Source organism: Cytobacillus oceanisediminis (assembly GCF_022811925.1).
In the GTDB taxonomy this organism is placed as follows: domain Bacteria; phylum Bacillota; class Bacilli; order Bacillales; family Cytobacillaceae; genus Cytobacillus; species Cytobacillus oceanisediminis_D.
Map to the genome: position 1 here is coordinate 2,985,793 of NZ_CP065511.1, position 115,343 is coordinate 3,101,135.

112 protein-coding genes (2 of these 112 only partly in view) are annotated in these 115,343 nt (G+C 41.6%); 24 read left to right on the forward strand and 88 right to left on the reverse strand.

Annotated elements, in window-relative coordinates; all coding sequences use genetic code 11:
* Together IRB79_RS15115 and proB are read right to left on the reverse strand one after the other, a co-directional pair.
* Positions 1-1,107 carry the 5' portion of a glutamate-5-semialdehyde dehydrogenase gene (locus IRB79_RS15115; protein WP_279401023.1) on the reverse strand. Its footprint begins 126 nt before the window's first position, so only the first 1,107 of its 1,233 coding nucleotides appear in the window; it begins with the start codon at positions 1,105-1,107; the stop codon falls past the left edge of the window.
* Positions 1,107-2,177, reverse strand: a complete 1,071-nt coding sequence (gene proB, locus IRB79_RS15120) for a glutamate 5-kinase (protein WP_279401065.1) — start codon at positions 2,175-2,177, stop codon at positions 1,107-1,109. Before proB ends, IRB79_RS15115 begins: the two co-directional genes overlap by 1 nt.
* A gap of 652 nt (positions 2,178-2,829) precedes the next feature.
* Here proB and IRB79_RS15125 point away from each other — a divergent pair.
* Positions 2,830-4,503, forward strand: coding sequence for a ribonuclease J (locus tag IRB79_RS15125; protein ID WP_243503287.1), 1,674 nt, complete (start codon positions 2,830-2,832; stop codon positions 4,501-4,503).
* A gap of 193 nt (positions 4,504-4,696) precedes the next feature.
* On the opposite strand, the gene IRB79_RS15130 is transcribed toward IRB79_RS15125, so the two are convergent.
* The 18 genes from IRB79_RS15130 to IRB79_RS15215 form a co-directional block, all read right to left on the reverse strand.
* Complete coding sequence (locus tag IRB79_RS15130; RefSeq protein WP_009334297.1) at positions 4,697-5,149, reverse strand: S1 domain-containing RNA-binding protein; 453 nt, start codon at positions 5,147-5,149, stop codon at positions 4,697-4,699.
* Between the two features lie 410 nt (positions 5,150-5,559).
* The gene (locus tag IRB79_RS15135; RefSeq protein ID WP_243503288.1) at positions 5,560-6,522 is read right to left on the reverse strand and encodes a bile acid:sodium symporter family protein; all 963 of its coding nucleotides are present in this window, start codon (positions 6,520-6,522) and stop codon (positions 5,560-5,562) included.
* A 111-nt stretch (positions 6,523-6,633) separates the two neighbouring features.
* The gene (locus IRB79_RS15140; RefSeq protein WP_243503289.1) at positions 6,634-8,250 is read right to left on the reverse strand and encodes an ABC1 kinase family protein; all 1,617 of its coding nucleotides are present in this window, start codon (positions 8,248-8,250) and stop codon (positions 6,634-6,636) included.
* A gap of 120 nt (positions 8,251-8,370) precedes the next feature.
* Positions 8,371-9,135, reverse strand: a complete 765-nt coding sequence (locus IRB79_RS15145; RefSeq protein ID WP_243503290.1) for an alpha/beta hydrolase — start codon at positions 9,133-9,135, stop codon at positions 8,371-8,373.
* Between the two features lie 163 nt (positions 9,136-9,298).
* Positions 9,299-9,619 carry a hypothetical protein gene (locus tag IRB79_RS15150; RefSeq protein WP_243503291.1) on the reverse strand — a complete coding sequence of 107 codons (321 nt, stop codon included), beginning with the start codon at positions 9,617-9,619 and terminating at the stop codon, positions 9,299-9,301.
* Between the two features lie 105 nt (positions 9,620-9,724).
* On the reverse strand, positions 9,725-10,045 hold the full coding sequence (locus IRB79_RS15155; RefSeq protein ID WP_243503292.1) for a VOC family protein: 321 nt from the start codon (positions 10,043-10,045) through the stop codon (positions 9,725-9,727).
* A 12-nt stretch (positions 10,046-10,057) separates the two neighbouring features.
* Positions 10,058-10,843 (reverse strand): SDR family NAD(P)-dependent oxidoreductase, encoded by a 786-nt coding sequence (locus IRB79_RS15160; RefSeq protein WP_243503293.1) that lies wholly within the window; start codon positions 10,841-10,843, stop codon positions 10,058-10,060.
* 15 nt (positions 10,844-10,858) lie between these two features.
* Complete coding sequence (locus IRB79_RS15165; RefSeq protein ID WP_243503294.1) at positions 10,859-11,368, reverse strand: aromatic-ring-hydroxylating dioxygenase subunit beta; 510 nt, start codon at positions 11,366-11,368, stop codon at positions 10,859-10,861.
* A 38-nt stretch (positions 11,369-11,406) separates the two neighbouring features.
* Complete coding sequence (locus tag IRB79_RS15170; protein ID WP_243503295.1) at positions 11,407-12,714, reverse strand: aromatic ring-hydroxylating dioxygenase subunit alpha; 1,308 nt, start codon at positions 12,712-12,714, stop codon at positions 11,407-11,409.
* 94 nt (positions 12,715-12,808) lie between these two features.
* The gene (nadX, locus tag IRB79_RS15175) at positions 12,809-13,591 is read right to left on the reverse strand and encodes an aspartate dehydrogenase (RefSeq protein WP_243503296.1); all 783 of its coding nucleotides are present in this window, start codon (positions 13,589-13,591) and stop codon (positions 12,809-12,811) included.
* A gap of 12 nt (positions 13,592-13,603) precedes the next feature.
* Entirely contained in the window at positions 13,604-15,049 is a 1,446-nt protein-coding gene (locus IRB79_RS15180; protein ID WP_243503297.1) for an aldehyde dehydrogenase family protein, read from the reverse strand.
* 14 nt (positions 15,050-15,063) lie between these two features.
* Positions 15,064-16,785 carry a thiamine pyrophosphate-binding protein gene (locus IRB79_RS15185; RefSeq protein WP_243503298.1) on the reverse strand — a complete coding sequence of 574 codons (1,722 nt, stop codon included), beginning with the start codon at positions 16,783-16,785 and terminating at the stop codon, positions 15,064-15,066.
* Between the two features lie 27 nt (positions 16,786-16,812).
* A complete protein-coding gene (locus IRB79_RS15190) occupies positions 16,813-17,604 on the reverse strand; it encodes an SDR family oxidoreductase (protein ID WP_243503299.1) in 792 nt (263 codons plus the stop codon).
* A 23-nt stretch (positions 17,605-17,627) separates the two neighbouring features.
* Positions 17,628-18,542 carry a VOC family protein gene (locus IRB79_RS15195; RefSeq protein ID WP_243503300.1) on the reverse strand — a complete coding sequence of 305 codons (915 nt, stop codon included), beginning with the start codon at positions 18,540-18,542 and terminating at the stop codon, positions 17,628-17,630.
* Positions 18,543-18,708: 166 nt separating this feature from the next.
* A complete protein-coding gene (locus IRB79_RS15200; RefSeq protein WP_035329812.1) occupies positions 18,709-19,245 on the reverse strand; it encodes a cupin domain-containing protein in 537 nt (178 codons plus the stop codon).
* 147 nt (positions 19,246-19,392) lie between these two features.
* Entirely contained in the window at positions 19,393-20,670 is a 1,278-nt protein-coding gene (locus IRB79_RS15205; RefSeq protein WP_243503301.1) for an MFS transporter, read from the reverse strand.
* A gap of 293 nt (positions 20,671-20,963) precedes the next feature.
* A complete protein-coding gene (locus tag IRB79_RS15210; RefSeq protein WP_048009273.1) occupies positions 20,964-21,746 on the reverse strand; it encodes an IclR family transcriptional regulator in 783 nt (260 codons plus the stop codon).
* Between the two features lie 76 nt (positions 21,747-21,822).
* A complete protein-coding gene (locus tag IRB79_RS15215) occupies positions 21,823-22,641 on the reverse strand; it encodes an alpha/beta fold hydrolase (RefSeq protein ID WP_243503302.1) in 819 nt (272 codons plus the stop codon).
* Between the two features lie 262 nt (positions 22,642-22,903).
* Between IRB79_RS15215 and IRB79_RS15220 the strand changes: the two genes are divergently transcribed.
* The 3 genes from IRB79_RS15220 to IRB79_RS15230 are packed head-to-tail and all read left to right on the forward strand — an operon-like array spanning position 22,904 to position 26,041.
* Entirely contained in the window at positions 22,904-23,467 is a 564-nt protein-coding gene (locus IRB79_RS15220; protein ID WP_243503303.1) for a biotin transporter BioY, read from the forward strand.
* Positions 23,468-23,502: 35 nt separating this feature from the next.
* The gene (locus IRB79_RS15225) at positions 23,503-24,954 is read left to right on the forward strand and encodes an AMP-binding protein (protein WP_243503304.1); all 1,452 of its coding nucleotides are present in this window, start codon (positions 23,503-23,505) and stop codon (positions 24,952-24,954) included.
* Positions 24,950-26,041: an acetyl-CoA C-acyltransferase gene (locus IRB79_RS15230; protein ID WP_243509433.1), complete on the forward strand. Its 1,092-nt coding sequence runs from the start codon at positions 24,950-24,952 to the stop codon at positions 26,039-26,041. Before IRB79_RS15225 ends, IRB79_RS15230 begins: the two co-directional genes overlap by 5 nt.
* A 165-nt stretch (positions 26,042-26,206) precedes the next feature.
* Here IRB79_RS15230 and IRB79_RS15235 read toward each other — a convergent pair whose 3' ends face one another.
* The 5 genes from IRB79_RS15235 to IRB79_RS15255 all read right to left on the reverse strand — a co-directional run bounded on the left by IRB79_RS15235 (position 26,207) and on the right by IRB79_RS15255 (position 29,247).
* On the reverse strand, positions 26,207-26,794 hold the full coding sequence (locus IRB79_RS15235; RefSeq protein WP_243503305.1) for a DUF6944 family repetitive protein: 588 nt from the start codon (positions 26,792-26,794) through the stop codon (positions 26,207-26,209).
* A gap of 12 nt (positions 26,795-26,806) precedes the next feature.
* The gene (locus IRB79_RS15240; protein WP_243503306.1) at positions 26,807-27,454 is read right to left on the reverse strand and encodes a DUF6944 family repetitive protein; all 648 of its coding nucleotides are present in this window, start codon (positions 27,452-27,454) and stop codon (positions 26,807-26,809) included.
* Positions 27,455-27,675: 221 nt separating this feature from the next.
* On the reverse strand, positions 27,676-28,233 hold the full coding sequence (locus IRB79_RS15245) for a GNAT family N-acetyltransferase (protein WP_243503307.1): 558 nt from the start codon (positions 28,231-28,233) through the stop codon (positions 27,676-27,678).
* A 122-nt stretch (positions 28,234-28,355) separates the two neighbouring features.
* Positions 28,356-28,778, reverse strand: coding sequence for a hypothetical protein (locus IRB79_RS15250; protein ID WP_243503308.1), 423 nt, complete (start codon positions 28,776-28,778; stop codon positions 28,356-28,358).
* Between the two features lie 43 nt (positions 28,779-28,821).
* Positions 28,822-29,247 carry a VOC family protein gene (locus IRB79_RS15255; RefSeq protein WP_243503309.1) on the reverse strand — a complete coding sequence of 142 codons (426 nt, stop codon included), beginning with the start codon at positions 29,245-29,247 and terminating at the stop codon, positions 28,822-28,824.
* 193 nt (positions 29,248-29,440) lie between these two features.
* Here IRB79_RS15255 and IRB79_RS15260 point away from each other — a divergent pair, with 193 nt between their 5' ends.
* Positions 29,441-29,665, forward strand: a complete 225-nt coding sequence (locus IRB79_RS15260) for a hypothetical protein (protein ID WP_243503310.1) — start codon at positions 29,441-29,443, stop codon at positions 29,663-29,665.
* A 32-nt stretch (positions 29,666-29,697) separates the two neighbouring features.
* On the opposite strand, the gene IRB79_RS15265 is transcribed toward IRB79_RS15260, so the two are convergent.
* Positions 29,698-30,702: a LysM peptidoglycan-binding domain-containing protein gene (locus tag IRB79_RS15265; RefSeq protein WP_243503311.1), complete on the reverse strand. Its 1,005-nt coding sequence runs from the start codon at positions 30,700-30,702 to the stop codon at positions 29,698-29,700.
* A gap of 143 nt (positions 30,703-30,845) precedes the next feature.
* Between IRB79_RS15265 and IRB79_RS15270 the strand changes: the two genes are divergently transcribed.
* The gene (locus IRB79_RS15270) at positions 30,846-31,577 is read left to right on the forward strand and encodes a hypothetical protein (protein ID WP_243503312.1); all 732 of its coding nucleotides are present in this window, start codon (positions 30,846-30,848) and stop codon (positions 31,575-31,577) included.
* 115 nt (positions 31,578-31,692) lie between these two features.
* Here IRB79_RS15270 and IRB79_RS15275 read toward each other — a convergent pair whose 3' ends face one another.
* Both IRB79_RS15275 and IRB79_RS15280 read right to left on the reverse strand, forming a co-directional pair.
* Positions 31,693-32,694, reverse strand: a complete 1,002-nt coding sequence (locus IRB79_RS15275; protein WP_243503313.1) for an LLM class flavin-dependent oxidoreductase — start codon at positions 32,692-32,694, stop codon at positions 31,693-31,695.
* Positions 32,695-32,963: 269 nt separating this feature from the next.
* On the reverse strand, positions 32,964-33,917 hold the full coding sequence (locus IRB79_RS15280) for an EamA family transporter (RefSeq protein WP_243503314.1): 954 nt from the start codon (positions 33,915-33,917) through the stop codon (positions 32,964-32,966).
* Positions 33,918-34,023: 106 nt separating this feature from the next.
* Here IRB79_RS15280 and IRB79_RS15285 point away from each other — a divergent pair, with 106 nt between their 5' ends.
* Positions 34,024-34,902 (forward strand): AraC family transcriptional regulator, encoded by an 879-nt coding sequence (locus IRB79_RS15285; protein WP_243503315.1) that lies wholly within the window; start codon positions 34,024-34,026, stop codon positions 34,900-34,902.
* A 10-nt stretch (positions 34,903-34,912) separates the two neighbouring features.
* On the opposite strand, the gene IRB79_RS15290 is transcribed toward IRB79_RS15285, so the two are convergent.
* Positions 34,913-35,521: a hypothetical protein gene (locus IRB79_RS15290; protein ID WP_243503316.1), complete on the reverse strand. Its 609-nt coding sequence runs from the start codon at positions 35,519-35,521 to the stop codon at positions 34,913-34,915.
* Positions 35,522-35,725: 204 nt separating this feature from the next.
* Between IRB79_RS15290 and IRB79_RS15295 the strand changes: the two genes are divergently transcribed.
* Positions 35,726-36,199, forward strand: coding sequence for a DinB family protein (locus IRB79_RS15295; protein ID WP_243503317.1), 474 nt, complete (start codon positions 35,726-35,728; stop codon positions 36,197-36,199).
* Positions 36,200-36,460: 261 nt separating this feature from the next.
* On the opposite strand, the gene IRB79_RS15300 is transcribed toward IRB79_RS15295, so the two are convergent.
* From IRB79_RS15300 to IRB79_RS15315, 4 genes are all read right to left on the reverse strand, one after another.
* Entirely contained in the window at positions 36,461-36,649 is a 189-nt protein-coding gene (locus tag IRB79_RS15300) for a hypothetical protein (protein ID WP_243503318.1), read from the reverse strand.
* Between the two features lie 391 nt (positions 36,650-37,040).
* A complete protein-coding gene (locus IRB79_RS15305; protein ID WP_243503319.1) occupies positions 37,041-38,870 on the reverse strand; it encodes an LTA synthase family protein in 1,830 nt (609 codons plus the stop codon).
* A complete protein-coding gene (locus tag IRB79_RS15310; protein ID WP_243503320.1) occupies positions 38,857-40,464 on the reverse strand; it encodes an aminotransferase class V-fold PLP-dependent enzyme in 1,608 nt (535 codons plus the stop codon). Before IRB79_RS15310 ends, IRB79_RS15305 begins: the two co-directional genes overlap by 14 nt.
* Positions 40,465-40,467: 3 nt before the next feature.
* Positions 40,468-41,046, reverse strand: a complete 579-nt coding sequence (locus IRB79_RS15315; protein WP_243503321.1) for a glycerol-3-phosphate acyltransferase — start codon at positions 41,044-41,046, stop codon at positions 40,468-40,470.
* Positions 41,047-41,396: 350 nt separating this feature from the next.
* Here IRB79_RS15315 and IRB79_RS15320 point away from each other — a divergent pair, with 350 nt between their 5' ends.
* The 4 genes from IRB79_RS15320 to IRB79_RS15335 all read left to right on the forward strand — a co-directional run bounded on the left by IRB79_RS15320 (position 41,397) and on the right by IRB79_RS15335 (position 44,732).
* Entirely contained in the window at positions 41,397-42,143 is a 747-nt protein-coding gene (locus tag IRB79_RS15320; protein WP_243503322.1) for a metal ABC transporter ATP-binding protein, read from the forward strand.
* The gene (locus IRB79_RS15325; protein WP_243503323.1) at positions 42,143-43,000 is read left to right on the forward strand and encodes a metal ABC transporter permease; all 858 of its coding nucleotides are present in this window, start codon (positions 42,143-42,145) and stop codon (positions 42,998-43,000) included. The genes IRB79_RS15320 and IRB79_RS15325 overlap by 1 nt, the downstream gene beginning before the upstream one ends.
* A 36-nt stretch (positions 43,001-43,036) precedes the next feature.
* Positions 43,037-43,978 (forward strand): metal ABC transporter substrate-binding protein, encoded by a 942-nt coding sequence (locus IRB79_RS15330; RefSeq protein WP_243503324.1) that lies wholly within the window; start codon positions 43,037-43,039, stop codon positions 43,976-43,978.
* A 379-nt stretch (positions 43,979-44,357) separates the two neighbouring features.
* Complete coding sequence (locus IRB79_RS15335) at positions 44,358-44,732, forward strand: metal-dependent transcriptional regulator (RefSeq protein ID WP_243503325.1); 375 nt, start codon at positions 44,358-44,360, stop codon at positions 44,730-44,732.
* Between the two features lie 37 nt (positions 44,733-44,769).
* Here IRB79_RS15335 and IRB79_RS15340 read toward each other — a convergent pair whose 3' ends face one another.
* From IRB79_RS15340 to xylA, 5 genes are all read right to left on the reverse strand, one after another.
* Positions 44,770-46,128, reverse strand: coding sequence for a DHA2 family efflux MFS transporter permease subunit (locus tag IRB79_RS15340; RefSeq protein WP_243509439.1), 1,359 nt, complete (start codon positions 46,126-46,128; stop codon positions 44,770-44,772).
* Positions 46,129-46,628: 500 nt separating this feature from the next.
* A complete protein-coding gene (xylE, locus tag IRB79_RS15345; protein ID WP_243503326.1) occupies positions 46,629-48,029 on the reverse strand; it encodes a D-xylose transporter XylE in 1,401 nt (466 codons plus the stop codon).
* 95 nt (positions 48,030-48,124) lie between these two features.
* Entirely contained in the window at positions 48,125-49,162 is a 1,038-nt protein-coding gene (locus IRB79_RS15350; RefSeq protein ID WP_243503327.1) for an aldose epimerase family protein, read from the reverse strand.
* 21 nt (positions 49,163-49,183) lie between these two features.
* Complete coding sequence (gene xylB, locus IRB79_RS15355; RefSeq protein ID WP_243503328.1) at positions 49,184-50,686, reverse strand: xylulokinase; 1,503 nt, start codon at positions 50,684-50,686, stop codon at positions 49,184-49,186.
* Between the two features lie 107 nt (positions 50,687-50,793).
* Complete coding sequence (gene xylA / locus IRB79_RS15360) at positions 50,794-52,125, reverse strand: xylose isomerase (RefSeq protein WP_243503329.1); 1,332 nt, start codon at positions 52,123-52,125, stop codon at positions 50,794-50,796.
* Positions 52,126-52,306: 181 nt separating this feature from the next.
* Between xylA and IRB79_RS15365 the strand changes: the two genes are divergently transcribed.
* Positions 52,307-53,488, forward strand: a complete 1,182-nt coding sequence (locus tag IRB79_RS15365) for an ROK family transcriptional regulator (protein ID WP_243503330.1) — start codon at positions 52,307-52,309, stop codon at positions 53,486-53,488.
* 137 nt (positions 53,489-53,625) lie between these two features.
* Here the strand turns inward: IRB79_RS15365 and IRB79_RS15370 are convergent, their stop codons facing one another.
* Both IRB79_RS15370 and IRB79_RS15375 read right to left on the reverse strand, forming a co-directional pair.
* On the reverse strand, positions 53,626-54,615 hold the full coding sequence (locus tag IRB79_RS15370) for an ornithine cyclodeaminase family protein (protein WP_243503331.1): 990 nt from the start codon (positions 54,613-54,615) through the stop codon (positions 53,626-53,628).
* An 86-nt stretch (positions 54,616-54,701) separates the two neighbouring features.
* Complete coding sequence (locus tag IRB79_RS15375; RefSeq protein ID WP_243503332.1) at positions 54,702-55,985, reverse strand: NAD(P)/FAD-dependent oxidoreductase; 1,284 nt, start codon at positions 55,983-55,985, stop codon at positions 54,702-54,704.
* 424 nt (positions 55,986-56,409) lie between these two features.
* Here IRB79_RS15375 and IRB79_RS15380 point away from each other — a divergent pair, with 424 nt between their 5' ends.
* Positions 56,410-57,927, forward strand: a complete 1,518-nt coding sequence (locus tag IRB79_RS15380) for a sodium-dependent transporter (RefSeq protein WP_243503333.1) — start codon at positions 56,410-56,412, stop codon at positions 57,925-57,927.
* A complete protein-coding gene (locus IRB79_RS15385) occupies positions 57,927-58,034 on the forward strand; it encodes a MetS family NSS transporter small subunit (protein WP_156185133.1) in 108 nt (35 codons plus the stop codon). Before IRB79_RS15380 ends, IRB79_RS15385 begins: the two co-directional genes overlap by 1 nt.
* Positions 58,035-58,244: 210 nt before the next feature.
* On the opposite strand, the gene IRB79_RS15390 is transcribed toward IRB79_RS15385, so the two are convergent.
* From IRB79_RS15390 to IRB79_RS15420, 7 genes are all read right to left on the reverse strand, one after another.
* Positions 58,245-59,564: a flavin monoamine oxidase family protein gene (locus IRB79_RS15390; protein WP_243503334.1), complete on the reverse strand. Its 1,320-nt coding sequence runs from the start codon at positions 59,562-59,564 to the stop codon at positions 58,245-58,247.
* A 73-nt stretch (positions 59,565-59,637) separates the two neighbouring features.
* Positions 59,638-61,053 (reverse strand): amino acid permease, encoded by a 1,416-nt coding sequence (locus IRB79_RS15395; RefSeq protein WP_243503335.1) that lies wholly within the window; start codon positions 61,051-61,053, stop codon positions 59,638-59,640.
* A gap of 70 nt (positions 61,054-61,123) precedes the next feature.
* Complete coding sequence (locus IRB79_RS15400; protein WP_243503336.1) at positions 61,124-62,215, reverse strand: aromatic ring-hydroxylating oxygenase subunit alpha; 1,092 nt, start codon at positions 62,213-62,215, stop codon at positions 61,124-61,126.
* Positions 62,216-62,409: 194 nt separating this feature from the next.
* Positions 62,410-63,162, reverse strand: coding sequence for an amino acid ABC transporter ATP-binding protein (locus tag IRB79_RS15405; RefSeq protein WP_243503337.1), 753 nt, complete (start codon positions 63,160-63,162; stop codon positions 62,410-62,412).
* Between the two features lie 102 nt (positions 63,163-63,264).
* On the reverse strand, positions 63,265-63,921 hold the full coding sequence (locus IRB79_RS15410) for an amino acid ABC transporter permease (RefSeq protein ID WP_243503338.1): 657 nt from the start codon (positions 63,919-63,921) through the stop codon (positions 63,265-63,267).
* Positions 63,922-63,975: 54 nt separating this feature from the next.
* Positions 63,976-65,130 (reverse strand): saccharopine dehydrogenase family protein, encoded by a 1,155-nt coding sequence (locus IRB79_RS15415; protein ID WP_243503339.1) that lies wholly within the window; start codon positions 65,128-65,130, stop codon positions 63,976-63,978.
* Between the two features lie 107 nt (positions 65,131-65,237).
* Positions 65,238-66,041 carry a transporter substrate-binding domain-containing protein gene (locus IRB79_RS15420; protein WP_243503340.1) on the reverse strand — a complete coding sequence of 268 codons (804 nt, stop codon included), beginning with the start codon at positions 66,039-66,041 and terminating at the stop codon, positions 65,238-65,240.
* A 234-nt stretch (positions 66,042-66,275) separates the two neighbouring features.
* Here IRB79_RS15420 and IRB79_RS15425 point away from each other — a divergent pair, with 234 nt between their 5' ends.
* Together IRB79_RS15425 and IRB79_RS15430 are read left to right on the forward strand one after the other, a co-directional pair.
* Positions 66,276-66,950: a GntR family transcriptional regulator gene (locus IRB79_RS15425; RefSeq protein WP_243503341.1), complete on the forward strand. Its 675-nt coding sequence runs from the start codon at positions 66,276-66,278 to the stop codon at positions 66,948-66,950.
* Between the two features lie 74 nt (positions 66,951-67,024).
* Complete coding sequence (locus IRB79_RS15430; protein ID WP_243503342.1) at positions 67,025-68,224, forward strand: CdaR family transcriptional regulator; 1,200 nt, start codon at positions 67,025-67,027, stop codon at positions 68,222-68,224.
* Positions 68,225-68,278: 54 nt separating this feature from the next.
* Here the strand turns inward: IRB79_RS15430 and IRB79_RS15435 are convergent, their stop codons facing one another.
* Positions 68,279-69,445 carry an NAD(P)/FAD-dependent oxidoreductase gene (locus IRB79_RS15435; protein ID WP_243503343.1) on the reverse strand — a complete coding sequence of 389 codons (1,167 nt, stop codon included), beginning with the start codon at positions 69,443-69,445 and terminating at the stop codon, positions 68,279-68,281.
* A gap of 176 nt (positions 69,446-69,621) precedes the next feature.
* On the opposite strand from IRB79_RS15435, the gene IRB79_RS15440 reads away from it, so the two are divergent.
* Complete coding sequence (locus IRB79_RS15440; protein ID WP_243503344.1) at positions 69,622-70,905, forward strand: CdaR family transcriptional regulator; 1,284 nt, start codon at positions 69,622-69,624, stop codon at positions 70,903-70,905.
* Positions 70,906-70,992: 87 nt separating this feature from the next.
* Here IRB79_RS15440 and IRB79_RS15445 read toward each other — a convergent pair whose 3' ends face one another.
* The 15 genes from IRB79_RS15445 to IRB79_RS15515 form a co-directional block, all read right to left on the reverse strand.
* Complete coding sequence (locus IRB79_RS15445; protein ID WP_243503345.1) at positions 70,993-72,072, reverse strand: tartrate dehydrogenase; 1,080 nt, start codon at positions 72,070-72,072, stop codon at positions 70,993-70,995.
* A gap of 10 nt (positions 72,073-72,082) precedes the next feature.
* Positions 72,083-73,078 carry a hydroxyacid dehydrogenase gene (locus IRB79_RS15450; RefSeq protein ID WP_243503346.1) on the reverse strand — a complete coding sequence of 332 codons (996 nt, stop codon included), beginning with the start codon at positions 73,076-73,078 and terminating at the stop codon, positions 72,083-72,085.
* Between the two features lie 20 nt (positions 73,079-73,098).
* Positions 73,099-74,292, reverse strand: a complete 1,194-nt coding sequence (locus tag IRB79_RS15455) for a thiolase family protein (RefSeq protein WP_243509442.1) — start codon at positions 74,290-74,292, stop codon at positions 73,099-73,101.
* A 45-nt stretch (positions 74,293-74,337) separates the two neighbouring features.
* Positions 74,338-75,510 (reverse strand): acyl-CoA dehydrogenase family protein, encoded by a 1,173-nt coding sequence (locus IRB79_RS15460; protein ID WP_243509444.1) that lies wholly within the window; start codon positions 75,508-75,510, stop codon positions 74,338-74,340.
* Positions 75,511-75,538: 28 nt separating this feature from the next.
* Positions 75,539-76,315, reverse strand: coding sequence for an enoyl-CoA hydratase/isomerase family protein (locus tag IRB79_RS15465; protein ID WP_243503347.1), 777 nt, complete (start codon positions 76,313-76,315; stop codon positions 75,539-75,541).
* A gap of 16 nt (positions 76,316-76,331) precedes the next feature.
* Complete coding sequence (locus tag IRB79_RS15470) at positions 76,332-77,012, reverse strand: 3-oxoacid CoA-transferase subunit B (protein ID WP_243503348.1); 681 nt, start codon at positions 77,010-77,012, stop codon at positions 76,332-76,334.
* Positions 76,975-77,706, reverse strand: a complete 732-nt coding sequence (locus IRB79_RS15475; RefSeq protein ID WP_243503349.1) for a CoA transferase subunit A — start codon at positions 77,704-77,706, stop codon at positions 76,975-76,977. Before IRB79_RS15475 ends, IRB79_RS15470 begins: the two co-directional genes overlap by 38 nt.
* Before the next feature lie 27 nt (positions 77,707-77,733).
* Entirely contained in the window at positions 77,734-78,582 is an 849-nt protein-coding gene (locus IRB79_RS15480) for a 3-hydroxyacyl-CoA dehydrogenase (RefSeq protein WP_243503350.1), read from the reverse strand.
* A 123-nt stretch (positions 78,583-78,705) separates the two neighbouring features.
* Positions 78,706-80,187, reverse strand: coding sequence for an aldehyde dehydrogenase family protein (locus IRB79_RS15485; protein ID WP_243503351.1), 1,482 nt, complete (start codon positions 80,185-80,187; stop codon positions 78,706-78,708).
* 24 nt (positions 80,188-80,211) lie between these two features.
* Positions 80,212-81,387, reverse strand: a complete 1,176-nt coding sequence (locus IRB79_RS15490) for an LL-diaminopimelate aminotransferase (RefSeq protein WP_243503352.1) — start codon at positions 81,385-81,387, stop codon at positions 80,212-80,214.
* A 499-nt stretch (positions 81,388-81,886) separates the two neighbouring features.
* On the reverse strand, positions 81,887-84,127 hold the full coding sequence (locus IRB79_RS15495) for an ATP-binding cassette domain-containing protein (protein ID WP_243503353.1): 2,241 nt from the start codon (positions 84,125-84,127) through the stop codon (positions 81,887-81,889).
* A 521-nt stretch (positions 84,128-84,648) separates the two neighbouring features.
* Positions 84,649-84,789 (reverse strand): FbpB family small basic protein, encoded by a 141-nt coding sequence (locus IRB79_RS15500; protein WP_243503354.1) that lies wholly within the window; start codon positions 84,787-84,789, stop codon positions 84,649-84,651.
* Positions 84,790-84,823: 34 nt separating this feature from the next.
* The gene (locus tag IRB79_RS15505) at positions 84,824-85,273 is read right to left on the reverse strand and encodes a flavodoxin (protein ID WP_243503355.1); all 450 of its coding nucleotides are present in this window, start codon (positions 85,271-85,273) and stop codon (positions 84,824-84,826) included.
* Between the two features lie 15 nt (positions 85,274-85,288).
* Positions 85,289-86,176, reverse strand: a complete 888-nt coding sequence (locus IRB79_RS15510) for a hypothetical protein (RefSeq protein ID WP_243503356.1) — start codon at positions 86,174-86,176, stop codon at positions 85,289-85,291.
* The gene (locus tag IRB79_RS15515) at positions 86,169-86,636 is read right to left on the reverse strand and encodes a flavodoxin (RefSeq protein WP_243503357.1); all 468 of its coding nucleotides are present in this window, start codon (positions 86,634-86,636) and stop codon (positions 86,169-86,171) included. Before IRB79_RS15515 ends, IRB79_RS15510 begins: the two co-directional genes overlap by 8 nt.
* Before the next feature lie 234 nt (positions 86,637-86,870).
* Between IRB79_RS15515 and IRB79_RS15520 the strand changes: the two genes are divergently transcribed.
* Entirely contained in the window at positions 86,871-87,599 is a 729-nt protein-coding gene (locus IRB79_RS15520; RefSeq protein WP_243503358.1) for a YwaF family protein, read from the forward strand.
* Positions 87,600-87,714: 115 nt separating this feature from the next.
* On the opposite strand, the gene IRB79_RS15525 is transcribed toward IRB79_RS15520, so the two are convergent.
* Both IRB79_RS15525 and IRB79_RS15530 read right to left on the reverse strand, forming a co-directional pair.
* A complete protein-coding gene (locus IRB79_RS15525; protein ID WP_243503359.1) occupies positions 87,715-88,155 on the reverse strand; it encodes a MarR family winged helix-turn-helix transcriptional regulator in 441 nt (146 codons plus the stop codon).
* Between the two features lie 289 nt (positions 88,156-88,444).
* Positions 88,445-88,840, reverse strand: coding sequence for a hypothetical protein (locus IRB79_RS15530; protein ID WP_243503360.1), 396 nt, complete (start codon positions 88,838-88,840; stop codon positions 88,445-88,447).
* Between the two features lie 498 nt (positions 88,841-89,338).
* Between IRB79_RS15530 and IRB79_RS15535 the strand changes: the two genes are divergently transcribed.
* The 5 genes from IRB79_RS15535 (at position 89,339) to IRB79_RS15555 (ending at position 91,615) form a co-directional block, all read left to right on the forward strand.
* On the forward strand, positions 89,339-90,151 hold the full coding sequence (locus tag IRB79_RS15535) for a hypothetical protein (protein WP_243503361.1): 813 nt from the start codon (positions 89,339-89,341) through the stop codon (positions 90,149-90,151).
* A gap of 195 nt (positions 90,152-90,346) precedes the next feature.
* The gene (locus tag IRB79_RS15540; RefSeq protein ID WP_243503362.1) at positions 90,347-90,850 is read left to right on the forward strand and encodes a sigma-70 family RNA polymerase sigma factor; all 504 of its coding nucleotides are present in this window, start codon (positions 90,347-90,349) and stop codon (positions 90,848-90,850) included.
* A gap of 65 nt (positions 90,851-90,915) precedes the next feature.
* The gene (locus IRB79_RS15545; RefSeq protein ID WP_243503363.1) at positions 90,916-91,134 is read left to right on the forward strand and encodes a DUF1659 domain-containing protein; all 219 of its coding nucleotides are present in this window, start codon (positions 90,916-90,918) and stop codon (positions 91,132-91,134) included.
* A gap of 43 nt (positions 91,135-91,177) precedes the next feature.
* Positions 91,178-91,396 carry a DUF2922 domain-containing protein gene (locus tag IRB79_RS15550; RefSeq protein WP_206839349.1) on the forward strand — a complete coding sequence of 73 codons (219 nt, stop codon included), beginning with the start codon at positions 91,178-91,180 and terminating at the stop codon, positions 91,394-91,396.
* Between the two features lie 81 nt (positions 91,397-91,477).
* Positions 91,478-91,615, forward strand: coding sequence for a YvrJ family protein (locus IRB79_RS15555; protein WP_113884848.1), 138 nt, complete (start codon positions 91,478-91,480; stop codon positions 91,613-91,615).
* A 303-nt stretch (positions 91,616-91,918) separates the two neighbouring features.
* Here the strand turns inward: IRB79_RS15555 and IRB79_RS15560 are convergent, their stop codons facing one another.
* The 23 genes from IRB79_RS15560 to IRB79_RS15670 form a co-directional block, all read right to left on the reverse strand.
* Positions 91,919-93,046, reverse strand: coding sequence for an NAD(P)/FAD-dependent oxidoreductase (locus IRB79_RS15560; protein WP_243503364.1), 1,128 nt, complete (start codon positions 93,044-93,046; stop codon positions 91,919-91,921).
* Positions 93,047-93,077: 31 nt separating this feature from the next.
* Positions 93,078-94,088 (reverse strand): ABC transporter ATP-binding protein, encoded by a 1,011-nt coding sequence (locus IRB79_RS15565; RefSeq protein WP_243503365.1) that lies wholly within the window; start codon positions 94,086-94,088, stop codon positions 93,078-93,080.
* Positions 94,085-95,077 (reverse strand): ABC transporter ATP-binding protein, encoded by a 993-nt coding sequence (locus tag IRB79_RS15570; RefSeq protein ID WP_243503366.1) that lies wholly within the window; start codon positions 95,075-95,077, stop codon positions 94,085-94,087. Before IRB79_RS15570 ends, IRB79_RS15565 begins: the two co-directional genes overlap by 4 nt.
* Before the next feature lie 13 nt (positions 95,078-95,090).
* Positions 95,091-96,008 (reverse strand): ABC transporter permease, encoded by a 918-nt coding sequence (locus IRB79_RS15575; RefSeq protein WP_431833389.1) that lies wholly within the window; start codon positions 96,006-96,008, stop codon positions 95,091-95,093.
* 12 nt (positions 96,009-96,020) lie between these two features.
* The gene (locus IRB79_RS15580; RefSeq protein ID WP_243503367.1) at positions 96,021-96,938 is read right to left on the reverse strand and encodes an ABC transporter permease; all 918 of its coding nucleotides are present in this window, start codon (positions 96,936-96,938) and stop codon (positions 96,021-96,023) included.
* A 64-nt stretch (positions 96,939-97,002) separates the two neighbouring features.
* Positions 97,003-98,559, reverse strand: coding sequence for an ABC transporter substrate-binding protein (locus IRB79_RS15585; protein WP_243503368.1), 1,557 nt, complete (start codon positions 98,557-98,559; stop codon positions 97,003-97,005).
* A gap of 48 nt (positions 98,560-98,607) precedes the next feature.
* Positions 98,608-99,954 carry a M20 family metallopeptidase gene (locus IRB79_RS15590; protein WP_243503369.1) on the reverse strand — a complete coding sequence of 449 codons (1,347 nt, stop codon included), beginning with the start codon at positions 99,952-99,954 and terminating at the stop codon, positions 98,608-98,610.
* Between the two features lie 76 nt (positions 99,955-100,030).
* A complete protein-coding gene (locus tag IRB79_RS15595) occupies positions 100,031-100,366 on the reverse strand; it encodes a DUF1904 family protein (RefSeq protein ID WP_243503370.1) in 336 nt (111 codons plus the stop codon).
* Between the two features lie 80 nt (positions 100,367-100,446).
* Positions 100,447-101,520 (reverse strand): NAD(P)/FAD-dependent oxidoreductase, encoded by a 1,074-nt coding sequence (locus tag IRB79_RS15600; protein ID WP_243503371.1) that lies wholly within the window; start codon positions 101,518-101,520, stop codon positions 100,447-100,449.
* Entirely contained in the window at positions 101,521-101,859 is a 339-nt protein-coding gene (locus IRB79_RS15605) for a (2Fe-2S)-binding protein (RefSeq protein ID WP_243503372.1), read from the reverse strand.
* A gap of 20 nt (positions 101,860-101,879) precedes the next feature.
* Positions 101,880-102,959 (reverse strand): NAD(P)/FAD-dependent oxidoreductase, encoded by a 1,080-nt coding sequence (locus IRB79_RS15610; protein ID WP_243503373.1) that lies wholly within the window; start codon positions 102,957-102,959, stop codon positions 101,880-101,882.
* Complete coding sequence (locus IRB79_RS15615) at positions 102,949-103,272, reverse strand: (2Fe-2S)-binding protein (protein WP_243503374.1); 324 nt, start codon at positions 103,270-103,272, stop codon at positions 102,949-102,951. Before IRB79_RS15615 ends, IRB79_RS15610 begins: the two co-directional genes overlap by 11 nt.
* 15 nt (positions 103,273-103,287) lie before the next feature.
* Positions 103,288-104,088 carry an ABC transporter permease gene (locus IRB79_RS15620; protein WP_243503375.1) on the reverse strand — a complete coding sequence of 267 codons (801 nt, stop codon included), beginning with the start codon at positions 104,086-104,088 and terminating at the stop codon, positions 103,288-103,290.
* Complete coding sequence (locus IRB79_RS15625; RefSeq protein WP_243503376.1) at positions 104,085-105,002, reverse strand: ABC transporter permease; 918 nt, start codon at positions 105,000-105,002, stop codon at positions 104,085-104,087. The genes IRB79_RS15620 and IRB79_RS15625 overlap by 4 nt, the downstream gene beginning before the upstream one ends.
* Before the next feature lie 4 nt (positions 105,003-105,006).
* Positions 105,007-106,083, reverse strand: coding sequence for an ABC transporter ATP-binding protein (locus tag IRB79_RS15630; protein WP_243503377.1), 1,077 nt, complete (start codon positions 106,081-106,083; stop codon positions 105,007-105,009).
* Between the two features lie 16 nt (positions 106,084-106,099).
* Positions 106,100-107,185, reverse strand: a complete 1,086-nt coding sequence (locus IRB79_RS15635) for an ABC transporter substrate-binding protein (protein WP_243503378.1) — start codon at positions 107,183-107,185, stop codon at positions 106,100-106,102.
* A 202-nt stretch (positions 107,186-107,387) separates the two neighbouring features.
* Positions 107,388-108,107: a GntR family transcriptional regulator gene (locus IRB79_RS15640; protein WP_243503379.1), complete on the reverse strand. Its 720-nt coding sequence runs from the start codon at positions 108,105-108,107 to the stop codon at positions 107,388-107,390.
* Positions 108,108-109,005: 898 nt separating this feature from the next.
* A complete protein-coding gene (locus IRB79_RS15645) occupies positions 109,006-109,167 on the reverse strand; it encodes a hypothetical protein (protein ID WP_243503380.1) in 162 nt (53 codons plus the stop codon).
* A 55-nt stretch (positions 109,168-109,222) separates the two neighbouring features.
* The gene (locus tag IRB79_RS15650) at positions 109,223-110,359 is read right to left on the reverse strand and encodes a mannitol-1-phosphate 5-dehydrogenase (RefSeq protein ID WP_243503381.1); all 1,137 of its coding nucleotides are present in this window, start codon (positions 110,357-110,359) and stop codon (positions 109,223-109,225) included.
* Positions 110,360-110,371: 12 nt separating this feature from the next.
* The gene (locus tag IRB79_RS15655) at positions 110,372-112,462 is read right to left on the reverse strand and encodes a BglG family transcription antiterminator (protein ID WP_243503382.1); all 2,091 of its coding nucleotides are present in this window, start codon (positions 112,460-112,462) and stop codon (positions 110,372-110,374) included.
* 88 nt (positions 112,463-112,550) lie between these two features.
* Positions 112,551-114,464, reverse strand: a complete 1,914-nt coding sequence (locus IRB79_RS15660; protein ID WP_243503383.1) for a PTS mannitol transporter subunit IICBA — start codon at positions 114,462-114,464, stop codon at positions 112,551-112,553.
* Positions 114,465-114,622: 158 nt separating this feature from the next.
* Entirely contained in the window at positions 114,623-115,078 is a 456-nt protein-coding gene (locus tag IRB79_RS15665; RefSeq protein WP_243503384.1) for a hypothetical protein, read from the reverse strand.
* Positions 115,075-115,343 carry the 3' portion of a DUF2243 domain-containing protein gene (locus tag IRB79_RS15670; protein ID WP_243503385.1) on the reverse strand. 175 nt of this gene lie beyond the right edge of the window, so 269 of the gene's 444 nt are visible here — the last part of the coding sequence; the start codon falls outside the window, past its right edge; its stop codon occupies positions 115,075-115,077. The genes IRB79_RS15665 and IRB79_RS15670 overlap by 4 nt, the downstream gene beginning before the upstream one ends.

Consider the following 115,343-nt stretch of genomic DNA (forward strand, 5'->3'; position numbering starts at 1 on the left):
GAATCCATCCGTGAAGCGTGTGGATGCATTATGATAAACTGCCGCTGCATCGACTTCATTCAGGAATTTTTCCACATTATCAGGGTTTGAAGAAACAATGGCCTCAGAATGGCTGGTGCCGTAGCGGTTAATATGAATGATTGCCTCATCCACGCTTTCCGCCACTTTCAATGCGACTTCCAAGCCTAAATATTCAGTGGCCCAATCTGCTTCCACAGCTGGGATGATCTTTTCCCCGCACACACCTTCATCGCCGTGAATGGTAACCCCTTTTTCCTTTAGTGCAAGCACAAGTTCATTCAGGCCATCCCACTCTTTGTGCACAATGATCGTTTCACATGCATTGCAAACGGATGGGCGCTGTGTTTTCGCATTGATGGCAATGTTGATCGCCATTTCCTTATCAGCACTTTCATCAATATAGACATGACAGTTGCCTGCACCTGTCTCAAGTACTGGGATTGTAGAATTTTCAACAACTGTCTTAATTAGCTTTGCCCCTCCCCGCGGAATCAGGACATCCAGGTATTCGTTCAGTTTGAACATCCCTGAAGCGGTTTCCCGGCTCGTATCCTCAATAAGCTGCACGGCATCAGGCGGCAAGTCGCTCTTTTCCAAGGCATGATGAATCACTTTCACAATTGCTTTATTGGAATGAATGGCAGTAGAACTTCCGCGGAGCATAACAGCATTCCCAGTCTTCAAACATAAGCTGGATGCATCGACCGTGACATTCGGACGCGCTTCATAGATCATGCCCACAACGCCAAGCGGGACCCTTACTTGTGTAATGGTGAGTCCGTTCGGACGCTCCCATGAGGATAAGACCTCACCAACCGGATCGTCCAGGTGAGTAAGCTGGAGTAATGCGTCCGCCATATCCTGAAGACGGGCTTCATTTAAACGCAGACGGTCTAACAAAGCATCACTCATTCCATTTTTCTTTCCTGCTTCCAGGTCTTTCTCATTTTCTGCTAAAATAAAATTCTTCTCCTGCATCAGCTGCCCTGAGATCAGTTCAAGCGCATGATTCTTTTGCTGTGTAGTTTTTTTCGCCAGCTCTGCAGCTGCCTTTTTCGCTTTTTTCCCTTTTAGAATCAATTCCATTATCTTGTCTCCCTTCTTTTTTGGCTTACCCAATGATCCCGGTGAATGACAACCCGGCGGTCGCTTCCAGCAATCTGCATTGCTTCCGAACTGGATAACCCCCTAATAGCCCACAGCTCATCGGATGAGAAATTAACCTGCCCTTTGCCGATCAAATCTCCTTTGGGTCCAATCACTTCCACGACATCATGAACATGAAAATGGCCGGTAATGGTGGTCACTCCTGCAGGCAGAAGGCTTTTCCCCTGAGTTAATATAGCTTGTGCAGCTCCGTGATCCACTTCGATTTTCCCATTAGGAACAGAATGCAGTGCAAGCCATTGCTTGGAGGTTTTGACACTTGGCTGGGAGCTGGTTCCAATATAAGTCCCATCCCCTTTGCCTTCGAGGATTTCAATCAGCTTTTCCGTACCATTCCCAACCCCTATAAAAACTTGCAAACCCAGTGCCAAGGCTGTCCTGGCAGCAGCGAGCTTCGTCATCATTCCGCCGGTTCCCACTTTTGAACCTGACCCTGCTGCAGCATTCATCAAGTCATCGGTTATTTCTGTTATATAATTGAACTTTTTCGCAGCAGGATTCGTACGGGGATTTGAATCATAAATCCCGTTCACATCCGTCAGTATTATCAGTCGCTGTGCCTGAATCAGGCCGCTTACAAGTGCGGACAGCATATCATTATCGCCAAAGGCCAGCTCTTCAATCGATACTGAGTCATTTTCATTAATGATCGGAAGAACATTCCGTTTCAATAGTTCGGACAATGTTGCATGTGCATTTTGGTATTGCTCCTTATGCAGGAAGTTTTGTCTTGTCAGCAGCAATTGCGCCGCTACGATGCCATGCTTTTTAAATTCTTCGGTATATCCCTGCATTAATAGCCCTTGACCGACAGCAGCGGCCGCCTGTTTTCCGGCGATCGTCACCGGGCGGGTAGGATAGCCAAGATCCGCAAACCCTGCGGCGACGGCTCCGGATGATATTAATATCACTTCATGGCCCTTCTCTTTCAGCCGAGAAAGGGCAGCTGCGTGTTCCTCCAGCTTTTCAATACACAGTCCGCCATTCATATTTGTCAGCGAGCTGCTTCCGATTTTTACAACAATCCGTTCCCTTTTCACTTTACGCCACCACCTATGAGAAAAGCGCAAGCGCCTTGCCCACCCCCGACAAGCACAAGACGGGCCTCCCGGAAAGGCGTCCTTTGCCTTTTTAGGAGGATCGGCTTGTGACCTCGAGGGGGTAGGCTGCTTGCGCTAGACAGTTCTCGAAGTTCAAAATATTTTCTTAAATTTGTAAAAAAAAGCCCTCCCGTCCCTGTAAAAAGGACGGAAGAGCTTAGTCTTTCGCGGTACCACCTTCATTGGCACTTCACACAGCAAGTGCCCGCTTTGAAAATCCTTTAACGCAGGAAATTCGGCCAGGTTTGCCTGGCAGCTCAAGGGCTAGGTTCAATAGCTTTGCAGGCTGCAGGATCTTTCAGCCGGTGAATCCCGCTCTCTTCTAACCTGAGTTCTACTTACTGGTTCCCTGTCATGGCTGTTGGTTTCTTCTTATAATTAGAATTATTATGCATCCTCCGGTATTTTATGTCAATAATTAATTCGCTGATTTAAAGGATTAAATTCTCTACACAAGTTTTCCAACTGTGTGCAATACGGTATGATAATGCACGCACAATCGGGAATGCTAATAAAAAATGACTAGAGGGAGGATTTACATATGGAGTCAAACGGAAAGCAGTTATCCATATTTTCTCTGGGCGGCATCAATGAAATTGGAAAAAACATGTATGTGATCCAATATGATGACGATATTGTCGTGATTGATGCTGGGGGTAAATTCCCTGATGAGACTTTATTGGGGATTGATTTGATCATTCCGGATATCACATACCTTGAGGAGAACAGGGATAAAATCCGCGGACTGATTGTAACTCATGGACATGAGGATCATATTGGCGGGGTTGCCTATCTTCTCAAAAAAATCAATATGCCGGTTTATGCTACGCGATTTACGCTAGGGCTGATTGAATTAAAATTAACGGAGCATCGCCTGCTTGGTGATTCAGAGCTAATAAGCATTGATTCTGACTCTCGCCTTGATTTCGGTGAAATAGGGGTGAGCTTTTTCAAGGTGAATCACAGCATACCAGACTGTCTGGGAATTGTTTTCAATACGCCAGAGGGTAATGTTGTCCATACCGGCGATTTTAAATTTGACTTAACACCTGTAAATCAGGAGCATGCTGATATTCATAGGATGGCTGAAATCGGCCGCAGCGGAGTGCTGGCCCTTCTTTCAGAAAGCACAAACGCTGAGCGGACTGGCTTTTCTCCAACTGAACATATTGTCGGAGAAAACATTGAGGAAGCATTTATGAAAGCACCGCGCAAAATCATCATCTCAACTTTCGCTTCCAATGTGAGCCGTGTTCAGCAGGTTGTGGCCGCCGCGATAAAAAATAACCGAAAGCTGGTCCTGCTTGGGCGAAGTATGGTAAATGTTGTGGATGTGGCCATTGAACGCGGATACCTGACAGTTCCCGAGGGGATGATTGCCAATCCAAGAGAAGCCGTGAATCTGGCTCCTGAAAAGGTGTGCATACTATGTACCGGCAGCCAGGGTGAACCGATGGCTGCCCTCTCACGCCTCTCTACAGGAAATTACCGTGATGCTGAGATTCATCCTGAGGATACCGTGATTTTAGCAGCATCCCCAATCCCGGGCAACGAACGCGATGTATCTAAAATCATTGACAATCTGTTTAAGCTGGGAGCCCGCGTGATATACGGTTCAGGAAGCTCAACAGGGATGCATGTGTCCGGCCACGGCTATCAGGAAGATTTAAAGCTTATGCTCACATTGATGAAGCCGAAATACTTTATTCCGATTCACGGTGAATACAGAATGCTTCACCACCATAAATTGCTTGCTGAATCCATCGGTGTTGAAAACGGGCATACTTTTATCATTAAAAATGGGGATGTCGTGGATATTGAGAACGGAGAAGCACGCCAGACAAGGCGGGTACCTGCCGGAGATACTTATGTTGATGGAGTGGGTGTTGGTGATATTGGCAGCATCGTGCTCCGCGACAGAAAGCAGCTGTCCGAGGATGGCATGATTGTGATCGTGCTGACCATGAGTAAGAGTGAGCGCAAAATGATATCAAGACCTGATACGATATCACGGGGTTTTGTCTACGCACGGGAATCCGAAGATCTGCTGAGAGAAATAAATCGGATTGTGGAGAAAACCGTCAATGATCTTCCAGAACAGGATAAAAGCCAGTGGAATGTCATCAAGCAGAGCATCAAGAAATCACTTGGGCAGTATTTATTTGAAAAAACAAAGCGCAAACCAATGATCCTGCCGATTATAATTGAAATTTAAACGAAAAGAGGCAAGCCGTAAACGGCTTGCCTTTATCGCAGTCTACTGGACAGTATGACCCCCACCCTTTGATTCATAGGGTCCTTGGTGGATCACAAGCGGTCTAACTGACCGTATAGGCCCGATTGGTTCAACTAACAATCAGTGGGGAAACCACCCGCTGATTGAAGTTTCACTTTATCTAAAGGGCTGCTTATCCGCGGCGTCCGCCTCGGCCGCCCCGCTTTCCTTCAGTATTGCGCTTTAATGACGAAATATTTTCTTCACTCGATTTTAAGAATTTTGCCATTTTGTCTTCAAAGCTTTCCTTTGGCTTAAAGTTTCCTTTAGAACGGAAATCTCTGGAACCGCCGCGGCGATCATCTCTTCCCTGGCGCGGCGGGCGCTGAGAATAAGAAGATTGGCCTTCCGGTCTGTCCACTGCTTTTTTGATGGAAAGGGCAATTTTGCCTTCCTTCTCGCTAAGCACTTTAACAGTTACCTCATCGCCAACTTTTAAATGCTCATTCACATCTTTAACATAGCTGTCAGCTACCTCACTAATGTGAACAAGACCTGTCGTACCGCCTGGCAGTTCGACAAAAGCTCCGAAATTTGTAATACCTGTTACTTTTCCTTGTACCTTACTTCCAATTTCGATTGACAAAAAAACTTCCCCCTCGGTAGTGTTAACAACGTCTTATTATAACTTTTTTTTAAGATAATTTCAACGCCCGCGATATCCCTCCGATATTCTACCCGTTAAAATTAGGGATAAATCATATTTTTTGTTCAAATTTATTAAAATTTATATGTTTAATTGTATGTTCGGCCATTAAATTAACTAATTTTGTATGCGGATGGCACTCTTTTATATTGAAAAAAATTTTATGTGCGGATACCGTGTTTTTATGTGAAGATAAAAATTTTTATGTGTGCATAACGCTTTTTTATGTGCGGATACTAGATTTTATTTGCGGAAGGTTAATTTTAGCCGAATATTAAATTTCCAGTTTGAATCATTGATCATATTAAAATTTTCAAACTAAAAAAGCTCCTGAAACAGGAGCTTAAACCTTACACTGTATGACCTTCCTGAAGAACCTTCCTGCTGAAATGGCGCTTCATTATAATCCCATACAGGGACGCCAATACCTGCTGAAAGAGCATGCCGATGACGACAGGAACGGCAACTGGAGCGGGAAAATAAGTGACTGCCAGGACAGAGCCAACACTGATATTCCTCATCCCGCCATTAAACGTAACAGCCACTGTCGTGCCCTGATCGTATTTCAGTAAACTTGCGATGATGAAAGAGATAAGATAGCCCATAAACGCCACACAAAATACAGTGATCCCGATGAGGACCAATTTAAGATTTACTTCCTTCAGATACGGGGCAACAACAGCTCCATTCAGCATAACCACAATGGCCATTCCAAGCTTTGAAAAAGGAGAGAGGCGGCTGCTTAAGGCTGCAGCGCTTTTTCCTGCAAATTGATTGAAGAGCATGCCAAGAAAAGAAGGCAGAACAATCATGCCGAATAATCCAGCCATCATCGGCACAGCATCGATCTGTACAGATTTCTGGAAAAATATCGACAATGTCAGCGGAACAATAAATGGTGACAGAAAGGTATCTGCCAGAATGATGGACAATGTCAGCGGAATATTGCCGCGATAAATGGAAACCCAGATGAAGCTGGATATGCCGGTCGGAATGGCCATAGCCAATACCAGCCCGGTAATGGTTAAAGAATCATCACCGAACGCAAGTGTACCGGTGCTCCATGCAAAAAGAGGCATTAAAATATGAAGCAAAAACAATATGAGAAAAAGCGGCTTTGGATGATGAATGATTTCTTTTAAACTGCTAAAACTCGAGTTCAGGCTGCCTGAAAACGTCATAAACGCAAAAACCCAAGGAATGATAAAGGCAAAATCCTTGATATAACCTGCGAGCATAACACCTAGAACCACGCTTATTGGAGTAATCAATGGCATCATTTTCTCCAGCTGTTTATTTATTTGACTTAGCACACTGAGTACTCTCCTTTTCCGAATAATTGTTTACCTAACTAATTATTTTATCATAATCTGGCTGGTTATATATCAAAATAGTGAAAAAGAGCCAAAAATCGGCTCTTTTCATTATCTCCGTTTTTCCGGCATATATTTCAGCCATTTTCCCAGTCTCCAGCTGTTCACTCCATACCCTGCAAGCGCAATGGCTGCTATGCCTGCGGATAACTGCATGATCAGCGTTTCTTCTAAATAAATGCCAAAGCCTGACCCAGTTAAACCTAGCATGAATAGCTGAAAAAGCTGCTTTTTCCGATTTTCATAGATCGTAAACTGAAACTCCCTTCTTTGCCCGGCCTCTTTCATTTTTTCCAATTTACGCGGTGTTTCCAGGAATTCCGCTGCTGAATGAAAAATGTTAAAGAGCGGCTGGGATTGAATAATGCTCCAAATAAATGACCATTTATTCCCCTGTGAGCTTAACCACTCTGTAAAAACTGGTTTGCCAAGGTCAAGAAGATCATCTTCCGGTGCAAGATGATGAACAATCCCTTCTATTGTCATAAATGACCTGCCCAGAAAAACAAAGCGGGTTGGCACCTGGATCGGAAGAGCAGCAATCAGATCATTTAGTTCAAGCTTAAGAGCCACTAAATCCATATCCTTTATCTGATTTAGGTCAAATGCCATCCATTCTGACAGCAGCTTTTCCATTGTTTCCGCATTAGCTTCCGGCAGAAAAAATCCTAGCTGTGACAGACACTCGACTACTTTACTGTAGTTTTTAGCGAGAATGGATTCAATTAAATTCTGAAAAGAGACTGCATCTTTTTTTGAAATTTCACCAGCCATGCCGAAATCAAGAAGAATGATCCGTCCCTCCCTTGTGAACAGCACATTTCCTGGATGAGGATCGGCATGAAACATCCCAGGTTCCAGCCATTGCAGCAGGAAGATCTTCATCAAACGGCGGGCCAGATCCTGACGGGATATCTCAAGCTTTTCAACCGCTGCCGAATCATTGATCCTTTTTCCCTCCACCCATTCCATGACAAGCACTTTTGAGGTGCAAAACTCCTGATGCACGTCGGGAATTTTAACCACCTCACTATCTTTAAAGCGCTCCTTAAAATAAAGCAAGGTTTCCTTCTCCTTTTTAAAGTCAAGCTCCCGCCCAATAACCTGCTTAAGCTCCTGAAATAGGACTTTTAAATTAATGAATCCCTTAGGAATAGGGACAAACCGATCCGCAAACCAGACTAGAATACTTAGGGTCCGGAAGTCGGTATGTACGATTGATTGAATATCTGGACGCTGCACTTTAATAGCAACAATTGAGCCGTCCTGCAGAGCGCCTTTATATACCTCTCCAATCGAAGCTGATGCTATGGCTTCTTTATCAATCGCTACCACCTTTTTAGAGAGCTCGCTGCCCCACTCTTCGTTTAAAATCCTCTGAATCTCACTCCATTCCGATGGCGGAACTTTATCGGTCAGGTCTTGAAGCTCCTGAATGAATGCATTTGGAAGCAAATCAGAACGAATACTGATGAACTGACCAATCTTAATCAGCAGCCCTTCCAGTTCAAAAAGTGTTGTCCGGAATCTTTTCCCGATGCCAGACCATAAATGTTCCCATTCTGCTCCTGATTTGCGGGTCCATTTATACCAGTAAATTTGAAATATAATGAGAAGTGCCAAAGAAAACACTTTGTACATGCGGAACAATTTACTTCTCGCTTTCATTTCCATCATCTTCTTCCCAAGTAAGATGTACTGTATTATTCTGTAATACAGGCTGAATACCCTTTTCTTTTATACGGTGTCATGTTTAAAAAGTTTCATAACATGAAAAACAGCCTGTCCTTACACAAAGGACAAGCTGTCTGCTTGATTCTGCTGGATATACTGATGAGTTAAGTTAACAATCTTTTCTTTATCATGGTCCATGGATGCCACATGATAAGAGTTATAGAGAGATATAGCTTTCTTTTTCGCGGAGCCAATCTTCTCCAAAATAAAATCTGTACACTCTGCAGGTACAACATGATCTTCTATCGACTTAAAGCCTAATACAGGTGTTTTGATGGACGGCAATAAAACTGGTGTTCTTTCCATGATCTTCTGCAATTCGAAGATGGAGGGGACCGGAACTCTCCCGTACGTAATTTCCTCTACATCCTCTTTTTTAATATCAGGTGCACCTTCATCAATGTATCTGGGATTTGTTTTCCCCTTTAAATATTCATAACATGGAACCCGGAGAGCGGCATTTATTAACACAATACCTGCAATTTCCGGATATTTATTAGCCAGCCATAATGTCAATGCGCCACCCATCGATTGCCCTGCAGCATAAACATATGAGCATTTTTCTTTTAAAAATTGATAACCCTTTTCTGCTTCAGCAAACCAATCCTCATGAGAGGTTTTTTCCATATCTTTAAAATGTGTGCCGTGGCCTTTAAGCCTTGGAGCAAAGACGGTGTAGCCAAGCTTTGCAAATGACTCTCCCAAAAACCGCACACTCTGGGGAGTCCCAAGAAATCCATGTGTGATCAAAATCCCGATTTCACTGCCTTCATAATAAAAGGATTCTGCACCATTTAAAACTGGATAACGTTCTCTCATCACACTGTTCCTCCCTCAGAATTGATTAACCACATTATATAACCCACTATTCCGACCTGTCAACTTGTATTTAAAGGAATACAACCCCCCTAAAAAATAGGAGTGTGCCATTTAAGAATAGGTGCGGTCTGATTCTCAGTTTCTAATTTCAGAACTACCACGATCATGCCTCCCTATGTCTCATGAAATAAATTATTGGGCTCACGGCTCCCAGAATGACAATCACAAGGAACATCCAAAATCCGCTTCCTCCTCCCAACCCTAACTCATCGGCAAGAATGGCTTCAAAAAATAAAACCTGGCCAGATATTATGATTGAAAGAATGGCAAATGCCATAACCGTAAATCCGTTCAAGAAACCCTGCAAGGCTTTAGGAAGCCAAACAAGAACAAATAGAATTACAGCAATTAAAAGGAAACTGGAAATCACCGGCCTCAATAATGTAAAGGTTCCATCTGTTACAAAAGATTCGTAAGTGTACATAATTCCCCTAATTATTTCTAAATTAGTATTATTTTACAATTAAACAGGTGTTGATGCCACCCTAAAAAACGGCTGCACTATTATGTGCAGCCGTTCGGCCATTCTTTAATATCTCTCAAGTAATTCAATAATCACTTTAAATGTTGAGGTTGTATCCATATAGGCGTATTTGCCTTTCCCATTAAAAAAATTGCCAGTTTGTATGACAGGATATCCCATTCCTTCCAGCAATCTGATTTTTTCATCCAGGTTATCGACAACGAACGAAATATGATGGACACCTTCACCGTATTTCTCCAGATGTTCCTGCCAAGTACTTGGTGAATCACCTGGTTCGATTAATTCGATTTGTATGAAAGGTGTATTGATGAACATATATCTTGATTTACCTTCTGTTGGCTGACCTCTGAAAATAACCTGTGTCATTTCACTTGGGCCTCAGGATAAACCCCGTACAGCAAGTCCTCCATCACTGGAAATCACTTCGCCTGTTATGGCACGGGATTGATCAGAAGCAAGCAATAGATACGCTCCAACATGGTCCTCACTGGTCATGGCTATGCGAAGTGGATTCCGGGATTTAATGCTTTTCGCTTTCGCTTCCGGATCGACTGCTTTCACAAACCGCTTAAGCGGATGAATGACATTGAGTGCCGTCAATGTGCCGCCAGGGGCAACCGCGTTCACCCTGATATCCGGGGCTAATTCAAAGGCAAGCTGGCGCATTAAGCCGATTTGCGCGTGCTTGCTTGCTGTATACCAGACTCCGCCCCCGTCCGGGTAAAAGCCGGCTCCGGAAACCGTGAAAATCATATTTCCATTTGTTTTTTTCAATTCTTCGACAGAAGCTTTTGCACCATTAAAATAACCTTTGACATTAATAGTAAATAACAGGTCATAGGCATCTGACATGGCCTCTGGTGTTACTTCGCTAAATTTGGCAAACCCGTCGAATACGCCGGCATTGGCAACGAACATATCCAGCTTTCCCGTCGCTTCCACAGCAGCTTCAATGGCGTGAATGTGATCCTCGTATTGAGTGACGTCCCCTTCCATGCATAGAACACGATCACCGAATTCCTTTTTCAATTGCTCGAGGCCAGCTGCTGACTTATCCAGCACCGTTACAAAGGCTCCTTCCTGTATAAAAGCCTCTGTAACAGCCTTGCCAATGCCAGAGGCGCCCCCGGTCAAATAGACTGATTTTCCGCTAAGCTGTGCCATAGTGAACGTTCCTCCTTATACAAAAATAGCAAGATTTCTGGTATTGAGTGTTGTCTGATCGACAATGAAAACCCTCTTGGACAATTTCCAGACGCCCTCTTCATATACAAATTCATCACGGCGCTCACCAGAGATCAGATCATGATGGATGTCTGTACTGCGGCTGCGATAGATTAGAAGATAACTATTTACAGATGCTTTTTCATTCGGCACATAATCTATCAGTTTCACATTGCTTACATAGCGGCGGGTGCGTGAAGGCGGAATTTCTGCCCAGGCATAATCCGTTTTTAACCGTTCGACTCTCAGGCTCAGCAACTCTATATCATCATTAAATGAAAACATATCTGCCGCATAATCCGGCCTTTCAGTGCCTTCTTTATTGACACGTACAGGCATTTGATAAATCAGGGATGAATGCATAAGGCTGAACCAGCCATCAAAATCAATATGATCAAGCAGCTCAGCTTCTCTGTAGAGCCATTGTTCAAATTCATAGGTTGCGAGCATTTTCTCTAAACTCATTCTGTATTCCCCCATTTCCAGGCATCGTTCCAGTTTACTTAAGCGTTCATGAGATCAAGCCAATAGCGATAGAAGTTCCTTTGATTTGCTTCAGAAAACTTATCATCGTAGACAACACCAGGACCGATGAAATCACTGACCGGTTCACGGTGCATCCCCATCGTATAATTGTAAACAAGTTCTTTCATAAAAGGCATTGGACCTGATGCGGCAGCGGTTATGTCAGTAAATACTTCTGTATCATCCTGCTCGAAAATGCCTGAAGGGCTAAACGTTAAAATGAAAGAATCCCTTGAACGTTTCTTCCAGTCCTCTTCCGCATTTTTCTCTACCAGGAACCAGGCGATCACTTCCATTTTATCAGGCCCAATTGGCCTCCACATCCGAACGGTTGTATTCGAAATCAGCTGCCCTTTCACTTTTGTATGCGAAATGAGGAAGCTAAGGTTTGGAAAGATGTTTCCGATCATATTTTTCAGATTGGCCAGCACATCATATTGTTCATCTGTTAAATTAGATTTATATTCAGATTTCAGCTCTTCAGGGAATGCGAAGTCAGGATTAGGAGTACCCAGATTTAAACCATGCCCGTTCATTGTGTGGATCTGGTATCCCTTTTTAGAATATGTTGCACTGGGCACCATGCCCAATTTTGCAATGGATCCATGAGTGACCATTGTGTGGTAGGAATCGCCGACAAAGTTATCTGCTCCTACCTTCCAGTTTGAATGGATGATGAATCTTTGCGGAGGGCCGACGACTTCCATTTCAGCACGTCCGGCTAAAATGTCCAAATACCATTTGAAATCGCCGAGGAAATCTGAAAGAGACTCAGCTTCTTCATTCCAGGTTCCAAAAATAAGGCCTTTATACGATTCAATCCTTATTTTGTGGAGTCCCAGCTTGGACTTATCCAGGTCAGTGCCATAAATATCCTTCTGCAGAGGCACTCCAATCAGATCACCATTGTTTTTAAAATTAAATCCATGATAAGGACAAACAAATGAAGATTTATTTCCTTTATCAGCACGGCATAATTTCATCCCGCGGTGTGTGCACATATTGTAAAAGCCGCGGATTTCATTCTCTGAATCTCTTGTAATAATAATCGAGTATCCTGCTAAATCTCTTAACATATAATCATTTTTATTTGGGATTTCTGATTCATGGCCAATAAAAAGCCAGGTTTTCATAAACACCTTTTTATGCTCAATATCGTAAATCTTAGGATCTGCGAGGATAAAGGCAGGAATGGATCCAGCCTCAGGCTGGACTGTTTCGTTTAAGTAGCCGATTGTTTCTTTTTGGGTCATTTCTTCTAAGTTCTTAGTTGTCGTTTTAATCATATGTAAATTCCCCCTTCGTCTTAAAATAAGCTTCTCCAAGGAGCGAGGAAAAGAATAAACTATTCTCTTCCTGCTATAGCACCAAACTCACATCTCATCCAACCCGGATCAATTCATCCCTATTCTTCAATGAAGCCAGGATGCTTAGAGCTGCGAGGTAGCTTGTCTTTGGATTATTAGGCATCGGGTCATTTTCGACTTGAAGCGATAGCTTTCCGAAAGAACCTGCTGCCTCAATCGTATGGCTATTTATCCTTACTGCTGGATCGGATATGATTTTAACTCCGGTATTCTCGGCACCTAATCCCGCGAGAGACAAGATAATGGAAACATTGATATTCTTAGGGAATAATCTAATGGCTTCGGCGGCAGAACCCTCAAAAAGCACATTTTCCCTATCAAGAGGGGCACCAGGAAGTGCCTGAGGAGGCTTCCTGGTGATAATGGAGACAGAATCCAGCTCACCAATCGATTTGGCTGCTTTTAAAACATCCAATCCGCCGATTGCCCCTGATGGCAAGTGAATTTTCGTATTATTTAAGATGCAAATTTCTTCAAGGCACTTATAAAATTCCTGGTCTGCCAATGCTCCAACACTGCTGACAACCAGATCTTTCCCAGAAAGCAAAATGGAAGCAGCATACTCTTCTACAGCCTCAACAGTGGCCGCTTCAATGACCAGGTCCGCATCGGATTTTAAAAGGGATTCCACGTCTGCAAAGATTTCCGCTTTAAATTCACGTGATAGTTCCTTTGCCTGTTCCTGGCAGCGGGTATGAAGGCCAATAATTTTCGCATTTGGTATTAAGCAGTCTTTATTAATGCTTTGAAGCAGGAACCTGCCTATATTCCCGCCTCCTATTAAGGCTAATTTCATATCGGTATCCCCCTAATTGGCAAAACCATAGGAATCTGCAAAAAACTCCAGGCCGCAATGCCGCGTTTCACGTGAAAGTCCGCTTTCCTTTAGGCCCGGGAAGTCCAGATGGAGATCCTGAAAAACGGTATGATTATTATGGAAAACGGCGCCGGCCTCTAACCGGTCTGCAAATTTAATCGCTTTGGATTCATCTTCTGTCCAAACAGAAGCCCTTAAACCAAATTCACTGTCATTTGCAAGGCTGATTGCTTCTTCTTCCTCTTTAAATGGAAGGATCGGAATGACAGGCCCAAACTGTTCAGCACGAACAATTTCACTTTTCTGATCTGCGCCGGTGATGATTGCAGGCAGTATGTAATAGCCTTTGTCCCAGGACTCTGGATCGAGCTGAATCCCTCCAGTGATGACTGTGGCACCGGATTTTCTGGCACGTTCGAGCAGGCCATTCACATATTCGTATTGAGCCTTATTGTTCAAAGGCCCCATCTCCGCATCAGGCTGAATGCCGTTTCCAACCTTAATATGCTGAAATTCTTTTCTAAGCTTTTCTACTAGCTCCCCGTATCGTGATTCATGAACATATATCCTTTTAATGGCTGAGCACACCTGGCCAGCTGCCCGAAGAACACCGAAACGCAGGCGTTTAATAGCGCTTTCATCCAGATTTGCATCTTCGAGAATAATAGCCGCATCATTCCCGCCAAGCTCCATGTAGACATTTTTCACTGTGCCTGAAGCAGCCCGCATGATTTCTTTCCCAGTCTCGGTACTGCCGACAAACGCAATCGTTCGGATTCGAGCATCCGAGCAAAGCTTATTGCCAATAACTCCACCTGAACCAGTTACTACATTAATGACTCCTTCAGGGAAATAAGAAGCTACTGTCTTGAGGAATGACATGATCGTTAGCGGACAGCTCGTCGCCGGCTTTACAACGACTGTGTTTCCGGCAAGAACAGCTGGGATCACCCGCTTAAACGTAAGGATCATTGGTGAATTCCATGGAGAGATCACCGCAGTTACCCCACGGGGACGCTTGCGGATTTGGACCTTCTGGGAACCGGGAATGGATTGAGGCTTCCACCATTCCAGCAGCTCTTCGGCAGCTTCCTTCATAATATCGACACAGCGCAGAAGGTCTTTTTTCGCTTCCACCAACACTTTTCCATTTTCTCGGATCAGCAAAGTTACGTTCTCTTCGACACTTGCTTTAATCTCGTCGGCAGCCAGCTTCATCCGGTTTGCCCGGTCCTCAATCTCACTTCCCGACCAGGTTCCGAAAGCCTTTGCTGCAGCAGAAATGGCCAATTCAACCTGTTCTTCTGTACACAATGCAACTTCGCCCACAACTTCCTGATGATCAGCAGGATTAAGAACATGGGCTGTATTTTCTGCCTGGATCCACTCTCCAGCTATTAAATATTTTCCTGAAACAAATGGATAAGTCGAAATCACCACAAATCACTCCCTTACAACTTTTTCGGTTTGAAAGCTTCCGCCGCACCAGGAGGCCCTCCGAATGGTTTCGCCATTGGCCCGACTGCTTCCATATCCACTACGATCATGGATGGTTTTCTCCTGTCTATTGCCTTCTCCAGCTCGGACGCGAATTCTTCCGGAGAACCGATTTGCGCAGAAGCAAATCCCATGGACTGAGCCAGCAAAACGAAATCAGGGCTAACTAAATCGACCGCTACCTGACGTCCATAGGCCGCATCCTGAATATTTCGGAGAACACCATATCCTGCATCATCAAACAGGATGACGATGATCGGAAGGCTTTCCTGTACTGCAGTTGCCATTTCACCCACATTGACCATGAAGCCGCCATCTCCAGCTAATAAAACAACTTGTCTATCCTTACATCCCATTTGTGCTCCGATTGCAGTCGGCAAGCCTTGGCCAATCCCTCCGCCTGAAGCATGAATGGATGTACGCGGCTGATATATTTCAAATAATCGGCTGCCCCAGACATTTGCCTGTACCGTAACGTCACGCACCATTACAGTATCCCGCGGGAGCAATTTACGCATAGCATCAGCTATTTTTTCATATGGTCCAAGCGTTGCTCTCAACTGAAGACGCAGTTCTTTCCTTACTGATAGCACTTCTTCCAAATATTCTTCGGAAGGCGCAAATGTTTGCTTAGCCAATTCTTCATTTACCTTTCTTAATATAAGCTTAGCATCACCTGCCAGCCCAATGGCGGCGGCATAATTACGGTTCATTGCCTGCATATCAGCATCAATGCTGATATGATTTTCAGGAACTTCTATTTTCCAGTTGGAGGTTTCATTCCCTCTAAATCTGACTCCAATGCTGATCAGAAGATCCGATTTCTTCACTAAATCTTTTGTTAATTCAAATGATGCAAAGTGGCCAATACATTGAGGATGATCCTCCGGAATGCTGCCCTTGCCTGATTGGCTCGTAATAACGGCTGCCCCGATTCTTTCCGCAAGCTCCTGCACTTCTTTGGAAGCCCCAGAGCTAATGACGCCCCCTCCTGCCCAAATGACCGGGCGGCGGGCCTGGCTGACTTTGGTTATCGCCTCTTTTGGAAGATACGATATGGAGCTGTTTTCCTGTACTGAAACATTCACTTCTTCCAATGAATAATCCGGTATAATCGCAGATTGGAAATCGATTGGGATTTCTACTGAAACAGGGCCTGAAGGTGCAGCAGCAGCTTCCTTAATCGCTTGCCTGATAACCGCTGCTGCCTGTTCAGGCCTTCTTAGCCGCATAGCTTTTTTGCAAGAACCCTCCATGATAGACAGCTGGTCTTTACATTCGTGAATATAGCCTCTGCCAGTTCCCAAATAGGGGGATGCAACCTCACCTGTTAAATGAAGGACCGGAACCCCCGCTGCCCATGACTCAATCAGTGAACCCGCTGCGTTTCCTGCGCCAGTTCCCGTACTCGTGATGACTACTCCCATTTTTCCTGTCGCACGGGCATAACCATCTGCCATATTTGCCGCACCGCTCTCCCCGCGCGAGCATACCAGATGAATACTTCCATCACGGAGGATGGCATCATAAATCGGCATATTATGAATGCTTACAATTCCAAATGCCACCTCAACACCAGCACGGACGAGTTCCTTCACTACTGCATCTGCTGCAGTAAATTCCATTTGCTCATTTGCTATTACCGGTGCAATTTCCAATTGTTCCTGTTGGCTCATCCTAATCATTCCTGCCTTTGCTTGATATTAAAGCGCTTTCCCCAGCGCTCCAGCTGTTTCAATGGTTGATCCTGAAACATAACTTGCCTGCTTTGAAGCTAAAAAGAGAATGACACTGGCTACTTCTTCTGCTTCTCCAACCCTGCCCAGCGGAATCTTCCGCTTTGCTGCAAGATCTTTGTAATATTCCTCGGCATCCATATCAGGTGCATTTTTCAATCGTCTGCGTTCCCACTGGTCTGTACGGATTAATCCAAGACTTACGGAGTTGACCAGGATATTGTCTGATGCAAGCTCTTGGGAAAGCGTTTTACTTAAGTTTAGAAGACCTGCCCTTGTAGCAGCTGTAGCAACCATATGTCTTTCAGGTTCCTTTGCCAGCGTGGCATTAATATTAATGATTCTTCCGCCTCCGCTCTTCACCAAATATGGATGAACAGCACGTACCGCATGGATAATGGCAAAATATTTTAACTGAATCTGCTCCTGCCATTGCTCATCTGTAATATCGAAGAAATGGCCCATAACACTTTGTCCGGCTGCATTAATTAAGATATCAATTCCTTCAAGCCGGGATGCTGCTGAATCGATAAAACGATTAACATCCTCTTTATTAGTTACATCACAAGTGGCGGCAAAGATCGATTCCCGGGATCCGAAATGCAATAAATGGTCAAATGCTTTATCCTTCCTCTCTGCATTCCTGCCGCATACCGCCACATTTGCACCTTCCTGAAGGAACATTTCTGCTGTTTTGAGGCCTACTCCTGAAGTCCCGCCCATTATGACTGCTGTTTTTCCTTTTAAACCAAAGTCCATCACGATACCCCTTTCAAATATCTTTAGGTTAATGCATTCACGTTAACCCAGCCTGGGTCAGGCTTTCCGCCCATCGCTGCACGTGCTTCAGGTTTTGGAGGTCCGGCTATTCCCCATTGATCCATCAGGTGTGGAACTCTTTTCCATACTCGAGCCACCCATTCTTCCTCATCTTCAATGGTTTCGAGATAACAAGTGTATTCCATGACAAATTTGGCAGGATCCTGGAAGTAACAGAAGATGTTATTTCCCGGTCCATGGCGTCCAGGCCCCCAAAGCTCCTGATAACCTGCTTTCCTGACGTTTGAAATCCCCCGCATGACTTCGTCCACTGTGTCTACCTCATAGGCAATATGATTGACAGATGCATGCTGGTCCTGGTTGAAGGCAAGTGAGTGATGCTTCCTGTTGCAGCGGAGGAAAGACATCTGGTGTTCGCTCCAATCAGTAACCTTAAATCCTAAAACATTAGTATAAAAATCTGTAATCATATCCAGGTCCGCCGTATTCATGACAACATGATTCAGCTTCACCGGATCTACATTCTTCTTATTCCAGATTGTCGTGTGCATTTCCACCCATGCTGAAAGTTCAATGCATCGGTTTTCAGGATCAGCAAAGCGAAGCCCGTAGCCTTTACCTTCTTCATCTAAATAGCCCGGCGGTGAAATAACCGGTATACCTTTGGAAGCCAGAATTTCCGCAGCCCTGTCAACGGCGTTCTTATCAACCATTCCAAATGCAATATGGTGAAGCCCCGCTTTTTCTCCCCGCTTCAAATGTAAAATATGATTCTCTGAACCAGCACCCCTGAAATAGACAGAATCCCCATCTTCGGATACCTTATCAAGACCCCAAATCTTCTCGTAAAACTCAGCCTGCTCCTCAAGAACTGGAGTAATAAGACTAATGTGCCTCAAGTGAGTAATGCCTAACATCCCATGCACCTCCAAAATAATAGATTTACAATCGTCCAATCAAAGGCTCGCGCCATGTGGAACAGGAAACATTTTTTGTTAAAGGAACCGGGATGACCCGGCAAATTTATGTGTTAGCGGTCCATCCCGGTTATATTTATTAGATTGCTAGTTTGCTTGAAAACGATTATTTTCCGTTGATAATGGCTTCTCTTTCTTTCGCACGCTGAATGCGCAGCTCCTCAAGAGCACTTCCTTTCGGATATGTAGGAAGATTTGGTTTTACGGCACCAAGCATAACCAGCATTAACGCTTCTTCATCGCCATCATTATGAATGCCGCGGTACACTCCTGGTGGAGAACTGATGCAATCGCGCTCATTCAGACGAATTTCATGAACTTCTTCCTTGCCTACTTCCTGGATAAGAGCCTTTACACTCCCTTTAAGAATAAAGAATACTTCTTCCACATCATCGTGAAGATGAAGAGGTCCAACACATCCAGCTGGAAGGACCATCGTGCTGAGTGTGAAATGCTCCGCTGCAATCACATTTGAATCATTATTCGCTGTAGCTCCGCGGCCAATATATCTCATTTGCGCCCTTTTGTACTTTGGATCAATTTCTTCCTGAAACTTAAGAACGTTCCAGTCCAAGGATCGATCTTCAAGCCTTGCTACATATTTTTTTTCAAAAGCCTGCACGTCAAATTTTTCAGCTGACATTTATTATCACTCCTAATTCTCCAGTATGTTTTATATACAAAACAATGTTTTACTTACAGGTTAATAATAAATCCCAATATTTAATATGTCAATTAAAAATATTGAGAAAAATTAAATTATTGAAACTTTGTTTTAAATATAAAACTATTATACAATTACTTTTCTATTTGGAGGAATCTGTTCTATCCGAAGCTCCGCTGCCTCTTTTTTGATTGTGAATATATAAGCTATGAAGCCCAGGCTCGCTGCAATAATAAGCATAACAATAGATGGGCCAAAATCCCCGCCTGCAAGGTCTCTCATCCATCCCATGATATAGCTTGAAAAACCGCCTAAAATATTTGTGAATCCCATAAGACCAGCAGCACGCCCTGCTGTTTCCGGGGTCGAAAATTTTACGATAAATAAATTGCTTAAATGGAAGACCCCGCCTTGAGTTCCCATTGCGAGTCCCATACAAATACCAGCCAGAACCGGATGTGGTGCAAAAATAGCTGCTGTTAAGAAGACTGCCGTTAAACTGAACAGAATCGTAGCCAGCAAGCTTGGACGTCTTGTTTTGTCTGCCAAAAATCCGCAGGATAATACAAAGCCTAGAGCAAACAGCCAGGATAATGAGGTAATCCCCGTCATTGCTTCTCTTGAGAAACTTTTCGCCTCAACGAGATAAGTAGGCAGCCAAATGCTGATTCCGAAAAACAAAAACGATGACATTAACATGCCAAACCAAACGATCCAATAGCGGTAGTCCTGTGCAAAGCTTTTCTTTGGTTTTTCAGTGCCATCAGACTTTCGGATATACGCAAGCTCTTCCTTATCAATTGCATAATGTTCTTCAGGAGTATCCCGAGTAAGGAACCAGAACATTGGAATAACAATAAATAGATTAAAAGCAGCCAAGAAGAAAAACGCAGTTTCCCAATGGAAGGTCGCAAGCACTAAAGTCAATATAACGGCACCACAGGCAGGTCCGAAATAATTGCCCGCGAGCCAGGTAGACTGTGCCCGGCCAAGTTCCCGCTGGTTAAACCAATTTGAAATGAATTTTCCGCAAACCGGAATCATCATCCCTTCACCGAATCCAAGAATTACCCTGCTGATTAAAAACATCTCATAGGAAGTTGCCAAACCGCCTGCAATCATGGTCGCAGTCCAAATTAACAGCCCGAATACAGCCGTTTTCCGCGGACCTGCTTTATCAATAACAAAGCCCCAGAAAATGTTTGAAACGGCGTAAGAGATTGTAAAGATAAATGTTATTAAGCCAATTTTGGCATTTTTGTCTGCCCCTGTTAGCCCCAGATCACTAAGGAAGCCAGGATCCGTTTGAATAACCGAGATTCCCAGTTTATCAATTTGTCCAAAAAACCAGAAAAAGAATATAGGCACAGCAATATAGAGCCATCTTTTGTTCCCTTTCAGCATTTGTGATCCCCTTTCAAGAAACATATTCATTTTTTGTAACCGCTTTCAATTACATTCGATTCTCAAATATTATACTTCATAAGAAAATTTTTTTTTGGTGGTATTTTTTGCCCTCCTTTCAGCAATTCTATGTTTTACATATAAAACAATGTTTACCACTTATTAATAGTGTAAAGTTTTTCGAAAATTGAGTCAATATTAAATTTCAATTTGTTTTATTTACTAAAAGACGTTTTATATACAAAACAAAAAAGCTTGCAGCAGCTGCAAGCTTTTAACAATTCTTTCTATTCTTATAGATGATATCCCATATAGCCTGATAACTTTTTTGAAATCTCAAGCACTTTAGGCAGCGCTACTTGTTCAATAAACTCATCATGGAATGTTGTCTCTGTTGCTACAACATTAATAGCAGCCATAATGCTGCCAGTTTTATCAAATATGGGTGCGGCTACTGATTGAATACCATGGTGAAGTTCTCCTTTTGTAATGGAGTATCCATTTCCCCTGATTATTTCAATTTCATTTTGAAAATCAGCCAAGGATGTTTTTGTCCGATCCGTATACGGCTTCAATTCAGATCCATAAAAAAGCTGTTTCAGCTTTTCCTGCGGCTGATAGGCAAGCAGCAATTTTCCATTTGCTGTTGCATGAGCTGGAAGCCTCAGTCCGATATTGACATTAATAGCAGATACACCTCTGACAGGAGCACTGCCAACATACACCACTTCATTCCCATCCAGAATAGATAAATGGCAGGAAGCACCTGTTTCATCTCTTAATGTTTCCAAATAAGGCTGGGCAATTTCCGGAAGCTTTAACGTACTTAAGTAGGAAAAGCCCAATTCTAATACCTGGGGCGTTAAACTATATCTTTTTGAGTTTTCGTCCTGGTCAAGATAACCAAGCGATTGGAGAGTATACAATAATCGATACGGGACTGTTCGGCTAACATTCAATTCTTTTGCAATTTCAACCAGTGACAGAGTTGGACGCTCTTCATTAAAGAGCTTTAAGATTTCCAGCCCCCGTACCAGAGCATTGGCATTATACCGCTCTTTCTCCTCTTTTGCCATGCAAGTCACCCCCTGTTTACATTTTTACTAACATATTAACAAAACCAGGATAGAAATAGGAAATATTTCTCTATGGTTACCTTTCTGCTAATTCTTCTTTTTTGTATGCTCCCTGCAGGAAATTCAAAATAAGGGCATTAAAATAGTCCGGATTCTCCTGATAGCATAAATGCCCTGTTTTCGGAATGGTTTTCAGAATTGAATTAGGGATATTCTGATGGAAAATTTCTGATTCGCTTACAGGAGTCACCTTATCCAATGCCCCGCAAATAACAAGGACAGGAACTGGAATGGAAGGCAAAATATCCATTTGATTTAAATTTGAAAGTGAAAAGGCCACAGAGCGATAGCCCATCGGCCTCACCTGGGACATGATACGTTCTGCTTCCTTCTTTACTTCTGGATCGGGGATTGGGGCAAGAAGTTCTTTTACCCTTATTTGAGCCAACTCCTTTGGATCCAATGTGTCAATATTATGTAAGCGGTTCTTAAGCTTTCTTTCGTTTTCTTCCTGACTTTGCCCCGCGGCACCGCGAGTGGCATCGGCAATGATCAGCCTGGTCACCATATCAGGATAACGGCTGCAGAAATCAAGAGCAATGGCTGAACCCATTGAATGGCCTAAAAGATTAACAGATTTATAATGCAAACCATCAATAAAGCCCTTTAAAACATCAGCAAATTCGCTGAACTGTGTAAATTCAACTTTAGGATCAGAGCTCTTGCCATAACCTGGCGCATCCCAGGCAATAACAGTAAATTCCTTACTCAGCCCTTCCAGCTGCTTTTTCCAGGATTGTGAATTGTTTCCCAGCCCATGAAGAATAACAAGCGGCTCACCATTTCCTTCGACTTCATAATGAATAGTTAAATCATTCACATCAACAAATGGCATCTTCTAACCTCCACATATGTTTGTTTTGTAAGTAAAACATCGTTTTGGTTAACCTAATCATAAATCATATTCTGGAATAGTCAACTGAATAATCAAAATATAATTTATATCCGTTAAATCATAACCCTGAGGATTTAGTTAACACCTTATCAGAATCAGCCTATAAACAATTGTAAACTGTACTGCATATCAGGTTGACAAACTTTTATGTAAACCATAGAATAAAACCAGTTAACCTATTAATCTGAATTGGAGAGGTATTATGAAAGTTAAAGAGATGACATACGTGGCATTATTTGCGGCTGTGATGGGAGCACTCGGTCTTGTTCCTCCTATCATGCTATCATTTACACCCGTTCCGATTACCTTGCAGACACTTGGAGTCCTTTTGGCCGGCGGTATTCTGGGCGCAAGGCTTGGCGGAATCAGCATGGCAGTCTTTTTACTCATGGTTGCTGCCGGTGCACCATTATTATCGGGAGGCCGCGGCGGCATTGGTGTTTTCTTCGGGCCAAGTGCAGGGTATTTGATTGCCTATCCGCTTACAGCATTTTTTATAGGCTATTTACTCTCACGCTTCAAGACGTTAAAATTAAAGAATATCTTACTCATAAACCTGACTGCTGGAATATTCCTAATCTACCTATTCGGCATTCCTGTACAGGCATTTATGATGAACATTCCTTTGACTGATGCGATCAAATTAAGCCTTGTTTATATCCCTGGAGATGTGTTAAAAGCGACTCTCGCCTCATTCCTGGTATACAGGCTGCTTAAGCATCCGATAATCAATAAGCAATTTTCTAAATCTCTGGAGACACTTTAAGGTGTCTCCTTTTCCATAAGGAGAGGAACAACCCGTTGACCAATATAACATCCAATATAAAAAAACTCGCCGAAGAATCTCCGAAGAAAGCAGCAATCATTACGAAAAACCAAACTTTAAACTATAAAGAGTGGAGCACTCTGCTATGCAAAACGGCTAATTGGTTTGACTCCGTTTCTTTGTCCAATAAAATTGTCGGATTCCTTCTGCCAAATGGGATTCCCTTTCTGCAATTATTCACAGGTGCCTCCATGGCTGGATGGACAGCTGTTCCTTATGACTTAAAATGGAAAGCCGATGAACTTAAAAAGAGGATCGAGATATCCCCCCCTTCTGTTGTGATTACAGTTAAAGAATACTATGACCAAATTGCCCGCTTGCACCCTTTCGTCCTCATATGGGAGGATGCTTTTGAGAATATCGTCGGACAAAGCCCTACATATTACATCGATTCAGAAAGTAACCTTCCATTTTATATGGGATTTACTTCCGGTACGACCGGAAGCCCTAAAGCGTTTATCCGCTCCCATAAATCCTGGGCGGCTAGCTTCAATATTAACTATCATGATTTTAAAATGAATGAGAAGGAAAACGTCCTGATTCCAGGTGCACTTATCCACTCTCATTTTTTGTATGGTGCTGTCAGTACGCTATGTACGGGCGGAACAGTTCACCTGCTCGATAAATTCAGTGCAGCCCAGGCCCTCTTATGTATTGAGGAGCGGCCAATCACCGCAATTTATACGGTTCCGACGATGGTGTCAGCTATTTTAAAAGAAAAAAGAATCATAGAGAAGCCAATCAAAATTATTTCTTCAGGTGCAAAATGGGACGAAACTTCAAAACTAGAAATCAGCAAAGTATTTCCAAGCCTTTCCATGATCGAATTTTATGGAGCCAGTGAATTAAGTTATGTAACGTTTCTTGCAGATGAGCAGAAATCAGGATCAGTCGGCAAGCCATGCCATGGTGTTGAAATCGAAATCAGAGGAACAAGCGGAGAACATCTGGCTCCCTATGAAATTGGTAAAATATACGTCAGGAGCGACCTCATTTTCGATGGTTACCTATTAAATGACACAATACATTCCATAAAGGATAAAAATGGATGGGCAACCGTCGATGATATGGGCTATGTTGATGATGAAGGATATTTATACATCAGCGGGCGGGAAAAGAACATGATTTTATATGGCGCCATTAATATCTTCCCTGAAGAAATTGAAAAAGTGATTATCCTGCATCCTGCTGTCGAGGAGGCTGCTGTGATTGGGATGGAGGATCCATATTGGGGCCAAATAGCAGTAGCGATTATTAAAGGCAAAACGGATGCCCTTGAGTTAAAACGCCTTTGCAAAAATCATCTAGCCTCCTACAAAGTACCGCGCAAATGGATCTTCATTGAAGAAATGCCCTACACAGCCGGCGGAAAAATTGCCCGTGCCCAGCTGAAGGAATCCATCGAAAGAAAGGTGATTAGCCATTAAGAAAGCAGTGATTGTACAGGCAAAAAGAACACCTATTGGAAAAGTAAATGGCATGCTTAAGGACTATGAGCCTCATGAACTTGCTGCCCCGCTTCTGAATTATCTGGCTGAAGGTTTAGAAGAAAAAATTGATGACGTCATTTTGGGAAATGTCGTGGGACCTGGCGGGAATGTAGCCCGCTTGTCAGCATTGGAAGCAGGACTCCCTCTGTCTGTTCCGGGCTTAACCCTGGACAGGCAATGCAGTGCCGGTCTTGAAGCCATTCGATTGGCATGCTATTACATCCAGGGAGGTGCCGGGACTTGTTATATAGCGGGTGGTACGGAAAGTGCCAGCACCTCACCCTTTTCCAAAAGGGCCCGCTTCTCCCCGGACAAAATCGGAGACCCCGATATGGGTGCAGCAGCGGAAAATGTAGCCGAGAAATACAACATATCACGGGAAAGTCAGGATACATATGCACAATTGAGCTATGAACGGAGCTGGAAAGCTTTTGAAAAGGGACTGCTGGCAGATGAAATGATCCCAATTGGAAGCCATCTGCATGATGAAGAGTTTTTTAGAAAAAGAAAAATGGATACCCTTCTAAAACGTGCAAAGCCTATATTTAAAAGGGATGGCACTGTAACAGCAGCTAATAGCTGCGGCATCCATGACGGGGCATCTGCTGTGCTGGTGATGGAGGAAGAAACAGCAATTAAAAATGGATACAGGCCAATTCTGCGTTTTGCCGATAGTGCAGCAGCTGGTGTACACCCCAACTATCCGGGATCTGCGCCTGTCCCAGCAATACAAGCAATCCTGGAAAGAAATTATTTAACGATTGACGATATTGATTTAATAGAAATTAATGAAGCATTCGCTTCAAAAATTGCAGCATGCGCCAATGAGCTTTCAATTCCATATGAAAAACTGAATGTTAATGGAGGTGCTCTAACAATTGGCCACCCTTACGGAGCTTCAGGTGCTGTGATGGTTACAAAATTATTTTATGATGTCCAGAGAAGACCTCCTTCCAAATATGTATTAGCTGCCATTGGAAGCGGAGGAGGCGTAGGAGTAGCCGTTTTGTTTGAAGGGGTATAATAAAACTGTAAGTTAGCCTGGAGTAGTGTTATTCCAGGTTTTTTCGTACAATCACCGTAAATTCGACACATTAGCACAAAGATACCACCTGCTAGTACATAGCTATTCGACACATATCAACTGATATCATCATAATAACCGTCTATTTTCTCTATTAATGCAAAATCATACAGTTTCCTCAGCTGCCTGGATTATTACATAAGCGCCAAGAGATGCACCAATGAATTCCAGCCATCCCCCTGCTGCCAGAAGCAGTCTTTTTTGTATGCTCTTTTCATCTTCTATAAGAATTCCTATAGCGTCGAGGATAGCCGATACGGAAATTAATGAGTAGCCCAGTGTCTCGAGATTGCTGAGCATATTGTTTTCCCCGTTTTCAACTCCCGCAGCTTCCAATGCTGCACCCATGGATTGAATGGTACTGCCCAGAGAATTAAAGCCTGACACAGAAACTGATGGATTTTGAATTTCGATATTGTTTGCAGCAGTGTTGATGGAATTGCCGCCTGCCTGCGTAAAGCTTCCGATAATTCCATATAAATTAGCTGCTTCTTCATTTCCTTCAGCTATGCTTATCCTTCCAAACCCCTGCAGGCTATTGCCAACCGCCTGGACTCCGTTTCCGTCCCGTATTAATTTTTTGCTGAAATTGTTTTCATCTGGCTTCATGGTTTCACCAATCGCAGAAATAAAAGTGCCCGCTACCAACAAATAAGCTCCGATAGTTAATAGATCATCTCCTTCTAGATACATGTTTTCCCCTCTCTAAAGAAGTTCGTTATTTAGCCACACAGAAGATTTTGAGTCAGGTTCATTGTTTTTTTCTTCACTGCTCTCAGAAGAAATCTCCTGATTCTTCTCCTGAAGCTCGCCAATTAGGGATAAGACAGAACCGACTGCCTGAATCCAGCTTCCAATGGCAATAATATTATTTGCGCTTTCTCCCGATTCTCCCCTCTCTTTTTCTCTAAGATTTGTCGTACCGCCGATTGCCTGAAGGGAATTGCCAATCGATTGAAGCAGATTGCCATTAATATTAAAAAGCTGACCGGCTGCAGTGGGATCTTCAAATTCATCTCCAAGAGCTGTCGCTCCGCCTAGAGCCTGAATCCAGTTTCCTGCGATCACTAATTTCTCTTCATTTTCATCCTCTAAGTCTAAAGTTAACCCGGCAATGACAGTACTGTTTCCGATTGCCTGTATCTCATTGCCGACCTTTTCAAGTGATGGTCCGCTCTGCCCATCCGCCTGAAGAGCGTTACCTGTTCCTTGTAGGCTGTTTCCCACGATATCAAGGCCATCAAAGAGTTTTTCCATTTTTTCTGACTTTACGGGTATGGTTGAGACAGCTGAAATGATCGTTCCTATCGCAGCTAAAGTGGCTCCGACGATCTCTTTTAGTTGATTGTCCATAACATACTCCTTAGCTGACGTATGTTAAATTATATTCAATTATTATATAAGGGGTACGGTGTTGTGGAAATGACGAGAAGCAGTTCCGGGGTCCCGGTATGAAAACTGGGATTTGATGTCCAAGAAAACAGCGAACCAAAGTGCTTCGGGCCGGCTCCGCCGTGTTTTATGCTTTAGCTCCTTCATGTGTTCTCTTCTTGCTTTGATACGAGCAAAAATATTCACCTTAGAGTTTTATCATTAATCCTTCCCATTACGATGGTGCTGTAATATTTGCCATCAGACAGCTGCTTATCCATTTTTAATATTCCTTCAATTTCAAAGCCATTTTGCTCATACAGCTTAATCGCTTTCTCGTTTGTTTCAAGAACATTTAAAGTAATCTTCTTAATATGATTAGAGTCCGCCCATTGAATAGACTGAGCTAAAAGGTTTTTTCCAATAGTAAAGCCCCAGAATTCCTTGAGCACACATACTCCAAATTCCACTTTATGACCGCTTCTTTTCAGTTCTCTGCCTTCACATCTGGAGAAGCCAGCAATTTTCCCATTCACTTCAGCAACCAAAAATATATTCCGGCCGCTAATGGAATCTTTATTAACTAACTCCTTAAAACCTGTTTCATCTATGTATGCTTCGCCTGCTTCCCGGTCCATGTTCTCCGTTTCGCCATCAATCTGCACCCTTACTTCAGATAGTTCCTTTGCATCTTCCTCGACAGCAGATCTTATCATATAGTTCAATTTTTTAACTATGTATTCTTTTGATTTTATTATCATAAAATTCCCTCTCTTTTTCTAAATAGATATTTCTATCATGAACTATGACCAAGCCAAAATTAAACAAGTTCATTAAAAAAGAGCCGATTCCTCCTCCATAAAGGAATGGCTCAAACAGACATTTATTTGTTGATGACAAGCAATGATTTTTCAAGTACTTCAATCTTATCGATATCAAAGTCATGAAGGTTAATACAGTCCTTGTATTCAGGTTCTTCCGATTCGTCGCCAACCCAGCAAGTATACAGTTCACAATAATCCCCTGATGCAAGGTGCTGATCTAAAAAAGCACATAATGATTTGAAAATTTGCTGCCCTTCTTCGTGACCTTTTGGATAATCCTGCTTGTAGTATTTATTAAACCAAATACTGCCGTGTTGACTCGAAGTTACTTCGCAGATATATTTTGCTGATAGATGTTTATGTACCTCTGCTCTCATTTCATCATCAGAGAAGAAATCACCTACGATGATTTCATTATCACTCTCAGGATCACTTGCTGGCAATAAAAAATTACAGCCAAGATAATTAACGATGCTCATCATCTAACTCCTATTCTAGGGAGTGGTTTCTATTTCTCTGCCCGAATCAATGCTCGCCCTCTGTATAGATTTGAAAATTCACTCCGAATTTGTCAATTACGCTGCCATACGCAGGGCTGAAAAATGTTTCCTGAAGAGGCATGGTCACTTGCCCGCCCTGCTGAAGTGCTTCAAAAAATTTTTTCGATTTTTGAGAATCTGATGTAGAGAGGCAGATGGTCACCTGATTGCCTATTCGATGATTCTGGCCTGGGAATGTATCGCTAAACATGAGTTCATTCTCCCCAACCTTTACAGTTGCATGCATAATGCGGTTCTTTGCTTCTTCAGGAAGTGGATATTCAGGGTTTTCCGGCCCTTCCTCAAATGTTTGCTTATACAGAACTTCCGCTTCTAACGCTTCTCTGTAAAATTCAATTGCTTCATTCGCATTTCCGTCCATCACTAAATAAGGAATCACTTTAACTGTCATTTTACTCAGCTCCCCTAATTTTTTCATTTTTTTTAACATTTATTACAAAATTGATTTTACTACAAAGAACATACGTTCGCAACTGTTATTTGAAAAAATAAATATAATCGGTCTATTTTTATCACTAAGCCTATATTTTATAGAAAAGGTGCAATAACTTGTACCACATTCCATAGGAAAAGGTGAGATGAGAATGTTTACAGTGTATTATCTTGATGGGAGAAATGTTTTATTAAATCAGCTTTGCAAAAGTGTTCCAAATGAAGGCGAAGAGGTCAAAATTAAAGGACGCAAAGGCAAAGTGACCAGCGTAACGGCAGTTGAGGAAAGTAAAATTCATGTACAGGTAGAGCTTGAAAATGTAAATAAAGCGAAGCTTGCAGCAGAAGCTGATAAAAAGAAAAAGAAAAAGCGATGAGAAAAACCCGCCAATTCTGCGGGTTTTTCTTTTTAGTGCAAAGTTCCTCTGGTTTCCTGCATTTTTTTCCGAACTAGGGGATAAAAGTTATTCTTAGCGTTTGCAGTAGAATTCCCCCCAAAAAATTCAGTGCCGGGACAGGTTTTCACTGCATGTCCATGACTGCTATCCAACACCCGTTCACCGGAGTTAATATCCCACCAATGGTGATAGGTGATGCTGTCAATGGATGGCGCCAGGCCATATTTCAGCATCAGAAGAGCTGTGACTGTCACAATCGTTTCTTTTTGTTCAGCAGTCATATGATTATCGTCAAAATTCCCGAGATTTTCAATTGCTATCGCATCCGCTTCAATCTTGTGCATAGCTTCTTTATTCTGCAGTCCAAATGATCCTTCCGGTGCTATATCGAACGGCCTCCCCACAGCCACCTTTCCATCCGGGAAAGTGGTCAATTGCTGACTGATCATGCTCCACTTCATGCCGCTTACATGATACTCCTCCATTCCCTTCATTAAAGCAAAATGGTTTGAGCCATTGAACTGTTTGTAAGATGGCTGATAGGTGTGATGCTGCTGAACTTTTGCCACCTTTCTCGTAAATTTCTGATTGAAAATCCAATCCCGGAATTCCTCTCTCGTCATGAGGACGAACTTTCCATCCATGGCTAATTTCTTAGGAACAATTTTTAATTTTTGCCCTGCATTCAAACCGTCGGCAGAAAGCCCGTTAGCTGCTTTAATAATCGGCACGGCTGAATCAAATTTTTCCGCCAGCTTCCAGAGTGTATCTCCGGGTGCCACTTTGTACATGATTGGAACACGGAGCTTTTGCCCTATTAAAAGTCTGTCTGACTGCAAGCCGTTATATTGCTTTAAGTCCCCTGCTGTTGATCCATATTCTTTTGCAATGAATGTCAGGGTATCCCCCTGCTTTACCTCATAAATATTTCGGGGATTGTTTTCCGCATGTACAGGGGTCCAATTGAATTGCCAAATTAATGCAAGACTGAAGACTAGAAAAATGCATTTTTTCATTATCAATGTCCTCTCCATTTAGTTTTTATTATTTTTATATAACTAAAGGAAATTATCCTCACTTTTTGGCATGACTAAGAAAACTGCAGGGTATTTTCTATAGCAGGGAAAACTAATAAAAAGAATGTAAGGTGTGTATCAGCATGAAAAATCAATACTTCTCAGAGGTTTGTGTACCGATTCAGATTCCTTATGGATTTAGTCCAGCAGAAAAAGAACAATCGGATTTTACTTTCGACCGTGAAGACCGATTTATTGATTACCGGATTGAAAAAGTTGGACAGGATTATGATGTCAGCCTGGATGACAATGGGCAGTGGTATTTTTTCACATCATTTGTTTGTGATTCACTTGATGAGCTTAAGCTTTCCAGACAAATTTTCAGGCCGCCCTATTTGAAAAATAAGGAATTGCCGCTAGTGGATTTCATGGAGAGTGTAAATATCAGGCCGCTATATGAAGGACATGATAAAGCATACGGGCACGCTTTTGCTTTATCAGAAAACCTGTCTTCTGTTCCCGCATTTCGGCAGGCAAGACTGGCCAATTTTGATGGCTCTGATGATCCCACGATTATTAAAAAAATCCATTACATTCAAAATGAATACAACGGAAAGAGCACACGGTTTATTTCAGGCTTTGAAACCCGTTCTTTTGCGACCATCACGGAAAATGAATACTACGCAAGGGAAATTCACCTGCCGAATAATGCTAGAACTTATTTGAAACTGTTTGTTTACTTTTCAAGATATGGCACTCTTCCTTCACAGCAGATGATGCCGCGCTTCCTGGCGAATTTGTGGGCGTCTGCACAGAGTTTGAATAGTACAGCCAATCCCGCCCTGTACAAACAGCAAACCATAGATATCCCATAATTTCCGGGGATTTTCATTTTTCGCCAATAAAAGTCACGATACGACCGCTGAGTGCAAGAAAAGTCTAATCCTGCGCTTTCCCGAGAAATACGAAAAGCGGGGATAATTTCCCCGCTCATTTGCCGTCTGTAATTTCTTTAAATATTTCATAGGAACGTCTTTGTTTTTCTTCATCATAGATATATGATACCGCCATGATTTCGTCGACATTGTACATATCCTGGAACTGTTCCAGCTGCCCTTTGACTGTTTCTTTGCTGCCCATAAAGGTCACGCTTGACATCCCCTCTGCCGCTTCCTTCTCCATTGGGTTCCAGATCGAATCCAAGTCCTCGACTGGGGGGCTCAATTTCATGGAAGTTCCTCTGACAACATTCAAGAAGAACTGCTTCATCGTGGTAGATAAGAATTCGGCTTCTTCATCCGTTTCCGCTGCAATGACATTTAAGCAAACCATCATATATGGCTTATCGAGATACTTCGAAGGCTTAAAGTTGGCACGGTAGATCCGGATGGCATCCTCCATCCATCTTGGCGCAAAGTGTGAGGCAAATACATATGGAAGCCCAAGCTCTGCAGCCAAATAGGCAGAATCTGTCGAAGAACCAAGAATATAAATCGGAATGTTAGTTTCCACTCCCGGGTGTGCTTTTACATAGCTTTGCTCCTCTAATGGACCAAAGTATGTCAGCAACTGCTTAACATCGTCTGGGAATGTGTAAACAGAATCATTTTTCGAGCGGCGAAGCGCATTAGCCGTCATCATATCCGTACCAGGTGCCCTACCGAGACCAAGATCGACGCGATCCGGATAAATGGTCGCCATCGTTCCGAATTGCTCGGCAACAACTAATGGTGCATGGTTCGGCAGCATAATTCCGCCGGAGCCAATGCGAATGGTTTTTGTATGTTCCAATGCATGTTTTATTAAAATAGCAGTGGCAGAACTGACCAGTGTTGGAGTATTATGATGCTCCGCTATCCAATAGCGTTTGTAGCCCATCTCCTCTGTTGCCTGAGCCAGATCAACAAGATCCTCGATCGCCTGCCTGCTTTCCTTCCCCTCTCGTATCGGGGCAAGATTCAAAACAGAAACAGGTATTTGTATATTTGTCATTTTATTATCTCCTTCTTGAAGAATTGATTTTATTTTAACAACCGAAATAAATTTAGGAAAATATAATGCTTAGTGTGAGCAAAATTATAGCGGAGAATTTATTAAGATTTAAAATTAAAGAGGTTATGAGCGGAAATTCTTAGTTATGAGCGATTTTCTTCGTTTTATGAGCGAAAACCTTATTTTATGAGCGAAATCGTTTTGATGTCCAACATCAGCTTTTACCCAAACCTAAGTATGAAAAAACCAGCCCCCTTAGGGACTGGTTCTCAGCTCACTCTTAACGGCTCTTCGTTTTCAGCACAATCACTATTCTTTGCAGGTTTCTTTTTACTCAAAGCCAGCAGCATAATCATGCCAAAGATGCAGGCTGTACCCGCCCATTGGAACATGCCGAATGGTTCATTCAGCCAGATAACAGTAGTAAATACTGCCGCGAGGGGCTCCAGGCTGCTTAAAAGACTGGTTTCCGTTGGAGAAAGGGTTTGGAGACTTTCAATATAGAACCAGAATGCAAGCATTGTTCCAAAAATAATAACAAAAATCAAATACAGGTATGCTTCAGCCGTTAAGCTGCCGAAATCCATTTGCCAAGGGGGATGGATGAAACTCAATGCAGATCCGCCAATGACCATCGCCCATCCAACCACCACAAGGGAATCATATTCCTTCAGCAGCGGGACAGCATATAAAGTATAAAATGCGAGTGCCACACCAGATAGAACTCCCCATACAATTGCAGGTGCCGGTACGGACAGCTGAGAAACAGAACCGTTGGTCAAAAGAAAGAAGCATCCTGCCAGGGCAAGGGAAACTGTTACAAAATCCTGTCTTGAAAATACCGATTGTTTCCGTAAAACCAGGTAAATAATAATCATAGCCGGTGCCAGATATTGAAGCAATGTGGCAACAGCCGCATTGCCATGATGAATGGAAGCCATATAGGTATACTGCACGGCTAGCATGCCTGCCAGGCCAAAAATCAAGAGCATGATGGCTGCCCTTTTATTCTTCCAGACTCCAAATACCTGAGAGCGGTCTTTCAGCAGAAATTGAACGGCTAACAGAAGAACACCTGCTGTCAGAAGCCGGACAGTGACAAGCCAATCAACAGAGATTCCAAATTCCTGAAAAAGCTTTTGGGCAACTGTTCCGCCTATACCCCAAAATGAAGCTCCAAAAATAACAAGCAATAAACCCGTGCTCCTTGAACGTCCATTCATGTTAAATTCCACCTTAAATATAATAATAGTGTTATAATAATTCAAATCCTGTGATAAAAATAGCAAAATAGAATAAAAAAATATAACTATATTGAGGTGGCTTTTTTTGCAGATTAAAGATTTTAAAGTGGATGAAAGCCTGAAAGAGCTGACGAGCCACAGGACGGTGGTGATGCCTGTGGCCTGCTACGAAACGAAAATTGCAGATAATATCCATGGCATAATCCCTTTGCACTGGCATGAGGAAATTCAATTTATCCTGTCAGTAAAAGGCGAAGCTATTGTCCAAATCAATGAGGAAAAATTGGCAGTTAAAGAAGGTGAGGGCATTTTCATCAATAGCGGCTGTCTCCATTCGGCCGAGGATTTAAACGGAGATTGCGTTTATATTTGTTTAAATGTTTCCCCTCATTTCCTGCTTCCCCAGGAATTATACAGCAGCTATATTTATCCATATATATCAGCAACAAATCTTCCATACATAATCCTGAACCGCAGGGAGGATTGGGGAAAAAGCATATTAGAAAGCATCATGGAAATCAAGAAATTAATTAATGACAATCCTCCATTTTACGAGATTAACATAACCAGTCTGCTGACATTCATTTGGCAGCAGTTAATCAGGAACGGATTCCAATTGGAATACAGCCAGACTGAAGTTGAAAAGCATATGCGGATGAAGGAAATGCTGAATTGGATTCATCAGCATTCCGCTGAAAAAGTTACTCTTGCTGATATTGCCAAAGCCGGCAGGCTGAGTAATTCTGAATGCTGCAGATATTTTAAAAAAATCTTAAAGACGACACCAATTAACTACTTGATTCATTATCGCATACAAAAAAGTCTCCCCCTGCTACAAGAAAGAGACTCGAATGTCACAGAAGTTGCCTTTAAAGTAGGATTCAACAGCAGCAGTTACTTTATTGAAAAATTCCGCAAGTCTATGAATATGACACCTTTAGCGTATAAAAAGAATCGAAATTAATTGCAGCACATTAGGAAATTGCCATTGATTGTCCGAACTGTTCCTGGCCATGGGATGAAATGTATGTGTTTATATCTATAGTCCGGCTGTCTATATTCAGAAAATACTCTTTCAGGTTTCCCTGAAAAACAACATGGAAATCTTCCATTTCCATAAACTCATGCGGTATAACAAGTGAGGGCGGTTTAGTAAAATGGACAATTTCACTCCTCTGTAAGACAGTTGCTACAAATTGAGAGCAGAAAAAAGCATTATTTCTTGAGAGTTGTTTATTAAACATGATCGCAAATAGCCCCAGCAGATTATAGCCGTAAACGTCTTTTTCTGATTCTATCTTGTTTATGAATGCTCTAAGCTTGTTCTGCTGTGCATCTGTAACAGAACAGCTAATGACTGTGCACCTTGAGTTACTAAAAAATTCTCCTCGGATATTTTCTTTAACAAAACCGCCTATGAATGGATTTTTCGCCGTTTTTCTGCCAAAACTGTAAACTTCTTTTAATTCAGGATCAAGTGAGATAGAAGCATGATTATACGGCTTTTTTGTGTAAAGCTTAATAAGCCGGGTAAATAACGTTCCAGTATCCGTAAGGAGTATATAGATTTTTTGATTAGACATAACATATCTCCTTATCAAAATATGATTATATTTTTATAATAAAGATACACGGTCTCTAGATTAAGAAGCCTGCGCTGTATATGCTTATAGGACTTGAGACTTAAGGTTATTAATTTTCAAAGATAAAAATATATTTAGATGTAGGAAAATGAAGTGAATGCCTAGAACTTTATGCAGTGAGCATGAAAATGGAGGGTGAGTTTCTTGGAACAGACTATTTTTAACCATATGGAAACAGTGCGGGGCATAACTGAAAAATCGATCATACGTATTCCAGAAGAAATTTCTGATATCATTCCCGAAGGGTTCAACAATAGTATCCGCTGGAATTTCGGTCACATTGCATTTGTACAGGAAAAGCTGGTCTTTGGAATATCAGGTGAAGAAATGAACGTCCCGATGAACTATGAACGGTTATTTGGCGCCGGAACAAAGCCTGCCGATTGGACCGATACACCGCCTTCATTCAAGGAAATTGCATCTGTCTTATCCGAACAAAAACCCAGAATAAAGACATTTCTTCATGGTCGTCTTCACCAAAAACTGCCCAGCCCATATACAAATCGCGGTGGAATAACTTTTCACACAACTGGAGAGGCATTTCTATTTGGCTTTTATCATGAAGCGATGCATATGGAAACAATCAAACGCATCTATCGATCCATTTCTCCTATATAAGGCAAGCAGAAAACTAAATTAAAATGCATTGGGATTCAGCCAGCATAACAACATGCAAGCTGGATCCTTCTTTATTATAATATTATATTTCTCCGATTTGCTGCAGCCAGGATTTTACATCTAACAGCCATAAATTCTGCCTGGACGTGCACATCTGAGTATATGACATACTATATGAAAACGAAGCTGGACTAAATAAATATGAAAAAGCTGTTGAGAAAGCAAATTCTCAACAGCTTTGACCAAACCCTTAAATTCAGTTTACCATGGACACCTATTTCTCCGTCTTCTATCATCATCACTTCTTCTGCGATCTCTTCTATCATCCTCGACAACAATAACCCTATTCGCACGGATAAACACATTATCCACATCAATATCTCTTCTTCTTCTGTCATCACGATCAAATGCACCTGCTACATCATCAAATCTTCTTCTTCCACATGACATCTAAATCACCTCCTTGTCCCATTTACTTTAAAATATGCATTATATGAAAGAATGCTTGGATAAGCACCCTGATGAAGAAATCTTTTTTTAAATTGGGGAAAGATTCATTTTTTCGAATATCCTCTTCTGGCTCAATTTTTTTAAAAAAAATTCCCAAATTATTCTTACCGTAGAATCGATTAAGTAGAACAAAGCATATGAAGATTTTTCACGAATCTGCAAAGAAAATGGCTCCAGCGAATAGCTGGAACCACCTTAATAATATTACGCAAATTTTCTTTTTAATGAATCTTATTGCCTATTGGCAGCATTCCTAAAATACCAGTAATACTAATCACTTCTCTTAGCGGTCAAAAACGGATTCCTTGCAATCCTCTCTTTATTTACTATTTTATTCCATAAACCTCATCAAATCCCCATGCACAATATCATCAGACAACCCAAGCTCTTTTCTCGAGATATCCATTAATGGTTCACAGCTATTGATGTCTGTTTCTTCTTCCGATTCGCTTTTGAAGCATTTACCCGCTTTGTAAAAATAGTCTCTAGCCATAAAGCTTCCATCCCGGAAAATAACTGGATGATTGGGATCCCTTGTAAAAAGGTTTTGCCCGAAGCTGAAGTTATCCTCAGAACTAATTCCGAGCAGATGAAGGATCGTTGCCCTAATATCGACTTCCCCGCCAATGTTCGAAAACGTTTTGCCTTCCACTCCCGGCACATGAATAATCAGCGGCACACTCTGCAGCTGCATGCGGTTAACAATGGTATCTTCCTGCCCCAGCAGCTCCAGAACGCCATGTTCGTATTTGTCCGAGATGCCATAATGGTCGCCGTACAATACAAACATTGTATTTTCATAGAGTCCGCTTGCTTTTAAGTCCTGGAAGAATGTTTTAATGGCTTCATCCTGATATCTAACGGTGGTCACATAGCGATTGACGACCATTTCACTCGTGCTGGCTTCAGGAATGAACTGATCTTCCTCCTCCAGCAAAAATGGGAAGTGGTTTGTCAGTGTGATAAACCTGGCATAGAAAGGCTTCTGCAGTTTTTCCAGATGCTGTATGGATTGCTGGAAGAATGAGATATCCTTTATGCCGTAGTTCACTGAGTTCTCTTCTGTGACCAAATAATCTGCTTTTGAAAAATAACGATTATACCCCAGAGAATCATACATGGCCTCCCGATTCCAGAACGAAGCATCATTCCCATGGAAAACGGCTGAGTAATACTCCTCATCAGATAGAATATGCGGCAAGCTTCGATAAGCGTTCTCCGTTTTTCTGACAAATGCAGATCCGCTGGATAATGGATAAAGGCCTGTATCGATCATGAATTCCGAGTCGGACGTTTTCCCCTGTGCTGTCTGATCATAGACCCCGCTGAAATAAAAGCTGTCTTCAATCAATGAATTAAGGAATGGCGTTATTTCCTGGCCATTCACCTTCTGGTTGATAACAAAATTCTGTGTGGACTCCATACTGATCAGAACGACATTCATTCCTTTTGCCGCACCAAAGTAATCTGATGGCTTATCTTCTTGAAATTGGACATACTCCGCTGAGGCTTCTGCGTCAGATGGACTGGCAAAAGCGCGATTGAGCGGGTATGATGCGGCGATGCCAATATCATAGAGATGATACTGATACAAGCCAATATGCTTAACAAGCTGCTGGCGATTGTATGATTCCGAAAATAAATGAGGCACTTTCACCATGCCGAGAATGATGGTCATGAATACAAATAACACACTGACAGCCGTGTAAAATCTTTTGGATTTAGCTGTAATTTGCTCATGCACTGATTTCCGTTTTATATAGAAAAGCCAAAAAATAGCCAGATCAGCAAATAACAGAAGATCCCATGGGCTAATCAATTCAAGTGTACTCGGTCCAATCCCTCCGACATTTTTAAACTGAAAAAGGATCGGAACGGTTACAAAATCAGTATAAAAACGATAATAAAGCAAATCCCCAAAAAGAATGCCTGTCAAAATCACCATCGTTGCAAAAATGGCTGCCGGTTTCACCTTTCGCTTAAAATATATATTAACCCCAAGAATGGCCATTATGGCCCCAATCGGGCTTAAAAGCATAAATAAAATATCAGTCCAGTTCTCCGGATGCAGATTAAATCCGATAAAGGATACAATGACCGTTTTTATCCAGATAAAAATGACGGCAAACCAAATGGGTGAAAGCTTTTTAAATAACTTCATAATCATACCGCTTTTCATATTGTTTTTCTAAAATACCTGCCATCATTTCGAGGGATGACATGACCTTCTGCTCATCCTGTGCCCCCATAAGAGCCACCTGAACCCAATTTCTATCAAGCAGGTACCTGCTTTCATAGCTTAAAAGAATTCCTATCTGTTTGCATGCGTCTCCAAATTCCCTGCTGGAAATGCTCTGCGGCAGACTGATAGTCAGGATGCCAGGCGAATAATCGTCGTCGCCAAGAACGGAAAATCCCCAGTCTTTCAGCTTTTTCCTTGCTATTCCAGCCAAAAGATTTATTTTCTCATAATCTATCAGCTTAATGCTCTCTTTTAATGCGTTGACCAGATTGGAAGAATGGGTGTATGGAATGCTTTGGTTTTCTTCGTACATCTTTAAGTCCAAGTATCTTGGAACTGCGCTGTTCTCTTTAATCTTGTCACGATGGAACACGATTGCCAGACCCGGATAGGAACCAAATCCCTTTCCGCTGACGGTCGATGCAAAATAAATATTCTTAAGGTTCAGCGGAATAATGCCGGCCGTGCTGCACGCATCCACGCAAAGCTCGGCACCATGCTCCTCGCATAGCTCCTGAATGCCGCTGATATCGAATACATACCCAGTTGAAGTTTCACAATGCACGGTCCACACCCATTTTATGGAGGGGTTTTCTTTCAGCATGTATGCAATTTCTTCGTGGGTAATCGGTTCATTCCACTCTCTTTCAATCGTTTGAAAAGATAATTGAAACCTTCTGGCATGATCAATGAGACGAAAGCCAAATTCACCATTGGCCAGGATCAGCCCATCCCCCTCGATGTTTTTCAGCTGTGCTGCCACAAGATCATTGGAAAGTGTTCCCGTGCCAACAACAACTTCAGCATGAGAGGCATCTGTCATCCTGCATAATTGAGAACGCAAGTCCTTCAAACCGCTGATAAAATCATGATTGCGATGAGATACGGCTTCTTTTGAAAAAGCACTTTTCACTTTTGCATGAATGGGCACAGGACCCGGCAAAAATGAATGCCTGGCGGGTCCTGAATTTCTGGCCATTAAGCGTTCAAAGGATTTAGTTGAGCGTTCGAAGTTCTCTTTTGTTAAATACATGGGCTGAAACTGGGCTCCCTCCTCTCCTGTCAGAGGACCAAAAGGCAGAAACCCAATCCGCTTATACAATTTCTGCTGTCTGACCGTGCCCGATATCAGCGCCATCGTATAATTTTTTTCGAGGCAAAGCTCTACAAGCTTTTCACAAAGCTGATAAAAAACACGGGTGCTTCGATACTCTTTTTTGATTGACAGCAAGCGGATCTCACAAAATTCTCCTTTAACAGGCAAGTATTCTTCGAGATTAGGAAGTTTATAATCAAGCGAAAATGGCCTTTTGGCGCGGATCGCGATCATTCCGGCAACTTCCTCGCCAGCCTTGGCAATGACATATGTATTTTCTTCATGAAATTTATCAATTAAATGCTGATCTTCATTTTGCTTATGCTGAGGAATTTCTTCCACAAATGTCTGGTAGTTCAGCTGATGAATTTGTTCAAATTCATTAGGTTCGGTTGCGATTTTGCAGATAATATTCACAGTTTACCTCCTATGTTTAGGCATGATGAAATGGGTATGGGAAATTAGAACAATCAAAAGCAGCAGCAGAAGGCCTGCAGAAATGATGAATGAATCACCAATCACCCAGGCTGTTATGGGAATGGAAGCCATAGCGATAAAACCCGATCGTGTATACTTCCGGAGAACTGCATAGGCAATTCCCATCGTGATAGCCATTATCGCTATTGTCATGGGCTCCAAAAACAAAGCAGAAGCCAAGTAGACAACCACTCCTTTTCCCCCATGAAAACCCAGCTGAATAGGAAACAAATGGCCAATAAGCACGAAAACTGCGCTAAGGATTAATAAACCATCACCTTCAAACATGAGTCCAGTTACATATAAAGCGGCCCATGCCTTTCCAGCATCAATTGCTATTGTAAGCAAGAACCCCTTCTTGCCGATTGCTCTGCCTGCATTGGTAGCCCCTACATTCCCGCTCCCCTTTTTTCTTATATCCTCTTTTGCTATGTATTTAACCACATAATAAGCCCCGGTTACACTCCCCAATACGTAAGAAAAGATCATAACCATCAGGGCAGTCCACACATCATCGATCATACGCACATATCCCGCCTTATACTAATTAAACGATCAAAAAGGGTAAAAAGTTTCATATATTTACAAAATTACAATCAATTAACTTATACAGATAGTATAACACCCCTAATTTTACCATTAAACAAATTGAATGCCAGAGCCTGATTTCATAATTCTCCTATTTTAATGCCAACATTAAACTTTCTGTAAAAATAATTATTTTGTGTTGACATTGTTTAGTAATCGCATATAATTTGCATTAAGGCAAAACTTTTTAATAAATCCATAAATCTTGTCCATGTGACGTATAATTGCGCATAAACAATTAATTTGAATCAATTTAAATATGGGAAATAAAGGGGGATAAAATAATGAAGGATCCAGCAATTAGCATAGAGGATTTGCATGTTTCCTATTTCGGAAATGAAGCGGTGACAGGAGTCAGCCTTTCTGTTACTACAGGCAATTTGGTAGGAATTATCGGGCCGAATGGCGCAGGAAAATCGACTTTTTTAAAAGCCATGCTAAATCTCATACCAAAAGATAAAGGTGCGGTAAAAGTGCTGGGAAAACCTATTGCTGAAGTGCGCAAGAGTATCGCCTATGTGCCGCAGCGGAATGACATTGACTGGGATTTCCCAATCACTGTGCTTGATGCGGTTCTTATTGGGACCTACCCCCATTTAAAACTGTTCCGCCGTCCAAAGAAAAAGGATAAAGAGTGGGCCATGGAATGTCTTCAGCGAGTTGGCATGCAGGAGTTCAGCAGAAGGCAGATTGGGGAACTATCAGGCGGCCAGCAGCAGAGAGTTTTTCTGGCGAGAGCACTTGCTCAAAAAGCGGATTTGTTCTTTCTGGATGAGCCATTTGTTGGAGTTGATGTATCCAGTGAGGAAACCATTGTGAACATTTTGAAGGAGCTGTGCAGACAAGGAAAAACAGTGATTGTTGTACACCATGATTTAAGTAAAGCAAATGATTATTTCAATCAGTTAATTCTCCTTAATAAGGAATTGATCAGTTTTGGGACCGTTGAAGAAGTGTTTAAACCTGAAGTAATTGCAAAAGCATACAAGGGGCAATTTGCTTTTATGAATGAGATTGGGGTGTCGCTATAATGGCTTTTATTGAAGCGGTCATGCAATATGGCTTTCTGCAAAAAGCGTTATTAACCTCGGTTATGGTAGGAATTATCTGCGGAGTCATTGGGTGCTTTATCATCCTGAGAGGAATGGCTCTCATGGGAGATGCCATATCACATGCTGTACTTCCGGGCGTCGCTATTTCATATATGCTGGGAGTTAACTTCTTCTTTGGCGCAGTCATAAGCGGAGTGATCACAGCTATCGCCATTGGTTTTGTATCCCAAAACAGCCGGATTAAGCATGATACCTCGATTGGAATTATGTTTACAGCGGCATTTGCTTCAGGAATCATTATTATTACCATGCTAAAAAGCAGTACAGATCTATACCATATTTTATTTGGTAATGTACTGGCAGTAAGATTATCCGACATGTGGATCACTTTGGGCATCAGCCTTATTGTATTGGCGGCTGTTTACCTCTTTTACAAAGAATTATTGGTCACATCGTTTGATGAAACGATGGGAGCAGCTTACGGACTGCCAGTTCGTTTCATTCATTATTTCCTAATGACTCTCTTGACCATGGTAACCGTTGCATCCCTCCAGACAGTTGGGATTGTCCTGGTTGTTGCCATGCTGATCACCCCTGCAGCGGCAGCTTATCTCTTAACCGAGCGGCTGTGGATGATGATTTTCCTTGCCTCTGGCATTGGTGTGATTTCATCCATCGTGGGACTTTACTTTAGCTTCACCTACAACTTAGCTTCTGGAGCAACGATTGTCATATCATCTACTGCTATTTTCATTCTCGTTTTCTTATTCTCACCTAAGCATGGGCTAATTTGGAAAACGCTGAAAGTAAAGAAAAAGAGAGCTTCATTAGTTTAATTTTAATAAAATCAAATTTTTCAGGAGGTAAAACTTATGATTAAAAAAGGCATTCTTTTATTAGCTGCATCCCTTCTTTCTGTGTTATTCCTGTCAGCCTGCAGCAGCGGAAAAAGCAGCACATCAGCAAATGAAGATGGAAAAATCCAAGTTGTCACTACCTATTCGATTGTGTATGACATTGTTAAAAATGTAGGCGGGGATTTAGTTGAGATTCATAGTTTAGCACCCATTGGCTCCAATCCCCACGAATATGACCCGCTTCCTGAGGATGTGCAAAAAACAACCGATGCAGATGCTGTATTTTACAACGGCCTGAATCTGGAAGCCGGCAACTCATGGTTCAATAAGCTGATGGAAACTGCCGGAAAAGACGGTGAAGATGCGCCAGTCTTCCTGATGAGCAAAGGCGTTGATGCCATGCACTTAACCACAAAAGGCAAAGAAAGTGAAGAAGATCCCCATGCATGGCTGGACATCCGAAATGGGATCAAATACGCGGAAAATGCCAGAGATGGACTTATTAAAGCAGATCCAGACAACAAAGAGATTTACGAGAAAAACGCAGAAGAATATATTGCAAAGCTTCAGGAGCTGCATGATGAAGCGGTCGAACAATTTAATGAAATTCCAGAAAATGAACGGGTTCTTGTTACAAGTGAAGGTGCTTTTAAATATTTCAGCGAAGCCTACGGATTCCAGGCAGAATACATTTGGGAAATCAACCAGGAAAACCAGGGAACACCAGAACAAATAACAAGAATTGTGGATATTATCAATGAAAAAGGAATTACAGGTCTATTCCTGGAAACAAGCATTGACGCAAGAAGCATGGAATCCGTATCCGATGAAACCAATGTTCCGATCATGGGAAAAGTGTTTACAGACTCTCTGGCAAAGCCGGGTGAAGATGGCGATACGTACATCTCTATGATGGAATGGAATATTAAAACCATTAAAGAAGGCTTGACCCGGTAGATGAATTTTTGAAACAGAATGGGTGGATAGCCAGGGTGGGGGGATTTGATTCTTCATTGTTACCTTTCTCTTAGTCTTGTAAGCAATGAAAGGCACGATTTTCACTCATTTATGCCCTTGAGCTCATTCTTTTGCTTGTGAAGGGCACGATTCTCATGCTTTTATGCCCTTCAGCTCTGTCTTTTGTCTTTGAAGGGCACGATTCTCACCTATTCATGCCCTTCAGTTCTGACTTTTTCCTTTAAAGGGCACGATTCTCACTTATTCATGCCCTTCAGTTCTGACTTTTTCCTTTGAAGGGCACGATTCTTATGCTTATGTACCCTTCTGCTTATTTTTTAGTTGTGAATGGCACAATTCCAGCAAGCAGGTGAATCATGTGATCCACATTAGTTCAAAGAGATATATTCTGGAGATTTATCTATTACAGGAAGCACATGGGCATGCGACCATTTCCGGCATTGCAAAGGTATTGAAGGTCACCGTCTCAGCTGCATCTAAAATGGCCGGAAAGCTTAAATCAGGCGGTTACATTCACTTTCAGCCCTATGGAACAGTAAAACTGACAGAACAAGGTTTAGAAATTGGCAAAAACCTATTTCAGGATCATCAGGTTTTAATGGAGTTTTATCAAATAATAGGGGTTGAAGAAAAACTGATCCGGAAGAAAGTTAGTGAAGTTGAAATGCATATCGGAACGGAAGTTGTTTTTAAAATTAAGAGCTTTATAGAAGATCATAAGAAAAACGCTTGAGTTGTTTAATAAACATTCAAGCGTTTTTTGCCAGAATTTATTCCGGTTTCTTCATAAAAAGTGACAAGATTATATTAAGTATGGCTAAGGCCAAACTAATTTTAAATACCAGTGCCGAGCCCGCTGCCGCCGCCTGTGCCGGTTCTCCTGCGGCAGCTGCCAGGTAACTATTTTGCTTTGCGGCCATAAGGGATACCATAATGGCAATCCCAATAGCTCCGGACACTTGCTGCACTGTTTGCGTCAATGCAATCCCGTCTGGATAGTATTGTCTCGGAAGGGAATTCAGAGTGTTTGTCTGCACAGATGCCAGCACTGCCCCAATCCCCAGCATCATGATCATATGGGTTAACACAATCATCCATAAAGCTGTGTCTGTTCCAAACTGGGAATAAGCTCCATATCCAACCGCAACCAAAATGGTTCCGGGTGTGATGACTGCTTTCGGTCCAAATCTGTCAAATAATCGCCCGATTGCCGGAGCCAGAATGCAGTTTAGCAGGCTCCCCGGCAATAGAACCAGTCCGGTTGTGAATGCTGCGATGATCAAAGCCATTTGCATGTACATCGGTAAAATGACAAGCATGGACAGCATATTAAAGAACGTGATAAAACTCATAAATACACCCAGAACAAACAGCGGATATTTGAATGCTTTCAAATTGAGCATCGGCACATCCAATTTTGTCTGACGCACAGCAAAAATAATGAGTGCCAGAATCCCTGCTATGATCGATATGATGACAGAAGTACTTGTCCATCCGCCATGCTCGCCGCCAGCACTCACTCCATAGACGATTCCCCCGAACCCGATCGTTGAGAGGAAAACCGATAATACATCAATGGAAACTTTCAGTATCTCATTTACATTCGGCAAATACGAAAACCCAAATAGTAAAGAAAACAGGAGGAAAGGAATCGTAAACCAGAAGATCCAATGCCATGAGAGTGTATCTAAAATGAGACCTGCCAATGTTGGACCCAGCGCCGGTCCTGCCAGCATGACCAATCCCATGATTCCCATTGCCCCGCCGCGTTTATCAGGAGGAAAAATAGTGAAAATGACATTTTGCGTCAGGGGTAAATTAATCGCTAATCCTGCTGCCTGAATAATGCGTCCTGCTAGTAAAACTGGAAATACGGAGGCTGTCGCAGCCATGACAGTTCCGATAATGGATAACAGCACTGAAGCCATAAACATTTGCCTGGTTGTAAATTTTTGCATCATAATGCCTGTAACCGGCACCAAAATCCCCAGAGTCAAGAAATATCCTGTTGCCAGCCACTGAATGACAGTTGCATCAACGCTAAATATGAAGCTTAATTCGCCTAAAGCAATATTTAATGCCGTTTCACTGAAAAGTCCGACAAACCCTGCGACCAAAAGTGCCGCCATGATCGGGCCTGTTTTAACTTGCTTCTGTACTGCCGGAACCGCTTTAATCTGCCTATTTGCAATGGTCCCTGCTTTGTATTGATTATTCACTCGTAATACTCCTTCATTAGGAAAAGAATATCCCTTCAATTTTTGCTGTAAAGATATTAATGATTTCATTTATCAGCGTTTCCAAATTCCGCAGCACACCTCCATTTGCTAAACGGCTTGTTAACTATATCAAACTATTTTTCTTAACGTCAACTAAGTTGACAAAATTTTATTTTTCTGATATTATCAACTTAGTTGACAGTATCCTTATGTATGATATTGGATATCTGATTATAAATTTTTTAAAAGAATTGTCGCTTTCATTGGATAAGAGTGCAGAAGAGATAGAGGAACTAGTGAAGATAATGATAAAAGCAAGCAGATAACAGAAAAAAGAATGTCCCTTCTGAATGTGATATTCATCGGGACATTCTTTTTCATTGTTCAATAGAAACCGCTAAAGGAAGCAATTAGGCAGTTCTTTTCCAAATACTCTCCATGTTCTCAAGAGTTTTCCCTTTCGTTTCAGGTACAAACTTCCATACAAAAATGGCTGAAAGAACACTCATCAGTCCATAGAAGCCGTAAGTTAAGCCGCCGCTGAATTCCATCATCATCGGATAAGTCGATGAAATGAAATAGTTTGCGGCCCATTGTGCTGCTACTGCTACCGCCACTGCCTGTCCGCGGATTTTGTTTGGGAAAATTTCCGAGATCAATACCCAGCATATCGGTCCCCATGACATCATGAAAGACGCTGTGTAAACGATAATAAAAATTAACGTGCCCATGCCGATTATATTGGAAAAAGCCATTCCTGCAACACCAAACATCCCGATCGCCATGCCAATGGAACCCGTGATCAATAATGGCTTGCGTCCCCATTTATCTACAGTTAAAATGGCCACTACTGTAAAGATGACATTTATGACACCCATAACTATCGTCTGCAGCATCGAGGCATCCTTTGCTGCTCCCATGCTTTCAAAAATTCGCGGTGCATAGTACAAAGCCACATTAATCCCGACAAATTGCTGGAATACAGACAGCAGAATTCCTATAACAATCACTAATTTTCCGTATGCAAACAGTTTTTCTGCTGGAACATTTGCTGAGGCTGCTACCGATTTTTTGATTTCACCCAAGATCGTTTTTGCCTCTGCTGCACCATTAATTTTCGTAAGTACTGCTAAAGCTTTATCATCATGATTATTGATGGCCAGGTATCGGGGTGTCTCCGGAACCAGGAGCAGCAGAAGACCAAAGGCAAGGGCCGGAATAGCTTCTGAAGCAAACATGTACCTCCAGCCAACATCATTGATCCATTCCAAAGGACGCCCGCTGGCAATGCCCCAGTTTACAAAGTACACGACAAGCATTCCGAAAATGATCATAAACTGATTGAATGAAACCAGGCGTCCGCGGATATCGGCAGGTGCAATTTCGCCGATATACATGGGAACAATTGCTGACGCCAGGCCAACCCCAATTCCACCTATAATGCGATAAAGATTAAAAGTCAATAATAACGAGATGGTCGGTTCCCCTTTAGTGAAAAATAAAAATTCAGGAAAAGCGGAGCCTAATGCGGATAGGAAGAAAAGAACAGCCGCAGCAATCAGCGATTTTTTCCGCCCAAACTTCGACGCAAAATAACCGGAAATTAAACCGCCAATGATACAGCCAATTAAAGCACTCGAGGTTGTCGCCCCGTGAGCCAGCGACCCTAATCCCAAACTATTGATCAAATAGATTTCCAGTGACTTTTCAGCTCCTGAAATAACAGCCGTATCATATCCGAAAAGCAAACCTCCTATCGCAGCAACCAATGTAAGTGAACCAATATATAGAGAGTTCCGATTCTGTTTCATAGTTTGTAAAAGACAGATTTGAACCAAAATAGAGCGCTTACAATTTGACATTAATATAATTCAAATCTATCTTTACTCCTTTCTAGTAGAAATGTTTAAACAATGAGAAACTTGAAACTGGTTTTTGTTTTGAAGACCTCATTTTTCTCCAGGACAATAGAAGGAAAGTTTTCATGATGAATGGCATCAGGCGGACATTGTGTTTCCAGACATAGCCCCAAATGCCTTTTTGACTGAACACCTCTAATTTCAAAATCATTTCCCAGCATGTTCGCTGTATATAAAACAACACTCTGCCTATCCGTTTCCACTGCCAGTTTTCGTCCGCTTGCAGAATCCACTACAGCCATTTCACCTGTATTTAATAGAAATGGATGATCATAACCTCCGCCCGCAAGAATGTTCTGCTGATGGCCGGACTTTACGCCTTCTTTGATTTTCTTCCCTGCTCTGAAATCAAACGGGGTATTTTCAACATGTATGAATTCCCCAGTAGGAATCAATGTGTCATCAAGCTCCAGGAAGTGATCACTTTGCATGGTTACCTCGTGCTCAAGAATGTCCCTCTTTAAGTCCCCGCTTAGGTTAAAATAAGTATGGTTTGTCAGATTGATGATCGTTTTTTCATCAGATATAGCTTTATAACTAATGACCAGTTCATTCTCATTGTTCAGTGTATAGTTTACCGTTACATCAAGAGTCCCAGGATACCCTTCTTCTCCATCCGGGCTTACATAGGAGAACCTGATATTCGCCTCATTCCTGCCCTTTTCAGCGGCCGAGTCCCAAATTACATGATGAAAACCACCTTTACCTCCATGCAGATGGTGTTCCCCATCATTTTTTGGCAGCTGGTAAGCAGTTCCATCAAGAGTGAAAGTTGAGCCTGCTATCCTTCCGGCCACCCTTCCTATAATCGAACCAAAAAAGGGTGAATGCTTTGTATACTCTTCAAGCGTGTCAAAACCCAGGACCACATTCTCTATATTTCCTTCACGATCAGGGACAGATATCCCGGTAATGATTCCCCCGTATTCAATACACGATACTTTCATTCCATGATCATTGCTGATTGTATAGGATTTAACCTTGTGTCCATTCCATTCGCCAAAGATACTTTCAGTTATGTTCATGTAGATCTCCCTCAAGTCAGCTTACTTTTTCCTAAAACCGGCCAAACCCTCGTTCAGTTTCCTGGTTTGCACATAAACTTCCTTGTATAACTGGAAAAGTTCCTGATATTTCTTAACGTTTTCAGGGATTGGAGTATACGTCTTTTCGTATGTTATGAAGTCATCGGCACATGCTTCCAGAGATTCATACCATTTGCATCCATATGCCGCGAGCATAGCCGCACCTACAGCAGGTCCTTGTTCACTTGAAAGCTTTACGATTGTGCTATTGAAGATATCAGCCTGGATTTGCAGCCAGGCATCACTTTTTGCTCCTCCTCCGATTGAAATGATTGTATCGACTAGCTTGCCGCTTTCCCTGAATATTTCAATCGATTCATTTAAAGAAAAGGTAATTCCTTCAATGACCGATCGAACAAAGTCATTTCGATTATGTGAAGAGTCCATGCCGATAAAGCTTCCCCGAATAAGTGAATCTGCATATGGCGTGCGCTCACCGGCTAAATATGGCGTAAACAAAAGACCGTTCGATCCAATCGGAACCTCGCTCATTTCAGCCAGCAAGGAGTCGAATGATTCCATTTCTGCAAACGTATCTTTAAACCAGCTCAAACTATGTCCCGCTGCCAGGGTTACGCCCATTGTGTAATAGGCCTTTTCTTCACCATGATTAAAATAATGGACTTTCCCCTGAAAATCCTTGTCATTTTGTTCTTCATAGGATAAAACGACTCCGGATGTGCCAATGCTGCATAATGTTTTTCCTTCTGACAGAATACCTGAACCGATCGCACCACAGGCATTGTCAGCTCCTCCGGCAAATACCTTCGTTAAAGGATATAATCCCGTCTTCTCAGCAATCTCAGGCTTTAACGTCCCTACACATTCATGGGATTCAACTAAAGGCGGACAGATATTCACATCAATCCCGGTTAGCCCGCATATCTCTTCACTCCACATTTTCCGGCCGACATTCAGCAGCAAAGTACCCGCTGCATCACTATATTCACTATGAATCCTTCCAGTCAGTTTAAAGCGCAGATAATCTTTAGGGAGCATAAATACAGCCGCTTTTTCAAAAACTTCCGGCTCATATTGCTTCACCCAAAGCAGCTTTGGTAAAGTGAAGCCTTCCAATGCCGGATTCTTTGTGATTTCAAGCAGACGCTTCTCACCAGCCATGTCATAGATCTGTTTACACTGCTCTGTCGTGCGGGTATCATTCCAGAGGATTGCATTTCGCAGAACCATATTCTCTTTATCCAGAAGGACCAGGCCGTGCATTTGGCCTGAAAAACTGATTCCTTGAATGTCTTCCTCACTTCCATCGAACTGCTCTGAAATTTCTTTAAGAGCATCGACTGTTTTATCAACCCATTCACCAGGGTCCTGTTCACTATAACCCGACTTTTCATGAATGAGCGGATAAGACCTGGAAACTTCGCTGCATACTTCTCCCTTTTGATTCATTAATAAAACTTTTACCGAGCTCGTGCCAAGGTCAATCCCGATTACATATTTCATGATTGATCATCCTTTAGATAATGAAATGTATGCTAATCTTTACTTTTTAAAAATGTACTGGGACACTTTCGTATTCCCAGTACATTTAATCTTTTTATATTAATCTCTTACGCTTTTACACTCGCATAGGCTTCGAGAATGTATTTATTTAAGACAGCTTTTAGCTGTTCCTGTCTTCCTGACTTGTTTTCGATCTTTTCAAGCTGAAGAGCATGCTTCTCAAGCTTATGGAAGTCTGTTTTTCCCTCAACGATTTCAAGGCCGATGCCTTCCGTATAGCTGCTATATCTGTCAGCAATAAAGTTGTCTAATACTTTATCTTCAATTAAACGCTGTGCAACTTTTGCACCAACTGCAAATGTGTCCATTCCTGCAATATGAGCATAGAACAGGTCCTCAGGGTCAAATGATCCTCTTCGTACCTTCGCATCAAAGTTTAGGCCGCCTGTTCCAAGGCCGTCATTTTTAAGAATTTCAACCATTGCCAATGCTGTAGAATAGATATCTGTCGGGAATTCGTCAGTATCCCATCCCAGCAGGGTATCTCCCTGGTTTGCATCCACTGAACCAAGCATTCCATTTATGCGTGCTGTGTGCAGTTCATGCTCAAATGTATGGCCGGCAAGGGTCGCGTGGTTTGCTTCAATATTGAATTTAAAGTAGTCTTTTAAGCCGTAAGATTGCAAGAATGATAAACTGGTTGCCACATCAAAATCATATTGATGTTTGGTAGGCTCCTTCGGCTTTGGCTCGATTAAGAATTGTGCGTCAAATCCAATTTCCTTTGCATAATCAATTGCCATATGGAAGAAGCGCGCAAGATTATCGAGTTCAAGCTTCATGTTCGTATTCAGCAGTGTTTCGTATCCTTCGCGTCCGCCCCAGAATACATAGTTCACAGCACCCAGCTCCTTGCCGATCTCAAGTCCCTTTTTCACTTTCGCTGCAGCATAAGCAAATACATCAGCATTAGGCGCTGTCGCCGCACCGTGCAGCCAGCGCGGATGTGAAAACATATTAGCAGTATTCCATAATAACTTTGTTTTGCTGGATTTCATGTATTCCTTAATCATGGCCGTAATTTCATCTAAGTTCTTAAAAGTTTCGCTTAATGAATCCCCTTCAGGCGCAATATCAGCGTCATGGAAACAGAAAAACGGAACATTCAGTTTTTCATAGAATTCAAAGGAGGCTTCTACACGTGCCTTGGCCAAGTCCATTCCGGAAAATCTGCCATAGGAACGGATCATCGTTCCATCTCCGAAAGGATCTGTGCCTTCCGCAGTGAACGTATGCCAGTAAGACACAGCAAAACGGAGAAGGTCTTCCATTTTTCTGCCGTTGATCATTTCTTCAGGATTATAATATTTAAAAGCCAATGGATTATTAGAATCTGGACCTTCGTATTTTACTCCGCTCACATTACTAAAGTAGTTCATTTTCATTCCTCCATCTTTTCTTTTAGATTGTTATCGCTTTCATTTGATTACAAATCGATTTTACCACCATAAACTTAGTTTGTCTATTGAATGAACTAAGTTTCATTTTTATTTTTAATTATGGTATAAATGGAATATGATTGTAATAGACAAAGAAATTGAGGATTTGAGGAGAAAGATAATGACTTGGAATCAGCAGCTGGTAAAAATGAAAAACAAATCACGCGTTCTGCAGACGATAATCTACCAATCCCCTATCTCCCGGGCTGATATCGCACAGCACTTGGGACTGACTAAAGGTACTGTTTCCTCGTTGGTCAACGAGCTGATAGAAGAAAAAATCTGTTCCGAAACAGGACCAGGCAAATCGAGCGGAGGACGTCGCCCTGTGATGCTGCTCTTTAATGAAAAAGCTGGATATGCCATTGGAATTGATTTAGGGGTGAACTATATTTTAGGTGTCATGACTGATTTATCGGGTAATATTGTGAGCGAAAATTTGAAGCATATGAAGAGCATGAGGTATGAAGAAACCATTCTTGTCATAAAAGAAGTCATCCAATCATTATTGGACTCTACCCCCGAGAGCCCTTATGGTGTAATCGGAATCGGCATTGGAGTACCAGGAATCGTAAATAAGGAAGGCAGCAATATCCTGCTGGCACCTAATCTGGGCTGGACAGATATCAATTTAAAGGCAGAAATTGAGACAGAGTTTCACCTTCCCGTTATCATCGACAACGAAGCGAACGCCGGAGCATACGGGGAAAAGCGTTTCGGAGCCGGGAAAAACTTTGAAAATCTCATCTATGTAAGCGCTGGAATTGGCATAGGCGTCGGCTTTATTTTACAAAACAGCCTTTATCGGGGGGCTGAGGGATTCTCCGGTGAAATGGGCCATATGGTGATCGATATAGATGGAAAAGAATGCAGATGCGGCAGCAAAGGCTGCTGGGAATTGTACGCTTCTGAACAGGCATTACTAAACCAGGCAAAGAATATTCAATCATATTTACAACGGGATGATCTGAACCTGGAGTCATTAGTTGAAATGGCGGAAGAAGATGAGGAAGTAAAGGATTTGTTCCGTCAAATTGGCCGATGCCTTGGCATTGGCATAAACAATATCATCAATACATTCAACCCCGAGCAAATCATTATAGGAAATCGCTTAGCCATTGCCAAAGAATTATTACTGGATTCGATTATGGAAGTTGTAGAGACCCATTCCTTAAGATTTAATCAGGAGAACTTAAACATTACATTTGCCGATTTATCGATCTACTCAACAGCACTTGGGGCTTCAGCTTATGCTACAGAAAACTTTCTGAACTCGGATCTGCAGGAAAATTTGAAAAAATAGGCAACTTGATCGGCCAATCAAACGCCTGACGACCTAAAGTACATTCCTTTATTCATTGTAATTTCTTTTAAAAAAACACCGGATAATTCATATTAGAATAATCCGGTGTCATACTTAATAGAGTATCACGAATGTTTTTATAGTGAAAAGGAGTAACCTTTCTCCTCACTCAAAGCTTTTCTATATACCTTAGAGGCTGCCATAGTGTCCAGAAACCCAACCCCGACAGATTTATAAAAGGTTATTTCACTTGATTTTTCACGTCCAGCTTTTTCCCCGCATACTATTTCACCAATTTCACCATAAATGAGATCCGTATTCCATTCTCCTTTCTTATGGGGAACAAGGAGATCTCCAGCCTCGTGCATAGCTCCTTCCATTGTATCAACCACCACTTTATTGCTCCTGATAAGTGTTTGAGCATCAACCTCTTGCATATGTGCCTGATAAGAACCAATGGCATTAATATGAGTTCCTTCCCTCAGTACAGATCCATCAAATATGGGTGTTGAACTCTTCGTGCTGCAGATGACAATATCTGATTGGGCAGCAGCAGCATTGGCATCCGCTTGAATTGAAATGGTCCCCCTCCAATCTGGATACAAAGAATGGATTTCATTTTTGAATACTTCCGCTCGTTCTATTGTGCGATTATATAAAATGATATGTTCTAATTCCATCACAGACATGACAGCTTGAATTTGGCCGGCAGCTTGAGCTCCGCAGCCTAAGACAGAACAGACTTTTGAATTCTTCCGAGCTAAATATTTCGTTGCCACACCGCTTGAAGCACCTGTTCTTAAGACCGTTAAGTAGCTGGCATCCATTAATGCAACATGCTCGCCAGTACGCGCATCGGTCAGCAGAATCACTCCCTGCAGAACTGGTTTGCCCCCGCCGGAATTGCGGGGAAAAATGCTTACAGCTTTAACTGCTGTATAATTTTCTGGTTCAATATAGGAAGGCATATATAAAGTTTCCGCTTCGTATTTAGAATGCGGAATCGACATTCTTACGGGTGTCAGCGTTTTATTCCTGTGGCCATAACTAAATGCTTTTTCAACATCCTGAATACACTCTTCCATTGAGTACAATTCTTTTATCGTTTCTTTATTAATCACTAACATAGTAACTCACTCCAATATGAACTTGTCGTATATTCGATAATAAAAGCAAATGTTTTCTCGCTGCAGCACAGTTTTTTGGCTTCCTTCTACATATTGACAGTTTTATTTTGATTTACATGTGTCTTCTTTGAAGAAAACCTGTCCAGTCTAAACGGAGTTAAATCAATATCTGACTTGCCCTTTGTAATGAGGTCACTCATAACACTGCCTGTTGATAGTGCCATGGAAATTCCACTCATCGCATGGCCGGACGCGATAAATAGATTATTCAGTGAAGGCACTTTCCCTAATATGGGCAAACCATCGGGAGTCATAGGCCGCATTCCGCACCATGCCTGCTCATCTCCGCGAACTGATGTACGTAAATATTGAGCCGCAGAACTCTTTAAACTATCAATTCGCCGCTGATCCAGATTAGTATTAAGGCCAGACAGTTCCATTGTTCCTCCGATTCTTACTGAATCATGAAACGGGCTTATCGTCACCCTTGAATCTCCTAAGTAAAGCGGCTGCTGAAACTGAATGGAAGGTTTAGAAATGGTGATGCTGTAGCCTTTCCCTGCAGTCATGGGGATGTGCAATCCAGCTTGTCTTAAAACCCGTCCTGCCCAGGCTCCTGCAGTGACAAGAAAGTGATCCCCTTCAATGGTTTTCTCTCGGATTTTAACCCCACTGATCTTGTCCCCTTCTTGGATAAATCCCATTGCTTCCGTATGGGAAAGTACCTCAGCCCCATTTGAGATAAGCCAGTCTTTTAGAGCTTTTGTAAGCGTTTCAGGGCGAACATGCCGTTCAGAAGGGAGATAAATGCCTCCAGCCACTGCATCAGAAAGGGCCGGTTCCATTTCCAGTACTTCTTTTTTAGATTTTGCAGCAGGCGCAGGCAAACCAAAGCTCTCAACAATACTATAGTTATCTAGCTTTTCATCAATATAACTTTTGTCTAAGAATACAAAAAGCAGCCCTTTTCGATGCATTTCAAATTCAAGACTGCCATCTTGCTCCAGTTCATCGAACAATCTCAAGGTATTTCTGCTCAATTCCAAACCTGCGGTATACCCCTTTTGGTAGGCATCTTCACTGCAATACTTCCAAAATTGGATTAGCCAGGGGGACAATGAGGGGAAAATGGATGGCTTAATATATAGAGGACTATCCCGCTTTAACATCCACTTTAGACTTGACTTAATTAGACCCGGAGCAGGAACCGGATCGGATAAACTGGGGCACACCCATCCCATATTTCCGCTCGAACATTCCGCTCCGGGTTCACCCTTGTTAATTAATACTACATCCATTCCCTTTTTCCTAAGGAAAAAAGCGCTTGCTAAGCCAATGATTCCTCCGCCAATAACGATAGCTTTCGTCATTCCCTTCCCCTCCATTAATAGTAATTCTTCAATATAGGATAATACTATAATTGTACAGATAGAATTTTCTGAATAAAATGTACAATATATATAATAAAAAGGGGTTTTCAGCTAAATTTTTTGTGGCATTTTACATTCTTATGTGCAGAAACTTAAAAGACATAGCTAAGAATATGGTGAAAATAGTCTAATTACAGCTGGGAAGAGGCATATTTTTTGTGGAATTTGCACATAGATAAAGACTTTCATAGATAATATATTTAAAATACAGAATTTTTTAAATAAATCGAATACTTATTCGGTGAAGGAGGGATAATAAATAACGGTTTTTTCTGTTGGTTCGATCTATTTATGCAGCACGCGCCCTATTAATGTTTTAGAGATCCTATATTTTTGAGGCTTGATAACAAAGGGGTTGATTAATTTGAAAGAGAACCAGGTGGTTTGGGGTTCAAGGATTGGATTTATATTGGCAGCTATGGGAATGGCAGTGGGTACCGGAAATATTTGGAGGTTCCCGCGAATGGTTGCCGAACATGGCGGAGGTTCTTTCTTAATCGGCTGGGCCATTTTTTTATTTGTCTGGTCATTGCCGCTTATCATGGTTGAAATATTCATCGGAAGAAAAACCAGAATGGGAACGATGGGGTCCTTTGGAGAATTTATCGGCAAAAAATTTGCCTGGTTTGGACCTATCATCACGATCGTTTTAGCCGGAATCACATTTTATTATTCTGTAGTAGTGGGCTGGACTTTTAAATACTTCATCTTAGCATTACAGGGAACTTTTACAGAAAAAATTGACTCAGCAGCCCAGTGGGAAAACTTTACGGGTCATGCGGCAGAACCAGTCATTTATCACTTTATTGCAGCTGCCCTTTGTGGAATTGTCGTTTTTATAGGGGTTACAAAGGGAATTGAAAGAATGTCTAAGATATTCCTGCCGCTTTTATTCCTTTTACTCATCTTTACTGCTTTCCGCTCCATCACCTTGCCAGGAGCTATAGAAGGGCTTTCATACATGTTTACACCTCAGTGGGAATATCTAGGGAAAGCATCAACTTGGCTTCAGGCTTTATCACAATCTGCATGGTCAGTCGGTGCTGGCTGGGGATTGTATGCCACCTATGCCATTTATACAAAAAAACGTGATGACATTGCCCAAAATTCGTTAACAGCAGGCCTCGGAAACAACTCAGTCGAATTACTTGCCGGTTTAACCATCATTCCAGCTATCTTTGCTTTAGCACCTTCGCAAGAATATATTACCCAGGCAACAAGTTCAGGCAACACCGGCTTAACCTTTATTTATATGGTAGAATTGATTAGCGTCATGCCGCAGACTTATATCTTTGGCGTTGCATTTTTTGGTGCATTGGCATTTGCAGCTTTTACTTCATTAGTTGCAATGGTTGAATTGATTACTAGAAACCTATCAGACTATGGAATCCGCAGAAACAAAGCAATCCTGCTAACTGTTGTTTTGATTTTTCTTGGCGGGATCCCTTCAGCCATTAATATGAAAGTGTTCAATAACCAGGATTGGGTTTGGGGAGTTGCGTTGCTGCTTTCATGCTTCCTGTATGCGTACGCTGCGATTAAATATGGTGTCGAAAAAATGCGTGACGAAATAAATGAAGTCAGCTTCATTAAGATAAACAAATGGTGGGTTTATTCCATTAAATATTTAATACCCGCTCTGTTTGTCATAGTAACTGGATGGTGGCTATATCAGGGTGTGACATGGTATCCGGACACTTGGTGGAAGCCATTCGAAGAATTCAATGTTGGAACAATAATCCTGCAGCTCGGAATTACTTTCCTGCTTGCATTCGTGCTGCTTCGATTTAATAAAAGATTAAGAAGCTCTGTTAAAGAAGAAGGACTAAACGATCAAGAAACTCCGATTCCTTCAAATACAGACATCAAGGAGGAATTATAATGACTGCATCAGCAATAATTATGATGATCTTAACCTTGGGCTTATTCTGGGGGGGCTTTTCCTATATGGTTTATAGAACCCTTACAACAGACTACGATGACAAATAAGAAAAGCGCAAGGCGCCCGCCTATCGGCGACAAGCTTAAGACAAGCGCTGGCAGAAGGCGTTCTTTGCCTTCAGAAGTGATTGGCTTAAGACCTCGAGCCGATGGCGCCTGGAGCTAGACAGTTATCGAAGTTCTAAATTTTATACATTATTTTAATATTAAAAAAGGTGCCAGGTTCCATCATTTGATGGTTAACCTGGCACCTTTTATTTACTCCGCATGAACATAATGTTTGCTTAATAAATACTTATTTACTTTTCTGCTTACAGTTATTCCGTTCTCTATTGCGCCGTCAATGAAGCCTGCCCAGCCATTTGCATAGGTCGTACCGGCTAAAAACACAGAACCTTCAGGTGTGTTCCACTCTTCATGATAGGCAGTTAACTGTTTGGGTTTCAGCATAGGCCAGGTTTCTTTTGAAAACTCGTCATTGACCCAATCGTGGCCTGTGCTTTCAAGTACTTGTATATCCGGAATCCAGTATTTTAATGCCGCTTCTACCGCTTCCCTGTCGTTCGGATTCAGCTTTGCTGCACTTGGCCCAAAACCGACAAGGATGCTATTGCCATCAGCATACCGATCCAAATGAACTGAATTTAAAAGATAGCTGCCAGGGGCTAATGCATCGAATGGTTCTAATTCTCCTTTTACTTTTGCCCACACTTTAACTCCTTTTGAGGTTTGTCCCTCTCTGGAAGATTCCTGTTTGGCTTCTGAAAGCGCTGGCTGGAACTCAATGTTATTTAGAGTCGTTAATGGCACTGTAACGATCACTGCCTTGGATGCATAACATTCCCCTTCTGCCGTAAAGACTTTAGCAGCTCCATCTTCATGTTCAATTCGTCCAACGATGGCAGATAACTTAATTTCCGCACCACTGTCCGCAGCAATTGATTCGATTAACTTCCTGGTTCCATGTTTTAAGCGGAAGCTCGAGATCATCGCACTGTGAGTATCCCAGTTTCCTTGGGAAAAAGCCCACCAGCGAAATATTTGTGTAACCGCACCTTCTGCAGGATCTCCGCAATAATCCGATGCAATCCAGCCATGCAGCACATCGAATTCCTCTGTTGTTAAATTGATATCTTTTAAGAATTGCTCTCCAGATACATTATCCAAATTCCGGAAACTTTCTGTATGAAGGGGTTCAAATGGAAATGGCATGTGCTTATTGCTTTCCTTCATGACCCTTTCAACAGTTGCTCTAAGCCTTACTTTAAATTCAGCCGCTGATGATGAATAAGTTTTTCCGCCTGTAATCCAATACACTTTTTCTGCTTTTGGCCCTGAAGCCAGTTCGAGCCCATATCGCGTAATTTCAGACCATACATGCGGCTGATGCCAATGAACATATGTACCTCCCATTTCGAGGTCTGACCCTAAACGGTGATCCACCCATGTTCTGCCGCCAAGTCTATCACGCGCCTCCAGGACTAATACTTTTTTGCCCAGCATCTTTAACTCCCTTGCAGCAGTCAATCCGGAGAAACCTGCGCCAATGATAATAACATCATAATTTTTTATATTCATCTTCTTCATTCTCCTCTCAGTTTTATTGAAATAAACTGCAGCACCTTATAGGCGAACTGCAGTTAAAATATTTTTATAGTTCATCCCCCACAGCTGGGGTTACATTCTCTGCATTAATAGGCAATGTGATCTTTTTGCGGGTATACATGAAGTAATAATACACATAGCAAAGGGCTATAAAGCCAAAACCCCAATAAAGAGAGGTTCTCTGTGTAGGATCAAAGGCCATAACTGCAAAGATGGACAGACACATGACAATGCATAAGATCGGGATAAAAGGATATAAAGGCACCTTATATTTTAAATCCTCCACTTTCCCGCCATTTTTCATATATTGTCTGCGGAACCCTATTTGTGCCGCGGCAATGGCCAGCCATGTAAGTGTGCCGCCAATGCCGCTGACAGCCAGCAGAACTACAAATAATGTATCTGCTGCTACATAACTCGTTAATAGTGATAACAGTGCAAAACCAAGAGTCACTAAAAGGGCATATGAAGGCACACCTCGCTTATTCAGCTTTCCAAAGACTTTTGGAGCCATCCCTGTTTCTGAAAGCGAATACATAATTCTTGTACAGGCGTAGAGACCCGTGTTTCCGACAGATAAGATGGCCGTTAAGATAACAAAGTTCATAATATCTGCTGCATATGGAATGCCTACCATATCAAAGACTGTTACAAACGGACTTTCCATCACTCCAGCTTCTTGCCATGGAACAATGGCTGATAAAACAAAGATAGCCAGAACATAGAACAGCAGGATTCGAAAAACGATAGTCCGAATGGCTCTTGGAATATTTTTTTCTGGCTCTTCCGTCTCTCCTGCAGCCACACCCATAATTTCCGAACCCTGAAATGCATAGATCACGGACATCATTGAAATGAATACCCCAACCAAGCCAGCTGGGAATATACCGTCCCCAATGAAATTGGTTAAGTATGGAGCAGGAGTGCTATCCATCGATATTGCGCCAAAAATTGCTCCTAAACCGATTACGATAAATAAGATGACAGTAAAGACTTTAATTCCCGCAAACCAATACTCCGTTTCAGCAAAAGCCTTCGTTGTAAGCGAATTAATTGAAAATAATAGCACTATAAAGATTGCGCACCATATCCATGTTTGAACATCTGGAAACCATCTTTTCATCAGCAATCCTGCAGCCACGAATTCAAGTCCGACATACATGGCCCAGCTCAGCCAATAGACCCAGCCGACAACAAAGCCGGTTGCAGGACCAATAAACTTGGTCGCATGCGCCTGAAAGGAACCTGAAACAGGCATAACAACAGACAATTCTCCCAGACAGACCATAGCCAAATACATTAAAAGACCGCCAACAAGGTATGCCATTATTGCACCTGCGGGTCCAGCCTCGCCTATTGCATATCCCGAACCAAGGAATAGTCCTGTTCCGATAATTCCTCCCAGCGACATCATAAATAAGTGGCGGCTTTTCATTTGCCTTTTTAATTTTGATTGACTCATATTTCACCCTGCTTTCAGATTAAATTCAATCATTTTATTAGTAAGCGCTTACAAAAATGGTGAAAAAATTTTAGTCTACGGCTGCAGCTGTATCTTTAGGAAGCGGCAGTACTTTTTCAAGATCTCTCTGAATCATTAAATGGAAATGGTGAACCAGATTTTCGGTCAGCGAGAATCTCCCTTGTGAATAAGCCCCTGTCTCTATCCCTGTTTGTACCATCTCACAAATATCAAGATCTTCTTTTCTAACAAGCTCATCCATTTTCATTAACTCTTTTTCTTCCTCTGTAATCTCATCACCCAAGAAAAACGTTGTGTACACATATTTTGTGGTTTTAGAGTCTATTGGTATAGATTGATGAATGGATAGATTAGCTGGCCCCGGATCGAAAGAAAACCATGTATTTGGATAAAGCCAATAATACCTGCCTCCTTGTCCCATCTCAAAGTCCAAATTTCTCCCCTTTAAGGGTGTTCCCTGATAAGAATAATAATCGGACATGGTCATCTCGTATTGCTTCATATCAAGTTTTGAAACGAGTGTCTTATGTACGATTGAACAATGATCGCACTCGAGATAATTATCAATGCCTATTTTCCAATTTGAACGGCAGATCGTCTCTTTTACGGATACACGGTTTAAGCTTTCCAGGTCGTATTTTGCCACATGCTTGAAAAGATCAGGGTATTGAACTTTCATTGAAATAGCATCCGGATTAAGATTGACAAAAATAAAAGAGTGCATAATTTCCAGTTTAATCGTTTTTAAGCAGAAATCCTGATGATCGAAATGATCGCACCCCTTCATATTCGGAGCTTTGAGGAGCGAACCATCTGTCCGGTACGTCCAGGCATGATAGGGACAAGTAAAAACGGCCTTATTCCCTTCCCCTTCCGCCAGCTTGGAAGCGCGATGAGAACAAACATTATAAAACGCCCGCAATTCTCCGTCCTGTCCGTGACTAATAATAATGGGGCGGTCAGCCACATCAGCCGTAAAATAATCTCCCGGCTTGCTAACTTGACTCATATGTCCTGCATATTGCCAAGTCTTCCTGAAGATTTCTCTTTTTTCCGCCTCCAAAACCTTTGGATCCGTATAAATCCACGACGGCAGTGTATGAGCTTCACTTAAGGTATTACTGACTCTAACTTCTTTCAAAATCTTTTCCCTCCTTTTACAAATACATCTAAAAACACTAAAATCAGTGTATTAAACTTATTTTAAATTAAAAATATTCTGAATTATATGTTTAAATTAAACAAAAACAGGGATTTTAAAAAAGCTATTTTTGGTTTTTTCATCTAAAAAACTGCAGGCAACTAGGTCTGCAGTTCACTTACTCTTATATATGACTAATCATTAACTTGCATTAAAAACCGTTTTGTTCGATCTTCCTTCGGGTTGTTAAAAATGTCTTCAGAGTTTCCTTCCTCTACAATTACACCGCCATCCATGAAGATGACTCTGTCAGCTACCTCTTTCGCAAATTTCATTTCATGTGTGACAACTACCATGGTCATGCCTTCATTCGCCAAGTCCTTCATTACCTGGAGAACCTCCCTGACAAGTTCGGGATCTAATGCCGAAGTAGGTTCATCATAAAGCATTACATCTGGGTTCATTGACAGCGCTCGGGCTATTGCTACACGCTGCTGCTGTCCTCCTGATAGCTGTGAAGGATAATGGTGACAGCGTTCTCCAAGTCCAACTTTTTCAAGGAGAGTATACGCTAATTTCTCTGCTTGTTCTTTCTCCATTCCCTGTACAACTATTGGACCTTCCATGACGTTTTCAATTGCCGTTTTATGAGGAAACAAATTAAATTGCTGAAATACAAATCCAGTTCTTTTCCGCAGCTCTCTTATTTCATTTTTACGTGAACGATTTGGCTTACCTCCTGCAGTTATTTTTTGAGATCCAATTTGAATGGTGCCTTCAGTTGGTTCCTCTAAAAAGGTTAAACAGCGGAGGAGAGTGGATTTACCGGAACCGCTTGGTCCCATCAAGACAACTACTTCACTTTTATTTACAGAAAGGTTTATTCCATGAAGAACTTCCGTTTCTCCGAATCTTTTCTTTAAATTTTCTAATTGTATTACACTCATGATTGCCCCCAATCCTCCGATTTGCCAGAAATAATATTACAAATTTTAAAGGCTGCTCTTTTTATAAGAGAATGCTCTTTAATTGCTGAAAACCAAATGGAATTATACGGCTACATGCTTGGAAGCGCGTTTTTCAAATCGATCCAATATAGCTGTAAAGAAAGCAATCAGAACCCAATAAAGTGCAGCTGCAACCAAGTAAATTGTCAGCGGCTCAAACGTTTTGGCTATTATCAAAGAAGACATTTGCAGTAACTCTGTAACAGTAATGACAGATACCAGGGAAGTATCCTTGATTAAAATGATAAAGGTATTCGACATGGTCGGTATGGCTACACGTAAGCTCTGTGGCAGAATAGTATGTCTCATGGCCTGACTATAGGTCATTCCCAGTGATACAGCTGCCTCCATCTGTCCCTTGTCAATTGATAGGATGGAAGCGCGAAATGATTCAGATAAATACGCCCCAGCGTTTAAGCTTAATGCGAGAATCCCAGATGGGATGGGATCAAGTTCAATATTAATTTGCGGCAAACCATAATAAATGACAAAAATTTGTACAAGCAGCGGAGTTCCGCGAAAAACAGATACATATGCTTCAGCTGTCTTAACTAATACGGTTATTTTTGAAATTCGTGCCAAAGCCGTAAAAAAACCAAGAAAAAGTGCAATCACAATGGATATCACAGCTAAAAATATAGTCATCAAGGTTGCATATAGTAATGGCGGCAAGGCTTCTATTACAATTAAAAAATCCATAAGCACTCCTCCCCTTTAACTATCTTCTTCATCTAGGAATGGACATATTGATCTTTATACAAGGACTTCTTCTTTAAATCTTATGTTTATCCCTAATTCTCCCAATTGTTCCATGAATGGAGCAAAGCGGTCTTTAATAATTAGCTCTTCTACTGAAACAATGCCCTTTTCGGTAATTTTTCCTTCTGCAATCCAATTAGCCAATAGCATAGCAGGAATAGCAGTGGTTTTGGCCATAGAGGTGATATTGCGTTCATAGTCATAAAAATCAACCATTTCCCAGGTATATTTCGTTTGGACGCCTGACTTCCGTCCGTTAACTTCAACTCGTAAGACCGTGATATCTTCTTTCGTCTTGCCTTGAAGCTTTGGAGCTAATATTTTTTCAGAGAATGCACGAGGTCTAATTTGCGTTCCATTTATATCAATTGGTTCATCATCAAAAAAGCCAAGCTGACTAAGGAACTTCATCCTTTCCCAATGCCCTTCATACCTTACCGTTTTTTCATATAGTCTCTTCACTTTATCTTTTAACGTATAGGCGGTACTATGAGCATCTGTAATGACCGCTTCACACATGCCAACCGGTTCAGGGAATGACATTTTCTCTAATCCAGATAATGCCGGAAGTTCAACCAATTCGCCATTTTCAGCTGCTAATGCAGGTCTTGTATACAGGCCGAGTACGCTTTCGAGCCGGAACACCACTTGGTACCATAAGGGCGGCTGGGGAAACCGCGGAATGCCTCCGCATGTCATCACTGCTTCGTCAGCCTCATCAAGCATTTCGATGCCTTGCGCTGCCAAAAAGTTAGTTATACCCGGCGCAACTCCGCAGCCTGGTACAATAACCACTCCAGCCTCTTTTGCTTTTTGGTCAAGCTTCACTTTTTCTTCATACTTGGATCCTACTAAATCTACTAAATGACATTTTTCGCTGATAGCAGCTTCAATAGCTAATGGACTTAAAGAATGCGGCAAACAAGCCACAGCAATGTCCGCATCCTTTAAAACATTCTGTATATCTTCAATTGTTTCAAGAGAAGCCTGTTTACCATATACCTTTTGGTTATTGGCTATTTCAACACACTTTTCCACACTACTTTCATTCACGTCAACGGCAGTAACCGCTGCAATCTCAGGAAACTTTGCCAATTCACATACTACAGTCGTGCCTATCATTCCAGTCCCTAAAACAACAACCCGCATAATTTTCCCTCCTCTTATGAATACTCTTTATGGGCGCTTCAATTAAATATATCCCTTTAAAGTAAAGACAGGATCTGAGAAATTCCTGCCTTTTAGGGAGAAATTCTTTAATTTTCTAGCGGTTCCGTTCCAAACCACTTCTTATAGATTTCTGAATATGTTCCGTCTTCCTTCATATCTGCCAATATCTGATTGACTTCCTTAACAAAATCGTCATTATCCTTTTTAATGGCCATTCCGATTTCATCCTTGTTAACAATGTCACTTGAAATCTTGAGCGGCAGATCATTTTCTTTAATGTTATAACTCATTAATAATTGATCGTTAATGATAAGATCCAGACGTTTATTCATTAGATCAGCAATATAATCATTAACAGCCTTATATGTCTTTACATTCGCACCGTCCACACTGTTGGCAACTTCTTCAAAAGTAGTTCCCCCGCCGACACCCACATTTTTTCCTTTGATATCTTCTAATTTAGTGATTCCATCAGTATCTTCTCTTGTTATCAGGACAGAACCAGTCACAACATAAGGGTCAGTAAAATCGACGCTCTTTTTACGCTCTTCAGTAACCGTCATTTGTGCAATCACAATATCAAACTTATCCGATTTCAAACCTCCAATAAGGCTCTCCCATTTAGTAGCAACAAACTCAGTTTCAGCACCTAAGCGCTCGGCTATTTCATTAGAAATATCAACATCAAAGCCATCATATTTCTGATCATCATTCAAAAAGTTAAAAGGAGGATATGTACCCTCAAAGCCGACTTTCAGTACTTTAGATTCCTTAACCCGAGCTAACACACTGTCTGATTTGCTTCCACCTGATGTTTTGCTTCCTCCGCAGCCAGCAAGCATTCCAGCAATGATCAGAACAACCAATGAAATCAAAAAGCCCTTCTTCATTCCGTTTCCCCCTTAATTTCAATATTTCAGAATGCGAACACAGGCGGCAAAATAAATGTAAGTCTATTTTTTAAACACTCTAAAATATTGTTGTTCAAAATTGTAGAACAATCTACAAGAATAGTGTAAACTTAGGTTATCTAATTGTCAATATTTTTTGAATATTATAAATATTATTATATTAATATAAGATTCCTTTTTTCAGAAGATGATTATTCTTATGGAGGTAGATGTATGAAGAAAGTTTCCATGGAAGAAAACGTTTATAATCATATTAAAACAGCTATACTTGCAAGGAAATTAGCGCCAGGAAAGCAACTGGTGGAACATAATCTATCAAACTCTCTGGGTGTGAGCCGTACCCCCATTAGGAATGCGATCAAAAGATTATCAATGGAGGGTCTAGTAGATATTATCCCAAATAGAGGTGCTTTTGTTACGAATCCGACCAAAGAAGAAATGATACAAGCTTATGAATTGAGATCTAAATTAGAGTATATTGCAGTATGCCAAGCGATGTATTTCTTAACTGAATCCGATTTTAGAGCCATTAAGGAAAATCTTGAAAAAGAAAAAGCTGCACTTTATAACCGCAGCCCGGAAGAATATGTAAGGTATAATAAGGAATTTCATATTAGCATCACTCAAAAATGCAACAATAAATTTTTAAACGAGTTTATTTTGAGGCTTATCACTCAGACGAATATCTATCTTATCCTATTTGATGATTTTTTCTCAAACCCAAAACAAGAACCCTATAGTCCTGATGAGCACAGTTTTATACTTTCTCTTATTGAAGATAAGGATACCGAAAAACTAAAAATAGTGTTAGAGAACCATTTTAAACGTGCGATAAACAGCCTGGAAGCTCATTATTACCGTTATAAAGAGATTGATGAAATTTTTTAGATAATCAAAAAGCATAGTGCCGTTTTTACAGGTAAATTGAGAAAGGACTGTGTTTAGAAAGGAATGCAAAAAAAATGAAAATCCTTGAAAATATCGCCCAGGACATAGTGGAAAAAACCAGTGAGATATTGGAGTATCCAATCAGCATTACCGATAATGAGGGATACATCATTGGTTCAACGGATCAAAGCAGAATCGGTATCTTTCACCGCCCTTCTCTTGACGTAATTAACAAAAATACGACGGTGGTCTGCAGGAATGAAATTGAGAGAAAAATTCTTCCTGGTGTGTCTGCTCCTTTAAAGTTTAATAACAAAGTAATTGGTGTACTTGGAATTGTGGGCAATCCCGCTGAGGTCGAGAAATATGTACAGCTTGTCAAAAATCAAGTTGAAATGATGTGCCAGGACGCTTTCCGAAAAGAAATGGTGGAGCTGGAAGAAAAAATGGCAGAAATGCTGGTTTATCAGCTTATTCACTATAGAGACTCTGAGCAAGAAGAAAAAGAGCATATTTCCCAGTATGCGAAACTGCTCAATTTCGATCTGACCATCAATCGTGCTTGTCTTATTATTGATGTCACTAACCCTCCATCAGGTGACCGCAACCTTTTTGGGGATCTTTCGTTTCAATACTTTCAAAAAGAAGTGCTGAGCTTTTTAAAGTTAATATTTCAGGAAAATGACAATGATATCGTGTCTTTTCTGGACTTCAAACGTTTCATTATTTTTAAATCCATGCCCTTTCCCCAGTCATTTGCATCTTTCCTGGAAAAATTGGATGAGAGGCTGGAAAAAATCAATTCATTTCTTGACGCTAAATACAGTGTTTCTGCAAAGATAGGTGTAGGAGATGTTCAAAATGGCCACAAGGGGTGCTCTGAATCTTACCAAAACGCTATGAAAGCATTGGATATCGGACTGGGGTTTCAAGATCACTCTCACATTCATTTGTATAATGAGCGGGAAGCCATGCTAAGTCTTTTGCCAAGGGAGCTTTCCCCTGCCTATAAGCAAAAACTCTTAAACCTAATATCTTCTTTAAGAGAACAAGATAATTATGAGGTGTTGGCCTCCACCTTTACTGGATTCTGCAAGTACAATATGAACTTGAGTGAAGCATCAAGAAACATGTTTATACACCGGAACACCATCATTTACAGACTGGAAAAAATCAGCGAAATCACTTCCCTCAACACCAGCAGCTTTGAACATTGCATGCTTCTCTTTACTGCCATCAAATGCTATGAAGAAATGCGGGCATCATGCCAGTGATAGATTCCTAAAAAACACCTTCAGTAAGAGCCTGGCTCCTACGAAGGTGTTTTATTAATAAATCGCATCTTCGATAATAAGGTCTTTTTCTGCAAAACGTTCCACTCTTAATGGAGATAAGTCCAATGTTTCGAAGTTTCCCGTCCGGATCAGCTCAGACAGACACTTTCCGACTGCAGGAGCCTGCTGCATGCCATGTCCGCTGAAGCCAAAAGCAACATAGTAGCCTTTCATTGCAGGGTATTCACCAAGAATGGCATTATGGTCTTCCGTGTTAAAATCATACAGTCCTGACCAGCCTCTTTCGATTTTAGCATGCTCGAAATTCTTGATCCGATTTGCCAGCACCGGCCAGATATGTTCCTCAAAAGCAGATCTTCTCCACTTAAAGTTGATGCCAGGCTCAATTTCCTCGGCATAGCCGGATATGAATTTTTCCCCTTCATGCCGGAAATAAACACCTGTCGGGTCCATCGTTAATGGGAGATAGTTTTTAAGCGGCTCCTTAATATCGAATTGAAAAATTTGTCTGGGAAGCGGTACAACAGGAAGCGGCAGTCCAGCTTTATCTCCCAATATGGAAGCCCAGGCCCCTGCACAATTCACCACCACGGAAGCATGATATTCCCGGCCATCAGCAAGTTTGATGCCCTTCACTTTCCCTGTTTCAGTTATCAGACTTTCCACTTCATCGTAAATATATTCTGCACCAAGCTTTTTGGCACATCTCACATATCCCAGCATCACAGAATATGGATCTAAATAGCCGCTTTCACTGCAATACAATCCGCCGGCGATATCATCTATATTAAGCTCTGGGATAATATTCAAAAGACTTTCCCCTTCAAGAAGCTGAGAAAGTATTCCATTTTCATTTTGAAGCTTTAAGTGTTTTTCAAAACGGGGCATCATTTGGTCAGTGGCTAAAAATAAGTAGCCCCTTTGCTTAAAATCAATCTCTGCTGCTTCACCGTCAATGGACATGTCCTTTGAAAAATCTTTGTAAATCTGAAGGCTGTATTTGCTGAGCTGCATATTGATGACGGTAGTATACAGCTGCCTGAATCCTCCAGCACTCCTTGGTGTCGAAGCAAATTCATAAAGGCCATCTTTCTCAAATACAACAATCTTACCTGTGAATCCATCGTTTAACAAATTATAAGCAATGCTTGAACCGATGACTCCCCCGCCAATAATAATAATATCCGCATGGCTAGACAATTCGCTTCCCTTCCCTTCTTTCTAGCATTATATAGTTATAATGTTACTAATTAGAAGTCTGGGATGCTATGTGCAAATTTCACAGAAAAAGAATATTTAGAAAATTTTTAATTGTGTATTTTAACAAGGATTTTATCTTATTGTAGAAGAATCTATTAATAATTAGCAGATAAAGGGTGATACATTTGAGTTTTTTAAAAGAAATCTCACAGTTAATTGTAGAAAACACCTCCCATATAATAGAATATCCAATCAGTATCAGCGACAATAAAGGCATCATTATTGGTTCTAGTGATATCAGCCGATTAGGAAGTTTTCATCAGGCTTCTCTTGAGATAGTGGAGCGAAAAACAACCATTGCTTATGAGATAGACGAAGTAAAAAAACTCAATAACGTATTGCCGGGTGTAGCAGCGCCAATCATGATCAATCATGAACCTATTGGAGTTCTGGGGATTGTAGGAGAGCCTGCTGAGGTGCGCAAATATGCACAGCTGGTAAAAAGCCATGTGGAATTAATGTGCCATGAGTACCTAAAAAAAGAAATGAGTGCGATTGAGTCAAAAACCTTGGATAATTTGATTCGTTATCTTTTAAACTCTCAAAAACCTGAGGATTTGGAGTACAGCATAAGATATGCCAAAATGCTGGGGTTTGATTTGGAGCCTGACCATAGCCGCATCTGCTTATTAATCGAGTTCGAAATAGACTCCAGCCATTTCGCCAAAGACGGACAGACCTGCGATAAGTATTCCTGGCATTTTCTGCAAAATAATTTTTCCGAAATACTAAGTTACTATTTAATGGATAGTAAAGAAGATATCCTTTCGCCTCTGACACTTGATCAATTTCTGCTCATTAAAGTTATGAATAAAGATGAACCTCATGACCTTTTTATCAAAAGATTAGAACATAAGATTCAAAGATTACTCCGTTATTTAGAGAAAGAAAATAATTGTACAGCGAACATTTCCATCGGCAGCGCCAACAAAGGAGCGCTTGGAATAAAAGTTTCCTATCAAGCAGCTTTACAGGCATTAACTGCTGGAAAACAATCAAACCGCTCTCCAAGAATTTTCTACTATAATGATTGGAACATCATATTTGAACTGTTGGGAAATGGCTTAAATCAATATGTAAATGAGAGATTAAAGGAAAAATTGGAAGCTTTCATTAATCATGTAAATTTTCCCACCCTCGCCCAAACCTTCATGGCTTATTGCAAATGCAACATGAATATGAGCGAAACGGCACGAATGCTGTTTCTCCATCGAAACTCACTTGTATACCGTATGGAAAAAATTAATGAACTTACCTGTCTGGATATTTCAAGGTTTGATCACTGTATGCTGTTATTTTTCGCGATTAAAAACTCAGGCATATCTGCAGCAGGGCTGCAGGAAACAAAGAATCCCCTGGCACCGGGTCATGCTGAAGATGCGGCCCTCTCCTCCAAATAGATTCACTATAAAATCAAAAAAGCAGCAAATAATATTTGCCGCTTTTTTTCATTCTTTGTCATTAACTTTAAAACACCTTGTGCATGCCTAAGCTAGACGCTCTTTCAATTTCTTGCAGATGTAATCGCCAACTTGCTCTGTCGTCGCTGTACCTCCCAGGTCCGGAGTCAGCACTTCCTTTTCTTGTAAAACATCTTCCATGGCATCAACTATGGCTGTTGCTGATTCTTTCTGGCCCAAGTGATTAAGCATCATACTTGTACACCAGATAGATGCAAGCGGATTCGCTATTCCTTTACCGGCTATATCCGGTGCCGAACCATGAACAGGTTCAAACATCGATGGATATTTCTTTTCAGGATTGATATTGGCAGAAGGGGCAATGCCCAAGCCTCCCACAATGGCTGCCCCCAGGTCTGTTAAAATATCACCAAATAAATTGGACGCAACAACAACATCCATGGTCTCTGGCTTACTGACAAAAAAAGCTGCAAGCGCATCAATATGGACAGTATTGCTTTTAACTTGCGGATACTCCTGATTAATCCGTTCCACATATTCGTCCCAAAATGGCATCGTGTGGTTTATGCCGTTTGACTTTGTAGCTGCTGTTACATGCTTCTTTTTGCCTTGCTTATCAGCAAGATCAAACGCATATCTCAGAACCCTTTCTACTCCCTTGCGCGTAAACACACTGGTTTGCATCGCCATATCAAGATCTGTTCCTTCGTACATTCTGCCTCCGATACTGGAGTATTCTCCTTCATTATTTTCTCTAATGACAATGAAGTCGAGCTGTTCAGATGTTTTTCCCGCTAACGGAGAGTCAAGGCCCTTTAAGAGCTTCACCGGACGCAGGTTGATATATTGTTCAAATTGACGCCTGATTGGCAGCAATAAGCCCCAAAGCGATACATGGTCGGGCACTCCCGGGTAACCGACTGCCCCCAGGAAAATAGAATCAAAGTCTTTCAATTCTTCCAGGCCATCTTCCGGCATCATTTTGCCATGCTTCGCGTAATATTCACAGCTCCAATCAAACTCTTTATAAGTTAAAGAGAATCCTCCATGCAGATTGCATATCGCATCTAACACTTTCTTCCCTTCCCGTACAACATCCACTCCGATGCCATCACCAGGAATCAGGGCGATTGAATAATGATCCATGCTTGAGCTCCTATTCTAAAATTTTTGAAATTAAAACTTCAGGATTCGCAATATATTCAGGTCTCTTTCCATTAAGTACATTAATTACATTTTTGGCAACGGTAGCAGATGTAATGAAATTGCACTCAGCCGTTGTACCACCTACATGCGGTGTAAGCACCACATTAGGCAATGAAAGCAGCGGAAGATCTTTGGACGGAGGCTCCGGATCAAATACATCCAATCCAGCGCCGGCGATTCTTCCATCTCTTAATGATTCATATAGATCATGCTGATTTATAACCGCACCCCGGGCTGTATTGATTAAATAAGCGGAGGGCTTCATGATCGAGAACAGCTTATGATCAATTGAATGCCTTGTTGATTCATTTAAGGGAATATGCAGAGATACAAAATCTGATTCCTCGAACACTTCTTTCATATTTGTATGGATTCGAATGCCCAGTTTCTCTGCCAGCCCATGCTTATCAGGATTATATTCCCTCACCCAGGCAGTTACATCCATTTCAAAGCCAAGCTTCAAACGCTTAGCGACTTCCTGCGCAATATTGCCAAAGCCAATCAGACCTGCTTTTTTCCCTTTCAGTTCCAGAGGAATGAGATAATTTCGTGAATTGTAATCTCCTTGCCTCATCTTCTCATGAAGCGGGATAACCGACTTAGCCAGTGCCATAACAAGCATGACTGCATGTTCAGCAGTTGAAACTTTATTGACAGACGGTGCATGAAGGACAGGGATCCCCTTCTGCGATGCGTAATCCACATCAATATTATCAAGCCCTACTCCTGCACCAGAAATGACTTTTAAATTAGGATTTGCATCAATGACTTCTTTAGTAATTCGAGCAGGGGCTCTCAAAACAATGCCGTCCACTCCCTTCACCATCTCACATAAATGGTCCAGACTGTAATTGTCTGTTTGAATCACATCTGCACCTTCACGCAGAATCTTTTCTCCTTCTGAATGATACATCGGAAGTATTTGCAAAACTCTCGGTCTGCCCATGTAATTGTCCCTCCAGCAATTTAAACTCGTAAATTTTCAACAATCGTGGCAATTCCTTGACCTCCGCCAATACAAGCAGTGATTAAACCATAGCGGCCGCCTCTTCTTTCGAGCTCATTCATGATTTTGACAGTCAAAATGGCTCCTGTTCCTCCAATAGGATGTCCTAAAGCAATAGCACCGCCATTTACATTTAATTTACTTCTGTCTATATTGAGTTCCTTGACAACAGCCAGTGCTTGAGCAGCAAAGGCTTCATTCAGCTCTATTAGGTCTATGTCCTCAAGAGTCAGCCCTGCAAGCTTAAGCGCCTTCATAACAGCTGGCACTGGCCCAATCCCCATTATTTCCGGTGAGACTCCGGCAGCCGCTTGTGCAGCAACCCTCAAACGCGGTCTAAGGCCTTTTCTTATTGCTTCGTCCTCGGCCATCATCACCAATGCTGCAGCTCCATCATTGCGTCCGCTCGCATTTCCTGCCGTAACAGTGCCGCCTTGCTTAAACACAGGCTTTAAAGAAGCAAGCTTTTCAAGACTCGTTAAGCGGGGATGCTCATCCGTATCAAATACAATCTTTTCTTTTTTTAATTTCACTTCATATGGAATAATTTCGTCTTTAAACTTCCCTTGCTGAATAGCGGCTGTAGCCTTTTGCTGACTTTCAAGGGCAAATTCATCCTGTTCTTCTCTGCTGATATTATATTTTTCAGCGAGGTTCTCAGCTGTCAGTCCCATTGTCAGGTTACCGTATACTTCAATCGGCTGAGCCCTTGGCTGGCTTTCTGTATTCGGGTCTACGATTTCTGCATTTCCTGCACCATATCCATATCTTGCTTTTCTTAAATAATATGGAGCAGTACTCATGCTTTCCCCGCCGCCAGCAAGCACAATGTCAGATAATCCGCACTGAATCTGCTGTGCTGCGTTATTGATCGCCTGCAATCCTGACCCGCACTGGCGGTGAACGGTATATCCCGGCACCTCGACAGGAAGTCCGGATCTTAAAGCTGCCAGCCTGGCTAAATTGGGGACATCTGAACTTTGTTTCGCATGGCCCCAAACCACTTCATCCACTTCTGAACCATCCAGTCGGCTTCTTTCAAGCGCTTTTCTCATTACTCTTTCTGAAAGAAAATCAACCTCTATATCCTTCAGTGTACCGCCCATTCGTCCTATGGCAGTTCGAACACCATCAATTATAACTGCGTTTCTCATCATTTCCCCCCTGTTAGATGTGAAGTAATCTCTAAACGAATTGGCTTATCGACTGTTCACAGGCAATTTTTTATGAAACTCCCGGTCCAGTTCGCTGGCAATAATATTTTTTTGAATTTGGCTTGTGCCTTCATAAATTTTCGTGATTCTCGCGTCCCGGTAAAAACGTTCAATTGGATAATCCTTCATATATCCGATGCCGCCGTGTATTTGAACAGCTAAATCGGCCACGCGATTATATACCTCAGATCCATATAGCTTTGCCATGGCTGCCTCTTTGACAACCCGCTTTCCCTGGTCAGCCATCCAGGCGACCCGATAAGTCATGGAACGGAGCACTTCAATTTCCAATGCCATATCAGAAAGCATATGCTGAACAGCTTGCTGTTCAAAAATCGGTTTGCCGAACTGTTCTCGCTGCATGGCATAGCTCATGCTGAGTTCAAGCAGCTTTTCACATGAGCCCAGATTTCTTGCTGCAAGCCCAGCTCTGCCATTTGCGAGAATTTTAAGTGCGTTCACATATCCTCTGCCTTCTTCTCCAAGAACATTTTCTGCAGGCACCTCGCAATTTTCAAAGAACAGTTCAGCTGAATGGGAACCGCGAAGGCCCATCTTCCGCTCCACTGCACCAACAATAAATCCGGGAAAGTCTTTTTCCACAATAAATGAAGTGATTCCTTTTGCCCCTTTGCTCGGATCGGTGACAGCCATCACGGTAAAAACATTTCCGCAGACCGCATTGGTAATATAATGTTTAGAACCATTTAATATATATTTATTTCCCTTTTTTTCTGCCTTCGTCTTCAAATTCGACGCATTTGAACCTGCACTCGGCTCAGTTAGCGCAAATGCGCCAATCCATTCGCCGCTTGCCATTTTAGGAAGATATTTTTCCTTTTGTTCTTTTGTCCCCAGCTCGACAATTCCCGCCGTCCCGATGCCTGTATGGGCGCCGATTAACGTTGTGTATCCATTATGGGTTTTACCCAGTTCTTCATAAATGGCGCATTTCCCAACCCAGTTTAGCCCTAATCCGCCATATTCCTCAGGAATACTTAATCCAAATAGCCCCATTTCCTTGGAACTTTCAACAATATGACTTGGAATTTCGTCATTCTCCTCAATTTCCATCGCTACCCGCTCTACTTCTCCTTGTACATAGTCTCCAACTGCCTTTTTTAGAAGCTGGATGTCCTCTGAAAATGTAAAATCCATCATTTTTTCCCCCTAATCGCATTATTGGTTATTTACCTTTAAATTGCGGTGTTCTTTTCTCCAAAAAGGCTTGTGTTCCTTCCAGTTTATCTTCCGATCCGATTAATATGGTCTGGGCAAGCTTTTCCAAATAAAGCGCAGTTTCCATTTCCATGTCTGCCCCGCGATTAACGGCTGCCTTCGCCATTCTTAATGCGAGAGGCCCTTTTAAACTTATTCTTCTGGCATATTCCTTTGCCGTATCCATCAGTGCCTCTTGCGGAACGGCTTTGCTGATCAAATTCAACCTTTCGGCTTCTGCTGCAGTGATGACATCACCAGTTAAGATCAGTTCCATAGCTTTGCCTCTTCCAATAATTCTGGAAAGTCGCTGCGTACCGCCAGCACCTGGCATAATCCCTAATCCTACCTCGGGCAGCCCCAGCTTAGCATTTAAAGAAGCTACACGGATATCACAGGAAAGCGCAAGCTCCAATCCGCCTCCCAGAGCAAAACCATTTATTGCTGCAATGGTCGGCTTTTCATAGTCCTCAATTTTCCGGTAAGTTGCTGTCATATTAGGCTTTAGAGCCTCAATCATGGTCCTTTTGTTTAACTGGCTTATGTCTGCACCAGCTGCAAAAGATTTTTCACCAGCACCCGTAAAAATGATGACGCGGATGCTTTTATCGTCTCTCAACACATCCATAGCTGTTTCTATTTCCAGCAGGGTATCAATATTTAAGGCATTCCTCAATTCAGGACGATTAATAATAATAAAACCAATACCTTCTTCTTCACGAACCAAAATATTATTAAAATCCATATTTAGCACCTTTCTATTAAACAGGCATTTTCTTTAGATTTTCTGATATGATGAAGTCTGCATCTGTCATTCTTCTTATTTCATCAATAGTGCTGTTTTCAGATAATTCCTCGAGATACAGCTCTCCATTGTTAACTTTGAATACAGCTTTTTCTGTCACAATCATTTCCGCTTTACGAATACCGCTGGTTGGATAAGTTAGGGTATTAACAATTTTCGGAAGATGATCTTTGGTTACATGGGTAATAGCGACAATAATTTTTTTTGCACTCGCCACTAAATCCATGGCACCGCCAACTCCCAGAATATCCTGACCCGGGACTGCCCAGTTCGCTATTTCTCCCGATCCGCTCACTTGGAGTGCACCTAAAACTGCAACATCAATATGCCCGCCGCGAATCATGACAAAAGAGTCAGAACTTGAGAAGATAGAGGCGCCTATTCCCAATGAGATCGGGTGTTTGCTGGCACTGATCAGGTCCATATCGATTTCTTCCTTAGGCGGAGTAGGCCCCATTCCCAGTAACCCGTTTTCTGATTGCAGATACACCTTGCTTTCAGGCTTTAAATAGTTCTGTATTAAGGTGGGGATTCCTACCCCGAGATTAACAACAGAGCCTTCCGGGAGCTCCATGGCAATTCTTTTTGCAATCCTCACTTTATCTGTATCCAGTTTCTTGCCTGCAACACTCAACATACTCCCCCCCTATCTTTTCATAGCGATCATTCAGCACGACCATATCAACAAAGGAATGCGGGGTAACTATCTTTTCAGGATCCAGCGTACCTGCTTCGACTATCTCATCCACTTCGGCAATAACCAGTTTGCCAGCCGTTGCCATCATCGGGTTGAAATTCCGGGCTGTTTTTGAATAAATGAGGTTTCCAAGTGTATCCGCTTTTTCAGCTTTAATAAGAGCAGCATTTGCTTTTAAACCTCTTATGAATATATATCTTTCCCCATCAAAGGTGCGTTCTTCTTTCCCCTCTGCCAGCTTGGTTCCAACAGCCGTTTTAGTATAAAAGCCGGCAATACCCGCCCCGCCTGCACGAATTGCTTCAGCAAGAGTACCCTGAGGAATGAGTTCAATCTCCAGCTCGCCGTTTTTCCAAGCCCTTACAGCATCGCGATTCGATGTAAAATAAGACCCGACTGCTTTTTTAACATGCTTAGAGATTAATAGTTTTCCTAAGCCTTTTCCTGCTTCTCCTAAGTTATTGCTGATGATCGTTAATTCACGGGCATGATCTGTTTCGGTAATTGTGTCTATCAGCGTAAACGGAGTTCCGCAAAGACCGAAACCGCCTACTAATACACTGTCTCCCCGCTGAATAAACTGAACGGCTTCTTCGGCTGTGACAAGTTTTTCACAGTTTTTAGTGTTGTTCATGATACCGGCCTCCAATCTTGCACAATGCTAGACTTCATATTCGTAAAATCCTCGTCCTGTTTTGCGCCCGAGTCTTCCGGCTTTAACATATTTAATCAGGAGCGGACATGGACGATATTTTTCACCTAATGTCTTATGCAAATACTCCATGTTTCTCAGTCTCGTATCCAATCCAACCAAATCTGCCAGTGCCAAGGGACCCATGGGATGATTCAGGCCAAGCTTCATAGCTTTATCAATATCCTCTGAAGAGGCTACACCCTCCATCAGAAGATTCATAGCCTCATTGCCGATCAGACAGTTCATCCGGCTGGTAACAAATCCAGGAAACTCGTTTACCTCGACTGTCTCCTTGTTAAGCTTCCTGCCTATTTCTCTTGCTTTTTCTACGGTCTCATCCGATGTCTGCAGACCTCTAATAATTTCAATAAGCTTCATTTTGTGAACAGGGTTAAAAAAGTGCATGGCAATACATTTTTCCGGTCTGGATGTTTGTGCGGCAATTTCTGTGGGGCTCATGGTGGAAGTGTTGGTTGCGAGAATCGTACGTTCCGGACAATATTGATCAAGCTGTTTAAAAATATCGATCTTTAACTCCATCATTTCGAAAACAGCTTCTATAACTACATCTGCATTTTCAGCAGCCGATTTTAAATCTGTTGTAAATTCTAAGCTGCTGAGAGCAGCTGTTACCTGATCATGGTTCAAGTAGCCTTTTTCAGCACTTTTTCTCATTTCTGTTTCAATATAATTTTTTGCCTTATCCAGATTCTCTTCGCTCACGTCTTGTAATAAGACGTGAAAGCCTCCAAGTGCTGCTGCATAAGCGATTCCTCTGCCCATAACACCGGAACCGACAACTGTTAAAGTTTCCATACTAAATTGCTCCTTTTGCAAGATGATGGTGGTTTCCCTCAATATTCTTTTAAGTTTTATATTAAAAAAAGGAGTTTAAAAACTTCTTAAACTCCTCTTCTATCATTGCTATCTAATAACAAATTAATAGTTATCTATCTGCGCTCTCTGCAGCTTACCGCTGTAATCCACGTAAATCGATTTCCATTCCGTATAAACATCCAGTGATGCTACCCCAGAATCTCGATGGCCATTGCCCGTTCCTTTCGTTCCTCCGAATGGCAGGTGAATTTCTGCTCCGGTAGTTCCTGCATTCACGTAAACAATACCAGTATCCAAATCTCTCATAGCTTCAAAAGCCTGATTGACATTTTGTGTATAAATAGCGCTAGAAAGACCGAATTCTACCATGTTATTAATTTCAATGGCTTCTTCCATACTTTGAATGGGAATAATGGAAACAACTGGCCCAAAGATTTCTTCCATGGCGATTCTCATATTTGGCTTTACATCTGTAAAAATAGTCGGCAGGTAGAAGTTGCCTTCTTTCAGACCATCATCATCAGCAATTTTTCCGCCTGCAAGCAGCTTTGCTCCCTCTTCCTGGCCTATTTTTACATACTCGTCAATTCTTTCAAGGGAAGAACGATTTATGACCGGTCCAACTTTAACTGTTTCATCCAGCCCATTGCCAAGCTTCAGTTCTCCAATGCGATCCAGCAGCTTTCCTTCAAGTTCTTCTTTTACGTCGTTGTGCACAAGGACACGGCTTGTAGCGGTACATCTTTGGCCGCTGGTACCAAAAGCCCCCCAAAGAATTCCTTCTACAGCAAGATCAAGATCTGCATCCTCCAGCACGGTGATGGCATTCTTCCCGCCCATTTCAAGAGAAGTTCGCTTTAATAAAGCTCCTGCTTTTCCATTAATATCTCTGCCGACTTCATTCGATCCTGTAAAAGAAATTAAATCGATGTCCGGATGTTCAACCATTGCATTTCCAACAACACTTCCCGACCCATGCACAAGGTTAATTAAGCCTTTTGGAAGACCTGCCTCTTCATAAATTTTCACAAATTCAGCTGCAAGGATTGGAGTTTCAGTTGCCGGCTTCCATACTAGAGCATTTCCTGTTACAAGAGCAGGAAGCGACTTCCATGAAGCAATTGCAATCGGGAAATTCCAAGGAGTGATCAATCCTGCCACTCCAACAGGAACCCTGACACTCATGGCAAATTTATTGCGAAGCTCGGACGGAACTGTATCTCCAAACATTCTGCGTCCTTCTCCTGCCATGTAGTACGCCATATCAATGGCTTCCTGTACTTCTCCTCGTCCTTCGTCAATCACTTTTCCCATTTCACTTGTAAGTATTTGGGCCAAGTCTTCTTTTCTTTCTTTCAATAAAAAAGCAACCTGATAGAGAATTTCAGCACGCTCAGGGGCTGGCACCAATCGCCAGGATTTCTGCGCGGTTTTCGCTGCTGCAACAGCTCTATCAACATCTTCTTTTGCTGACTGTGTTACTTCAGCAAGAACTTCACCTGTTGCTGGATTTAACACAGGAGCAACTTTCCCAGTTGACGCTTCACACCATTCACCATTAATAAAATTTAATATTTTCTTCATTTAAAGACCTCCATTAGTTTGTGATTATCCTATTACAATTTTCAATTTCTCTTTAATTCGATTAACTGCTTCATATAATCGATCATTGGGCACAGACAGAGAGACTCGGAAATATCCTTCTCCTGAAGGCCCGAAAGCATTGCCAGGAGTAAGAATGACACCCGTCTGTTCCATGACGCTGGAAACAAATTCGGCAGAAGTATATCCCTTAGGCACTGGAGCCCATATGAAAAAACTTCCTTTTGGCGGATCAACTTCAATCCCAATCTGGCTCAGACCGTCGAGCATCGCATTCATCCGCTCTTTATAGATAGCGTTATGCTTTGCAATACACGTTTGTTCACTGTTTAAAGCAAAGGCTGCTGCCTTTTGGATGGAAGTTAGCTGACCTGTATCCGTATTGCTTTTATACACGGAAAGCGCTTTAATTATGTTTTTGTTTCCAACCACATAGCCTATTCTAAATCCTGTCATGTTATAGGTTTTAGATAAGGAGCCAAACTCTACAGCGATATTTTTTGCTCCTTGCGCCTGAAGAATGCTAGGTGCTTTGTAGGAATCGAAAGTGACCATATTATAGGCAGAATCATGCGCAATCGGAATTTGATGATTATGCGCAAATTCAACCGCTTCCTCAAAGAATTCAATATCCACTGTAGCTGAGGTCGGGTTCCCCGGATAATTCAAAAACATTAGCCTTGCCTGCTTCAAAATTTCATCAGGTATGGCATTTAGATCTGGCTTGAAATTATTTTCTATGGACATTGGCATGTTATGATAGCGTCCATTTGCCAGCAGTGTGGCCATTCGGTAAACGGGATAACTTGGATCCGGGATAAGCACATATTCACCGGGATCCACAAGAGTTGGAACCAGATGGGCTATCCCCTCTTTGGATCCGATTAAGGCGAGAACTTCTGTTTCAGGATCCACCCTTACCTGATACTGCCTCCAATAAAAATCAGCTACCGCCTGCTTGAACTCCATACATCCTACAAAACTGGGATACTTTAAATTGGCGGGATCCTGTGACTCTTGTACAAATTTCTCAATAATATGATTGGGAGTTGGTAAATCCGGATCTCCTATTCCCAAATCAATGATATCGATACCCGCTCTTTTCATAGCTTCTTTCTTTTTATTAATCTCTGCGAATAAATAGGGAGGTATTTGCCCTACTCTATCTGATGAAAAGTTCAAACGCTCACCATCCTGACCAAGAAATTTTCGTAAATTCTGAAAATTAAAGATCCATACTATTAATTTAAAGGATTTAATAGTAAATCACTATGGTTGATTTGTACAAAAATATATCCTATTTTCCAATAGATTCCGTACGTTTTTTACAAATTCATGCTTTTTTAAAAGAATAAAAAGCTTATAATAAAATGTATTGTACTAATGGAAAAAAGAAAAAGAATGTCTGGGACATTCTTTCATGTTCAGCAGATTTCCAAACTTCATCTTTCGGCCGAATCCCCGACTTAAACCAATGAGCAGCAGTGTAATGAAAAAGCCAGTGTATTGTTCCATTTAGAAAAGCCCCCCCAAAAACGTTCTTCCTATTTACAATTTCTCTATTTTTAACACATTGACTTGTGACGGAAAGGATTCCAGTAAATTGTATCACCTGCACATAAGCGATAAAGAAAATGGCCATGGAAAAAATTCCATGGCCATTTGATATCTAATTATTCCATTACAGATGCTGTGCAGTAACCGAACGCTCACATTCCAAAATTCCTGCCGGCGCTCCTTCATACAGGATTTCTCCGCCTCCAGCACCTCCATCCGGACCTAAATCAACGATCCAATCACTTTTTCGGATAACATCCAGATTATGTTCAATGACTATAACCGTATTGCCCTTTTCCACCAATTTATTAATGATTTCCAGAATATTAGCGACATCGGACATATGCAATCCCGTAGTTGGTTCATCAAGTATATAAATGTTTCCTTTAGTATTCAGTTCCTTTGCAAGCTTTAGCCTTTGACATTCGCCTCCTGACAAAGTAGTCAGCGGCTGTCCCAATGACAAATAGCCAAGACCGACAGTTTCCAGAGCTTTGAGTTTTCTCTGAATATCTTTTGCATCAAAGAACTCCACAGCGTCCGCTACAGACATCTCCATGATTTCAACGATATTTTTGCCCTTATATAAGTATTGGAGCACGTCCTGCCTAAAACGACTTCCATGACATTCGCTGCATTCGACTTCCATTGTATCCATAAAAGATAAATTGATTTCAACCGTCCCAGTGCCTCCGCATGAAGGACAACCCCCGGTCGAATTATAGCTGAATAATCCGCTCTCCACCCCATTGGCATCTGAAAAAGACTTGCGAATCGAATTCATAATGCCAGTGAAAGTTGCCGGATTGGATCGTATGTTGGCGTGGACCGGGCTTTGATCAATACGGATTGCCTCCGGAAAATCTTTTGCAAACACTTCATTCACAAGTGTGCTTTTCCCGGAACCCGCTACTCCTGTAATAACAGTAAAAATCCCTTTTGGAACTGAAAGACTCACATTCTTCAAATTGTGGAGGCTGCTTTTCCTGCTTTCCATAAATTCGGAAACCGGTCTGGGATTTGCGTTAATCTCTGCACTGCGGTTTAAATAATTGGCAGTTAATGTGTCAGAAGATAAGAAATCCTGGTAACTGCCGGTATACATGATCTCTCCTCCATGTGTCCCGGCACGAGGCCCAACATCAACGATATGGTCGGCTAATTGGATGACGTCCGGATCATGCTCGACAACTAAAACGGTATTGCCCCTGTCCCGCAGCCGAACCAGCAATTCATTTAACCGGTAGACATCCCGCGGATGCAGGCCGGTGCTAGGTTCATCAAATATGTACATTAAGCCGGTTAAGTTACTGGATAAATATTTTACCATTTTCACCCTTTGAGATTCACCGCCCGATAGTGTTGGTGTTTCCCTTGTCAGATCCATATACCCCAGTCCAATATCACAAAGGTTTTCCAATCGTTCCATTATCCCGTCAACGATTGGCTTAGCTTCAGTTGATGTAATCTTTGGAAGAGTTTTAATTAGCTGATCCAATTGCATGGAAGTCAGGTCATATATGGAATAGCCTTTGATTGTGGATGAAAGCACCATTTCGTGGTAACGTTTTCCTCCGCAGGAAGGGCAATCAGTCATGGTACTGAAGTTCTTCAGCAGCTTCTCGCCAGCTTTTGAAGTCTCTTTGTCCCTCTTCACATGCTGCCGCATAAATTTGACTGCCAGGCCTTCATAGGTTGCATTCATATCATTATTCATATAACTGACTGTTACTTTTTGCGGCTCTGCATAGACAAGCTTATTAAATTCTTCTTCTGTATAATCAATAATTTTCTTATCAATATCGAAGAATCCAGATTCCGCATACGCTTTCCATTGCCATGTTCCAGGTCCAAAACCCGGAAGCAGAATAGCTCCTTCATTTAAGCTTTTTTCCTTATCAAGGGCAGCATCAAGGTTCAGCGTAATAATTCTCCCAATCCCTTCACATTTCGGGCACATGCCGCTGGGATCATTAAATGAATATGCGTTGCTGTACCCTATATGAGGTTCTGCAAACCGGGAGAATAACAGGCGAAGAAGAGGATTAATATCTGTAGCGGTTCCAAGTGTGGATCGGGCATTTCCGCCGAGCCGTTTTTGATCGACGACAACGGCAGTAGAAAGATTGTTGATTTCATCTGCTTCCGGACGGCTATATTTCGGAAGAAAAAGCCGCTGAAAACTGCTGTACGTCTCATTTAACTGCCGGCCTGCCTCCTGGGCAATCGTATCAAAGACGATGGATGATTTGCCGGAACCGGAGACACCTGTAAATATCGTGATCTTTCCTTTTGGAATCTGCAGATCAATATTCTTCAGGTTGTTTACTCTGGCATTGAAAATTTCGATGAATTCCTGCTTCACACAATCAGCTCCTTTTGATATCACTTTTCTTATGTATGAAATTTGCGCGGAGAATAATCATACCAATAGTGGAAATCAAACTGCAACAATATTCTCTAATTATTTTTAAATTCCTCAAGCACCTTGCCTTGCCTTGAAAAATGAATTCTCCTAAAATGCATTAATTCCTGCCAAATGTTAACAATCAAAAAAAGTCCAAAGGAAAATGTAAGAAATTAACGAAGTAAAAGGATAAGGAGGTGAGAAAACGATGACTCTCCTTTTTTACAAAGCGATGGAGGCGTTTAAGAAGGATGCGGAGCGTCTGGAAAAAGAAAAGCTTCAAAAGGAAAAGTCGAATGAGAATAAATCAAAATAATGAGTTACTCTTTCATTCCCCATGGGGGGATTTTTTTTGAAATTTAAAACATCACCCAATTTCACAATGCCCAAATGGTGGACAACTGGCTGCTGACATAAAAATATGCGTCCCTGCCTATTGCAGAAACGCATACTTCTTTTCTTTTCCAGCCTGAATATTCCTATTGAGTTACTCTTGTTTTTTCTGTCTCCATCAAAATATTTTCATCAATCCTCCGATATATTTCTTCCAATTGTTCTTTATCTTTTAGGATATTTTTCATGTTTTCTTCTACGAGTTTATGAAATGTTTTCTTTTTCATTAACGCCATCCTTTCTAAGCTTGCAGCCATATACTCAGCAGGTTTCCTTTAACATCAAAGCTTCAGAAACAAACTTTTTTATTTCCTCTTCGTCTTCCGGTTCCGGGTTGAACTCTATTCTCAAGGGATTCCCGACAACTGTTCCCCCCTGTTCTTCTATAAGTCTTTGAAGCTGATCAATGGCGCCGCAAAATTCAGGATAAGAGGTATCTCCTGATCCAAAGATGGCAAAGGGATGGTTTTCGAGATCCAGCTGTTCGATTTCTTCAATTATATCCAGACATTCATCCGGATAATCCCCGTCTCCCCAGGTATACATTCCAATAAAAGTAAGATCATAATTTAGTAGTTCAGAAGCACTTTGAACACTCATAAAATCTTCTAAATCCACATCATGGTTTTGATCCTTCAGCTCTCCCGAGATTATGTCCGCAATCGCTTCTGTGTTTCCCGACATACTTGCATAAAATACGCCAATTTTCATTCCTCTTCACTCCTATCAATGAATTAATGGTGTTGTGTTATATCTGTGGCTGATCCATTTACTTTCTCTATGTGAACAAATAAAAAGCTGGTCTTCAAAGCCCGCACCCCTAAATCCATGTCCAGCTACGGTTTCAATGGGAATCAGGGACATGCTTTTCTTATGGACTTCGTAGATTCTTGAAAAACCGTCTTCATCCTGACTCGTCGTGGCATATACTTTTTCATTCGCCACAAAAATATCCAGGAAAGCTCTTTCTGCTATAGGCTGCTGGCATACACCCCATCTAATTGTAAAAGGATTCAGCATTTCAATCGTTCCCACACCGGATCGGGCGTTTCCCTTTGCAATGATGAGAAGATCATTTTCATCTCTATAAATGGAGGAAATCATCGAATGCTTTTCTTTTTTTATCAGATGCAATTCTCCGCTTCCAACATAATATCTCCATAACCCTCCATTCTGTGAGTTGATTTGTGTGCCAATATAAATGCTCCCCTGATGATATAGCAGAGACCGGATAAGGGGCTTTTGGGACATATTTTGAAATGGACTTAAGACAGACCAATCAGAACCAAAATTATTTGATATGTATAGGCAGCTGCCGCCATGGGTTATGATGAATCCCTTGCGGTTTCCTGTAATATCCCACAACCGCTGTGCAGTTGGGAATGACGTCTGATTCCATTTTTTTCGCTGCAGATCGTATCGGATAATTGTGCCATTGTCTCCGATTCCGAATATGAAATGACCTAATTGCACAAGTTTGTATATATTTTGTGTTAACCCATACTGCAGGAGCCAGTCTCCATCCTCAAAGGAATAAATTCCCGCCTGCTTTACTGCTACGATGAAAGGAAGATCTGGAGTTGATAGCACTGCTGTGGATCCCTTGTCAAACATGTTCCATCTCCCTATTTTTCATTACCCATTCATAGGCGGATTCGGCAAATTGCTGACACTCAAGAATTTGCTCATCTGTTTCAGGGTTGAGTTCTATTTTTAACCTTTGCTGAAAAACATTGGCTCCTCTTTCATTCAATTTTTCAGCAAGCGTATCCACTGCTGCACAAAATTTTGGATAAGCATGATCACCAGAACCAAAGCACACAGCATGTATTCCTGTTAAATCGTGATCATTCAATTCTTCAAAAAAATCCTCGGCTTCATAAGGAAGATCGCCATCCCCCCATGTATAAGCACCAATGAAAATACAGTCATAGGCATGGATACTATGAATTTCTGTCAAATCCAGGCTTTCCATATCCACTTCACATCCTTTAGATACAAGAACTTTTTTCAGAATGGAAGCCATATCTTCCGTGTTTCCTGACATACTTAAATACCCAATGAAAGCCTTCATTTCACAGCCTCCTAATTGATAATGACTTTCAATTATTGTTAAACCGATAATAAATGATAATGATTATCAATGTCAATGGGTATTATAATTTTGTGACCTTTTTCCCAATTGATGTAATAAAAATTAGCAGTTGTGAATATGCTTGATCGTCGAAGGTGCAGAAAAGCTGTATAAAAAATATAGGAGATGCACAACTTATGCCTGATTCATTAAACAGACTTGGGGTGTGCATCGATGGAGTGGTTTGGCAAAAGTCATAAGTCTTTCAATTTTGAGATGTTTTCAGCCAGTCATCTTGTTACATTGGCAATCTTTTTTTTTGTATCATCTGCCATTTTTCTATACCGGAAAAAGCTGAATGATGATGGATGGAGAGGGTTTGAAGTTGGATCAGCCATTTCCTTAATATTGGTCGAGATATTGAATCACGTTTGGATGTTAGTGAATGGAGTCTGGAAATTTGGCCGGTCCATGCCATTGGAATTGTGTAATATCGGACTTATATTATGTATCCTTTTACTCATAACCAGAAAAAAAATTATTTTTGAACTATTATTTTTTATTGCGATATTGGGAGCTACTCAAGCTTTACTTACTCCAGCGTTAACATACGATTTTCCTCACTTTCGCTTTTTTCACTTTTTCTATGCACATATGATGGTTGTATGGGTAGCCTTATATTTTTTGTGGGCTAAAAATTATTATCCATCATTCCGATCGGTCATAAAGCTAATTGTTTTTATCAATCTGCTTTTGCCGGCGATCCTTCTGATTAACAATCAAACGAAGGGAAATTATTGGTTTTTGCGTCATAAACCTAAAACCCCAAGTTTCTTTGACGTATTAGGTGACTATCCATGGTATATCTTCACTTTGGAGAGCTTACTGATTATCCTTAGCTTAATCACATGGTTTATCTTGCGAAAATGGGAGAAAAGCCATAAAGAACGTTCTCATTTTTAATGAATCGGGATGAATTTAGACAAAAAGAAAAGCTGCCAGTAAATAGCAGCTTTTCTTTAGTAGACCTCTTAATAAACGCTCGGTCAGGAACATCCAATGGCCAAGACGTGCGGAATTATTCTTCTATTCCCCAATCGAGTTTTAAAATATTCTTTAAGTTATTTACTTGCTCAACTCCTATTTTTTCCGCAATTTTATGCTCAAGACGAGCCTTAAGAGCTTCATTTTTCTCATAGCATTCTTCACCTAAAGCGGTTAGCTCAATACATTTCTCTTTCTTGTTATTCTCGACATTGTGAACTTCCACCAGGCCTTTTGCAGCAAGATTCTTTATAAACTTATGTATCGCCTGTCTGGAAATCTCAACATTCCTTGTCACATACGAAATGGTTGGCCTTTTTTTGTAGATCCGGGCCATAATATACCATTCAGAATTTGAAATATATATATCGCTCTGATCATTCCATGCTTTCTCAGCTATCTTTCGGATTAGACTATGCCGCTCGCTGATTAAATCGATCAGATCTAAATTCTGTAACTCAGAGTTTGAAGTCAACCAATTCACTCCAATCCGTATCTTCGTCCCTACTATATAAAAACTGGTGAGTGGTGTCAATTTGGCTGGCACTTCTTTAAAATAATACAGCATTTTTTCCCATAGCTCTGCTACAAAACCAGTTACTGATATTGAGTGGGTAATAAGGTTGGTAATAGGAAAACGGCAATTAACATATGGCCAGTTTTCATGCGTGAAATTATCTGCATGCATATGGGGATATATTAACGGAAAAAAGAAAAATAAAGCTAACGCTCAGATACGTTAGCTTTATTACTGTTTACTCATTTTAGATGGCCTTGGCTATGTAATATTCCAATTCCTCTTTCAGGCTGCAGGTTTCGCTCAGCTTTCTGCTATTCTCTGCAAAAGAGTCCTTGTCCCCCGCTTCAAGATCCTGATCAATTTTATATTGCAGATAATTGATTTTCAGGTCTATATCTAACTGTGATGATATGGATTCACTCATGAAATATCTCTCAATATCCTCTATAGCCATGTAAAATGCCTGCTGTCCATTAATCACCACAAGTGCATACCATCCCAGCATTGTATATTTACGCTCAGGAGTGACCTCAATTAAATCTCCCTTTTGAAAATGCAGAATATTCACATGATCAGCATCCGGGCAAAAGCAATCGATTTGATGATCAAAATGTTCTATTGCGATATAAAGTTCACTCATTTTTCAACTCTCCTACATGACATATTCAGCTGCCTCGATTCGATCCAAACCGCAGCAAGGGCATTGGGCATCGTTATTTTCATCAGAATCCGTATCCGCCATATAACCGCACCAGCAGCAAATGTGATGTTCTATCGAATTATATCCCTCCCTCAGATTAGATTAATATTATGTAAATCGAATTTAGTGATAATGATTATCATTGATAAAACCAATTTTAAATGAAAATGATTATCATTGTCAAGATAATAGGATAAATGGTGATAATTTAGATTTAAGGTTTTGGCGACCATTTTTACTGGGGACCTTCGATTTTCGTCTTCATAGACCTCTTATGGCTACCCTTTTTCTATGAAGCTTTGTACTTTCGTCGCCATGCTTCCCACAGCTATTTCAAAAACCACCCCCGTTCACGATTCCGTCACAATCCACCAAAAAACACCCTGTCCTTCTCCACCCTTCATTTGTATTTAAAAGGTGAAAGGGTGGTACATTTATATGAATTTAAAATCAGGCAGAATTGAGCAATTTAAAGGATATTCCCAATTTAAGAATCTTAAGGAGTTTAATGTGCATGTGGAGATGTGGCTTTCGGTGCACAAGGAAAAGTTCTCAAAGGGTGAACTAGCTGGTTTAAAGAGGCTGGTTCGTTTTGCTGCGAAAATTCCTGGAGTATCCAATGCTAAAATCGGCACCGTTTTAAAAGCCATTCACGAAGAATATAACAGCATTGGCATTTCCCGATCCACTTTTAAAAGGATGATTGTCAAAGCTTTAGAGTTAGGGATTATCAATGTACTTGAAACTGAGAGAAAAAACGGGTCCCAGTCCAGTAATTTGTATGTTTTTAATCGTTTTCCCAAGAGTGAACCACCTAAGAAAGAAAAATTGGACCACCCTAATAAAACTAACAATCTTTCTAAAGCTAATAAAAATAAAAAGATAAATAAACGTAACGAAACCGTCCTTGATTACACCTATACAAGTGATCGTGTACCAGATTCATTCACCAGCACTGTAAAATTTTTTTTTCCGAAAGCAAATCAAATCGAGGAGTTTTGGAAGATGGCATCCATTGCAGCATATAAAAACAATTGTGAACAAAATGTGAACGATGTTTTGGCAGCAGCCATCCATTCGTTTAAGCAGCTGATCGGAAAGATGAAAACCCGCGCCATTGCTAATCCTGTCGCTTATTTCTATGGAATCTTGACTAAGAAATTTGAAGAAATGTACTTTGAGGATTTGTTTGAAATGGGATTTTCAGCTGAAGAAAATGATTTCTTCATGAATTTTTTTTACAAAAAATAAAAAAACATGCTAACTCCCCATTTTTCGTGAGTTAGACCCCCTAACTCCGGACTTAGACCCCTTAACTCCGGACTTAGGTGGGTTAACTGACTGATCTGGGACTTTTTCTTGATTCGCCAAAATATTGTTTACAGGCTATGTTTGAGCTACCCGGGAATACATTGAGAGCGCGCTTTCCTTGAAGGGATCGTATTCATGGAGAGTTTTGAACAGTTAGCAGCACAATATGAGCCGATGATTCATAAAATCATACATAGCCTGAACATCTATAAAAACAAAGAGGAATTCTACCAGCTGGGATTAATTACACTATGGCAGGCATGGCAAAATCATGACGCTGAAAAAGGAACCCTGCTTTCCTATGCCTACAGTATGATAAAAGGAAAAATCATGCACGAATTAACAACACAACATAAACAAAGCCAACAATATTCCTATCCGAATGATGAATTCTGGGAACTTATTGAAGACCCCTCACCCTTCCCTTCCACAGATCTTGCACATGAGCTGCTAAAAAAATGCGGGCTATTATCTGCCAATCAAATGAAATGGCTGCAATATACTTTATATGATCAGCTGTCTGTTAAGGAAATAGCTGAAAAAGAACAAGTCACCCCGTCAGCAGTTAAAAACTGGCGGCAGGGTGCCCGTGAGAAGCTGAAAAATATAATGAAAAATAATCGCTTTTTAGAAGATTAATCAAATTTACCCTGTCCTTATCTCCCAGCAATATGTATATAGAGGGTGAAAGGAGGTGAACAAACATGGCACAAGCAATTATCACTGATTCCAAACTTCGCCTGGTGTTTGAAACAGGCCTTAACGAGCAGGGCAAGCCTATCCACAAATCCAAAACCTACAGCGGCGTAAAACAATCGGCAACAGCAGACCAGCTTTTCACAGTGGGACAAGCGATCTCTGGACTAAGCAGCTATCCGCTGGCTGGAATTAATAGAAATGACAGCTTCGAAATTCTGGGCTAATTCATTCTATTAAAATACTTTAAACATAAAGGAGGGAATAAAAATGGCTAAATCATTAGAAATGACTTTTCTGTCAGAACTGGGCAAGCCAACGAAACTATCTGTTGATAACCCAATCGAACCGATTGATCCTGCAGCTGTGAAAGCAGCCATGGAACAAATCATTGCTGCCAATGCTTTTGACGGCAATGGCGGTGATTTGGTTTCAGCGGAAAGCGCCAGATTGGTTGAGCGTAATGTAACTGATTATGAATTAATGTAAGGTGCAGTGGCCGGATTCTTTGGAACCCGGCCATTTTTACAATGTGGGTAAAATTAAATTCACTAGAAAGGAGCAGCTGCCATGGAACAGATGGTTACATTGATCAGCGAACTCGGCTTCCCGATCGTTGTCACGTTTTTTCTGCTGAACCGGATCGAAGCGAAGCTTGATGTTGTGGTGTCTTCCATTCAGGGATTGCCGGATCGATTGAAGGAATAGGAAAACAAGAAAAGCGCAAGCGCCTTGCCCACCCCCGACAAGCACAAGACGAGCCTCTCGGAAAGGCGTCCTTTGCCTTTTTGGGAGGATTGCCCGAAATGTGGAGGCGACTGCCCAGGGACGACAGGCATAAGACGGTTCCTGTAAGAAGGCGGTTTTCCTTCTGAAAGGAAACGGCTTATGACCCCGAGTCCCTAGGAGCCGCAACTAGACAAGCTTGTGACCTCGAGGGTGTAGGCGCTGGAGCTAGACAGTAATCCAGTTCAAAGTTTTATACTTTCATATTTTATCAAGATATTAGTATCACTTTATTCCTGCTTCCAAGCCTTTTCTTAATGGATCATAAGGTGACAGATCTATTTCCATCTCCCTTTTCAAAGCAAGATCTGCAGCCAGAGTGCCCACGTAAGGTCCCATCGTAAGCCCTGAAGCCCCTAATCCTGTTGCGATAACCAGCCCCTCTGCAGCTGGAACCGTACCCAGCAGCGGCAAAATATCAGGACCAGCCGGACGGAAGCCAATTCTTACTTCTTTTAGCGTGCTTCCAGCTAATCCTGGTGCCACCGTTAATGCTTCATCCAGCACTTCTTTCACACCTGCCGCCGTTAGTCTATAATCAAACCCGGATCCCGTTTCCCTGGTAGCTCCAACCACCACTTTGGAATGGTCGAAAGCCACTAAGTAATGAGTGCTTTGAGGAAGGACAACCGGCCAGCTGGAGGTGTCCATACTGTCCATTTCCAGATGGGCAATTTGCCCGCGCTGAGGCTCGATTTTAAGATTAATGCCTAACGGTGCAAGTAAGTCCTTAGCCCATGCACCGGCAGTAACGATTACTGCATCGGCAGCAATGACATCCCCGTTCACTTTTACTCCTGTAACCTTATTATTATGAAATACAAGGTCACCTTCACCTTCAAGTAATACAGCACCATGTTTTTTTGCACCATTTAGCATGGCGTCCCTTAACAGCCTGCCATCCAATCTGGCTGCACCCGTAACATGGACAGCCTGCAGATCCTCCCGGAGCGGCGGATAAAGTTCCCTGGCTTGCGCTGCTGTTAATCTCGTAATCTCCCCAACCTCAGGGGTTTCAGCTTTTTTTTGCCGGACATTTTGCTCGATCGCATCCAGTTCATCCGAACTGCTGCTGACTGCCAGAGCTCCTACCATTCCATATCCAAAATTCTCCTCACCATCTTGTTTAAGATTTGCTATTAAAGATGGATAGTAAAGAGCGCCTCTTTTTGCAATGGTGTACCAGTCTTTGTGATCTACTCTGGAAATCCACGGGCAAATGATTCCTGCGCCTGCTGCAGTTGCCTGTCCCTGATGTGCCTTATCAATAATGACTACCTCTGCACCTTCCCTTGAGAGGTAATAGGCTGCACTTGAACCGACAATTCCTGAGCCTATGACTGCTATTTTCATGGATTAAACATTCCTTTCTATTAAATATTTTTTACTGTAAGGGAAAATGACAGGAAACAAAATGATCATGTCTTACTTGTTTTAATTTTGGTCTTTCGACTTTACATAATTGCTGCTTGAATGGGCATCGTGAGTAAAATTTACATCCAGTTGCATCCTCCACCTGTTCTGGAAGTTCGTCGCCGTGAATATATACTTTGTCCTTTCTGTCCCTTAATGTTGGATCTGGTACCGGAACAGCAGAAATTAATCCTTTTGTATATGGATGCATGGTCTCATTAAATAAATCTTCTTTTAAAGCCATTTCCACAACTTCACCCATATACATGACCGCAATGCGGTCGCTAATATATTTAACAGCAGGAATTCCATGCGCAATAAATACGTACGTTAGATTGAATTTCCTCTGTAAATCTATTAACAGATTCAATATTTGCGCCTGAATCGAAACGTCAAGTGCAGATACCGGCTCATCACAAACAATTAATTTTGGTTTTAAAGCAAGGGCTCTAGCAATACCGATACGCTGCCGCTGTCCTCCACTAAATTCATGTGGATACCTTTTGGAGAAGGAGCGATCTAAGCCTACAGTTTCCATAAGGTCAAAAACTATGTTTTCAAGCTCTTTCCCTTTAGCAGCTTTATGGGTTCTAAGGGGCTCAGCGATAATATCAAAGACTCTCATCCTTGGATTTAATGATGAATATGGATCTTGGAAGACCATTTGTATGTCTTTTCTAATTTTTTGCATCTCATTGTGATTCAGCGATGTTAATTCTGTTCCTTCGAAATAAATTTTTCCTTCAGTGGGCTCCTGCATTCTTAAGATAGTAGTGCCAGTTGTAGATTTGCCGCAGCCCGATTCCCCAACTATGCCTAATGTCTCGCCCTTATTGACATATAGGCTAATATCATCAACCGCTTTTACGTAATTCTTTTTTCTGCCAAAAAAATCAGAAGAAGTTTCATAATACTTTTTCAGCCCTTCAATTTTTAATAAGCACTCCTGATTAACACTATTTTCATCTAGTATGCTATTCATAGCCCTATCACCTCTTTACCTTCATGAAGCCAGCATCTCACTGAAGATTCTGAATTCACTTGAAGTAAAGGTGGATCTTGCTGACTGCACTTTTCCATTGAAAACGGACATCTTGGATGGAATTTACAGCCTTTTGGCAAGTTGGATGGAGTGGGAACGTTCCCTTCGATTGATTCTAATTGGTCCTTTAACTGATGAATTTTTGGGGTACTGTTTAAAAGACCCTGCGTATATGGGTGTTTTGGGTTTTTGAAAAGTTCAAATACATTGTTTTGTTCTACAATTTGCCCAGCGTACATAACAATCACACGATCTGCCATTTCTGCCACTACTCCTAAATCATGAGTGATCATTATTATAGAGGTATTATATTCTTCCTTTAGTTTTTTCATGAGTTTAAGTATTTGTGCCTGAATCGTAACATCTAAAGCAGTAGTAGGTTCATCGGCAATCAATAATTGAGGTCTGCACGATAAAGCCATTGCAATCATTACCCTCTGTCTCATTCCCCCACTTAATTGATGAGGAAAAGAGTTGTATAAATTATCTCCATTTGATATACCCACCTTTGAGAGCATATCAATTGCCAGTTCTTTCGCTTTTCTTCTATCAATCTTTTGATGAAGTCTAATTGATTCTGATATTTGACTGCCAATCGTAAAGACAGGGTTTAGGGATGTCAGAGGTTCTTGAAAAATCATCGATATTTTATTTCCTCTGATTTTCCTCATTTGTTTATTTGAATTTTTCGTTAAGTCAGTTCCATTTAATAATATTTGTCCTCCTACAATTCTCCCTGGCTTACTTACCAATTGAAGAATTGAAAGTGAAGTAACACTTTTTCCGCACCCAGATTCACCAACTATGCCAATCGTTTCCCCTTTCTTTACGGTAAAAGAAACTCCATTTACCGAGGGGATTACACCGTCCTCTGTAAAAAAGTGCGTTTTCAAATCCTTCACTTCTAATAACGTATCAGTTTCACCCAAGAGATCATCCCTCCTATTTTTTCACCTGTGTTCGTGGATCAAGTACATCTCTCAGCCAGTCCCCCAAAAAGATAATCCCGAGAACTGTAACTGTTATGGCAATGCCAGGAAAGGTAGCAAGCCACCAATTAGTTGCTAGATAGTTTCTTCCATCTGTTAACATTCCGCCCCAGGAAACATCTGGAGGCTGAATCCCTAATCCAAGAAAACTTAGCGATGCTTCTAAAACTATAGTCGTAGCAACGCTTAATGTTGATATCACAATAAATGAAGAAAGGATGTTAGGAAGGATATGCTGCAGCATAATGGTTAAACTATTTGTACCTATTGATTTTGAAGCCTTCACAAACTCCCTTTCTTTAATACTTAAGACCTCTCCCCTGACAACTCTTGCATATGTAACCCAATTAGTTAATCCAATTACAATAATCAGAACCAAAATACTAGGATCAAAGACGGCAAGAACGACAAGGATAAAAAGAATGCTGGGAATCGCCAAGAATGAATCTACAATTCTCATTAATAAGTTATCTATAACTCCACCATAATAGCCTGCTATTAATCCTACTATTATGCCTATGAAACCGGCTAAAATAACAGAAAAAACCCCAACAAGCAAGGAAACACGCGAGCCATAAATAATACGGCTCAATATATCTCTCCCTAAATTATCTGTTCCTAGAATATAATTTTGTGAACCGCCATCCAGCCACACAGGGGGCTTTAGCATATCACCCAAATTATTCGATGCTGGATCATGCGGAGCCAAAATGTCAGCGAATATAGCAACAAATATAACTAAAGAAACAATGAAGAACCCCACAGTTCCTGTTTTGCTTTGAAGCAGCAGCTTTATCCATCTTACCCATGGTTTTCTTCTCTGGACGGTGCTTATGGTAGTTTCGGAACTCATTTTTACTTCTGCTTCCATGAGATACACCTCCTATGAATAATTAATTCTTGGGTCCAAAACACGATAAACGATATCAGTAAGCAGGTTGACAACAATAACTAATATGGCAATCACAAAAACGGCAGCTTGGACGACAGCCATATCTCTTCCATTAACTGCTTGAACCAAAAGCAGACCTAACCCTGGCCACGAAAAGACAGTTTCAGTTATTAGGGCTCCACTGACAAGGTGTGACACTTGCAGCCCCATTATGGTTACTACGGGGATTAATGAATTTCGGAAGGCATGCTTAAAGACTACGCTCATTTCACTTGCACCTTTACTTTTAGCTGTACGAATATAATCTTGATTTAAAATTTCTAACATACTTGATCTAATTAACCTTGTCATTTCTGCAGCGATGCCTGTTCCCAGGGTTATCGCAGGTAAAACCATATGCATAACCGATCCTCTTCCGGAAACGGGGAATAGCTGATAATTTACGGCCAATAATAATATCAGCATGATTCCAAGCCAGAAATTCGGCATGGCTTTTCCCAGTACTGATCCTCCGGTAATAAACAAGTCAATAAAGCTATTTCTCTTTTTTGCTGAATAGATTCCTAAGGGTATTGCGATTATAATAGCTACCAGCATCGAAGCTGCAGCTAATTCAAATGTTGCTGGGAGCCTCTCCAAAACCAAGGGCAATGCCTCCTGATTATATCTGAAAGATGTCCCAAAATTTCCAGTGATCAAATCTCCAATAAAATGGAAATACTGATATACAAAAGGCTCATTTAAACCTAAGGCTTCTCTCAAAGCCTCTCTATCTGCTTCAGACGCATCTTCAGGCAGCATTAAAGAGACTGGGTCTCCTGCCAAATATACCAATACAAATACAACAAAGGTGATTATGAATAGGACTGGTATAATTTGCAGAAATCTTCTTATAAGATACTTTTTCAAGGCCAGACCTCCTATATTATGAAGCGGGACTGGACCTTTTAACTTTCCAGCCCCGCAAATAGTATTATTTTAAAGTGATATCTGAGAAGTTTATGACTTCATCCAACCTCGGTTCAAATTGTACATTATCACTAACCCCATAATTGGCTCCTTGCTGGAAAAGAAAAATGTGAGGTCTTTCTTCAGCTACAATCTCTTGTATTTTTTGATATTGTTTTACCCTCTCATCTTCATTGAGATTACGGCCTGCATCATGGAAAAGCTTTTCCACTTCTTCGTTATAATAATCTGTTTGCCCGGCTGCACGTTCTTTTGTGTAATGAACTAATGAATAAGATGCATCGAGGAGGCCATCCGCCAATCCTATCATGATTAATTCTTTATTAGATTTGGAGTTGTATACATCCAGGAAGGCGCTAGACTCAAGCAGCTGTAAATTCACTTTAATTCCTGCTTCTCCTAGCATGCTCGCAATCAATTGTGCTACTTCACCATCCAGCGGATATCTGCCCTTAGGTGCTGTAAACGTTAGTTCCAGCCCATCTTTATACCCTGCCTCTGCTAAAAGGCTCTTCGCTTTTTCTAAATCATACACATAAGAATCATATAAATCTGGATTTGATCCTAATACGCCTTCTGGTACTCGGGATTGAACTGGTACAGCAGTTCCCTTTAAAACAGAATCAACAATAGCCTGCTCATTAATAGCAAGATCAATGGCTTCCCGAACTTTTGGGTCTGCGGTAACAGTACCCTCTGTATGGCGAAGCATTAAAAGCATGACACGTGTTGTATCCCCATTTATAAGTGATATCCCGCTCTCTCCATTCACCCGATCCCACTCATTGGGAGGAATGTCGGTTGCAATATCTACGCCCCCAGTCAGCAATTCTCCTACACGGGTAGAGCTCTCAGGTATTGCCCTGACTACAACTTCTTTCCATTTTGGTTTATCACCAAAATAATCATCAAACGCTTCTAGGACGACTCTGTCATCCCGTTTCCAATCCACATATTTGTATGGTCCTGAACCAATTGGATTCTTTTGAAATTCCTCAATTCCCACTTCCTCGAAGTACTTTTTGGGAATTACATCCGCACCGCTTTTTGCCAATAACCTTAATAACGTTGGCATAGGTCCATCTGTCACAATTTCAACAGTTAATTCATCAATGGAATTTACTTCCTTAATTTGAGTGAAATAAGGATACTCCTTTAAAGACTCATCATTCATTACTCTTTCAAGGCTAAACTTAACATCTTCGGCTGTTAATGGGTCTCCATTATGGAAAGTAACACCTTCTTTTAAATTAAATTGCCAGGTAACATCATCGATGTTTTCATATTTTTCAACAAGTTCCGGTTGAATTTCCATTTTACTATCACGATTAAACAATCTGCTGAACATATTTCTGAATACACGATCTCCATTGGTACTTAATGAATTCTGGGGATCTAAAGTAGTAATATCAGCACTTTGCGCAATTACCAGACTTGTTTTCTCACTGCCTTCTTTTCCATTAGTATTACCACCAGTGGATTCAGTGTTACTGCTGCAGCCAGAAACAACTATTGCTGAAATAAGCAATAAAACAATTAGATAATTTAATGTTTTTTTCATTTACATCTTCCCCCTGTACATAATTTATTAGAAATTTCAGATAACTAATTATTGACTGAAATTCTCCATTACTGCTGCAGTCACTTTAATGCCTTGAATAAAGTCATCGATAAAAATATTTTCATTTGGAGCGTGGTAGTTTGACTGCAAATTGGCTACACCAATTTGCACCGCAGGAATGCCGGTATTTTTCAGCATTTTATACATAGGGCTTGAACCTGCTAAGTTTCGCAGAATAACTGGCGGTTCAACATAAACTTGATCTACACTTTCAAGCACAACTTCAACGAAACGGTTAGATGGATCAGTGTTAAACGGATGAATCCCGTGAGATTGCCTTATCTCTATATCATGAAACCCGTTCTTATCTAAATGTTTCCTTAATAAATCTGCTATTTTTTCAGGTGTCTGGTTTGGTACTAGGCGAAAATCAAGTTTAACCATTGCAGTCGATGGCAGGACTGTTTTGGAGCCTTCACCTGTATATCCCGAGTTTATACCGCAAATAGTACAGGTTGGGTCAGCGGTTAGAGTTTCTTTTAATTCATTTCCAGTAACATTTTTTAGAAAGCTTTTTATCCCATATAGATTCTTTATTTCTTCCTCATTGAAATCCATCGATTGAATGAAGGTTCTATCTTTTTCACTAAGTGAAATCACATCGTCATAAAAACCCTCAATTAAGATATTTTCCTGTTCATCTTTTAGTGAGTTTAGCGCCCATATTAATCTCCATGCAGGGTTCTCTATTATTGCAGCCTCAGAGGAATGAAGATCAAATTTGGCTCCTTTGCATATTAGCTCAACATAGCAAATTCCCTTAACTCCTAAACCGACGTGTGGTCTCCGATCCTTTACCCCTCGAGTTCCCCCTTCCCAGATTATGCCATCAGTTTCCAACTTATCAGGGAATTGGTTTGCAAAGTATTCCAAATGAGGGCTCCCTACTTCTTCCTCTCCCTCAAATATAAACTTGATATTTATCGGCAGTTTGCCATACACCTGCTGGTATGCATGTACTGCGCAAATTCTGGCTATAAGATTACCCTTGTTATCCGCAACACCACGTGCAAAGATTTTGCCATTTCTTATATCTGCCTTGAAGGGATCACTGAGCCATTGGTCAACAGGGTCCTCAGGCTGCACATCATAGTGATTGTAGAAAGTTAATGTCTTTTCCTTTTCACTATCAAGATGTGCATAAATAATTGGAAAGCCATCAGTTTCAATCTCTTCTATACTTGCATCCACTCTTTGCAATAAAGCTTTTACAAGTTCTTTCATCTCAAGCATCCCTCGACTTTGAGCTGAAACACTAGGCTGATTGCATGCCTCAATCAGCCAGTCGATATACATATCTGAGTTTTCCTCAATAAATTGATAGACTTTATTCATGATCAAGTTTCCCCTTCCGGTAACACTTCAGGAATCAAATTATAAAAATATAACATTATAATTTTTGCTTTAATACTTATTCTTCCGCAAAACTCTTCCCATTCCAATAATAATCCACCTCTAAAAAGGCTGAAAATGCGACTTCTATCTCCGGCACTCCAAGCGACTGAACATGTTTCGAAACAATCTTGGCAAATTGGCTTTGAACTGCTTTGCCCCTGTCAAACCACTTTACTTCTATAAATGGATATGCTGAAACTACTTTTTTATCAAACACAAAAGTTGAATTCAAAACTTCCAATGTAAAGTTATCTTCTCCGCAGTCACAAAGCCGAGCCAGGTCTTTCACCAGCTGAGTGCTGATTTCCTTCGTCTGATCCACTGAAATTCCCCTTATAAATAAATGCGGCATCCTATTTCCTCCAAGCTAATTTACATTTCCTGACAACTGGAATAAAAAAGTTATAATATTATAACTTAATAAGATTCACTCTAACCAAATCTCCTTAAAGAATACCTGTCGATTGGTATGGACGTTTCTCCATCCATGATTAATTCTGTTATTAATGTTCCTATTAAGGGAGAAAGTGTAACTCCGCTATGGGTGGCTGCTACATAAAGGTTTTCATGGCCTGGTACTTTACCAAGAATCGGAAAGCCGTCCTCAGGCATGGCCCTGATTCCAGAGAAGGCGCGGACAATTTTAGCTTTTCTTAATCCGGGTACATATTGGACTGCCATATTGGCTGTTTCCTGAATGACATCAAGCGTTGTTGCCCGATTAAAGCCAGCTTCTTCCATTGAATAACCCATCAGAACTTCCCCATTGTTTGCCTGCCTTAATCCGCTGATTGTAAAATTTAAGAAAGGCTTTAATGGTTCAGACACTAGGATCTGCCCTCTTAATTGATTAACAGGAATCTTAACTCCAAGCATGTCACCGATTTCTCTCGACCAGGTTCCGCCAGCAAGAATAAGGTTTTTACATTCAAACGCACCTTTATCTGATACAACTGAATATTTTCCATCCTGCTTTTTAATCTCAGTTACCTTATTATAAGTAGAATACCGGACGCCATTTCTTTTAGCTGCTCTCATGTACATATCAATCAAGCGGAATGGATTGACATTGCCATCAATGGAGCTGTAGGTAGCCCCCGCTACTTCCGGATTCATATAGGGCTCTTTTTCGAGGACTTCTTCCCTTGATAACACTTTAATTTTGATGCCGATTTTTCGATATGATTCTGCGAGCTTCTCAGCCTTTTCACGATCACTTTCATTAAAAAAAGGCGATAGTCCCCCTGTCCGCTTGTATTCTACGTCCCCGATTTTTTTAGACAGATAAGGATAGAGTTCTGCACTGTACATACTAAATTCCGCATACCAGGAAGGTGTTTTATTATGTACCCAAACCCACGCCTGGGTGGATCCGGATGTGCCTGACATAGGATATTTTTTATCAAGCACAAGCACGCCTTCTTTGTATCGCTCAGACAGGTGGTAGGCAATTCCGCTGCCCACTACACCCCCTCCGATAACAATTGTTTCATAATTTGTTTCCAATTACCTCACCTTCCCTTCTTCCAATTCCACCTCATCAAGAACAGACTTGACCGCACTAAAGGATGTACTGTTCGTTGCCAGTGTTTCAAGCTTAATGGGGGATAGCGGCATTCTCATCCTCGGCAGCGGAATCTCTGAAGGCGACAGCCCAGTTTGCTGGTGAATAATTTCTGCCACCATGCTGGTGCAGATTTTAGCCTGGCAAGGACCCATTCCGCAGCGGGTAATCCTCTTAACATCATCAAAGGTCCTTCCTCCATTGCTGATAACTTCTTCCACTTCTTCACAGCTGATTTCTTCACATCTGCAGATGATCGTCGTTTTATCCAACTTATTCACCTTCTTCTCTCTTTTCCTATCTAGGAGATAAATTGATCTTTCAGCACTGGGCTTGTAAAGTTCTCTAGATGTTTAACTCTTCCGGTGTACACTTCTTTGCACTCCAATAATCCCAGTTCTTTCCAAATCGCATCTCTTATCTCATTTGCTTCTGCCGGGCTGATTGCCTGCAGTTCTTCACTTACACTGATGCCGGCAATCATTCCTGTTAGAAGCAACGGACCCTGAGTGCTAATGCCAGCCGCATTCCCAGCTATGAATACATCCTCCCTGTCGGTTTGGAATGTATTACTATATTGCGGGACCCAGCCGCCCAGCTCTTCTTGAAATCCAAAGGAACAGCCCAGCTGATAAAAAACATCAAGTATGGGTGCCCTGCCTCCATCCATACAAATGAGGTCGACATTCAGGGTAATAACTTCATCTGGCAGTTCAATATCAATCTGTGCCACCTGCCCATTTCCTCTTGCTTCCCTTATAAAACTATTAAAATAAAATGGAATTCCATTCCTTGACAGTTCACTCACTTTTTCCTGCTCTTTTGCTAAAGCTCCATTTTGTTTTTCTATAATTGCTTTCACCCGGATTCCCACATCCATCAGCTGTATTGCCGTTTCCATAGCAAAATCACTTGAGCCCACAATAACAGCTTCTCTCCCAGGCATCACAAAATCACGATTGATCAATGTCTGTGCAGCACCGATTGTCATAATCCCGGGCAATGTCCATTTTGGAAAAGCCACAGCCTTTTCAGCCGCTCCGGAAGCCACAATAATCTTTTTTGCTTTTACCGGGAATACATTTTCTTCATCTGTAATTCCGGCACTTCCATCTGCGTAAAATCCAACCACACGGTGATTCAAAAGCGGCCTTACATTAAACCCCTTAACCTGCTCGATTAGTTTATCTGCTAATTCAAAGCCACGCATAGGTTCATGTACGGAAGGAAGCGGACGCAGCGCTTGAGTCTGCTGGTTTAGCTGCCCGCCAAGCTTGGAAGCTTCGTCAACTATTGTTACATCCAGCCCCCTTGATGCCGTCTCAATTGCTGCCGATAGACCTGCAGGACCACCTCCAATAATAAGTACATCAGTCTTCATCAATCTCCCTCCTTACCTCGGGGTCATCCATATTCGGGTATATTCGCATTCCATCTTCAACCTCTGTCATGCAGCTCCGTACATGGTCCTCACCGTCAATGGTCATATAGCAGCTGCAGCATCTCCCGCGCGAGCAGAATAATCCTCTGGATTGGACCAGCTTTCGGCTGACACCCAATTTCTTAATTTCATTTGCCATTAAGGCGGCAGCGACTGATTGCTGCGTATAGGCCTGATATGGCTGGTCATTGAAATAAATGGTTACAGGCGTGTGTAGCTGCCTGCCAAGAACGGGATGTTTCTCAATGTGCATAAAGACCTCTCCTATCTAATTTTTCGAGGAAAACACTTTCCCTACACCAAGCACTCTTTCAATTACGAGCATTAATACAATAGTGAAAAGAATCATGATGCTTGATACGGATGTAATAATCGGATCATATTGATATTGCATGTATGTGTAGATACGCACTGGCAGTGTCACAACGTCGGTGCTGACAATGAATAAGGCTACTGTTAAATCATCAAATGAAGTAATAAAGGCAAAAATGGCGCCGGCTATCACGCCTGATTTAATGATCGGCAGAGTGATTTGAAAGAAGACTTTCATCGGTCCTGCACCTAGATTCAAGGCCGCTTGTTCGATAGAACGGTCAAAACCTACTAAGCTTGCAACAACCAGGCGCATCACAAAAGGAACCGTTAAGATGATGTGACCCAAAATTAATGCAAGCGGGCTCGCAGCCAAACCAATCCATGAGTAAAACTGCAAGAGAGCCACACCAAACACGACCGATGGAATCAAGAGAGGCGAACCCACTAATTGAACAATCGCTGTCTTCCCTTTAAATTGGCGCCGGACGACCGCAAGTGAAGCCAATGTGCCGATGGCAGTGGAAATAATGGCGGTTCCGAACGCCACAATAGTACTCAGTGTAAAGGACTGCATAAATTCAGGATGTTCAATTAATTCTGTGTACCATCTGAGGGTCAGGCCTTCTGGCGGGAACACAATGTATTCTGTAGTTGTTAACGAGGAAAGCAATACAACCACGATTGGCGCCAGCAGGAAAATATAAACCAATAAACAAACAAAGTTAAAGAAATACTTGGGCAGCTTCCTGCTCATTGTATGGCCACTCCTTTCTCAGACCGGGCAAGGATTTTGCTGTATGCGATGATGGTAATGGTGGCAATCAGGATTAGCAGGAAGCCAATTGCGCCTCCATACGGCCAGTTCAGCATGACAGCTACCTGTTCATACGTTAAATAAGACATGACCTTCACCTGCGGACCGCCAAGAATGGCCGGTGTAACAAATGAGCTGACGCTTAAGCTGAATACCATAACGGAACCGGCAAAAACGCCTGGCAAGGTTAACGGAAGCAAAATGGAAAAGAAAGTTCTGAAGGAGCTGGCCCCAAGATTCTGCGAGGCTCTGATGACAGAAGGGTCTATTTTTTCGAGAGATCCCATGATGCTCAGCACCATGTACGGGAAAAGAACATGCACCATCCCGATGACCACACTCAATTCGGTGTATAAGAGGGTTAAAGGCTGATCAATAAAGCCCAGCTTTAATAGTGTATTGTTGACTACACCATTGTTTGATAAAAGAATCACCCAGCCGTAGCAGCGTATAACCATGCTGATTAGAAGCGGGGAAAGCACCAGGAGGGTCAAATAATTTCTGGCTCTTCCTTTTGATCTTGAAATCTGAAAAGCTACCGGGTAAGAGATAATGATAGTAATCAATGTTGTTAAAAGAGCGATTTTTACAGTGCGCCAGACCACTCCAAGGTAAAAAGGATCTGTCATGAACTTGATGTAGTTCTGGAGCGTCCACTCATTTCCCACCCCTGTACTGGCATCAAAATTTTTAAAGCTCGTAATAAATAAGAAAAACAATGGCAGCAAAAAGAAGAAAATGAAGATTCCCAGCGTTGGAAGCAAAAGCAGCCACGTATCAAGCCGTTTTTTATTCAAATTCTTTTTCTTTTGCTGAAGCAATAAATCATGTCCCGTTCCGATTCCGGCTTGCATGCGTTCACCTCGCCATTCTGGAAGGCAGCAGGTCTTCAGGGTTCCAATAAGTGTAGACACTGTTTCCTTCTTTAATTTCGGTGGGATTTAAAACGGTATTGGAAATATCTGCAATGAGATGCCGGTCATGCACCTTCAAAATATATCTTGTCTTGGCTCCAAGAAACATTTTCCTTTCCACCTTCGTTTGAAAAGCCTCATTTCTTTCATTTGATTCGGCTAATGCGATTTGGATTTTTTCCGGCCGTATGAAAAAATGAACTTCGGAATTCTTCACAGATGGGACAGAAACGATCTGTTCATTCCCAAAAAAGTGCATCTTGCATTTCTTATTTTCATAGGTTTCCAGGACTTTCCCCTGAATGTGGTTGACTTCCCCGATGAACTGAGACACGAAGTCAGTCTTTGGATGATTATATATGGATGCGGGATCATCAACCTGTTCAATCCGGCCCTCATACATGACGGCGATCCGGTCCGATATAGCCAAAGCTTCCTCCTGGTCATGTGTGACAAATATTGTTGTAATCCCCACCTGCTTTTGAATATCGACAATTTCTTCGCGCATTTCCTGGCGCAGTTTTGCATCAAGATTGCTCAGCGGTTCATCAAGCAGAAGCACCTTCGGTTTAATGACCAGGGCCCTCGCCAATGAAACTCGCTGCTGCTGTCCTCCGGAAAGTTCCTTTGGATAGCGTTTTTCATAGCCAGCCAGACGAACCATCTCCAATGCTTCAAGCACCCTTTTGCTGATTTCATTTTTTGGCACTTTCCGAAGCTTAAGCCCATAGGCGACATTATCAAAAACCGTCATGTGCGGAAACAAAGCATAATTTTGGAACACCATGCCCATTTCTCTTTTATTGGGAGGAAGCAGGTGAACGGGTTTCCCATCCACCTCAATCTTCCCGCCATCCACTTCCAGAAATCCGGCGATCATATTAAGTGTCGTCGTTTTTCCGCAGCCCGAAGGCCCCAAAAAGGAGACCAGTTCCCCTTTTTGGATGTCAAGGCTGAGCTTTTTAACCACTTCTGTTTTATTAAAGGTCTTGACCACGTTTTCCAGGCTTAAGTAACTCATTCGTTTCCCCTCTCTTTTAATGGGCTACTTCGATTTCTTTATTGGCCCGTTCTGTCCACTCTGCCCGCTTTGCATTTACAGTTTCCCAGTCGACTTTGATCAATTTGGCAATCTCCTCTTCCCCATAAGCCACTTTATCGACGATGTCACCTTCAAGCTTCACATTCTTATTAACCGGACCGTCAAACAAGGAGTTGGCAAATAGAAGCTGAGCTTCTTCATCCAGAACAAAATTGACAAATTCCTGTGCCAGATCCCCATTTGGAGCATCCTTTACCACGCTGACCGTTGCCATCAAGGCCGGAGCCCCTTCTTTCGGAATGACATACTCAATCGGGAATCCGCTATCCTGAAGTGTAAATACCCGGCTGCTTCCCCATGCACTTGCAACTGTCTGCCCCTGCAGGAAGTAGTTGGAAACGTCAGCTGTTTTATCAAAAGTGATCGCGTTTTTGGCAATTTCCTTCATTTTTTCAAAACCTGGTTCAATGTTTTCTTCATCTCCGCCATTGGCAATCGCAGTCATGAGTAGAAAATGAACTCCGTACGTATTGGCAATGGAAGGCAGTACGAGTTTTCCTTTATACTTCGGATCGGCCAAATCATTCCAGGATGTCGGCGGTTTCCAGCCATTCTGTTCGAAGACATCCTTGTTATAAGCCAAGCCGGTTGAAATGATCCCGAATCCAACGCCGACATTATCCTTGTCTTTTGCAATATCATAGACATTTGCCAGATTCGTAACAACACTCTCATCCATTGGCGCCAGCAATCCAAACGCCTTTGCCTGAGCCTGAGGACCATCATCAAGGAAAGCTACATCAATTTGAGGATTATCCTTTTGTGCCTGAAGCTTGGATAAGGTATCAACAGAGCTTCCAGTAATATATTTCACCTTTACGCCATGCTCTTTCTCAAACTTTGGGATCAAGTCCTCCTTCATCTTTTGCTCATAGCTTCCTCCATATGCCGCTAAGACAAGTGTCTTTCCATCACTTTTTCCTGATCCTTCATCTGCAGAACTCCCTGTTTGGCCGCTGCATCCTGCAGTAGTGACAAGCAATAAACAAAGCAATACAATTAAATAAGCTTTCTTTTTCAACTCATTTCCCCCTCGTTTATTTTTGCTTTTGTGAACTTTAGGAGCTGTTCTAAGATGAAGACTTGATAAAAGCGATACCCCCTTTTTAATTTAGATCAATCTATTTAAAGAGATTGATTTATATATAAAATATAAAGATATAATATTATAACTTTATATCTTTTATGTTTATAAAATGTCCTATGGTATCTCAGCAATTTTTTTACAATTGAACCTCTGTATAATAAACCTCTTTATCACTGCGGATATAGAATTTAGAGAACTCAATAATGTCTTCTTGCTTTGTGTATGTAGTACGCTCCCACTCAAACACCGGAGTCCCCGGTTCCACATTAAGGAGCTTTGCCTGGTGATCAGGAAGAATATACGGCCGGATAAATACCTTAGCTCGGTTTAGCGCTATATGGAATCTGCTTTTTAAGATGTTAAAAATTAAGTCATTATTGATCATTTCAGGTGTAAGCCCCTGACATTTATCCGCCGGAAGATAGGTATATTCCAGTGCGAGAGGATCATTGTTTTCCACTTTTAATCTCTCAATTCTGATCACCTCATCCTCAGGATCAATCCTTAACTTCTGGGCAATTTCAGAACCTGCTGTTTCATATTTAAAGCTGAGCATTTCATGCGGATGTTCCTGTTCCGAACCGGTGGAAAGCGAAATAATGGAATTAAGGTCCTGCTCTTTTGCAGCTCCGGATACAAAAGTACCCTTGCCTCGCTGTCTGAAGAGATAACCTTTATTCACAAGCTCAATCACAGCTCTTTTAACCGTAATGGTGCTTACATCGAATCGTTCCGATAGCTCCTGCTCAGTCGGCAGCTGGCTACCTACCTCCCATTGGCCCGAAATGATTTTCTCTTCCAGAATCTGCTCTACTTGTCTATATAGGGGTATATGTAAACTTTTATCTATCTGCATTTATGTATCTCCCTTGAAAGAATATAATGTTATAACTTTATATTATTTTATAATTTATCTGTTTTTCGGATAGTTGTCAATATTTTTTGAAAATTTAATAATTACATTTGAATAGAGTTATTAAGTTAACGGCCTTGTTCCACAAGGATCTGATTAATCACCAGTTTTTGTAAAATAGTCTCCTAGTTTCGAAACTGCTCGCTCTGATTAACTCCCATTTTGATGGCATAACTTGGGATTTCGTCGTTATTCCGTTTGATTAACCCCCATTTTGACCGCCGGCTCCGGGATTTCGTCGTTATTCCCTCTGATTAACTCCCATTTTGACAGCTGGCTCCGGGATTTCGGCGTTATTCCCTCTGATTAACTCCCATTTTGACAGCTGGCTCCGGATTTCGTCGTTATTCCCTCTGATTAACTCCCATTTTGACCGCTGGCTCCGAGTTTTCGTCGTTATTCCGTTTGATTAACCCCCATTTTGACCGCCGGCTCCGGGATTTCGGCGTTATTCCCTCTGATTAACTCCCATTTTGACAGCTGGCTCCGGGATTTCGTCGTTATTCCCTCTGATTAACTACCATTTTGACAGCTGGCTCCGGATTTCGTCGGTATTCCGTTTGATTAACTCCCATTTTGATCGCTGGCTCCGAGTTTTCGTCTTTATTCCGTTTGATTAACTCCCATTTTGACCGCTGGCTCCGGGATTTCGTCGTTATTCCCTCTGATTAACTCCCATTTTGACAGCTGGCTCCGGATTTCGTTGTTATTCCAGGAGATCAATTCGCTTTTGCCCCTTATGTAGACGGAATTTATGGACTTCATGAATTTTAAGCTTCATGAGCCCTCCATGGCGACCTTATCCGCTGCACTCCACAAATTACGGACTTCATAAAGCCCTCTATGAAGAATATTTTCCTTCCAGCCCATCTACTTTGGTCTTCATGCAGCCCCATTCCGCAATAATAACTTCCAAAAATCCGAACCAAGCAAATATCCCATCATCAGCATTTTCTATTATTAAAAACCCTTTTAACCATGCCCAACTTGTAAAATACTCCACTGAAAAAACCTCAAAAAAATGGCTGCCGAACCATTTCAGCAGCCTTAATTCCAATTTATTTTTTCAATGCTTCATACTGTTTCAGTATTTCTTTAGCAAGCTCGCTTGATTCTTCAAGTCCGCATACTTCTTTCAACACAAACTGCACTCCGTTTTCTTGAATCATCACCTGGAGCTTCACTGCTTCTTCGTCTTCCTTGTTATCAAACATTAGTGCCGCAGCAATGGCTTTAGCCAGGTTTGTGTAAGATAAGCCTGCTTTCTGGGCCTGCAGTGCCGGGCGAACCAGTCTGTCTTCAGGGCCAAGCTTCCTTATAGGCGAACGGCCTACTCTTGTGACACCGTCATTCAAGTGGGCATTTTGGAAACGGCCGATAATTTTATCGATATATTTCTGATGTTCATCAGGATTTAGGCCGTAACGATTGATTAAATAGGCACCTGTTTCACGGAGTGTTGCCTGCACCTGCTTGTAGATTTCTTCATCTGCAAGTGTCTGGTCGATGGTTTCTTTTCCTCCCAGGTATCCGAAATAAGCAATGACGGCATGTCCTGTGTTAACCGTGAACAGCTTTCTTTCGATAAAGGGCGCAAGCTCAGGAACGATTTTCATCCCTTCGATATGAGGAATGTCTTCAGTCGTTTCCACAACCCATTCATGGTACGGTTCAACTAGGACATCCAGTGATCCCTGGTTGTTTTGGATTGGGACAATTCGATCTACAGCCGAGTTTAGGAAAGATACACCCGCCAGGTTTACATCGCTGTCAAGATGCTCCATAATATAGCCTTTTAAAAGGTCAGTCGCAGAAATCTGATTTTCACATGCAATGACATAAAGATTCTCGTTAATTCCTGCATCTGCTCTTGCAGCCAAGCCTTTTGCAATTAATGGGGCAATCCGCGGAAGAATGTTAGGGCCAATCGCTGTTGTTAAGAAGTCAGCCTGCTTAATTGCCTCTATCACTTCATTCTCCTGTTTCAGGTTATTCAATCCTGAAACATTTTCAATTGTCATGGATTCCTGTTCGTCTGCAGCCAGCAGCACTTGATATTGTTTTTCTTCGTTCAGCTGATTAATGATCCCGTCGGCAATATCCACAAAAGTTACATGGTAGCCTGACTGTGAAAATAGGGCCCCGATAAATCCTCTTCCAATGTTCCCTGCTCCAAAATGCACTGCTTGTTTCATCGAATCATTCCTTTACTGATTTATTTTAAAATGTGACTGAAGGTATTCTGTAAAAATCGATTCTAGCTTCTTGTAAATCATGTCTTCATTTGCTGAAGAAAAAATTAGAATCGCTTCCTCTGTCTCAATGATATTAGTGCTGATTAAGCTTAATATTTCCTGCTTTCTTCTGCTTAGCTCGAGCGGCGCCAGCATGAGCAGAAGGTTTTTCATTACCACTTCTCTTCCGTCCATGCCCTTTACCATGCATGGTTTGGGCAGGTGGGCAATTTGAAAAATAAGTTCGCGGACGTTTTTACTGCGGGCATGAAAGAGTGCCATATTGGTTTCGGGGATGCCAAGGCCGCCCTTTTCTTCCCGCTCCCTTAAGGATTGCAGGACATCTTCAGGATTCGTCAGCAGATTATCTCCTTGGGCATTCTCAAGCATTTTCTTAAGAATCTGCTCCTGGCTTTCTCCACCATCCATCCGGTAAAAACGAAAGTTATGAATAAGAGACTCAATGCTCTCCTGGATATCTCTTACGTCTGCAAGCATTGCGGATAAAGAAAGGTTTCTCTGTTCAGCCTGTTTGAATCCATACACCGGCTGATATTCTTTTCCTTTTGTCAGGCTTTCAATATTGTTTTGCAAATAGTTTTTTATGGTGAGAATATTTTCATCGCTTAAAAGCGGATTCACCAATATATACTCAGCATTTATAAAAGGAAGTCTGACTGTAGAAAGGATTAAATCATATTCTTTCAAGTCGGCACCCTCTGAAATTTCCTTAATGGACTTGATTTCGATCAAATCAATTTCAGCTGCTTCTTTTTTAAGCCTGCTCTTTAGCATCTTGGATGTGCCGATGCCTGTTGGGCAAATGAGCAGCGCCTTAATGGAAATATTTTCTTCTTGCATGACCAGTGCTGAGCCAAAATGAAGGACGATGAACGCGATCTCGTCATCGGAAAATTGATCAATATCAGTAAATTCCTCTTCAAGACTATTTTTTACAGCCATGAACAGAACCGGATATTTGCGCATAATTTCTTCTTTAAGCGGGTTATAAGATTCCATATTCTGTTTCATGCGAAATATGGATGGCTCCATGTGGGCCAGCAGTCCCTGAAATAAGGAAAAATCTTTTGTTAAATCCACATGCAGCTGTTCCGAAACAGATTTAATCACGTTCTTGATCATTTGGGCGAGCACGATGCTGTCATATGGAAAAGCCTCGGCTCCGCTCAATTTGGTCCCTTTAAGCATCCGTGCCAGGTAAAGGACATCCCCTTCTGAAAAAATGCAGTCAAATTTTCGTTCCAGCTTGCTTGTTACCTGCTGCATCAAACCGTATTCCACTATAACTTCCTTTTCTGGAAGGGTATCATCCCGATCCACAGGAAACTGTTTTAGTGTCCTCTGCAGTGAAATGCATACATGCAGCACAACCTCCAGATATCCACTATCAGCAAACCGTGCAGGTGCACCAGAAAAAACAGTCTGTACAATGCTGTTCACTTGGAAAAGATAATCCGGTTCAAAGTAATGGAGAATCCTTTCTTCACCAAGCTGTCTTTTTTCCAGCAAAAATAGTTTCTCAATTAATTCTTCATGAAAATATTGAAGAAAAAAATGTGCAAGCGCTCTTCGTTTGTTGGCTTCTGATCCGTGGAGCTCTACTCCGACTCCTCGTTTTCTCGTCAATTGCACCTGGAAAACAGATAGCCATTCAGCAAGTTCATCCAGATAGGCTGACAGTGTTGCCGTGCTGATGCCGAGATAGCCTGCCAGAACCTGAGTCTTGTATAAGTCTTCTTCAAGAATGGCTATAAGAAGGCGCAGCTTCTTTTCCTGAGGAGGCTGGTCGATCGGTTCACTGCTGGTCAAATGCTGGATCAGCCGGAAAATCTGCTCATTTTTCCCTTCAATAGCAAGTCCCTGATTTAAATTGCGGGTTAATTTCAATTCGAACTCACTGACGATTTTCTCAACTGCCTTTAAATCCCTCTGAATCGTCCTCGCACTCACATTTAACGAAGATGCAATCGACAATGCCGTGTGCTTACCCGATGTTTTTATAATAGATTCAATAATGGCTTTTTCCCTCGATGTAATGTACATGAGATCAGCTCATTTCTAAGATTAGTGACAAAAACACTGAATAGAAAAGCGCAGAAGGACGCTTTTCTATTCGAAAATAGCTTTAGTTTTATTTTTTGCCGATAATATCCATAATGGTCTGTACAGATTCAGCCGCAGCCAATTTTTCGATATTATCCATGTCAGAACATGTTACCGCGATTCCTGATAGGATTTCAAGATGTGTGCCGTCCTTGCCTGCAATTCCGAAGATCAGACGGACCTTTTGGCCATCGAAATCAACACCATTTGGCACCTGGATAACTGTAAAGCCGGATTTGATCACAGCTTTTTTGGCTTCTTCAGTTCCATGCGGGATCGCTACATCATTCCCCATATAAGTAGAAGTGATATTATCACGTTCAATCATTGCTTCAATATAGCTTTCTTCCACATAGCCCGCATCCACTAGCACTCTTCCTGCGAAGCGGATCGCTTCATCCTTATCAGCAAACTCTTTGTTCAGGAAAATATTCTCCGGACGCAATAAATCGTCATCATGAGCCATTTCTTCGTCCAAGATGTCAGGAACATTTTCTTCAGCATCTTCAACGATTTCGTGAAGTTCCGAGTTAGCCGGGAACTGAAGTGCGCTGATCAGCTTATCATACTCCGGACTTGAAAGGAAGTTATCAACCGATACATGGAATGCATTCGGCACTTTTTGGCGTGCCCTTGGTGTCAGTTCTTCCTGTGTAATGACGATTTCAGCATCTGCTGGCAAATTGGAAATCGCTGTATTCGTAACAGCAATGTCCATGCCTGCTTCCTTCACCTTTTTGCGGAGAAGTGATGCACCCATGGCACTTGAGCCCATTCCTGCATCACAGGCAAAATAGATTTTGGAAACATGATCAGGCATTGCAGCATGACCGCCTTCAAATACGTTTGAAACAGAGCTTTTCTTTCCTTTCATTTCCTGCATCTTTTTCGCAGCTTCTTCAATATCTTCTTCACCCTGCTTGCCTGTTTTCATAATAAATGCAGAGACGATGAATGACACAGCAGCAGCCACAAGCACACCAGCGAAGTTTGCAATATATGCACTTGCATGATGAGGCGTTACAGCCGTGATGGCGATAATGCTGCCCGGTGATGAAGGAGCGAATAATCCGCCGCCTAAAAGAACAAGTGTGAACACACCGCTCATTCCGCCAAGAATAACGGCAATTATCAGCATAGGACGCATTAAAATATATGGGAAGTAAATTTCATGAATCCCGCCGAAGAAGTGAATGATTCCGGCACCTGGAGCTGATTTCTTGGCATTGCCTTTTCCGAAGAACATGTAAGCAAGCAAAACACCGATACCAGGTCCAGGGTTTGCTTCAAGCAGGAACAGGATGGATTGTCCTGTTTCTTTTACCTGTTCAACCCCAATTGGCGAAAGAACACCATGGTTGATGGCATTATTAAGGAATAATACTTTTGCCGGTTCTATTAAGATGCTTGTCAGCGGCAGAAGTCCTGTGCCAATAAGCCAGTCAACTCCAGCTACAAGCCAGCCCGTGAATACATCAACCGCAGGCCCTACCCCCTCAAAAGCAAGGATGGCGATAATCGCACCAAGAATTCCTGCTGAGAAGTTATTTACGAGCATTTCGAAGCCTGCACGCACTCTGCCTTCGATTATCTGGTCGAATTTCTTAATCACATAGCCGCCCAGTGGACCAATAACCATCGCGCCAAGGAACATAGGAATTTCCGCACCTGCGATGACACCCATAGTCGCGATGGCACCAACAACGGCACCGCGCTGATCATGTACAAGCTTACCTCCCGTATAACCAATTAATAATGGAAGCAAGTATGTCACCATTGGACCTACCATTTTGGCAAGGCTTTCATTTGGGAAGAAGCCAGTAGGTATAAATAAAGCTGTAATAAGACCCCATGCTATAAAAGCAGAGATATTCGGCATAACCATTGAGCTCAGAAAATTACCGAACTTCTGTACAGCTACTTTTAGATTAGATTGAGCCATGTACACTCATCCTTTCAAAATAAAGTACTTTATTATTAATGGTAAAGGACAAATGGGCTATACTCAACAAAGGAGAAACCTAACTTTGTCGCGCCATGGATGACAAAACTGCGGTTTCTTATTTAACAGCTGACTGTCCTTGATTCCAAACCCTTCACTTATTGGTTAACATCAATAGTCATACTGGCCATAACGGGTTTTCCATTGGACATTAAAGCCCCGTGATTGTTCGAATTGAGTGTTACGGTGATATCATTTTCTCCATTTTTCAGCTTGCCAATATGATAATACTCTCCGTATAAACGGCTGATTTTTTTTCCATTTATGTATAAATGGGCATGGCCCTCGTTATAGCTTGGCTCTGTCTTACCGACTTTTTCCGGGGCAAAAGCAAAATGCAGCAGATCCAGCTTTAAAAGCCATGTATCCGGGCCATCCGGGGACACACTTATGCTGACAGCGGGAACTTCATGATCCTTTGGGATTTCCACATAGCCATGTCCCATATGCTGGTCTGCACCCGTCTGGCTGTGGGGATTCTGACTTGTGTAAAAATAAAAGAAACCTAAAAAGATGATGCAAAAACTGATAAAACTTCTTGCTCTTTTCATCATGCTTCCTTCTCCATCCGCTTGATCATAAGACCAATCATAACAAGCAATAGCCCAATGGCTAAAAAGGCTAAATCATAGAATAATGGATTTTCGGCTAATGGTTTGACACGATGAACCTGGAGGATATGATGGTCGACAATTCCTTCGACAAGATTAAATGTGCCTCCCCCAATAAAAATACCGCCAATAAATAGCTTCCAGCTTGTGCCCAATTCATTTTTCCGGGCATCCTGAAAAATTTTCATCCCACCCCAAAGCAGCTTAG

Coding starts and splice junctions, on each gene's coding strand:
- proB (WP_279401065.1), bottom strand. CDS start 2,177: ATGAATGGCGGACTGTGTATTGAAAAGCTGGAGGAACACGCAGCTGCC.
- IRB79_RS15125 (WP_243503287.1), top strand. CDS start 2,830: ATGGAGTCAAACGGAAAGCAGTTATCCATATTTTCTCTGGGCGGCATC.
- IRB79_RS15140 (WP_243503289.1), bottom strand. CDS start 8,250: ATGAAAGCGAGAAGTAAATTGTTCCGCATGTACAAAGTGTTTTCTTTG.
- IRB79_RS15145 (WP_243503290.1), bottom strand. CDS start 9,135: ATGAGAGAACGTTATCCAGTTTTAAATGGTGCAGAATCCTTTTATTAT.
- IRB79_RS15150 (WP_243503291.1), bottom strand. CDS start 9,619: ATGTACACTTACGAATCTTTTGTAACAGATGGAACCTTTACATTATTG.
- IRB79_RS15155 (WP_243503292.1), bottom strand. CDS start 10,045: ATGACACAGGTTATTTTCAGAGGTCAGCCAACAGAAGGTAAATCAAGA.
- IRB79_RS15160 (WP_243503293.1), bottom strand. CDS start 10,843: ATGGCACAGCTTAGCGGAAAATCAGTCTATTTGACCGGGGGCGCCTCT.
- IRB79_RS15165 (WP_243503294.1), bottom strand. CDS start 11,368: ATGAGTTTAGAGAAAATGCTCGCAACCTATGAATTTGAACAATGGCTC.
- IRB79_RS15170 (WP_243503295.1), bottom strand. CDS start 12,714: ATGATTAAAACGACAACTAAGAACTTAGAAGAAATGACCCAAAAAGAA.
- nadX (WP_243503296.1), bottom strand. CDS start 13,591: ATGAAATTAGCCTTAATAGGAGGCGGGAATATAGGCAGGTTCCTGCTT.
- IRB79_RS15185 (WP_243503298.1), bottom strand. CDS start 16,785: ATGAGCCAACAGGAACAATTGGAAATTGCACCGGTAATAGCAAATGAG.
- IRB79_RS15190 (WP_243503299.1), bottom strand. CDS start 17,604: ATGGACTTTGGTTTAAAAGGAAAAACAGCAGTCATAATGGGCGGGACT.
- IRB79_RS15195 (WP_243503300.1), bottom strand. CDS start 18,542: ATGTTAGGCATTACTCACTTGAGGCACATTAGTCTTATTACTCCAGTT.
- IRB79_RS15200 (WP_035329812.1), bottom strand. CDS start 19,245: ATGTCAGCTGAAAAATTTGACGTGCAGGCTTTTGAAAAAAAATATGTA.
- IRB79_RS15205 (WP_243503301.1), bottom strand. CDS start 20,670: ATGCTGAAAGGGAACAAAAGATGGCTCTATATTGCTGTGCCTATATTC.
- IRB79_RS15210 (WP_048009273.1), bottom strand. CDS start 21,746: ATGGCAAAAGAGGAGAAAGAGCGGTATAATGCCAATGCTCTGGTACGG.
- IRB79_RS15215 (WP_243503302.1), bottom strand. CDS start 22,641: ATGCCATTTGTTGATGTGAATGATTTAACTATTCATTATGAAGTCGAA.
- IRB79_RS15220 (WP_243503303.1), top strand. CDS start 22,904: ATGAAAGTTAAAGAGATGACATACGTGGCATTATTTGCGGCTGTGATG.
- IRB79_RS15235 (WP_243503305.1), bottom strand. CDS start 26,794: ATGTATCTAGAAGGAGATGATCTATTAACTATCGGAGCTTATTTGTTG.
- IRB79_RS15240 (WP_243503306.1), bottom strand. CDS start 27,454: ATGGACAATCAACTAAAAGAGATCGTCGGAGCCACTTTAGCTGCGATA.
- IRB79_RS15245 (WP_243503307.1), bottom strand. CDS start 28,233: ATGATAATAAAATCAAAAGAATACATAGTTAAAAAATTGAACTATATG.
- IRB79_RS15250 (WP_243503308.1), bottom strand. CDS start 28,778: ATGATGAGCATCGTTAATTATCTTGGCTGTAATTTTTTATTGCCAGCA.
- IRB79_RS15255 (WP_243503309.1), bottom strand. CDS start 29,247: ATGACAGTTAAAGTGATTCCTTATTTAGTGATGGACGGAAATGCGAAT.
- IRB79_RS15260 (WP_243503310.1), top strand. CDS start 29,441: ATGTTTACAGTGTATTATCTTGATGGGAGAAATGTTTTATTAAATCAG.
- IRB79_RS15265 (WP_243503311.1), bottom strand. CDS start 30,702: ATGAAAAAATGCATTTTTCTAGTCTTCAGTCTTGCATTAATTTGGCAA.
- IRB79_RS15270 (WP_243503312.1), top strand. CDS start 30,846: ATGAAAAATCAATACTTCTCAGAGGTTTGTGTACCGATTCAGATTCCT.
- IRB79_RS15275 (WP_243503313.1), bottom strand. CDS start 32,694: ATGACAAATATACAAATACCTGTTTCTGTTTTGAATCTTGCCCCGATA.
- IRB79_RS15280 (WP_243503314.1), bottom strand. CDS start 33,917: ATGAATGGACGTTCAAGGAGCACGGGTTTATTGCTTGTTATTTTTGGA.
- IRB79_RS15290 (WP_243503316.1), bottom strand. CDS start 35,521: ATGTCTAATCAAAAAATCTATATACTCCTTACGGATACTGGAACGTTA.
- IRB79_RS15300 (WP_243503318.1), bottom strand. CDS start 36,649: ATGTCATGTGGAAGAAGAAGATTTGATGATGTAGCAGGTGCATTTGAT.
- IRB79_RS15305 (WP_243503319.1), bottom strand. CDS start 38,870: ATGAAGTTATTTAAAAAGCTTTCACCCATTTGGTTTGCCGTCATTTTT.
- IRB79_RS15315 (WP_243503321.1), bottom strand. CDS start 41,046: ATGATCGATGATGTGTGGACTGCCCTGATGGTTATGATCTTTTCTTAC.
- IRB79_RS15320 (WP_243503322.1), top strand. CDS start 41,397: ATGAAGGATCCAGCAATTAGCATAGAGGATTTGCATGTTTCCTATTTC.
- IRB79_RS15325 (WP_243503323.1), top strand. CDS start 42,143: ATGGCTTTTATTGAAGCGGTCATGCAATATGGCTTTCTGCAAAAAGCG.
- IRB79_RS15330 (WP_243503324.1), top strand. CDS start 43,037: ATGATTAAAAAAGGCATTCTTTTATTAGCTGCATCCCTTCTTTCTGTG.
- IRB79_RS15340 (WP_243509439.1), bottom strand. CDS start 46,128: ATGGCGGCACTTTTGGTCGCAGGGTTTGTCGGACTTTTCAGTGAAACG.
- xylE (WP_243503326.1), bottom strand. CDS start 48,029: ATGAAACAGAATCGGAACTCTCTATATATTGGTTCACTTACATTGGTT.
- IRB79_RS15350 (WP_243503327.1), bottom strand. CDS start 49,162: ATGAACATAACTGAAAGTATCTTTGGCGAATGGAATGGACACAAGGTT.
- xylB (WP_243503328.1), bottom strand. CDS start 50,686: ATGAAATATGTAATCGGGATTGACCTTGGCACGAGCTCGGTAAAAGTT.
- xylA (WP_243503329.1), bottom strand. CDS start 52,125: ATGAACTACTTTAGTAATGTGAGCGGAGTAAAATACGAAGGTCCAGAT.
- IRB79_RS15365 (WP_243503330.1), top strand. CDS start 52,307: ATGACTTGGAATCAGCAGCTGGTAAAAATGAAAAACAAATCACGCGTT.
- IRB79_RS15370 (WP_243503331.1), bottom strand. CDS start 54,615: ATGTTAGTGATTAATAAAGAAACGATAAAAGAATTGTACTCAATGGAA.
- IRB79_RS15375 (WP_243503332.1), bottom strand. CDS start 55,985: ATGACGAAAGCTATCGTTATTGGCGGAGGAATCATTGGCTTAGCAAGC.
- IRB79_RS15385 (WP_156185133.1), top strand. CDS start 57,927: ATGACTGCATCAGCAATAATTATGATGATCTTAACCTTGGGCTTATTC.
- IRB79_RS15390 (WP_243503334.1), bottom strand. CDS start 59,564: ATGAATATAAAAAATTATGATGTTATTATCATTGGCGCAGGTTTCTCC.
- IRB79_RS15395 (WP_243503335.1), bottom strand. CDS start 61,053: ATGAGTCAATCAAAATTAAAAAGGCAAATGAAAAGCCGCCACTTATTT.
- IRB79_RS15405 (WP_243503337.1), bottom strand. CDS start 63,162: ATGAGTGTAATACAATTAGAAAATTTAAAGAAAAGATTCGGAGAAACG.
- IRB79_RS15410 (WP_243503338.1), bottom strand. CDS start 63,921: ATGGATTTTTTAATTGTAATAGAAGCCTTGCCGCCATTACTATATGCA.
- IRB79_RS15415 (WP_243503339.1), bottom strand. CDS start 65,130: ATGCGGGTTGTTGTTTTAGGGACTGGAATGATAGGCACGACTGTAGTA.
- IRB79_RS15420 (WP_243503340.1), bottom strand. CDS start 66,041: ATGAAGAAGGGCTTTTTGATTTCATTGGTTGTTCTGATCATTGCTGGA.
- IRB79_RS15425 (WP_243503341.1), top strand. CDS start 66,276: ATGAAGAAAGTTTCCATGGAAGAAAACGTTTATAATCATATTAAAACA.
- IRB79_RS15430 (WP_243503342.1), top strand. CDS start 67,025: ATGAAAATCCTTGAAAATATCGCCCAGGACATAGTGGAAAAAACCAGT.
- IRB79_RS15445 (WP_243503345.1), bottom strand. CDS start 72,072: ATGGATCATTATTCAATCGCCCTGATTCCTGGTGATGGCATCGGAGTG.
- IRB79_RS15450 (WP_243503346.1), bottom strand. CDS start 73,078: ATGGGCAGACCGAGAGTTTTGCAAATACTTCCGATGTATCATTCAGAA.
- IRB79_RS15455 (WP_243509442.1), bottom strand. CDS start 74,292: ATGAGAAACGCAGTTATAATTGATGGTGTTCGAACTGCCATAGGACGA.
- IRB79_RS15460 (WP_243509444.1), bottom strand. CDS start 75,510: ATGGATTTTACATTTTCAGAGGACATCCAGCTTCTAAAAAAGGCAGTT.
- IRB79_RS15465 (WP_243503347.1), bottom strand. CDS start 76,315: ATGGATTTTAATAATATTTTGGTTCGTGAAGAAGAAGGTATTGGTTTT.
- IRB79_RS15470 (WP_243503348.1), bottom strand. CDS start 77,012: ATGTTGAGTGTTGCAGGCAAGAAACTGGATACAGATAAAGTGAGGATT.
- IRB79_RS15475 (WP_243503349.1), bottom strand. CDS start 77,706: ATGAACAACACTAAAAACTGTGAAAAACTTGTCACAGCCGAAGAAGCC.
- IRB79_RS15480 (WP_243503350.1), bottom strand. CDS start 78,582: ATGGAAACTTTAACAGTTGTCGGTTCCGGTGTTATGGGCAGAGGAATC.
- IRB79_RS15485 (WP_243503351.1), bottom strand. CDS start 80,187: ATGAAGAAAATATTAAATTTTATTAATGGTGAATGGTGTGAAGCGTCA.
- IRB79_RS15500 (WP_243503354.1), bottom strand. CDS start 84,789: ATGAAAAAGAAAACATTTCATAAACTCGTAGAAGAAAACATGAAAAAT.
- IRB79_RS15505 (WP_243503355.1), bottom strand. CDS start 85,273: ATGAAAATTGGCGTATTTTATGCAAGTATGTCGGGAAACACAGAAGCG.
- IRB79_RS15510 (WP_243503356.1), bottom strand. CDS start 86,176: ATGTTTGACAAGGGATCCACAGCAGTGCTATCAACTCCAGATCTTCCT.
- IRB79_RS15515 (WP_243503357.1), bottom strand. CDS start 86,636: ATGAAGGCTTTCATTGGGTATTTAAGTATGTCAGGAAACACGGAAGAT.
- IRB79_RS15520 (WP_243503358.1), top strand. CDS start 86,871: ATGGAGTGGTTTGGCAAAAGTCATAAGTCTTTCAATTTTGAGATGTTT.
- IRB79_RS15530 (WP_243503360.1), bottom strand. CDS start 88,840: ATGAGTGAACTTTATATCGCAATAGAACATTTTGATCATCAAATCGAT.
- IRB79_RS15535 (WP_243503361.1), top strand. CDS start 89,339: ATGAATTTAAAATCAGGCAGAATTGAGCAATTTAAAGGATATTCCCAA.
- IRB79_RS15540 (WP_243503362.1), top strand. CDS start 90,347: ATGGAGAGTTTTGAACAGTTAGCAGCACAATATGAGCCGATGATTCAT.
- IRB79_RS15545 (WP_243503363.1), top strand. CDS start 90,916: ATGGCACAAGCAATTATCACTGATTCCAAACTTCGCCTGGTGTTTGAA.
- IRB79_RS15550 (WP_206839349.1), top strand. CDS start 91,178: ATGGCTAAATCATTAGAAATGACTTTTCTGTCAGAACTGGGCAAGCCA.
- IRB79_RS15555 (WP_113884848.1), top strand. CDS start 91,478: ATGGAACAGATGGTTACATTGATCAGCGAACTCGGCTTCCCGATCGTT.
- IRB79_RS15560 (WP_243503364.1), bottom strand. CDS start 93,046: ATGAAAATAGCAGTCATAGGCTCAGGAATTGTCGGTTCAAGTGCAGCC.
- IRB79_RS15565 (WP_243503365.1), bottom strand. CDS start 94,088: ATGAATAGCATACTAGATGAAAATAGTGTTAATCAGGAGTGCTTATTA.
- IRB79_RS15575 (WP_431833389.1), bottom strand. CDS start 96,008: ATGGAAGCAGAAGTAAAAATGAGTTCCGAAACTACCATAAGCACCGTC.
- IRB79_RS15585 (WP_243503368.1), bottom strand. CDS start 98,559: ATGAAAAAAACATTAAATTATCTAATTGTTTTATTGCTTATTTCAGCA.
- IRB79_RS15590 (WP_243503369.1), bottom strand. CDS start 99,954: ATGAATAAAGTCTATCAATTTATTGAGGAAAACTCAGATATGTATATC.
- IRB79_RS15595 (WP_243503370.1), bottom strand. CDS start 100,366: ATGCCGCATTTATTTATAAGGGGAATTTCAGTGGATCAGACGAAGGAA.
- IRB79_RS15610 (WP_243503373.1), bottom strand. CDS start 102,959: ATGAAGACTGATGTACTTATTATTGGAGGTGGTCCTGCAGGTCTATCG.
- IRB79_RS15615 (WP_243503374.1), bottom strand. CDS start 103,272: ATGCACATTGAGAAACATCCCGTTCTTGGCAGGCAGCTACACACGCCT.
- IRB79_RS15620 (WP_243503375.1), bottom strand. CDS start 104,088: ATGAGCAGGAAGCTGCCCAAGTATTTCTTTAACTTTGTTTGTTTATTG.
- IRB79_RS15625 (WP_243503376.1), bottom strand. CDS start 105,002: ATGCAAGCCGGAATCGGAACGGGACATGATTTATTGCTTCAGCAAAAG.
- IRB79_RS15630 (WP_243503377.1), bottom strand. CDS start 106,083: ATGAGTTACTTAAGCCTGGAAAACGTGGTCAAGACCTTTAATAAAACA.
- IRB79_RS15640 (WP_243503379.1), bottom strand. CDS start 108,107: ATGCAGATAGATAAAAGTTTACATATACCCCTATATAGACAAGTAGAG.
- IRB79_RS15650 (WP_243503381.1), bottom strand. CDS start 110,359: ATGAAACAAGCAGTGCATTTTGGAGCAGGGAACATTGGAAGAGGATTT.
- IRB79_RS15655 (WP_243503382.1), bottom strand. CDS start 112,462: ATGTACATTACATCGAGGGAAAAAGCCATTATTGAATCTATTATAAAA.
- IRB79_RS15660 (WP_243503383.1), bottom strand. CDS start 114,464: ATGGCTCAATCTAATCTAAAAGTAGCTGTACAGAAGTTCGGTAATTTT.
- IRB79_RS15665 (WP_243503384.1), bottom strand. CDS start 115,078: ATGATGAAAAGAGCAAGAAGTTTTATCAGTTTTTGCATCATCTTTTTA.